The organism is Providencia sp. PROV188 (genome assembly GCF_027595165.1).
In the GTDB taxonomy this organism is placed as follows: Bacteria; Pseudomonadota; Gammaproteobacteria; order Enterobacterales; family Enterobacteriaceae; genus Providencia; species Providencia lanzhouensis.
This window is the reverse complement of sequence record NZ_CP097291.1, coordinates 2,941,247-3,056,589: the sequence shown is the minus strand read 5'-3', so window position 1 is coordinate 3,056,589 and position 115,343 is coordinate 2,941,247. Positions and strand designations below refer to the sequence as shown.

99 protein-coding genes, 2 tRNA genes and 3 rRNA genes (2 of these 104 running past the window's edge) are annotated in these 115,343 nt (G+C 43.1%); 59 read left to right on the top strand and 45 right to left on the bottom strand.

Annotated elements, in window-relative coordinates:
- The 3 genes from accA to tilS all read left to right on the top strand — a co-directional run.
- On the top strand, positions 1-259 hold the 3' end of the coding sequence (gene accA / locus M5X66_RS14015; protein ID WP_036956378.1) for an acetyl-CoA carboxylase carboxyl transferase subunit alpha. Its footprint begins 701 nt before the window's first position; 259 of the gene's 960 nt are visible here — the last part of the coding sequence; its start codon lies off the left edge, out of view; its stop codon occupies positions 257-259.
- 356 nt (positions 260-615) lie between these two features.
- Positions 616-894, top strand: a complete 279-nt coding sequence (locus tag M5X66_RS14010) for a hypothetical protein (protein WP_036956380.1) — start codon at positions 616-618, stop codon at positions 892-894.
- A 200-nt stretch (positions 895-1,094) separates the two neighbouring features.
- The gene (gene tilS, locus M5X66_RS14005) at positions 1,095-2,462 is read left to right on the top strand and encodes a tRNA lysidine(34) synthetase TilS (RefSeq protein ID WP_036956381.1); all 1,368 of its coding nucleotides are present in this window, start codon (positions 1,095-1,097) and stop codon (positions 2,460-2,462) included.
- A gap of 84 nt (positions 2,463-2,546) precedes the next feature.
- Here the strand turns inward: tilS and rof are convergent, their stop codons facing one another.
- On the bottom strand, positions 2,547-2,810 hold the full coding sequence (rof, locus tag M5X66_RS14000; RefSeq protein ID WP_006658392.1) for a Rho-binding antiterminator: 264 nt from the start codon (positions 2,808-2,810) through the stop codon (positions 2,547-2,549).
- A gap of 338 nt (positions 2,811-3,148) precedes the next feature.
- Here rof and M5X66_RS13995 point away from each other — a divergent pair, with 338 nt between their 5' ends.
- Positions 3,149-3,805, top strand: coding sequence for a copper resistance protein NlpE N-terminal domain-containing protein (locus M5X66_RS13995; protein ID WP_036956383.1), 657 nt, complete (start codon positions 3,149-3,151; stop codon positions 3,803-3,805).
- Positions 3,806-3,909: 104 nt separating this feature from the next.
- Here the strand turns inward: M5X66_RS13995 and proS are convergent, their stop codons facing one another.
- From proS to metN, 6 genes are all read right to left on the bottom strand, one after another.
- On the bottom strand, positions 3,910-5,628 hold the full coding sequence (gene proS, locus M5X66_RS13990; protein WP_036956385.1) for a proline--tRNA ligase: 1,719 nt from the start codon (positions 5,626-5,628) through the stop codon (positions 3,910-3,912).
- Between the two features lie 120 nt (positions 5,629-5,748).
- Positions 5,749-6,468 (bottom strand): tRNA (N6-threonylcarbamoyladenosine(37)-N6)-methyltransferase TrmO, encoded by a 720-nt coding sequence (gene tsaA / locus M5X66_RS13985; protein ID WP_154599815.1) that lies wholly within the window; start codon positions 6,466-6,468, stop codon positions 5,749-5,751.
- 7 nt (positions 6,469-6,475) lie between these two features.
- The gene (gene rcsF, locus M5X66_RS13980; RefSeq protein WP_230082465.1) at positions 6,476-6,787 is read right to left on the bottom strand and encodes an Rcs stress response system protein RcsF; all 312 of its coding nucleotides are present in this window, start codon (positions 6,785-6,787) and stop codon (positions 6,476-6,478) included.
- Between the two features lie 260 nt (positions 6,788-7,047).
- A complete protein-coding gene (locus M5X66_RS13975) occupies positions 7,048-7,869 on the bottom strand; it encodes a MetQ/NlpA family lipoprotein (RefSeq protein WP_036956390.1) in 822 nt (273 codons plus the stop codon).
- A gap of 91 nt (positions 7,870-7,960) precedes the next feature.
- The gene (gene metI, locus M5X66_RS13970; RefSeq protein ID WP_036956392.1) at positions 7,961-8,614 is read right to left on the bottom strand and encodes a methionine ABC transporter permease MetI; all 654 of its coding nucleotides are present in this window, start codon (positions 8,612-8,614) and stop codon (positions 7,961-7,963) included.
- Positions 8,607-9,638 carry a methionine ABC transporter ATP-binding protein MetN gene (gene metN, locus M5X66_RS13965; protein ID WP_154637109.1) on the bottom strand — a complete coding sequence of 344 codons (1,032 nt, stop codon included), beginning with the start codon at positions 9,636-9,638 and terminating at the stop codon, positions 8,607-8,609. The genes metI and metN overlap by 8 nt, the downstream gene beginning before the upstream one ends.
- 169 nt (positions 9,639-9,807) lie before the next feature.
- Between metN and gmhB the strand changes: the two genes are divergently transcribed.
- The 11 genes from gmhB (at position 9,808) to M5X66_RS13910 (ending at position 21,218) form a co-directional block, all read left to right on the top strand.
- Positions 9,808-10,374: a D-glycero-beta-D-manno-heptose 1,7-bisphosphate 7-phosphatase gene (gene gmhB / locus M5X66_RS13960; protein ID WP_036956395.1), complete on the top strand. Its 567-nt coding sequence runs from the start codon at positions 9,808-9,810 to the stop codon at positions 10,372-10,374.
- Positions 10,375-10,802: 428 nt separating this feature from the next.
- Positions 10,803-12,341, top strand: a 16S ribosomal RNA gene (locus M5X66_RS13955).
- Positions 12,342-12,406: 65 nt separating this feature from the next.
- Positions 12,407-12,483 (top strand) — tRNA-Ile (locus tag M5X66_RS13950).
- 133 nt (positions 12,484-12,616) lie between these two features.
- A tRNA-Ala gene (locus M5X66_RS13945) sits at positions 12,617-12,692 on the top strand.
- A 334-nt stretch (positions 12,693-13,026) separates the two neighbouring features.
- Positions 13,027-15,932, top strand: a 23S ribosomal RNA gene (locus M5X66_RS13940).
- Positions 15,933-16,071: 139 nt separating this feature from the next.
- Positions 16,072-16,187, top strand: a 5S ribosomal RNA gene (gene rrf / locus M5X66_RS13935).
- Together the 16S, 23S and 5S rRNA genes with 2 tRNA genes alongside form the textbook arrangement of a ribosomal RNA operon.
- A 546-nt stretch (positions 16,188-16,733) precedes the next feature.
- Positions 16,734-17,525 (top strand): endonuclease/exonuclease/phosphatase family protein, encoded by a 792-nt coding sequence (locus tag M5X66_RS13930; protein ID WP_036955808.1) that lies wholly within the window; start codon positions 16,734-16,736, stop codon positions 17,523-17,525.
- Between the two features lie 116 nt (positions 17,526-17,641).
- Complete coding sequence (locus M5X66_RS13925; RefSeq protein ID WP_230083387.1) at positions 17,642-18,175, top strand: DUF1287 domain-containing protein; 534 nt, start codon at positions 17,642-17,644, stop codon at positions 18,173-18,175.
- Between the two features lie 243 nt (positions 18,176-18,418).
- Positions 18,419-19,606 carry an NAD(P)/FAD-dependent oxidoreductase gene (locus M5X66_RS13920; RefSeq protein WP_108478389.1) on the top strand — a complete coding sequence of 396 codons (1,188 nt, stop codon included), beginning with the start codon at positions 18,419-18,421 and terminating at the stop codon, positions 19,604-19,606.
- Positions 19,607-19,619: 13 nt separating this feature from the next.
- Positions 19,620-20,012, top strand: a complete 393-nt coding sequence (locus M5X66_RS13915; protein ID WP_108478388.1) for a hypothetical protein — start codon at positions 19,620-19,622, stop codon at positions 20,010-20,012.
- 15 nt (positions 20,013-20,027) lie between these two features.
- On the top strand, positions 20,028-21,218 hold the full coding sequence (locus M5X66_RS13910; RefSeq protein ID WP_270103663.1) for a methionine gamma-lyase: 1,191 nt from the start codon (positions 20,028-20,030) through the stop codon (positions 21,216-21,218).
- A 102-nt stretch (positions 21,219-21,320) separates the two neighbouring features.
- Here M5X66_RS13910 and M5X66_RS13905 read toward each other — a convergent pair whose 3' ends face one another.
- Entirely contained in the window at positions 21,321-22,688 is a 1,368-nt protein-coding gene (locus M5X66_RS13905; protein WP_108478386.1) for an amino acid permease, read from the bottom strand.
- Positions 22,689-22,865: 177 nt separating this feature from the next.
- Here M5X66_RS13905 and queE point away from each other — a divergent pair, with 177 nt between their 5' ends.
- On the top strand, positions 22,866-23,537 hold the full coding sequence (queE, locus tag M5X66_RS13900) for a 7-carboxy-7-deazaguanine synthase QueE (RefSeq protein WP_270103662.1): 672 nt from the start codon (positions 22,866-22,868) through the stop codon (positions 23,535-23,537).
- Positions 23,538-23,590: 53 nt separating this feature from the next.
- Here queE and queD read toward each other — a convergent pair whose 3' ends face one another.
- A complete protein-coding gene (gene queD / locus M5X66_RS13895) occupies positions 23,591-23,956 on the bottom strand; it encodes a 6-carboxytetrahydropterin synthase QueD (protein WP_036955790.1) in 366 nt (121 codons plus the stop codon).
- A gap of 265 nt (positions 23,957-24,221) precedes the next feature.
- On the opposite strand from queD, the gene cysJ reads away from it, so the two are divergent.
- From cysJ to rpoS, 15 genes are all read left to right on the top strand, one after another.
- Positions 24,222-26,027, top strand: coding sequence for an NADPH-dependent assimilatory sulfite reductase flavoprotein subunit (cysJ, locus tag M5X66_RS13890; protein ID WP_270103661.1), 1,806 nt, complete (start codon positions 24,222-24,224; stop codon positions 26,025-26,027).
- On the top strand, positions 26,027-27,772 hold the full coding sequence (gene cysI, locus M5X66_RS13885) for an assimilatory sulfite reductase (NADPH) hemoprotein subunit (protein WP_036955784.1): 1,746 nt from the start codon (positions 26,027-26,029) through the stop codon (positions 27,770-27,772). The genes cysJ and cysI overlap by 1 nt, the downstream gene beginning before the upstream one ends.
- The gene (locus tag M5X66_RS13880) at positions 27,769-28,503 is read left to right on the top strand and encodes a phosphoadenylyl-sulfate reductase (RefSeq protein WP_036955780.1); all 735 of its coding nucleotides are present in this window, start codon (positions 27,769-27,771) and stop codon (positions 28,501-28,503) included. Before cysI ends, M5X66_RS13880 begins: the two co-directional genes overlap by 4 nt.
- A 303-nt stretch (positions 28,504-28,806) precedes the next feature.
- The gene (gene cysG, locus M5X66_RS13875) at positions 28,807-30,219 is read left to right on the top strand and encodes a siroheme synthase CysG (RefSeq protein WP_036955777.1); all 1,413 of its coding nucleotides are present in this window, start codon (positions 28,807-28,809) and stop codon (positions 30,217-30,219) included.
- A 14-nt stretch (positions 30,220-30,233) separates the two neighbouring features.
- Positions 30,234-31,142, top strand: coding sequence for a sulfate adenylyltransferase subunit CysD (gene cysD, locus M5X66_RS13870; RefSeq protein WP_036955774.1), 909 nt, complete (start codon positions 30,234-30,236; stop codon positions 31,140-31,142).
- A 24-nt stretch (positions 31,143-31,166) separates the two neighbouring features.
- Positions 31,167-32,609 carry a sulfate adenylyltransferase subunit CysN gene (gene cysN / locus M5X66_RS13865; RefSeq protein ID WP_270103660.1) on the top strand — a complete coding sequence of 481 codons (1,443 nt, stop codon included), beginning with the start codon at positions 31,167-31,169 and terminating at the stop codon, positions 32,607-32,609.
- 4 nt (positions 32,610-32,613) lie between these two features.
- The gene (gene cysC / locus M5X66_RS13860) at positions 32,614-33,237 is read left to right on the top strand and encodes an adenylyl-sulfate kinase (protein WP_108478381.1); all 624 of its coding nucleotides are present in this window, start codon (positions 32,614-32,616) and stop codon (positions 33,235-33,237) included.
- A gap of 159 nt (positions 33,238-33,396) precedes the next feature.
- Complete coding sequence (ftsB, locus tag M5X66_RS13855) at positions 33,397-33,693, top strand: cell division protein FtsB (protein WP_036955764.1); 297 nt, start codon at positions 33,397-33,399, stop codon at positions 33,691-33,693.
- 60 nt (positions 33,694-33,753) lie between these two features.
- Positions 33,754-34,482, top strand: a complete 729-nt coding sequence (gene ispD, locus M5X66_RS13850) for a 2-C-methyl-D-erythritol 4-phosphate cytidylyltransferase (protein WP_036955761.1) — start codon at positions 33,754-33,756, stop codon at positions 34,480-34,482.
- A 9-nt stretch (positions 34,483-34,491) separates the two neighbouring features.
- Positions 34,492-35,004 (top strand): 2-C-methyl-D-erythritol 2,4-cyclodiphosphate synthase, encoded by a 513-nt coding sequence (gene ispF, locus M5X66_RS13845; RefSeq protein WP_108478380.1) that lies wholly within the window; start codon positions 34,492-34,494, stop codon positions 35,002-35,004.
- Positions 34,970-36,019 (top strand): tRNA pseudouridine(13) synthase TruD, encoded by a 1,050-nt coding sequence (gene truD, locus M5X66_RS13840; RefSeq protein WP_036955755.1) that lies wholly within the window; start codon positions 34,970-34,972, stop codon positions 36,017-36,019. The genes ispF and truD overlap by 35 nt, the downstream gene beginning before the upstream one ends.
- Positions 35,997-36,758: a 5'/3'-nucleotidase SurE gene (surE, locus tag M5X66_RS13835; protein WP_036955752.1), complete on the top strand. Its 762-nt coding sequence runs from the start codon at positions 35,997-35,999 to the stop codon at positions 36,756-36,758. Before truD ends, surE begins: the two co-directional genes overlap by 23 nt.
- Positions 36,755-37,381 (top strand): protein-L-isoaspartate(D-aspartate) O-methyltransferase, encoded by a 627-nt coding sequence (locus M5X66_RS13830; protein ID WP_036955749.1) that lies wholly within the window; start codon positions 36,755-36,757, stop codon positions 37,379-37,381. The genes surE and M5X66_RS13830 overlap by 4 nt, the downstream gene beginning before the upstream one ends.
- Before the next feature lie 215 nt (positions 37,382-37,596).
- Positions 37,597-38,661 (top strand): murein hydrolase activator NlpD, encoded by a 1,065-nt coding sequence (gene nlpD, locus M5X66_RS13825; protein ID WP_108478378.1) that lies wholly within the window; start codon positions 37,597-37,599, stop codon positions 38,659-38,661.
- 51 nt (positions 38,662-38,712) lie between these two features.
- Complete coding sequence (gene rpoS, locus M5X66_RS13820) at positions 38,713-39,699, top strand: RNA polymerase sigma factor RpoS (RefSeq protein WP_108478377.1); 987 nt, start codon at positions 38,713-38,715, stop codon at positions 39,697-39,699.
- Between the two features lie 71 nt (positions 39,700-39,770).
- On the opposite strand, the gene miaE is transcribed toward rpoS, so the two are convergent.
- The 6 genes from miaE to M5X66_RS13790 form a co-directional block, all read right to left on the bottom strand.
- Entirely contained in the window at positions 39,771-40,535 is a 765-nt protein-coding gene (gene miaE / locus M5X66_RS13815; RefSeq protein ID WP_036955737.1) for a tRNA isopentenyl-2-thiomethyl-A-37 hydroxylase MiaE, read from the bottom strand.
- Position 40,536: 1 nt separating this feature from the next.
- Positions 40,537-43,104, bottom strand: coding sequence for a DNA mismatch repair protein MutS (gene mutS / locus M5X66_RS13810; RefSeq protein ID WP_154610008.1), 2,568 nt, complete (start codon positions 43,102-43,104; stop codon positions 40,537-40,539).
- Positions 43,105-43,490: 386 nt separating this feature from the next.
- The gene (locus M5X66_RS13805; RefSeq protein ID WP_195848345.1) at positions 43,491-44,285 is read right to left on the bottom strand and encodes a sulfite exporter TauE/SafE family protein; all 795 of its coding nucleotides are present in this window, start codon (positions 44,283-44,285) and stop codon (positions 43,491-43,493) included.
- On the bottom strand, positions 44,275-45,342 hold the full coding sequence (locus M5X66_RS13800; protein WP_154634263.1) for a PrpF domain-containing protein: 1,068 nt from the start codon (positions 45,340-45,342) through the stop codon (positions 44,275-44,277). Before M5X66_RS13800 ends, M5X66_RS13805 begins: the two co-directional genes overlap by 11 nt.
- Before the next feature lie 17 nt (positions 45,343-45,359).
- Positions 45,360-45,794 (bottom strand): lactate/malate family dehydrogenase, encoded by a 435-nt coding sequence (locus M5X66_RS13795; protein WP_154634264.1) that lies wholly within the window; start codon positions 45,792-45,794, stop codon positions 45,360-45,362.
- Between the two features lie 17 nt (positions 45,795-45,811).
- The gene (locus tag M5X66_RS13790; RefSeq protein WP_270104032.1) at positions 45,812-46,381 is read right to left on the bottom strand and encodes a TauD/TfdA family dioxygenase; all 570 of its coding nucleotides are present in this window, start codon (positions 46,379-46,381) and stop codon (positions 45,812-45,814) included.
- A 936-nt stretch (positions 46,382-47,317) separates the two neighbouring features.
- Between M5X66_RS13790 and rlmF the strand changes: the two genes are divergently transcribed.
- The gene (rlmF, locus tag M5X66_RS13785) at positions 47,318-48,283 is read left to right on the top strand and encodes a 23S rRNA (adenine(1618)-N(6))-methyltransferase RlmF (protein ID WP_270103659.1); all 966 of its coding nucleotides are present in this window, start codon (positions 47,318-47,320) and stop codon (positions 48,281-48,283) included.
- A 169-nt stretch (positions 48,284-48,452) separates the two neighbouring features.
- On the opposite strand, the gene M5X66_RS13780 is transcribed toward rlmF, so the two are convergent.
- Positions 48,453-49,343, bottom strand: coding sequence for a LysR family transcriptional regulator (locus M5X66_RS13780; RefSeq protein WP_154636998.1), 891 nt, complete (start codon positions 49,341-49,343; stop codon positions 48,453-48,455).
- Positions 49,344-49,467: 124 nt separating this feature from the next.
- On the opposite strand from M5X66_RS13780, the gene M5X66_RS13775 reads away from it, so the two are divergent.
- The 3 genes from M5X66_RS13775 to M5X66_RS13765 all read left to right on the top strand — a co-directional run bounded on the left by M5X66_RS13775 (position 49,468) and on the right by M5X66_RS13765 (position 52,376).
- Entirely contained in the window at positions 49,468-51,114 is a 1,647-nt protein-coding gene (locus M5X66_RS13775; protein ID WP_154634267.1) for an alpha-keto acid decarboxylase family protein, read from the top strand.
- Between the two features lie 244 nt (positions 51,115-51,358).
- The gene (locus tag M5X66_RS13770) at positions 51,359-51,628 is read left to right on the top strand and encodes a DUF1471 domain-containing protein (protein ID WP_108478370.1); all 270 of its coding nucleotides are present in this window, start codon (positions 51,359-51,361) and stop codon (positions 51,626-51,628) included.
- 202 nt (positions 51,629-51,830) lie between these two features.
- Positions 51,831-52,376 (top strand): DedA family protein, encoded by a 546-nt coding sequence (locus M5X66_RS13765; RefSeq protein WP_154637000.1) that lies wholly within the window; start codon positions 51,831-51,833, stop codon positions 52,374-52,376.
- A gap of 53 nt (positions 52,377-52,429) precedes the next feature.
- Here the strand turns inward: M5X66_RS13765 and M5X66_RS13760 are convergent, their stop codons facing one another.
- From M5X66_RS13760 to gltS, 5 genes are all read right to left on the bottom strand, one after another.
- The gene (locus M5X66_RS13760; protein ID WP_036955708.1) at positions 52,430-54,085 is read right to left on the bottom strand and encodes an alpha-keto acid decarboxylase family protein; all 1,656 of its coding nucleotides are present in this window, start codon (positions 54,083-54,085) and stop codon (positions 52,430-52,432) included.
- A 252-nt stretch (positions 54,086-54,337) separates the two neighbouring features.
- The gene (locus tag M5X66_RS13755; RefSeq protein ID WP_036955705.1) at positions 54,338-54,691 is read right to left on the bottom strand and encodes a RidA family protein; all 354 of its coding nucleotides are present in this window, start codon (positions 54,689-54,691) and stop codon (positions 54,338-54,340) included.
- A 3-nt stretch (positions 54,692-54,694) separates the two neighbouring features.
- Entirely contained in the window at positions 54,695-55,936 is a 1,242-nt protein-coding gene (locus M5X66_RS13750; RefSeq protein ID WP_036955702.1) for a D-amino acid dehydrogenase, read from the bottom strand.
- Positions 55,937-55,992: 56 nt separating this feature from the next.
- Positions 55,993-56,901, bottom strand: coding sequence for a LysR family transcriptional regulator (locus M5X66_RS13745; protein WP_036955699.1), 909 nt, complete (start codon positions 56,899-56,901; stop codon positions 55,993-55,995).
- A 155-nt stretch (positions 56,902-57,056) separates the two neighbouring features.
- Entirely contained in the window at positions 57,057-58,262 is a 1,206-nt protein-coding gene (gene gltS, locus M5X66_RS13740) for a sodium/glutamate symporter (protein ID WP_036955698.1), read from the bottom strand.
- A gap of 707 nt (positions 58,263-58,969) precedes the next feature.
- Here gltS and mdlC point away from each other — a divergent pair.
- A complete protein-coding gene (mdlC, locus tag M5X66_RS13735; protein WP_154600115.1) occupies positions 58,970-60,601 on the top strand; it encodes a benzoylformate decarboxylase in 1,632 nt (543 codons plus the stop codon).
- Between the two features lie 75 nt (positions 60,602-60,676).
- On the opposite strand, the gene M5X66_RS13730 is transcribed toward mdlC, so the two are convergent.
- Both M5X66_RS13730 and M5X66_RS13725 read right to left on the bottom strand, forming a co-directional pair.
- Positions 60,677-62,020 (bottom strand): NCS2 family permease, encoded by a 1,344-nt coding sequence (locus M5X66_RS13730; protein WP_036955694.1) that lies wholly within the window; start codon positions 62,018-62,020, stop codon positions 60,677-60,679.
- On the bottom strand, positions 62,020-63,846 hold the full coding sequence (locus M5X66_RS13725; RefSeq protein ID WP_270103658.1) for an adenine deaminase: 1,827 nt from the start codon (positions 63,844-63,846) through the stop codon (positions 62,020-62,022). Before M5X66_RS13725 ends, M5X66_RS13730 begins: the two co-directional genes overlap by 1 nt.
- 144 nt (positions 63,847-63,990) lie before the next feature.
- On the opposite strand from M5X66_RS13725, the gene M5X66_RS13720 reads away from it, so the two are divergent.
- From M5X66_RS13720 to M5X66_RS13710, 3 genes are all read left to right on the top strand, one after another.
- Entirely contained in the window at positions 63,991-64,926 is a 936-nt protein-coding gene (locus M5X66_RS13720; protein WP_036955688.1) for a LysR family transcriptional regulator, read from the top strand.
- A gap of 180 nt (positions 64,927-65,106) precedes the next feature.
- The gene (locus M5X66_RS13715; RefSeq protein ID WP_270103657.1) at positions 65,107-65,991 is read left to right on the top strand and encodes a hypothetical protein; all 885 of its coding nucleotides are present in this window, start codon (positions 65,107-65,109) and stop codon (positions 65,989-65,991) included.
- Between the two features lie 144 nt (positions 65,992-66,135).
- Entirely contained in the window at positions 66,136-66,870 is a 735-nt protein-coding gene (locus tag M5X66_RS13710) for a vWA domain-containing protein (protein WP_270103656.1), read from the top strand.
- Between the two features lie 73 nt (positions 66,871-66,943).
- Here M5X66_RS13710 and efeB read toward each other — a convergent pair whose 3' ends face one another.
- The 5 genes from efeB to M5X66_RS13685 form a co-directional block, all read right to left on the bottom strand.
- Positions 66,944-68,233, bottom strand: coding sequence for an iron uptake transporter deferrochelatase/peroxidase subunit (gene efeB / locus M5X66_RS13705; RefSeq protein WP_270103655.1), 1,290 nt, complete (start codon positions 68,231-68,233; stop codon positions 66,944-66,946).
- An 11-nt stretch (positions 68,234-68,244) separates the two neighbouring features.
- Complete coding sequence (locus tag M5X66_RS13700) at positions 68,245-69,132, bottom strand: EfeM/EfeO family lipoprotein (protein WP_108478360.1); 888 nt, start codon at positions 69,130-69,132, stop codon at positions 68,245-68,247.
- Entirely contained in the window at positions 69,125-69,982 is an 858-nt protein-coding gene (locus tag M5X66_RS13695) for an FTR1 family iron permease (RefSeq protein WP_036955673.1), read from the bottom strand. The genes M5X66_RS13700 and M5X66_RS13695 overlap by 8 nt, the downstream gene beginning before the upstream one ends.
- 8 nt (positions 69,983-69,990) lie before the next feature.
- Positions 69,991-70,329: a cupredoxin domain-containing protein gene (locus M5X66_RS13690; protein ID WP_036955670.1), complete on the bottom strand. Its 339-nt coding sequence runs from the start codon at positions 70,327-70,329 to the stop codon at positions 69,991-69,993.
- Between the two features lie 101 nt (positions 70,330-70,430).
- Positions 70,431-70,988: an iron transporter gene (locus M5X66_RS13685; RefSeq protein ID WP_036955660.1), complete on the bottom strand. Its 558-nt coding sequence runs from the start codon at positions 70,986-70,988 to the stop codon at positions 70,431-70,433.
- A gap of 266 nt (positions 70,989-71,254) precedes the next feature.
- Here M5X66_RS13685 and M5X66_RS13680 point away from each other — a divergent pair, with 266 nt between their 5' ends.
- The 3 genes from M5X66_RS13680 (at position 71,255) to M5X66_RS13670 (ending at position 74,534) form a co-directional block, all read left to right on the top strand.
- Positions 71,255-72,184, top strand: a complete 930-nt coding sequence (locus M5X66_RS13680; RefSeq protein ID WP_036955657.1) for a DUF7916 family protein — start codon at positions 71,255-71,257, stop codon at positions 72,182-72,184.
- A 165-nt stretch (positions 72,185-72,349) separates the two neighbouring features.
- Complete coding sequence (rimO, locus tag M5X66_RS13675; RefSeq protein WP_270103654.1) at positions 72,350-73,684, top strand: 30S ribosomal protein S12 methylthiotransferase RimO; 1,335 nt, start codon at positions 72,350-72,352, stop codon at positions 73,682-73,684.
- 292 nt (positions 73,685-73,976) lie between these two features.
- A complete protein-coding gene (locus M5X66_RS13670) occupies positions 73,977-74,534 on the top strand; it encodes a helix-turn-helix domain-containing protein (protein WP_230082450.1) in 558 nt (185 codons plus the stop codon).
- 743 nt (positions 74,535-75,277) lie between these two features.
- Here M5X66_RS13670 and M5X66_RS13665 read toward each other — a convergent pair.
- Positions 75,278-75,907: a response regulator transcription factor gene (locus M5X66_RS13665; protein ID WP_036955649.1), complete on the bottom strand. Its 630-nt coding sequence runs from the start codon at positions 75,905-75,907 to the stop codon at positions 75,278-75,280.
- A 641-nt stretch (positions 75,908-76,548) separates the two neighbouring features.
- Between M5X66_RS13665 and rarD the strand changes: the two genes are divergently transcribed.
- Both rarD and purT read left to right on the top strand, forming a co-directional pair.
- The gene (rarD, locus tag M5X66_RS13660) at positions 76,549-77,475 is read left to right on the top strand and encodes an EamA family transporter RarD (protein ID WP_036955645.1); all 927 of its coding nucleotides are present in this window, start codon (positions 76,549-76,551) and stop codon (positions 77,473-77,475) included.
- A 161-nt stretch (positions 77,476-77,636) separates the two neighbouring features.
- Positions 77,637-78,815: a formate-dependent phosphoribosylglycinamide formyltransferase gene (gene purT, locus M5X66_RS13655; RefSeq protein WP_036955641.1), complete on the top strand. Its 1,179-nt coding sequence runs from the start codon at positions 77,637-77,639 to the stop codon at positions 78,813-78,815.
- Between the two features lie 48 nt (positions 78,816-78,863).
- Here the strand turns inward: purT and M5X66_RS13650 are convergent, their stop codons facing one another.
- Entirely contained in the window at positions 78,864-80,471 is a 1,608-nt protein-coding gene (locus M5X66_RS13650) for a GMC family oxidoreductase (protein WP_036955638.1), read from the bottom strand.
- A gap of 373 nt (positions 80,472-80,844) precedes the next feature.
- On the opposite strand from M5X66_RS13650, the gene M5X66_RS13645 reads away from it, so the two are divergent.
- The 4 genes from M5X66_RS13645 (at position 80,845) to yjiA (ending at position 85,191) form a co-directional block, all read left to right on the top strand.
- Complete coding sequence (locus M5X66_RS13645) at positions 80,845-81,333, top strand: WG repeat-containing protein (RefSeq protein ID WP_154609868.1); 489 nt, start codon at positions 80,845-80,847, stop codon at positions 81,331-81,333.
- Between the two features lie 394 nt (positions 81,334-81,727).
- Entirely contained in the window at positions 81,728-83,881 is a 2,154-nt protein-coding gene (locus M5X66_RS13640) for a carbon starvation CstA family protein (protein ID WP_270103653.1), read from the top strand.
- Between the two features lie 101 nt (positions 83,882-83,982).
- Positions 83,983-84,186, top strand: a complete 204-nt coding sequence (locus tag M5X66_RS13635) for a YbdD/YjiX family protein (RefSeq protein WP_036955629.1) — start codon at positions 83,983-83,985, stop codon at positions 84,184-84,186.
- Between the two features lie 39 nt (positions 84,187-84,225).
- Positions 84,226-85,191 carry a GTPase gene (gene yjiA / locus M5X66_RS13630; protein WP_154600110.1) on the top strand — a complete coding sequence of 322 codons (966 nt, stop codon included), beginning with the start codon at positions 84,226-84,228 and terminating at the stop codon, positions 85,189-85,191.
- A gap of 166 nt (positions 85,192-85,357) precedes the next feature.
- On the opposite strand, the gene M5X66_RS13625 is transcribed toward yjiA, so the two are convergent.
- Positions 85,358-86,683, bottom strand: coding sequence for an L-cysteine desulfidase family protein (locus M5X66_RS13625; RefSeq protein WP_154637006.1), 1,326 nt, complete (start codon positions 86,681-86,683; stop codon positions 85,358-85,360).
- Positions 86,684-86,879: 196 nt separating this feature from the next.
- On the bottom strand, positions 86,880-88,226 hold the full coding sequence (locus M5X66_RS13620) for an MATE family efflux transporter (protein WP_036955617.1): 1,347 nt from the start codon (positions 88,224-88,226) through the stop codon (positions 86,880-86,882).
- A gap of 193 nt (positions 88,227-88,419) precedes the next feature.
- On the opposite strand from M5X66_RS13620, the gene M5X66_RS13615 reads away from it, so the two are divergent.
- Both M5X66_RS13615 and M5X66_RS13610 read left to right on the top strand, forming a co-directional pair.
- Positions 88,420-89,316 (top strand): diaminopimelate dehydrogenase, encoded by an 897-nt coding sequence (locus M5X66_RS13615; RefSeq protein WP_108478351.1) that lies wholly within the window; start codon positions 88,420-88,422, stop codon positions 89,314-89,316.
- Between the two features lie 167 nt (positions 89,317-89,483).
- Entirely contained in the window at positions 89,484-90,245 is a 762-nt protein-coding gene (locus M5X66_RS13610; RefSeq protein ID WP_154637007.1) for a hypothetical protein, read from the top strand.
- 91 nt (positions 90,246-90,336) lie between these two features.
- Here the strand turns inward: M5X66_RS13610 and M5X66_RS13605 are convergent, their stop codons facing one another.
- Positions 90,337-91,164 (bottom strand): phosphoenolpyruvate hydrolase family protein, encoded by an 828-nt coding sequence (locus tag M5X66_RS13605; RefSeq protein WP_036955608.1) that lies wholly within the window; start codon positions 91,162-91,164, stop codon positions 90,337-90,339.
- A gap of 10 nt (positions 91,165-91,174) precedes the next feature.
- Positions 91,175-92,395, bottom strand: a complete 1,221-nt coding sequence (locus tag M5X66_RS13600; protein ID WP_036955606.1) for a Tm-1-like ATP-binding domain-containing protein — start codon at positions 92,393-92,395, stop codon at positions 91,175-91,177.
- 403 nt (positions 92,396-92,798) lie between these two features.
- Here M5X66_RS13600 and M5X66_RS13595 point away from each other — a divergent pair, with 403 nt between their 5' ends.
- Together M5X66_RS13595 and M5X66_RS13590 are read left to right on the top strand one after the other, a co-directional pair.
- Positions 92,799-93,437 (top strand): TetR/AcrR family transcriptional regulator, encoded by a 639-nt coding sequence (locus tag M5X66_RS13595; protein WP_036955604.1) that lies wholly within the window; start codon positions 92,799-92,801, stop codon positions 93,435-93,437.
- A 191-nt stretch (positions 93,438-93,628) separates the two neighbouring features.
- Positions 93,629-94,669: an AbrB family transcriptional regulator gene (locus tag M5X66_RS13590; protein WP_036955818.1), complete on the top strand. Its 1,041-nt coding sequence runs from the start codon at positions 93,629-93,631 to the stop codon at positions 94,667-94,669.
- A 64-nt stretch (positions 94,670-94,733) separates the two neighbouring features.
- Here the strand turns inward: M5X66_RS13590 and M5X66_RS13585 are convergent, their stop codons facing one another.
- The gene (locus M5X66_RS13585; RefSeq protein ID WP_036955602.1) at positions 94,734-95,081 is read right to left on the bottom strand and encodes a YacC family pilotin-like protein; all 348 of its coding nucleotides are present in this window, start codon (positions 95,079-95,081) and stop codon (positions 94,734-94,736) included.
- A gap of 330 nt (positions 95,082-95,411) precedes the next feature.
- On the opposite strand from M5X66_RS13585, the gene cueO reads away from it, so the two are divergent.
- Positions 95,412-97,076, top strand: coding sequence for a multicopper oxidase CueO (gene cueO / locus M5X66_RS13580; protein ID WP_154637009.1), 1,665 nt, complete (start codon positions 95,412-95,414; stop codon positions 97,074-97,076).
- Positions 97,077-97,191: 115 nt separating this feature from the next.
- Positions 97,192-97,728 (top strand): hypoxanthine phosphoribosyltransferase, encoded by a 537-nt coding sequence (gene hpt / locus M5X66_RS13575; protein WP_108478397.1) that lies wholly within the window; start codon positions 97,192-97,194, stop codon positions 97,726-97,728.
- Positions 97,729-97,801: 73 nt separating this feature from the next.
- On the opposite strand, the gene can is transcribed toward hpt, so the two are convergent.
- Complete coding sequence (can, locus tag M5X66_RS13570) at positions 97,802-98,455, bottom strand: carbonate dehydratase (RefSeq protein ID WP_036955599.1); 654 nt, start codon at positions 98,453-98,455, stop codon at positions 97,802-97,804.
- A gap of 254 nt (positions 98,456-98,709) precedes the next feature.
- Between can and M5X66_RS13565 the strand changes: the two genes are divergently transcribed.
- A complete protein-coding gene (locus tag M5X66_RS13565; RefSeq protein WP_036955596.1) occupies positions 98,710-99,651 on the top strand; it encodes an ABC transporter ATP-binding protein in 942 nt (313 codons plus the stop codon).
- Positions 99,648-100,418 (top strand): ABC transporter permease, encoded by a 771-nt coding sequence (locus M5X66_RS13560; RefSeq protein ID WP_108478347.1) that lies wholly within the window; start codon positions 99,648-99,650, stop codon positions 100,416-100,418. Before M5X66_RS13565 ends, M5X66_RS13560 begins: the two co-directional genes overlap by 4 nt.
- A gap of 155 nt (positions 100,419-100,573) precedes the next feature.
- Here M5X66_RS13560 and panD read toward each other — a convergent pair whose 3' ends face one another.
- The 7 genes from panD to sfsA all read right to left on the bottom strand — a co-directional run bounded on the left by panD (position 100,574) and on the right by sfsA (position 106,759).
- Positions 100,574-100,954 carry an aspartate 1-decarboxylase gene (gene panD, locus M5X66_RS13555; protein WP_036952622.1) on the bottom strand — a complete coding sequence of 127 codons (381 nt, stop codon included), beginning with the start codon at positions 100,952-100,954 and terminating at the stop codon, positions 100,574-100,576.
- 228 nt (positions 100,955-101,182) lie between these two features.
- Positions 101,183-102,046: a pantoate--beta-alanine ligase gene (gene panC / locus M5X66_RS13550; protein WP_036952619.1), complete on the bottom strand. Its 864-nt coding sequence runs from the start codon at positions 102,044-102,046 to the stop codon at positions 101,183-101,185.
- 34 nt (positions 102,047-102,080) lie between these two features.
- A complete protein-coding gene (panB, locus tag M5X66_RS13545) occupies positions 102,081-102,872 on the bottom strand; it encodes a 3-methyl-2-oxobutanoate hydroxymethyltransferase (RefSeq protein ID WP_036952616.1) in 792 nt (263 codons plus the stop codon).
- A gap of 66 nt (positions 102,873-102,938) precedes the next feature.
- Entirely contained in the window at positions 102,939-103,421 is a 483-nt protein-coding gene (folK, locus tag M5X66_RS13540) for a 2-amino-4-hydroxy-6-hydroxymethyldihydropteridine diphosphokinase (protein ID WP_036952614.1), read from the bottom strand.
- A gap of 71 nt (positions 103,422-103,492) precedes the next feature.
- On the bottom strand, positions 103,493-105,019 hold the full coding sequence (gene pcnB / locus M5X66_RS13535) for a polynucleotide adenylyltransferase PcnB (protein ID WP_207910782.1): 1,527 nt from the start codon (positions 105,017-105,019) through the stop codon (positions 103,493-103,495).
- Positions 105,020-105,396: 377 nt separating this feature from the next.
- On the bottom strand, positions 105,397-105,852 hold the full coding sequence (gene dksA / locus M5X66_RS13530) for an RNA polymerase-binding protein DksA (protein ID WP_006659320.1): 456 nt from the start codon (positions 105,850-105,852) through the stop codon (positions 105,397-105,399).
- A 190-nt stretch (positions 105,853-106,042) separates the two neighbouring features.
- Complete coding sequence (sfsA, locus tag M5X66_RS13525; protein WP_036952609.1) at positions 106,043-106,759, bottom strand: DNA/RNA nuclease SfsA; 717 nt, start codon at positions 106,757-106,759, stop codon at positions 106,043-106,045.
- Between the two features lie 161 nt (positions 106,760-106,920).
- Here sfsA and hrpB point away from each other — a divergent pair, with 161 nt between their 5' ends.
- The gene (hrpB, locus tag M5X66_RS13520) at positions 106,921-109,380 is read left to right on the top strand and encodes an ATP-dependent helicase HrpB (RefSeq protein WP_270103652.1); all 2,460 of its coding nucleotides are present in this window, start codon (positions 106,921-106,923) and stop codon (positions 109,378-109,380) included.
- A 211-nt stretch (positions 109,381-109,591) separates the two neighbouring features.
- Positions 109,592-112,141: a bifunctional glycosyl transferase/transpeptidase gene (gene mrcB / locus M5X66_RS13515; protein WP_154600106.1), complete on the top strand. Its 2,550-nt coding sequence runs from the start codon at positions 109,592-109,594 to the stop codon at positions 112,139-112,141.
- 221 nt (positions 112,142-112,362) lie between these two features.
- On the opposite strand, the gene hemL is transcribed toward mrcB, so the two are convergent.
- Positions 112,363-113,652, bottom strand: coding sequence for a glutamate-1-semialdehyde 2,1-aminomutase (hemL, locus tag M5X66_RS13510; RefSeq protein WP_270103651.1), 1,290 nt, complete (start codon positions 113,650-113,652; stop codon positions 112,363-112,365).
- Between the two features lie 237 nt (positions 113,653-113,889).
- Here hemL and erpA point away from each other — a divergent pair, with 237 nt between their 5' ends.
- The gene (gene erpA, locus M5X66_RS13505; protein ID WP_036952599.1) at positions 113,890-114,234 is read left to right on the top strand and encodes an iron-sulfur cluster insertion protein ErpA; all 345 of its coding nucleotides are present in this window, start codon (positions 113,890-113,892) and stop codon (positions 114,232-114,234) included.
- A gap of 406 nt (positions 114,235-114,640) precedes the next feature.
- On the opposite strand, the gene btuF is transcribed toward erpA, so the two are convergent.
- On the bottom strand, positions 114,641-115,343 hold the 3' portion of the coding sequence (gene btuF / locus M5X66_RS13500) for a vitamin B12 ABC transporter substrate-binding protein BtuF (protein ID WP_195848375.1). 107 nt of this gene lie beyond the right edge of the window; the window shows 703 of its 810 coding nt (coding positions 108-810); its start codon lies beyond the right edge, outside the window — the gene reads right to left on this strand; the stop codon is at positions 114,641-114,643.

Below are 115,343 nucleotides of genomic sequence, written 5' to 3'. Positions count from 1 at the left end.
ATCTATTCTGTGGAAAAGTGCTGATAAAGCACCATTAGCGGCTGACGCGATGGGTATTACGGCGCCTCGCTTGAAAGAGCTGAAGCTGATTGATAGCGTGATCCCTGAACCTCTGGGCGGCGCTCATCGTAATTACGATGAAATTGCGGAATCTCTGAAAGCACAAATCACGCAAGACTTGAATGAGTTAGAAACTCTGGATGAAGAAGCATTGAAAAATCGTCGTTATCAACGTCTGATGGGATATGGTTACTGCTAATTAGCTAACCTATTAAGTGTAATCCAGCCTATTTTGAAACGGGAGTCGGTTTAGCCAGCTCCCGTTTTTTATGGCTCATACTTTAGTTTTCATTTTTATTAATCAATGTTCAGAACCTTAATTATCCAAAGTGCTATATTCAAAATCTGACGACGACCAAAACGTATACCATAAAAGACGTCGATGTAGGGTGCACAATTTCTTTTAACGTCACCCCTCGCGCACTAAGTGGTACGCCGAATACGGGGATTGAAGCTCAATCGAATAAAGTCACAGTAGAAAAAATACTGGAGTCATCCAAAATACGGATATTTAACGGCAACCAGATAGGGGATCGTTCCGGATATGGATACAATATGGAGATAGACTATGCACACCTTGGTTATGGCCAGCCTAGGTCAATAAGCACTCATGAATACCTAAAAAGAAGTGGTTATAGAAAGAAATCAATGCATTATTCTATTGGTGGTAAGACTGAAATTAATTCACCAGTAACTGATGATGGCAGTTCGATTAAGTTTGGGACTAATGCAGTTAGCAGTATTGGAGACACCATTTATATGACTATTGTCATTCAGTTCGAAAACGGAAACTCGGTAAGAGGTACATCGGCTGACATAGAACTAAAGCGGTAATATTGCATTGTAGTGGTACCGTTAATTTTTTCTTCCCCGCTTAGGCGGGGTTTTTCTTGCTAACTCGATATCTTTTCCCTTGCACCCCATTTACATCTGAATATCCTTAAATATTGATGCAGATTTTTCTTGTGATTATGTTCGGTATATTATGTTCTAGCGCTAGAAAAATCGTAAAAATAATGGGGAAGGGCAGGTTAATGGCCGAAAAATCAGCAATTATTGTTGAGCACGTTTACAGTAAAATAAAAAACTATCAAAAAATTCTGGTTGGATTCAGTGGTGGCATTGATTCTACCGTACTGTTGCATGCCCTTTATCAAATCAAAAATAGCATAAATCCTTTACTCCAAATCCGCGCAATTCATATTCATCATGGTTTAAATATTCAAGCGGACAAATGGGAAGCTCACTGCGCTTCATTATGCCAACAATGGGATATTCCGTTTATTTGCCAGCATGTAACTGTAGATAGCGCTCAGATTGGTGTTGAAGCGGCTGCAAGAACTGAACGTTATCAGGCATATCGTGATGAGCTACTCGAAGATGAAATTTTGGTGACGGCTCAGCATCTTGATGACCAAGCAGAAACCTTTATGCTGGCACTTAAACGCGGAAGCGGCCCCGCAGGGCTTTCCGCGATGCCGGAATCACTTTCTTTTCAAGCAAAAAGTGGAAAAACAGTTCTATTACGTCCTTTGCTTTCTATTTCTCGCCATGAATTAGAAAACTATCGAACGGAACATCAACTTCCTTGGGTTGAAGATGATAGTAATCAAGATGACCGATATGATCGTAACTTCTTGCGTTTGAATATTATGCCAAGATTATCTGAACGCTGGCCTCATTTTGCGAATGCAGTTTCCCGAAGCGCATTATTATGCGCAGAACAAGAAGCATTACTGGATGAACTGCTACAAGATTCCCTTGATGACATTATTGATTATCGCGGTGGATTATACATCGATGGGCTTATCCATTGTTCAGTAGCCAAGCGTAACGCCTTGATCCGCAGATGGATTGGTCTTCACCAACTTGCTATGCCGCCATTTAATCAATTAGAACGAATTTGGCAGGAAGTGGCACTTGCCCGGCAGGATGCAGAACCTATCTGTCGCTTGGGTGATGTGGAAATTCGCCGTTATCAAGGGGCTCTGTGGGTGGTTAAGCGCATTAATAGCCTGATGGGAAAACAGTATCAGTGGAATTATCCAGAGGCTTATCTCTTACCTGAATCACTGGGAACACTGGTTGTGATGGATGGAGAAGGGCAGATCCGCCCACCACAAGAAACGGAAAAAGTGACAATTCGCTTTGGATTGCAAGGCTCACTAAATATTGTTGGTCGCCATCATTCACGCAGTAGTAAAAAGATTTGGCAAGAATTGGGTGTTGCTCCATGGATGCGAGAAAGAACCCCGCTGATTTACTATAACGAAACACTAATTTGTGCCGTGGGATGTTTTATTACTCCTGATGGATTTGTGGGAGAAGACACTGTTGGGATTGCTATTGATTGGCAAAATTCCGAACATTGGATAAATACCAATGAGTTTTCCTGCGAATAAGCTGCATAGACTACCCAAAAAGTAGAAACCCCTTATGACTGTGACTATCATAAGGGGCATAGAAGAAACTCAGAAAAACGAGTATTAGTGGGAGTGGTCGACAACGATAGTGCCGATTTCAGGATGACTGAAGGATGAGATAATATCCAGTCTTAGCTCCTTAGTGCCTTCCTGTGTGATCAGGACGAGGTACTCAATTTTTTTTCGTAGGAGCAAATCACTGGCTTGCCCTTCAATATTCTCGCCGTCATTAAGCTTAATTTGCAGCTTTAATTGACGCTGGCATGCGATTTCTAGATATTCGTAATCATCACAATTGATTGGTTGATATTCATTATCTGTAGACATATTCCCTCACCACTGTGTTAGTGGCGGTTATTGCCGCCTTGAACATGTTTGTATTATCTAAAAACTCTAGCATTTATCGACTAAGCATTATCGGCTAAGCATTTACCGATGAAATAAAAAGCTAAATCAAAAGTGCTTGGCTCGATAATAGCATAGTAATTTAATAACTATAATCAGTGACGTGGGAAAAGGAAAATTCTTATTCACTAAACTGATATCTTTAGCTGGTTATTTATCCGATTGTAAACTTTTGCATACCTTATTTTTTTATTGGTTGAGATGTTATGATGTCTTAATAAGCGAAACAGTGATAATTGAATGATCTGAAGGGAATTATAATGAAGAAAGTACTTTTATTAGCTCTTATTTCAGCGGGTGCTGTGGCATTATCCGGCTGTCAAAGTAGTGTCAATGAAGCAAATTTTGCGCCTGTAGACCATGTTTATAGTGGTGTACTTCCTTGTGCGGATTGTTCGGGAATTGAAGCAACACTATTAGTTAATCCAGATGGTAGCTATGTTGAGCAACTGCTTTATTTAGAAACCCGTGAAGGGAACCAAATGTTCCATGAAACAGGTAACTGGTCTAGCACGGAAAATGTATTAACATTAACTAACTCAAAAGCAGAACGTACATACTTTGCACAATCTCCTGATAACCAGTCAATCACACTGCTAGATTTAGAAGGCAAGGCGATTGAGAGCTCAATGAACCATACCTTAAAACAGGTCACTCCAAGTAAAAAGCGTGGCGAATATCGTTATATGGCGGATGCCGCTGTATTTACTGAATGTGGTTCTGGGCGTAAATATGCAACGTCAGGTATTGAGCTAGAGAAAGCCTATAGTGATACCGATGTGGATGGCGGTACGCCAGTGTATTTAGAAGTGGATGGTTTCTATTCAATTCGCCCATCAATGGAAGACGGTCAATTTGATTCTGCATTTATTCCTACAGGGAATATTCAGTTTGATAAAACCCGCTCCTGCAAATAACCTGAATTCGTTTTGGTTATATTGTAAAAAGGCTTAGTGGTAATAAAAAAGCTCAGAGACAGTAAAACTGAACTCTGAGCTTTTTATTTAGGCTAACGTAACGGTTATTTAGCTAATTTTTCTTTTAGGAAGCTAACGACGTTATCTAAACCAACTAGTTGTTTGTCATCACTGCGGCGTGATTTATATTCAACTTGGTTAGTATCTAAATTACGATCACCAATGACGATAGTGTACGGAACACCAATCAGTTCCATATCGGCAAACATCACACCCGGACGCTCTTTACGGTCATCAAAAATAACATCGATGCCTTGTGCTTTCAGGTCTGCATACAGTTTTTCAGCAACTTCTTTAACGCGATAAGACTTATGCATGTTCATTGGCAGGATAGCAACGTGGAACGGTGCGATAGCGTCAGGCCATACAATACCGCGCTCATCGTGGCTTTGCTCAATCGCAGCTGCAACAATACGTGTTACACCAATACCATAGCAACCCATTGTCACGATTTGGTTATGACCTTCTTCATTCTGCACAGAGGCTTTCATTGCTTCAGAATATTTTGTGCCTAACTGGAAGATATGGCCCACTTCGATACCGCGTTTGATTAACAGGGTACCTTTACCATCTGGACTTGGGTCACCCGCTACCACATTACGCAGGTCGTAAACTTCCGGCAGTGGGAGATCACGTTCCCAGTTGATGCCAAAGTAGTGTTTACCATCAATATTAGCACCTGCACCAAAGTCACTCATCACCGCAACGCTGCGGTCAATGACGATTGGCATTGGCATTTTCACAGGACCTAAAGAGCCAGGACCTGCGTTAACAGCTTTACGGATCTCTTCTTCTGATGCAAATTGCAGTGGGCTTGCCACTAATGGGTGTTTTTCTGCTTTAATTTCATTAAGTTCATGGTCGCCACGAATTAACAGAGCAACTAAAGTATGACCAGAGTCTTTCTCGGCATGGACAATCAGAGTCTTAACTGTTTTCTCGATTGGCAGATTGAACTGTTCAACTAATTCAGCAATCGTTTTTGCATTTGGTGTATCAACTAAATGCATCTCTTGGCTTGGCGCTGCACGTTGAACACTTGGCGCAACCGCTTCAGCAAATTCGATATTGGCTGCAAAATCAGATTCAGTGGAGAAGACAACATCATCTTCGCCGCTTTGTGCTAAGACTTGGAATTCGTGAGAAGCGTTACCACCGATAGAACCGGTGTCTGCCTGTACTGCACGGAAATCAAAGCCAATACGGGTGAAAATTTTGCTATAAGCTTGGTACATTGCATCGTAAGTTTCTTGCAATGACTCTTGGCTTGTGTGGAACGAGTATGCATCTTTCATGATAAATTCACGAGAACGCATTACACCGAAGCGAGGACGAACTTCATCACGGAATTTGGTTTGAATTTGGAATAAATTCAATGGTAATTGTTTGTATGAAGTGATCTCGTTACGCACTAAATCAGTGATAACTTCTTCGTGGGTTGGACCTAAAACAAAAGGACGTTCACCACGATCTACAAAGCGCAGTAACTCAGGGCCATATTGTTCCCAACGTCCACTTTCTTGCCATAAGTCAGCAGGTTGAACGACGGGTAAAGATACCTCGATAGCGCCTGCATTTTCCATTTCTTCACGAACGATGTTTTCTACTTTACGCAGAACACGCACGCCTGTGGGTAACCAGTCATACAGACCAGAAGCAAGTTTACGGATCATCCCTGCACGCAGCATCAGCTTGTGGCTGATAACTTCTGCATCCGCAGGGGTCTCTTTTAGAGTTGAGAGCAGATATTTGCTAGTACGCATTGTATAGGTTCCATTAGAACAACAAATTATGGTAGGGCTTATGCCTACCCAATAATTTAAAGCTGCTAAGCAGCGGAATAAACAGCTAGTCTACCAGTGACGATGCTTTGTCAAAAGAGGTTAACGCGATTTTTCATTACGTTCGATGGCAAACACTTCAGTGATATTATTAGTCACTCGCCAGCGTACATTGAAATCTAATAAATGAACCGCATAATCACGGGCTTCATTGGATTGTTTCTTATAGGCAGGACGTGGGTCCTGCTTTAATACTTGCTCAATAAAAGACGCTAATCCAGGATAGTGAGATTGGTATTTATCACATTCAAGCTGAGCTTGTGTGCTAAATATAACCTGCATATCTTCTGAGGGTGCTTCTTGAGCATAACCTGCTTTGGCGGTTGTGATAGCTTCAGCAAAAGGTAGATACGGTTTGATATCTATCACTGGTGTGCCATCAACTAAATCTAGGCTACCGAGTTCAAGGATGACTTGGTTGTTTTCGATAGTCACATCTTTTAATTCAACTAACGACATCCCAATCGGGTTTGGTCGAAATGTTGAACGAGTGGCAAACACACCCATTTTATCGTTACCACCTAAGCGGGGAGGGCGTACTAGCGATTTCCAGCCACCTTCTATCGTTTGGTGAAAAACAAACAACACCCAAATATGACTAAATTGAGTTAATCCTCTAACGGCATTGGGGTCATTGTATGGCGGATGTAAATGCAAACGCCCAAAGCCGTTTTGAACCAGCCCAGGCTGGCGAGGAATAGCAAACTTTTCTTTATAAGGGGATTCGATATGCCCGATAACATTAAATTGAAAAGATTGCATAAGTTGATTATTCAACAATTTTAAGTGCGCTACCTTCACATACCGTTGCTTGGTAACAACCCGGTGCTGATTTGGTTTGGCACTGATGTAATAACACTGCATCTGCAGCGATATAAGCGGCTTGCGTCAACATACTGTTTTTAGCTGAATCAAGGTTAATCGGGGGACTCTTTGCATTTTTTCTGCATGACTCACCAGATACAATACCTAAGTCACGAAATGGCATTCCTAATAATTCTTCAGGGCTGTTCATTAATTTAATGTTTTCTGCGCTGACATCTTCTTCAGTTTCGACAGGTAAAGGTTTCGATAATTTCATGCTCGAAAACCCTTTATTCATGCTTGGACTGGTGTATTGATTAATTCCGCACCCAGCTAAAACAAATGTAGCGAGGGCGAGCAAAAACAATCTCATAAATATTACCTTTTTATTATCTGCGCTAGCGCATTAATTATGTAATCGGTTTAAAGCTAATTTATTTGAAACAAATCGGTTTAATGCTTGTCGGTATGATACAAAAAAACTAGGTGACATAAAGTCACCTAGCATTTTATACACATTTTTTTTAAGAGAAAAGCTTACCAGCCTTTAACTGCTCCACCATCGAAAACTTCGTTGGCCTTTTCTGCCACTTCATTAGATTGATATGCTTGAATAAACTTCTTCACATTCTCGCTATCTTTATTATCTTCACGAGCCACAATAATGTTCACATATGGAGAATCTTTATCTTCAACAAACAGACCATCTTTTGCTGGAGTCAGTTTTGGTGTTGCACTGCTAGCCCAAGTTGTGTTGATGATAGCCAATGCAATTTTTTGATCATCCAGAGCACGTGGTAACTGTGGCGCTTCTAATTCAACAAATTTTAAGCCTTTTGGATTTTCAACAACATCCAACACGGTAGGCATTAAACCTGTGCCATCTTTTAACTTAATCAAACCTTGTTTTTGCAGTAACAGTAATGAACGACCTAAGTTAGTTGGGTCATTTGGCAGCGCTACTTGTGAACCGTCAGCCAATTCATCAATGGATTTAATTTGTTTAGAATATCCTGCAATTGGATAAATGAAGGTATTTCCAACAGGAACTAATTTGTAGTTACGGTCTTTAATTTGCTGATCCAAATAAGGTTTATGCTGGAATGCGTTAGCATCAATATCACCTTTGCTTAATGCTTCGTTTGGTAGTACGAAGTCATTGAAAGAAACTAATTCAACATTCAGACCATATTTTTCTTTAGCAACTTTTTGTGCAACTTCAGCAACTTCAAACTCTTTGCCCATGATCACACCGACTTTGATGCTATTTGGATCTTTTTGTTTTTCACCACAGCCAGCGAGAGCTAATGTTCCTAACAGCGCGCCAACTACTGCAATTGATTTTAACTTAATAGACATAATTTACCCCTTTAGACACTATTTATAGCACCTTAACTACTGTGTAGCGTTTTTTGGCGCTGCTATTGTTTCTGACTATCTAGATTACGGACTATTTATGCGACACTTTTTTCATTAGATATTCACCCGTGAACTGAATGATGAATACTAAGACAATCAATAGAACCAGAACGGTATTCATAACTAATGGATTATAAGTATAGTACCCATATTGCATTGCAATTTGTCCTAATCCACCGGAACCCACTGCACCGCCCATTGCGGAATAACCGACTAACATAATTAATGTAATGGTTGCTGCGTTAATTAACCCCGGTAAAGATTCTGGCAGTAATACTTTGCGAATAATCTGTAACGGAGTTGCACCCATAGCGCGTGATGCTTCAATTAAACCATTCGGCACTTCTAATAATGCGTTTTCAACCATGCGAGCAATAAACGGAATTGCGCCAACAGTTAATGGAACAATCGCACCTTCAATACCAATCGCAGAACCTACAATGAATTTGGTAAAAGGGCTGATCCAGACTAATAAAATAATAAACGGTATTGAACGGAATATGTTCACGACAGCAGAAATAACGCTATACAGAACGGTATTTTCCATGACTTGCCCACGACGAGTGACATAAAGTAGGACGCCTGTCGGGATACCTAAAATAAAACCTAAAATTGCAGAAACGAAAGTCATGATAATGGTATCAATCGTTCCTGAAATAAGCAGTGAAATCATTCCCTCAGACATAACCTAAAACCTCAACTTTCACATGGTGCTCTTTCAAAAATGTAATAGTGGACTCAATGCCATTTTCTAAGCCGTGTAATTCAGCCAGCATTACACCGAATTTAACGCCACCGGCATAATCAATCTGAGAGCTTAAGATATTAATATCGATATCAAATTTACGTACGGCCATTGAGATTAATGGCGCATCCACCGATTGCCCTGTGAATTCCAGTTTCAATAACGGAGAGAGATCTTTACCCGACTCTGGCTGCAAACGTTCTTTATAGTCATCAGGAATATCAATAACTAACGTTGACTTAATAAATGCTTGAGCAACTGGCGTTTTAGGGTGAGAGAAAACTTCACTCACTTTATCTTGCTCAATAAGCTGACCGCCACTGATCACTGCCACTTGGTCACAAATACGTTTCACGACATCCATCTCATGGGTGATCAATAAGATGGTTAAACCTAAGCGACGGTTGATATCTTTCAATAATTCTAAAATAGAGCGCGTCGTTGCTGGATCTAATGCACTTGTTGCTTCATCACACAGTAATACTTTTGGTGAGTTTGCTAAGGCACGGGCAATAGCCACACGCTGTTTTTGACCACCAGAAAGGTTTGCTGGATAAGCATCTTTCTTTTCAGATAAACCGACTAACTCTAATAATTCATCAACGCGCTGTTTAATGATCTCTTTCGGTGTATTGTCTAATTCTAATGGCAACGACACGTTATCAAACACAGTGCGTGAAGATAATAAGTTGAAGTGCTGAAAGATCATGCCAATTCTACGGCGTGCTTTTGTGACTTCTTTCTCTGGCAGAGACGTTAAATCTTGTCCATCAACAATGACTTGCCCTGATGTTGGACGCTCCAGCATATTCACACAACGAATTAAGGTACTTTTACCTGCGCCGGATGCACCAATGACACCATATATTTGACCAGCAGGAACATGCAGGCTGATATCAGTCAGCGCCTGTATATTGCGGTTTCCTTGCTGGAACACTTTATTAATATTTGAGAGCTTTATCATTCTATCTTCTATTCTCTGACGAATTATATTCAAGATACTGTATCTAACTTGCATTGGATGTTAAGGCGTCTAGACGTCTAAGTCAATAAAGTTTGATGGATTTATTCTATTCTCATTTCATTTCTTTTCATGAGATACTAAAAACCATTTCAGTTTGAGGAGTAAAGCAGTGAGCAAAGGCATTCCAGCAATCTTTCTAGATAGAGATGGCACAATTAATATCGACCATGGTTATGTACATCAAATTGATGACTTCGAATTTATCGAAGGCTCAATTGAAGCCATGATTGAACTCAAAAAGATGGGATATGCATTAGTTGTCGTGACTAATCAATCTGGTATCGGTCGTGGTATTTATACCGAAGACCAGTTTATGACACTGACTGAGTGGATGGATTGGTCTCTAGCTGACCGCGGTGTTGATTTAGATGGTATCTACTTCTGTCCTCATCACCCAGATGCAACAGTAGAAGAATATAAGCAAGAATGTAATTGCCGCAAACCAAAACCGGGAATGCTTTTAGATGCCCAGCAATTTTTAAACATTGATATGACTTCTTCTATTATGGTTGGCGACAAACTTGCAGATATGCAAGCGGGTAAAGCTGCTCTTGTGGGTACAAATGTGTTAGTAAAAAGTGGCGAACCTGTTACAGATGACGCTATTGCGAGTGCAGATTTGGTGATTAATAGTCTTGCAGACCTGCCAAAAGCCTTAAAAAGCATCACAAAGTAACCATTTTGGGTGATAAATCAGCAATTGGAAATTATTTTAAAAAAAACACTTGCGAGATTTTTCGAGCTCCCTATAATGCGCATCCGTTGTCACGACAAACCGGCTCGAAGAAAACCTCGAAGTCCCGTGATAACAGAGGTGAAGAAAGAAAATAGTTGAAAATAATCGCTTGACTTTCTAAATAAAAAACGTAGTATACGACACCTCGCGACAACGACCTAAAGTCGATAATCAAAAGATTAAGTCGCACCGCTCTTTAACAATTTATCAGACAATCTGTGTGGGCACTCACAGGACACTATCAAAAAAATATTTGATTTTAAGTCTTGAAGAGTGACTAACACGTTAATTCATATATATGAACTAATAGGTAATTTGGTTTCTTCGGAAATCAAACGACAGTAACATTCTTTGAGCATCAAGCTTTTTAATTGAAGAGTTTGATCATGGCTCAGATTGAACGCTGGCGGCAGGCCTAACACATGCAAGTCGAGCGGTAACAGGGGAAGCTTGCTTCTCGCTGACGAGCGGCGGACGGGTGAGTAATGTATGGGGATCTGCCCGATAGAGGGGGATAACTACTGGAAACGGTAGCTAATACCGCATAATCTCTTAGGAGCAAAGCAGGGGAACTTCGGTCCTTGCGCTATCGGATGAACCCATATGGGATTAGCTAGTTGGTGAGGTAATGGCTCACCAAGGCGACGATCCCTAGCTGGTCTGAGAGGATGATCAGCCACACTGGGACTGAGACACGGCCCAGACTCCTACGGGAGGCAGCAGTGGGGAATATTGCACAATGGGCGCAAGCCTGATGCAGCCATGCCGCGTGTATGAAGAAGGCCTTAGGGTTGTAAAGTACTTTCAGTTGGGAGGAAGGCGTTGATGCTAATATCATCAACGATTGACGTTACCAACAGAAGAAGCACCGGCTAACTCCGTGCCAGCAGCCGCGGTAATACGGAGGGTGCAAGCGTTAATCGGAATTACTGGGCGTAAAGCGCACGCAGGCGGTTGATTAAGTTAGATGTGAAATCCCCGGGCTTAACCTGGGAATGGCATCTAAGACTGGTCAGCTAGAGTCTTGTAGAGGGGGTAGAATTCCATGTGTAGCGGTGAAATGCGTAGAGATGTGGAGGAATACCGGTGGCGAAGGCGGCCCCCTGGACAAAGACTGACGCTCAGGTGCGAAAGCGTGGGGAGCAAACAGGATTAGATACCCTGGTAGTCCACGCTGTAAACGATGTCGATTTGGAGGTTGTTCCCTTGAGGAGTGGCTTCCGGAGCTAACGCGTTAAATCGACCGCCTGGGGAGTACGGCCGCAAGGTTAAAACTCAAATGAATTGACGGGGGCCCGCACAAGCGGTGGAGCATGTGGTTTAATTCGATGCAACGCGAAGAACCTTACCTACTCTTGACATCCAGAGAACTTAGCAGAGATGCTTTGGTGCCTTCGGGAACTCTGAGACAGGTGCTGCATGGCTGTCGTCAGCTCGTGTTGTGAAATGTTGGGTTAAGTCCCGCAACGAGCGCAACCCTTATCCTTTGTTGCCAGCGATTCGGTCGGGAACTCAAAGGAGACTGCCGGTGATAAACCGGAGGAAGGTGGGGATGACGTCAAGTCATCATGGCCCTTACGAGTAGGGCTACACACGTGCTACAATGGCGTATACAAAGAGAAGCGACCTCGCGAGAGCAAGCGGAACTCATAAAGTACGTCGTAGTCCGGATTGGAGTCTGCAACTCGACTCCATGAAGTCGGAATCGCTAGTAATCGTAGATCAGAATGCTACGGTGAATACGTTCCCGGGCCTTGTACACACCGCCCGTCACACCATGGGAGTGGGTTGCAAAAGAAGTAGGTAGCTTAACCTTCGGGAGGGCGCTTACCACTTTGTGATTCATGACTGGGGTGAAGTCGTAACAAGGTAACCGTAGGGGAACCTGCGGTTGGATCACCTCCTTACCATTGAAGTGTTTTTGTGAAGTGCTCACACAGATTGTCTGATGAAATAGAGTAACGGTATCGATAGGCTTGTAGCTCAGGTGGTTAGAGCGCACCCCTGATAAGGGTGAGGTCGGTGGTTCAAGTCCACTCAGGCCTACCAAAATCGAATTGATGCTTCGTTATAACTCAGCTCGTTTACCAGACGTAAACGTCGCCAAGTTATGCCTTGCTTAAATTCGATTTAACTCAAAATTCTTTCTTAGTGAGAGAATCGATACTGGAATTACCTTTATGGGGCTATAGCTCAGCTGGGAGAGCGCCTGCCTTGCACGCAGGAGGTCAGCGGTTCGATCCCGCTTAGCTCCACCATAAACTTTCTGATTATTCAGAATAGATTAGAAATAGTCTATTGCGAATAATTATGCTCTTTAACAATCTGGAACAAGCTGAAAATTGAAAACAACGCACATTGTTTATCGCTTAAACAATGTGAGAGTCTCTCAAAAATCTCAACTTGAACGTGTTTTTCAAACACACAAGCGAGTGGCATGAGCGAGCAGTGTGAAATTCAAGGTGGACAGCGTGCAGCAAGCGCAGCGTACATAAGTACGTGAGCATTGCGAACCCTGCCCAACGAAGAAGTTCACCACGCACAGCCATGACGTTTCGTGTCGTCTGATAAAAAGACACCTTCGGGTTGTGAGGTTAAGCGACTAAGCGTACACGGTGGATGCCTAGGCAATCAGAGGCGATGAAGGACGTGCTAATCTGCGATAAGCGTCGGTAAGGTGATATGAACCGTTACAACCGACGATTTCCGAATGGGGAAACCCAGTGCAATTCGTTGCACTATCGTTTGATAAATACATAGTCAAACGAAGCGAACCGAGGGAACTGAAACATCTCAGTACCTCGAGGAAAAGAAATCAACCGAGATTCCCCTAGTAGCGGCGAGCGAACGGGGAGCAGCCCAGAGTCTTAATCAGCATTAGCATCAGGAGAACGGTCTGGAAAGGCCGGCAGTAAAGGGTGATAGCCCCGTATCCGAAGGTGTTAGTGTTGTGAACTCGACGAGTAGGGCGGGACACGTGTTATCCTGTCTGAATATGGGGGGACCATCCTCCAAGGCTAAATACTCCTGATTGACCGATAGTGAACCAGTACCGTGAGGGAAAGGCGAAAAGAACCCCGGCGAGGGGAGTGAAATAGAACCTGAAACCGTGTACGTACAAGCAGTGGGAGCACCTTTTTGGTGTGACTGCGTACCTTTTGTATAATGGGTCAGCGACTTATATTCTGTAGCAAGGTTAACCGTATAGGGGAGCCGTAGGGAAACCGAGTCTTAACTGGGCGAATGAGTTGCAGGGTATAGACCCGAAACCCGGTGATCTAGCCATGGGCAGGTTGAAGGTTGGGTAACACTAACTGGAGGACCGAACCGACTAATGTTGAAAAATTAGCGGATGACTTGTGGCTGGGGGTGAAAGGCCAATCAAACCGGGAGATAGCTGGTTCTCCCCGAAAGCTATTTAGGTAGCGCCTCGTGAACTCATCTTCGGGGGTAGAGCACTGTTTCGACTAGGGGGTCATCCCGACTTACCAACTCGATGCAAACTACGAATACCGAAGAATGTTATCACGGGAGACACACGGCGGGTGCTAACGTTCGTCGTGAAGAGGGAAACAACCCAGACCGCCAGCTAAGGTCCCAAAGTCATAGTTAAGTGGGAAACGAAGTGGGAAGGCTCAGACAGCCAGGATGTTGGCTTAGAAGCAGCCATCATTTAAAGAAAGCGTAATAGCTCACTGGTCGAGTCGGCCTGCGCGGAAGATGTAACGGGGCTAAACTATGCACCGAAGCTGCGGCAGCGATATGTAAATATTGTTGGGTAGGGGAGCGTTCTGTAAGCCTGTGAAGGTGTACTGTGAGGTATGCTGGAGGTATCAGAAGTGCGAATGCTGACATAAGTAACGATAATGCGGGTGAAAAACCCGCACGCCGGAAGACCAAGGGTTCCTGTCCAACGTTAATCGGGGCAGGGTGAGTCGACCCCTAAGGCGAGGCAGAAATGCGTAGTCGATGGGAAACGGGTTAATATTCCCGTACTGGTGATAATTGCGATGGGGGGACGGAGAAGGTTAGGCTGGCCGGGCGACGGTTGTCCCGGTTTAAGGATGTAGGCAGGTGAATTAGGCAAATCCGGTTCACTATATGCTGAGGTCTGATGACGAGTCACTACGGTGGCGAAGTAGCTCATACCCCGCTTCCAGGAAAAGCCTCTAAGCTCTAGATTATCATTAATCGTACCCCAAACCGACACAGGTGGTCAGGTAGAGAATACTCAGGCGCTTGAGAGAACTCGGGTGAAGGAACTAGGCAAAATGGTGCCGTAACTTCGGGAGAAGGCACGCTGGCATTAGGTGAAGTGGTTTACCCATGGAGCTGAAGCCAGTCGCAGATACCAGCTGGCTGCAACTGTTTATTAAAAACACAGCACTGTGCAAACACGAAAGTGGACGTATACGGTGTGACGCCTGCCCGGTGCTGGAAGGTTAATTGATGGGGTTATCCGTAAGGAGAAGCTCTTGATCGAAGCCCCAGTAAACGGCGGCCGTAACTATAACGGTCCTAAGGTAGCGAAATTCCTTGTCGGGTAAGTTCCGACCTGCACGAATGGCGTAATGATGGCCAGGCTGTCTCCACCCGAGACTCAGTGAAATTGAACTCGCTGTGAAGATGCAGTGTACCCGCGGCAAGACGGAAAGACCCCGTGAACCTTTACTATAGCTTGACACTGAACATTGAGCCTTGATGTGTAGGATAGGTGGGAGGCTTTGAAGCGTGGACGCCAGTCTGCGTGGAGCCAACCTTGAAATACCACCCTTTAATGTTTGATGTTCTAACGTAGCCCCGTAATCCGGGGTGCGGACAGTGTCTGGTGGGTAGTTTGACTGGGGCGGTCTCCTCCCAAAGAGTAACGGAGGAGCACGAAGGTTGGCTAAGCATGGTCGGACATCATGCGGTTAGTGCAAAGGCATAAGCCAGCTTGACTGCGAGAGTGACGGCTCGAGCAGGTACGAAAGTAGGTCTTAGTGATCCGGTGGTTCTGTATGGAAGGGCCATCGCTCAACGGATAAAAGGTACTCCGGGGATAACAGGCTGATACCGCCCAAGAGTTCATATCGACGGCGGTGTTTGGCACCTCGATGTCGGCTCATCACATCCTGGGGCTGAAGTAGGTCCCAAGGGTACGGCTGTTCGCCGTTTAAAGTGGTACGCGAGCTGGGTTTAGAACGTCGTGAGACAGTTCGGTCCCTATCTGCCGTGGGCGTTGGAAGATTGAAAGGGGCTGCTCCTAGTACGAGAGGACCGGAGTGGACGCACCACTGGTGTTCGGGTTGTCATGCCAATGGCATTGCCCGGTAGCTAAGTGCGGAAGAGATAACCGCTGAAAGCATCTAAGCGGGAAACTTGCCTTGAGATGAGTCTTCCCTGACTCTTTAAGGGTCCTAAAGGAACGTTTAAGACTAAGACGTTGATAGGTTGGGTGTGTAAGCGTAGCGATACGTTGAGCTAACCAATACTAATGAACCGTGAGGCTTAACCTGACAACACCGAAGGTGTTTTCGAGAAGAGAGATTGAGTTGATTTTCAAAGAAAGTGAGAAGCCGAAAGGTAGGCACACAGCTTGTTCAGGATTGAACTTCTGGTTTAAGAGAAAACTTAGACGGGAATAAACAGAATTTGTCTGGCGGCAATAGCGCGGTGGTCCCACCTGACCCCATGCCGAACTCAGTAGTGAAACGCCGTAGCGCCGATGGTAGTGTGGGGTCTCCCCATGTGAGAGTAGGGAACTGCCAGACATTAAATTAGCCGAGAAGCCACCCATTGGGTGGCTTTTTTGCGTTAGGGGAAATGAAAATAGCAGAAAGGTATTTCATAAATTGACTTATCACTAGTAAAATCGGGGGGATGGTAACTCGCTAACTACCCAAAAGACCTAATATCGCTCTGGCTTCCCGCCTTATAAACGGAGCTTTCATTGTCAATAACCATTATCAGTAATGAAGTTATCCTACATATTGAGTGAAAATCGACCGTCATATGAGCCCTATCTACTTTATATCCTAACCAAACAGCAAAAAATGCCTCCATTACACGCACTTTTTTCTTTTGTTAAGCCGTTATTTAGAATATTTATCACGGTGAATGATAGAGAATTTGATGGAGATAGTCAGACTGACTTAGAAAGGTCACAAAAAGGAATAATAAGTTCCTTAAGATTACCGGTAAGATATTTGATATACTGTACGCGAGTCAGTCAAACCAATGCTAAACTAGCATAGTTGGCAGCAATACTGTTGCTACCAATAATACTGTTGTTATCAATTTCGTAGGGAATCCGGTACGTGGCTAAAAGAACCTATTCTGTTCGGTACATTGCTGGCGAGCCTGCAAAACGTATTCAGCCTATGCCAATTCATATGCTAGGTGATTCTCTTCCTATTGGTCTTCCTCTGTTTCCTGCGGGTGAAATGCTGGATGTGGTTACGTGGAATATTTATAAGCAGCAGCGACCAAATTGGAAATCTACGTTAGCAGAGCTCGTTAAAGAGAAAAAACTGTTATTGCTCCAGGAAGCACAAATGTCACCAGAATTGGTTTCTTTTGCTGCTTCACATCAATTGGTAGCAGACCAAGTCCCTGCCTTACCTTTTTCTCCTCATCCATCAGGGGTAATGACTCTCGCGACAGCTCACCCTATTTATTGTTGTCCATTACGAGAAAAAGAGCCGCTATTACGTTTAGCGAAATCGGCTTTGATCACGGTTTATCCATTGCCTAATGGTAAGCATTTAATGGTTGCTAACGTACATGCCATTAACTTTAGTTTTGGTGTTGATGTGTATAGAAAGCAATTGAGTAAGTTAGGTTCTCATATTAGCAAACATGTCGGTCCCGTTATTCTCGCGGGGGACTTTAATGCATGGAGCCGTCAGCGAGTAAATGCATTGAAACGCTTTATTCGTTCAGTTGGCTTGAAGGAAGTTCTCTACGATTTAGATTTACGAACAAAAGCTTTTGGTCGTCCATTAGACTTTATGTTTTATCGCGGCTTAACACTGAAAGAAAGCCACGTATTACAGACAGATGCGTCAGATCATAATCCTATCATTACCCAATTTAAATTAACTAATTAATACCTTTTTAAGATTATCCCACCTTATTTATCCCTGTAATTATTGTAGATTTTATTCTCTATTTTATGGGGATTCATACCTTGAAACGATTACTATCTATCGCTTTACTATTTTGCATGCCCTATGCATTAGGAAAAAGTAACCTTGAGTTGGCAAAACAAGCCGAACAATTACCTCGCCTTGTTGTTTATGATTCATCTTATCGCCAGATAGATTACCCTAATGGGGATGTTCCCAGCCATTATGGTGTCTGTTCTGATGTTGTGATACGCAGTTATCGTAAGTTGGGTATTGATCTTCAAAAACAGCTTCATGAAGATATTAAAAAAAACTTTAGCCAGTATCCAAGTCAAAAAATGTGGGGGCTTCGTAAGCCTGATACCAATATTGATCATCGGCGAGTACCTAACTTAGAAACCTTTTTTGCTCGAAAAGGTACTGTTAAACCTATTACGGTAAAAGGGGAGGATTATTTACCCGGTGATATCGTTTCATGGCGTTTAGATAACGGCCGTCCACATATAGGAATTGTGACATCCATCAAAGCATCGAATAGTCGATATTACTTAGTGATGCACAATATTGGATATGGACAAGTTGCTGAGGATGTCTTATTTAAATGGAAGATAGTTGGACATTATTCATATTAATCTTTTTCTTTCAATGAGCTGCAATGAAATTTAATTTTATCACTTATGAATGCTTCACTTTTCTTTTACCAGAGAAAGCGTTTTAATATCTCAAAGTGATTAGTTTTTTTTGTTGATTCTCGAATTATATGCAATTTATTGTATTGGTTGTTATTGGCATTAAACTATATTTATTAAGTGTAAAGCACGGCGATGAGCAGGTTTTATTTATCGGGCTGTTTTATTTCTTAAGGATTTTAAATCATGAAAAATATAGTTATTGTGGGTGGTGGTACTGGCGGTACCATGTTAGCTAATATTTTGGCTAGAAAACTTAATAAAGACATTTTTTCTCAAAGAATAAAAATAACGTTAATAACAGATAATCCGATACATTATTATAAACCTGCATTTATGTATGTGGCTTTTAATATGTTCTTTAAAGAAGAACTAAGCCGACCTGAGCGTGAATTATTAAGACCAGAAATTGAATTAGTCATTGATAAAGTTGACTCATTTGATTTTAAAAATAAAGAATTATACTCAAGAAATAATAAAAAATATCACTATGACTATTTAGTCGTTGCCACAGGGTGTATCCCTAGGCCTGAGCGTATTGAAGGATTAAAGGAAATAGGTAACCATTTTTATGCCTATGATGCCTCGCGTAAATTAGCCGACCAATTATCTAAGATTGAAAAAGGTCGTATTTTTATTACCGTTTCATTTCCTGAAACACCAAACGTTCCCCATCAGTGTGGTATAGCGCCGATGGAAACAACACTCATGATTGATGAGTTTTTACGTAAACGTCGAGTTAGAGATAATATTGAAATTGTTTATACCTATCCAACGGTTGCACAATTACTGCGTAATTGTTTATTCATGCAACAGCCGGTTTGCGAAGTCATTCCTGAAGTGTTTGTAGCTCGAAATATTAAAGCTCAAAGAGGGTTTACTTTAAATAAAGTCGACCCAGATAAGAAATTAGCTTATTCCAAAGAAGGTGATGAGCAGCCTTTCGATTTATTAATTAGCACTCCACCTATTACCGCAGTAGAGGCGGTCGTAAATACCGGATTAAGTGAACACAATAATGGTGAAGGTTGGTTACCAACAGACCATGAAACAATGCAAGTCTATGGTGTTGAAGGTGTTTATGTTATTGGTGATACAGTTGATTTACCAATTAGTAAAGCGGGGGGGAGCTGCCATAACCAAGCTGCAATTATTGCTGATAATATTTGTGGTGAGTTAATTTATGGTTACCCAGCGGCTATTTATGATGGTCGAGTACAAGCTGTTGCTCAAATGGGATTAACGGCGGGTATGCCTTTGCAATACGATTACAAGCACGATGTTATTCCAACTCCGCCAACAAAGCTCGGTGGATTACTAAGAAATGGCTTCAATAGAGGTATTTATTGGGCAGCAATCCGTGGCTTAGTTTAATAAGGAATTAAAAATGTCGAATAATGAAAATCAAAGTAAATTGCTTGAACTATTAAGTTCCGAATCTGGTAATCATCTTGCTGAAAAATTAGCACCGTTATTACACTTAAATCGCTTAGACAATATTGTGGATCTGCTTTCACTAGTATCTGACCTTGTCGATATATTAGATAACAGTACAGTAGAACGATTATCAAATTCTTTTGAAGATACTTTAGTGCCTGTATGGGAATTAGGTACTGCCTACAATATGGCAAAAATGGAAGGAATACATGATAGTAAAAATCCTAACTTTCGCTCAGTGTATGGATTATTAAAAGATCCAAATACATTGCGTGGAATTACGACGCTTTTGCGAACAATGCAAATTGTCGGTTCTCGATTATCTCAATCCCAAGGAGGGTAATTTTTCGGAGGTGGTATGAGTTTAGATATAAAACGTTCTTTCGAAACACGGGCAATTCATAGTCACTATAATGCACAAGATCATTTAGGTTCATTGGCATCGCCAATTTATCAAACATCGACTTATGTATTTAAAAGTGTCGAAGAGGGCGCAGCCTGTTTTAGTGGTGAAAAAGATGGCTATATTTATACCCGAATTAATAACCCAACATTAAATCTATTGGAAAATAGAATTGCCTCTCTTGAAGAGGGAGAGGCGGCAATTGTGTTCTCGTCAGGTATGGGCGCAATCACGGCTACATTTTGGACATTATTAAATCCGGGTGATGAACTGTTAGTGGACTTAACAGTTTATGGCTGTACTTATGCCTTTTTTCATCATGGGTTGGCTCGATTTGGTGTGAAAATTAAGCACATTGATATGAGTGATCCAGAGAGTGTCACTCAAGCCATTACGAAAAAAACGCGCATGATATTCTTTGAGTCACCCGCTAACCCGAACATGCGTTTGGTGGATATTGCTGCGGTGAGTGAGATTGCTCATCGACATAATATCTTAGTGGTAGTCGATAACACCTATTGCACGCCGTATATTCAAACACCACTGACATTGGGGGCGGATATTGTGCTGCACTCGTTGACCAAGTACATGAATGGTCATGGGGATGCTATGGGGGGAGCGGTAGCCACAACGGCAGAGTACGCAAAACTAATTCGATTAGTGGGGTTGAAAGATATGACGGGGGCATGCTTATCTCCTCATGACGCTAACCTGATTATTCGAGGAATGAAAACCTTGTCTGTTCGTATGGATAGGATAGTCCAAAGCACACAGAAAATTGCTGAATATTTAGAAGTGAACCCAAAAGTCGCTACCATTATGTACCCGGGTTTGCCGAGTTTTGAGCAATACCATTTAGCTCAAAAGCAGATGAAATTAGCCGGAGGCATGATTGCATTTGAGCTAAAAGGGGGGCTGGAAGCAGGCAAGCGGTTCTTAAACCATTTAACGCTGTTCTCTAGGGCGGTGAGTTTGGGAGATTGCGAGTCATTGGCGCAGCATCCTGCCAGTATGACTCATTCGACCTATACACCGGAAGAAAGGCTGCAATATGGCATTAGTGATGGGCTGATTCGACTATCTATTGGTTTAGAAAATGTTGATGAGTTAATTGCAGATATTGAACAGGCGCTTGCGTCAGCGTGATGTAGTAGAACTAACGGTTCCATAAAATCAAAAATCATTAAAAAAACAGCCCTAGATCTGTTCGATGTAGGGCTGTTTTATTGATCTCTTAATGAAAAGGGATCAACGTTTTTGGTAATAACGCATCGCAAAGAAAGTGATACTGAGTAAAGCCACCCACACAAAGCCTACGATCAGCGCCACTTGCGTATCTTTAAAGAAGCCTAATAAAGCGATAACAAACACCATAAATGCGATGGTGATTGCTGGACCTACAGGCCAGAACGGTACAGGGAATTTCAGTTTTTTGATTTCTTCTTGGCTCATCTTGCGGCGCATTGCCACTTGTGACAGTAAAATCATTAACCAGACCCACACCGTTGCGAAGGTCGCGATTGACGCGATGATCACAAAGATTTTTTCTGGTAACAGGTAGTTCAGATAAACCCCTAATAACATCACAACGGACATCACCAGCACTGTTACCCATGGCACACCGCTTTTGGTCAGTTTAGTAAAGACTTTCGGTGCTTGCCCATCTTGAGCCATACCATACATCATGCGACCTGCGCCAAAAATATCACTGTTGATAGCGGAAATTGCAGCTGTGATCACCACGATATTCAGGATATTGGCTGCGGATTGAATACCTAAGCTATCAAAGATTTGGACAAACGGACTACCGTTTTGACCGATTTGATTCCATGGGTAGATACACATCAGGATAAACAGCGTTAATCCATAGAATAATAGAATACGGATAGGCACCGCATTGATAGCTTTAGGTATGGTTTTTTCAGGATTTTGCGCTTCACTTGCCGTGATACCAATTACCTCAATACCACCAAAAGCAAACATAACGATGGCTAGAGAGGCTATCACCCCTTCAATGCCATTTGGCATAAAGCCGCCATGCTCCCATAAGTTTTGGATACCCACTTCATGGTTAGTTTCTTGACCAAAACCGTAGATCATCAAGAAGGCACCGCCGACAATCATGGCAATAATGGCACTAACTTTAATAATCGATAGCCAGAATTCCATCTCACCGAAAATCTTAACGTGGCAAAGATTGAGGGCGCTAATAAATAGCACGATACTCAATACCCATACCCATTGGTCGACATGCGGGAACCAGAAGCCCATATACATCCCGAAGGCCGTAATATCGGCTAAACAGACTACCAGCATTTCAAATACGTAGTTCCAACCTGTTAAAAAACCCGCTAGAGGACCCATATAATGGCTTGCGTAGTGAGAGAATGAACCAGGGACTGGATGATGAACCGCCATTTCGCCGAGGGCACGCATCACCATAAATACAGCGGCACCACCTAACATGTAGGCAAGTAACACCGCAGGACCTGCTGCCTGAATCGCAGACGCAGAACCGTAGAATAGCCCAGTACCAATCGCTGACCCTAAGGCCATAAAGCGAATGTGCCGGACACTCAGCCCCTTTCTGAGTTGATTTTGTTCACTACTTTGCATGTCTTTTCCTGTCATTGACTTTATTTCGAAATATTGTACCGAATATTGTTTCGGTTTCGTTGTTTGAGTTGACGTACTTTCCTGAACGCAGGGTGACTACATTATCACAAAGTGCATTGCCCGCGAGATAGATATCTGCAATATAATATGCGCCAAATGGAATCTTCTAGGAGCAATATGAAATACCCAATTAATGAAATCTTCCAAACTTTACAGGGGGAAGGTGTTTTTACTGGCGTCCCTGCTGTTTTTATTCGTTTGCAAGGCTGTCCAGTGGGCTGTAGTTGGTGCGATACCAAACAGACCTGGGACAAAGAGCCCGCGAAGGAATCCACATTGGGTGATATTGCATTAAAAACACAAGACAGTGATTTATGGGCAATGTCCGATGCCGAAAGCTTAATCCAACTGATGCAACAAAACGGCTATACCGCAAAACACATCGTGATAACGGGCGGAGAGCCGTGCATTTATGATTTAACGAACTTAACGCAATCCCTTGAAGCGAATGGGTTTCAATGCCAGATTGAAACCAGCGGCACTTACCCAATCATCTGCACTGAAAATACCTGGGTCACTGTCTCGCCGAAAGTGGGTATGAAAGGTGGATTGCAAGTACTCGAACAGGCGATTAATCGTGCCAATGAAATCAAGCATCCTGTAGCGCGTGAAAAGGATATTGAAGCCCTTGATCAGCTATTATCTTTGCGAACTCAAGGGGAGCCACCGATTGTGGCGCTTCAGCCTATTAGCCAAAAAATGTCAGCGACGAAGCTATGTATTGATATCTGCATCCAACGCAACTGGCGGCTATCCATTCAAACCCATAAATATTTAAATATTCAGTAATCATTATGTCTTTGAGCTGTAGGTGATAACTTACAGCTCAGCACCTATTTGACTTAGGCTTCTCCGCGATATACACAGCCTGCATTGCAGGTTTCTTTAACCGTAATGGCACTTAATAGTGGTAACAGTGGCTTGGTTTGCTGCCAAATCCAGCGAGCAAGTACTTCACTGGTTGGGTTTTCTAACCCTTCAATCTCATTTAAATAGTGATGGTCTAGACGCTCATAGATAGGTTTAAAGGCGCTTTTCACATCAGCAAAATCCATGATCCATCCCGTATGCGCATCAATTTCACCCGTGATTTCTAAGCGCACCATGAAAGAGTGCCCATGCAGGCGACCACATTTATGCCCCTCGGGTACATGAGGAAGGCGGTGGGCTGCTTCAAAGTGAAAATCTTTGTAGATGGTTGTGCTCATAAATTTCTCCTTACTAATGTTTAGTAGCGTATTCTACTGTTATTTTTACTCAAAATGTCGTTATTTATCGATTTCTGGCTAATCTTTTTATTCGATATTCATCATCGAATATTTTCTTTAGGATTTTTAGCTATTAGTTATGGCTATAGTTTCTTATCTTCCTAGTTATGGCTGTTATAACCTTTATCTTCATTTGGGATAGAGAATGGCATATATAACGTTTTATTGACTATTCAATGATGGATCACGTTGGAGTGACAAAATAATGCAAAACAAGCAACCTCCATTATCAGCATTACCGATTTCGACGGAGCAATTAGGGCGCTTACAAACCGCAGTGGGGGATTATTCATCCCATCAACTGGCTTGGCTATCTGGCTATTTGTGGGGAATGGTGAATCAAAACAGTGCGCAAAGTGAATCTGTTCCTGCAAGCAATGCGCCTCAAGAAACCGTGACCATTATTTCAGCCTCCCAAACGGGTAATGCCCGTCGTTTAGCTGAGCAGCTTCGAGAAAAGCTACTGAGTGAGAAAATCAGTGCCAATTTAGTCAATGCTGGTGATTACAAGTTTAAGCAGATCAACCAAGAGAAAGTGGTGATCGTTGTGGCATCCACCCAAGGTGAAGGGGAGCCAGCCGAAGAGGCCGTTGCATTACATAAATATTTGAATTCGAAGAAAGCCCCCGATCTCTCAGCCGCCCATTACGCGGTTTTTGCACTTGGCGATTCTTCTTATGAGCATTTTTGCCAAGCCGGAAAAGATTTCGATAACCAGTTTGCGAAACTGGGGGCAAGTGCGTTGCTTCCTCGGGTCGATGCGGATGTTGAATATCAGGCATTGGCAGACGAGTGGGTAAGCTCTTTGACGCAGATTTTAAAAGCGCGAGTACCTGCTCAGTCAGATAGCCAGCTCATCAATACTCAATCTGGCAGTGTGAATCAGCTCGATTCTTCCCCATATACCAAAACGGCGCCATTAACCGCCTCGCTGTTGAGTAACCAAAAGATCACGGGGCGCGGATCGGACAAAGATGTGCGCCATATTGAGATTGATTTGGGGAATTCTGGTTTACGCTATCAGCCGGGAGATGCACTAGGCGTGTGGTTTGATAATGACCCTGCGTTAGTGGATGAGCTGATTAGCCTGTTATGGCTACAAGGGGATGAAGACGTATTTATTGGTCAACAGCGCCATTCGCTGCGTGATGCGTTAACTTACCAACTGGAACTGACCCAAAATACCCATTTGATCGTCGAAAAATACGCTCAGTTATCCAAAGACGATAGCTTATTAGGCTTGATCAGTGATAAGCCAGCCATTATGCAGTATGCACAAACCACGCCTATCGTTGATATGGTACGCCAAGCGGCGGCTCAACCAAGTGCGCAAGAGTTTGTGGATTTACTGCGCCCATTAACGCCACGCTTGTATTCCATTTCTTCTTCACAGGCAGAAGCGACGGATGAAGTCCATGCTACCGTCGGGGTTGTACGCTATGAGATTGATGGACGTCCAAGAACAGGCGGTGCTTCTGGCTTCTTAGCGGATCGTCTCAATGAAGGTGACGAACTGCGGGTGTTTATTGAACATAATGATAATTTCCGCCTACCCGCAGACTCAAATACTCCCGTGATTATGATTGGTCCGGGAACGGGAATTGCCCCATTCCGCGCTTTCTTACAACAACGTGATAACGACGGTAGCGAAGGTAAAAACTGGCTGTTTTTTGGCAATCCGCACTTTGTTGACGACTTCTTATATCAAGTCGAATGGCAGCGTTATGTCAAAGACGGTTTGCTGACCCATATTTCATTAGCGTGGTCGCGGGATCAGGCTGAAAAAGTGTATGTGCAAGACAAATTGCGCGAACAAGGTAGCGAAGTGTGGGACTGGATCCAACAAGGCGCACATATTTATGTGTGTGGGGATGCAAATCGCATGGCGAAAGATGTGGAACAAGCATTATTGGATGTCATCAGCGAGCACGGGCACATGGATGAAGAGCAAGCGGATGACTTTTTAAGTGAGCTGCGTGTGATGCGCCGTTATCAGAGGGACGTTTATTAATGAGCAATGAACATCAAAAAGTTGCACCTCAGCCGGCCTTAGTGGTTGAAGGAAAGCTCGCTGACAGCGAGCGGATGAAGCAGCAAAGTAACTATTTACGAGGCACTATCAAAGACGATCTCAAAAACGGCTTAACAGGCGGTTTTGACGGAGATAATTTCTTGCTGATCCGTTTTCACGGAATGTATCAACAAGATGACAGAGATATTCGCGCAGAGCGAGCAGAGCAGAAGTTAGAACCGCGTCATGCCATGATGCTGCGTTGTCGCTTACCGGGAGGCATCATTACCCCGAAACAGTGGCTCGATATTGATAAATTTGCCTCTGAGCACACGTTATACGGCAGCATTCGTATTACCAACCGTCAAACATTCCAATTTCACGGTATTCTCAAAGGGGATGTGAAGCCGGCGCACCAAATGCTCAGCCATGTGGGGCTGGATGCGTTAGCTACCGCCAATGACGTAAACCGTAACGTACTGTGTACGTCTAACCCTGTGCAGTCTGAACTGCATCAGCAAGCCTATGAATGGGCGAAAAAAATCTCTGAGCATTTGCTACCTCGCACCAGTGCGTATGCTGAGATTTGGTTGGATAAAGAAAAGATTGTGACCACCGATGAAGAGCCGATTCTAGGGCAAACCTATCTTCCTCGGAAATTTAAAACTACCGTGGTGATCCCGCCGCTAAATGATGTGGATCTCCATGCTAATGATATGAACTTTGTGGCGATTGCTGAAAAAGGGCAATTGATCGGTTTCAACGTGCTGGTGGGCGGCGGTTTAGCGATGACCCACGGCGATACCAACACGTTCCCTCGTCTTGCCAGTGAATTTGGTTTTATTCCCTTAGATAAAACCTTGGCAATTGCTGAAGCGATTGTCACTACGCAGCGTGATTGGGGAAACCGGACTGATCGTAAAAATGCCAAAACCAAATACACCCTTGAGCGAGTTGGGATAGAGGTGTTTAAAGCGGAAGTGGAAAAACGAGCTGGTGTGCAGTTTGACGCTATTCGTCCTTACCAATTTACGGAGCGTGGCGACCAAATTGGTTGGTTAAAAGGCATTGATAATCGCTGGCATTTAACCTTATTTGTGGAGAATGGGCGCTTAATCGACTTAGCGGACAAACCGTTAAAAACCGGCGTCGCCGAGATCGCGAAAATCCATAAAGGGGACTTTCGCCTGACGGCCAACCAAAACTTAATTGTGGCGGGGATTGAGGAAGAAGACAAAGCGGCAATAGAGAAAATTGCTATTGAGCACGGTTTGATGAGCAATGAAGTGACGCGTCAGCGTGAAAACTCGATGGCGTGTGTCTCTTTCCCAACCTGTCCGCTAGCGATGGCGGAAGCGGAGCGCTTTTTACCGGAGTTCGTCACGCAAGTTGAAAACATCATGGCGGCGCATCATGTGGCGAATGAGCATATTGTTTTACGTGTAACTGGCTGCCCAAATGGTTGTGGTCGCGCGATGCTGGCGGAAGTTGGGCTGGTGGGTAAAGCTCTCGACCGTTATAACTTACATTTAGGTGGAAATCGCATCGGTACGCGTATCCCTAGAATGTATAAGGAAAATATCAGCAGTGCAGAGATTTTAGCCATCATGGATGAGCTGATTGGTCGCTGGGCGGCTGAACGTCAACCGAATGAAGGTTTTGGTGATTACCTGATCCGCGCTAACGTCGTGAAGCCAGTACTCAACTCAGCTATCGACTTTTACGAGGTCAAGGAGGCGGTATGAGCCGACTTCAATTAGCGCAAGTTCAGCCGTTAGATAAACAGGCTCAAGTTGCTTATTTAGCGGAATTCAACGCGAAACTTGAAGAAATGACTGCGCTAGCTCGCGTTGAATGGGCGGTTGAACATCTTCCTGCTGAATTCGTGTTGTCATCAAGCTTTGGCATCCAAGGTGCTTTGGCGCTGCACTTAGTCACGCAAGTGGTCCCCAATATTCCTGTGATTTTAACGGATACGGGTTATTTGTTTCCTGAAACTTACCAGTTTATTGAACAGTTAACGGAACGGTTAAACTTAAACTTGAAAGTGTACCGAGCGGAAACCAGCCCTGCATGGCAAGAAGCCATTCATGGGCAGTTGTGGACTCAAGGGGTTGAAGGAATTGAGCGTTATAACCAATTGAACAAAGTAGAGCCTATGACGCGGGCGCTGCATGAATTGCAGGCGCAAAGTTGGTTTTCAGGACTAAGACGAGAACAATCGGCGAGCCGAGCAGCGTTACCAGTGCTGAGTATTGGACGCGGGATTTTTAAAATTCTGCCAGTGATTGATTGGAATAATAAAGAAGTTTATCAGTATTTGACCAAACATAATTTACCCTACCATCCATTATGGGAAAAAGGGTATTTATCGGTGGGAGATACTCATACCAGTCGTCCATGGGAACCCGGTATGAGTGAAGAGCAAACTCGTTTCTTTGGTTTAAAGCGTGAATGCGGGCTACATGAAAATTAATGTTTTTTTAAAAAACTAAAGACTTCGTTTAAATAATTAATTACTTATATTACTAATAAGTAGAAAGTTAATTTATTTGTGTAATAACAAAGGGATGCCTTTATCTAAAATAAGGGTGTCCCTTTATTTTTTATTTATGTCAAATCGCGGAAGATAGGCTTAATTTACTGGGTTTTCCCCTCTTTATTTAGCTTATGCCTTTCTGTTCCTATTCATGCTTTTTTGTCATTTCAAAGTGACCAATTCACGCCATATAGTCAATTTCATTGCTCTTATAATTAAAATGTTGGATGGAAGCGATTTATGGATTATCTACCCTTATTTGTGAGTGTGCGAGAAAGACAAGTTGTCTTGATTGGCGGCGGTGTGGTCGCCGCACGTAAAGCCGAATTATTATTGAAAGCCCATGCCTCGCTGGTGGTGATTTCCCCTGAACTTTGCGAAAGCTTGCAGTTGGCTTATCAACAAAAACAATTGCACTGGGTACAGCAACCTTATCAAGCTTATCACCTTGATGATGCTTACTTGGTGATTGCTGCCACGGATGACCAAGCGCTCAATGAGAAAGTTTTTCATGATGCACAGCAGAGACATATTTTTGTCAATGTGGTGGATGACCAGCCCCTCTGTTCCTTTATTGTTCCCTCGATTATCGACCGTTCTCCCATTATGGTGGCGATTTCATCGGGTGGTACTGCGCCTGTGTTAGCAAAATTATTACGGGAAAAACTGGAAACCTTGCTGCCAACATCGTTGGGAAAAATGGCGGAGATTGCAGGGCGCTGGCGTGAGCGCGTAAAACAGAATCTGACTAAGCTCAGTGAGCGTAAACGTTTTTGGGAATTGAGTTTTAGCGGGCGCTTTGCCTCTTTGGTGGAAAGCGGGCAACTGGATGATGCAGAAAAGCAGCTGGAGCAACAGCTAGCGAAGCCAGATAACCAAGGGGAGTTAACCTTAGTGGGGGCTGGACCGGGTGATGCGGGGCTATTAACACTTAAAGGCTTGAGAGTTCTGCAAAATGCGGATGTGGTGCTGTATGACCATCTGGTGAGCACGGAAATCCTTGATCTTGTTCGCCGTGATGCAGACAAAGTCTGTGTGGGTAAGCGAGCAGGAAATCATAGCGTTTCCCAAGAGGAAACTAATCAATTGATCGTCAACTATGCTCAGCAAGGCAAAAAGGTTGTTCGCTTAAAAGGTGGGGATCCGTTTATTTTTGGTCGTGGTGGTGAAGAGTTGCAAGTTGCTGCCGAAGCCAACATTCCTTTTCAAGTTGTACCCGGTATCACCGCCGCTATTGGTGCGGCGGCTTATGCGGGGATCCCACTGACCCACAGAGAACACGCGCAGAGTATCACGTTTATTACCGGACATTGCCGACAAGAAGGAGCGGAGTTGGACTGGCAAGCATTAGCTCGCGGTCACCAAACTCTGGCTATCTACATGGGCACTGTGACAGCCGCTAATATTCGCCAGCAGCTTATTCAATATGGACGTCATCGAGATACCCCCGTAGCCGTGATTGGTTGTGGGACTCGGCAAAATCAAAAAGTGATTGTGGGAGCGTTGCATGAATTGGAGTCATTGGCTCAGCAAGCGCCAGCCCCTGCATTAATCGTCATTGGTGAAGTGGCGGCATTACATCAACAGCTGGCGTGGTTTGGTCAGCAACCCGAAACCATCCAATGGCGCTCAGCCGTGCTGGAATTGGCTTAATCGAGGAGTAAATCGTGAACGAAAAAAAATTAACCCACTTACAGCAATTAGAAGCGGAAAGTATTCATATTATTCGTGAAGTAGCGGCGGAGTTTGCTAACCCTGTGATGCTCTATTCCATTGGTAAAGACTCATCTGTGATGCTGCATTTGGCTCGAAAAGCGTTCTATCCTGGCACGATCCCTTTCCCTTTGCTACATGTGGATACTGGATGGAAATTTCGTGAAATGTACCAGTTCCGTGATGAGACGGCGAAAAAATACGGTTTTGAATTATTGATCCACCGAAATCCTGAAGGGGAGCGTCTCGGCATCAACCCGTTTGTTCATGGTAGCGCGAAACATACCGACATCATGAAAACTGAGGGCTTAAAGCAGGCGCTAGATAAATATGGCTTTGATGCCGCGTTCGGTGGTGCTAGGCGTGATGAAGAAAAATCACGCGCAAAAGAACGAATTTATTCATTCCGTGACCGCTCGCATCGCTGGGATCCGAAAAACCAAAGACCGGAGCTTTGGCACAATTACAACGGGCAAATTAATAAAGGGGAAAGTATCCGTGTCTTCCCATTATCCAATTGGACTGAGCTGGATATTTGGCAATATATCTACTTAGAAAACATCGACATTGTCCCACTCTATTTTGCGGATGAACGTCCTGTGATTGAGCGTGATGGCACCTTAATCATGGTGGATGATGGGCGTATAGAGCTAAAAGCGGGAGAGGTCATCGCCAAGAAAAAAGTACGTTTTCGGACATTAGGCTGCTGGCCATTGACGGGGGCTGTGCCGTCGAATGCCAGCACACTACCTGAAATTATCGAAGAGATGTTGCTATCCACCACCAGTGAACGCCAAGGGCGTTTGATTGATAGTGACCAATCCGCCTCTATGGAGCTGAAAAAGCGCCAAGGCTATTTTTAATTAATCGGTGAGGAGAGCAACATCATGGCTGAATTAGCGTATAACGACGCAATGGCGCATCAAATTCAACAGCAAGGTGGCGTAGAAGCTTACTTGCTGGCTCAGCAACATAAGGGATTATTGCGATTTCTTACCTGTGGCAATGTGGATGATGGGAAAAGTACCTTGATTGGACGCTTGCTGCATGACACTCAACAAATCTACCAAGATCAATTGTCAGTTTTACAAAGCGACAGTAAGCGGATAGGGACTCAAGGCGAGAAATTGGATCTGGCATTGCTGGTGGATGGATTAGCGGCTGAACGCGAACAGGGGATCACCATCGATGTGGCATATCGCTATTTTTCGACGGAAAAACGCAAGTTTATCATCGCGGATACCCCCGGACATGAACAATATACCCGCAATATGGCGACAGGCGCATCAACGTGCTCACTCTCTATTCTGTTGATCGATGCTCGAAAAGGCATTCAAGAGCAAACGCGACGCCACAGTTTTATTAGTACGCTCTTGGGGATCCGCCATTTGATCGTCGCGGTGAATAAGATGGATCTGGTGGATTATTGTCAGTCCGTGTTTGATAAAATTCAGCAAGATTACCAGCAATTTGCGCAGCAACTTCCGGTAGATTTAAACGTCTGGTTTGTGCCAATCTCTGCACTGGATGGGGACAACATCGTATCGCCAAGCGAGAATTTGCCATGGTATCAAGGGGAAACGTTATTGTCGTTACTGGAAACGGTGCAAGTCACTCAGACGGCCGCTGACCAGCCATTGCGTTTTCCTGTGCAATATGTGAATCGTCCAAACTTAGATTTTCGTGGCTACAGTGGCACCGTGTCATCGGGGGTTGTACAGGTAGGGCAAAGAGTGAAAGTGCTGCCTTCAGGAAGCGTTTCAACCATCAAAGAGATTGTGACATTTTCCGGTAACCCGACTTCAGCCATTGCGGGTGAGGCGATTACGATAGTACTAAACGATGAGATTGATATCAGTCGCGGCGATTTAATTGTCGCTGAAAATGAGGAGCTGCTTGCGAGTCAGCATGCATTAGTGGATGTGGTGTGGATGTCAGAACAGCCGCTGGTGCAAGGTCAACAAGTGGATATTAAAGTGGCAGGCAAGCGAAGCCGAGGCAAAGTTGAAAACATTCAGTATCAAGTGGATGTGAATAACTTAACTCAGAAAGTGGCCACTGAACTGCCGTTGAACGGCATCGGTTTGGTGGAGTTTTCATTCGATGAACCGTTACTACTGGAAAATTACCAAAATAATGGGGATACCGGTGGGATGATTTTGATTGATAGGCTAACAAACGTGACGGTGGGGGCAGGGCTAGTTCGAGAAGCGCAGCCAGAAGAAACGGTACACCGTGGTGAATTTAGCCAATTCGAAATTGAGCTTAACCAACTGATCCGCCGCCACTTCCCTCATTGGGGTGCCCGCGATGTGTTAGGTGGGAAGTAACGTTATGGATACATTGGAAAATGGTCGGTCGGAGAATATTGTTTGGCATTCCCATAATGTGACTCGGCAATGGCGAGAGCAGCACAATGGTCACAAAGGCGCAGTGCTGTGGTTGACGGGCTTATCGGGATCAGGAAAGTCCACGTTGGCGGGGGCGATAGAGACACAATTGGCGAATTTGGGGATCAAAACCTATCTTCTAGATGGAGATAATGTTCGCCATGGATTATGTCGTGACCTTGGATTTGGTGATGGGGATCGGCAGGAAAATATTCGACGAATTGGCGAAGTTGCAAAGTTAATGGTGGATGCGGGGCTGATTGTGGCGACGGCGTTTATTTCTCCCTATCAAGAAGATAGACAGCGAGTTCGCGAATTGTTTGAACCTGATCAGTTCTATGAGTTGTATGTGGATACGCCCATTGAAGTTTGTGAAAAGCGAGATCCCAAAGGGTTATATCAGCAAGCGCGAGCAGGGAAAATATCTCATTTCACGGGGATTGATTCGCCTTATCAACCACCACAAAATCCAGAACTTCACCTTGATGGCCTGCGTCCTATTCATGATTCTTTAGCGCAGGTGATTCAACTGCTGCAACAGCGAAATATCATTTCTATAGCAAATTGATTTTACATAAATATCATCCTTTTCTACATTTATAGGGAATTGGGTGATATTTAATCTCTTCTAGCGCGAACAATTCTGACTTTTTTAGACAATATTTGCATCGCAGTAGCGTCATGCGCTTAGTTATGGGATGATTAGCAAATCATTTCAGGGGGCAAGATGGGTAAATTAACGCTACTATTAATTGCGATATTAGCTTGGTTACAATATTCCTTATGGTTAGGCAAAAATGGCATCCATGACTATGTCAAAGTCAAGGATGATGTTGCTGCGCAGGAAATTGTGAATACGCGTTTAAAACAGCGTAATGAGCAGCTATTTGCAGAAATCAATGACTTGAATGATGGTCAGGATGCAATTGAAGAACGCGCACGTAGCGAGCTAGGTATGTTAAAACCTGGGGAATCATTCTATCGAATGGTCAAAGAGCGTAATAATCCACCGTCATCTCAATAATCATCGTGTAGGGTCGACCACACCCAAGAGCCTGATAATTTCTGATGTAAGATTCGAATCATGATAAATCCAAGAACATCCAGCGCAGCACCGATTGTTGCGTTGATCCCCGCTGCCGGAGTGGGCAGTCGTATGAATGCAGATTGCCCAAAGCAATATTTGTCGATCGCAGGGAAAACCATTATTGAACACACCATTGATGCCTTATTGCGCAGTGGAGACGTACAAAAAATCGTGGTTGCATTAAGCGCTGAAGATGATTATTTCCATCACCTCGATATTGCCAAAGATCCTCGCGTTGTCACGGTTATCGGGGGGAAAGAGCGTGCAAATTCAGTATTATCAGGATTAAACTATCTGGTTTCGCAACCTGAGTATGATGATGCTTGGGTATTGGTGCATGATGCGGCACGTCCGTGTCTGCATTTAGATGATTTAAATACTATCGTTCAGTTAGCCACTCAGAATGATTGTTGTGGGGGGATACTGGCGGCTCCGGTTCGGGATACGATGAAACGGGGCGTGGAGGGAACGCAAAGTATTTCCCATACTGTTGAGCGAGAAGCGCTCTGGCATGCCTTAACACCGCAGTTTTTCCCATTAGTATTACTACGTGACTGTTTAGATAAAGCATTGAAAGAAAATGCAGTAATCACGGATGAGGCTTCCGCACTTGAGCATTGCGGTTATCAACCGATATTAGTATCAGGGCGAGCTGATAACCTTAAGGTGACGCGACCAGAGGACTTGGCGCTAGCGGAATTTTATCTTTCAAGAATGAAATCATAAGGAAAAAAAATGAGAATCGGACACGGTTTTGATGTGCATAAGTTTGGTGGTGAAGGCCCTATCGTTATTGGTGGCGTTCGCATTCCTTACGAACAAGGTCTTATCGCACATTCGGATGGTGATGTGGTTTTACACGCGCTGACAGACGCCATTTTAGGTGCTGCGGCACTCGGGGATATCGGAAAATTATTCCCAGATACTGACCCGGCATATAAAGGCGCAGATAGCCGAGTATTACTCAGAGAAGCCTTTTGCCAAGTACGTAAAAAAGGTTATTTGATTGGCAATATCGACGTCACTATCATGGCACAAGCGCCCAAAATGTTGCCGCATATCCCACAAATGCGCGTGAATATTGCCGAAGATCTCGAATGCCACATGGACGACGTCAATGTGAAAGCAACCACCACAGAACAATTGGGTTTTGTGGGGCGAAAAGAAGGGATTGCTTGCGCCGCTGTGGTTTTACTTATCAAAGATAATAGTAATGAAAGTTATGAATGTTCAGTACCTGCATGGTAAACCCCTCTCTTCAGGGACACTAAAAAGTATTCCTGAAGATTTCGTGGTGAAAGAAGATTTAGGTTTTGAGCTTGATGGCGAAGGCGAGCACGTTATGGTTCGCGTCGAAAAAACAGGCTGCAATACATTATTTGTTGCGGAGCAACTGGCAAAATTTGCTAAAATCTCAGCCAGAGCAGTCAGTTACGCGGGATTAAAAGATAGACATGCGGTGACAGAGCAGTGGTTCTGTCTGCAAATGCCGGGTAAAGACACGCCCGATTTTTCTGCTTGGCAGCTTGAAGGGTGCCGTGTATTAGCGGTCACTCGTCAGAAACGCAAATTACGTATTGGTTCCCTAAAAGGGAATCAATTCGAAGTGACATTGCGGGATATTACGGACACCGATGATGTAGAACAACGCCTACAAAAAGTGGCTGATTTAGGTGTTCCGAACTATTTTGGCGAACAACGTTTTGGTCGGGATGGGCAAAACTTGGTTCAAGCTCGCCGCTGGGCAAATCAAGAAATTACAGTACGTGAACGAAATAAACGCAGTTTTTATCTCTCTGCCGCGCGAAGTGCTATGTTTAATGATATCGCCAGTGCGCGAATTGCAAATCAGACACAGCAACACGCAATGTTAGGGGATGCACTGCAATTAACCGGGCGTGGTAGCTGGTTTGTGGCGACAGCAGAAGAGTTAGACTCTCTGCAAGTTCGTTTACAATCTGCTGAGCTAAGTGTGACAGCGCCGCTTCCTGGGGATGGTGATTTAGGCACCCAAGATGATGCCCTTGCTTTCGAGACTCACTGTCTACAAGATTATCAGCCATTTATGGCACTAATGAAAAGTGAGCGAGTGTCTCCAGCGAGACGGGCTGTACTGGTTAAGCCGCAAAATCTGCAATGGCAGTGGCTAGACTCGTCAACCGTGAAGCTGTGTTTTTTCCTAAATTCAGGCAGTTTTGCCACGAGTGTAGTACGCGAAATTATTAATCAGGATTGTGTGGATGCTGAATATATTATTGAGTAACGATGATGGGGTGACTGCGCCGGGGATTCAAACTTTGGCGGCGGCATTACGCCAACATTATCATGTGCAGGTGATTGCACCCGATCGCAACCGTAGTGGTGCTTCAAACGCACTAACGTTGGATAGACCATTAAAAATCCAAACATTAAGTAATGGTGACCTTGCTGTTCAAGAAGGTACACCGACGGATTGCGTGTATATTGGGGTGAATAAAGTTGTGCGTCCTCGCCCTGATATTGTGGTCTCTGGAATTAACTGTGGTCCAAATCTTGGGGACGATGTGATTTATTCTGGTACCGTTGCAGCGGCGACAGAAGGGCGTCACTTAGGTTTGCCTTCTATTGCGGTTTCATTGGATGGCGATGTGCATTATGAAACGGCGGCCAAGGTAACGTGCGATATCCTCACTATGCTGCAAAAAAATCCATTACGTGCGGGAAATATCTTGAATATCAATGTGCCAGATATTCCTTATGATGAGTTAAAAGGGATTAAAGTTACCCGCTGTGGCAGCCGTCATGCGGCATCTGAAGTTTATAATTTGGAAGATCCTCGCGGTAATATGCTTTATTGGTTAGGACCGGTTGGGGAAATTCGTGATGCAGGTCCGGGCACGGATTTTGAAGCCGTACAAAATGGCTATGTTTCAATAACGCCATTGCAAGTGGATTTAACGTCTTATAAAACTCAGTCAGTATTAGAAGAGTGGCTAGATAAGTCAGGAGTGAAGGCAAAATGAAAATCGGGCTCATGAAAGAACTGCTGGCACAGTTGCGCCAACAGGGAATTCACGATGAGCGCCTATTAGACGCGCTCGCGCTAGTTCCTCGCGAACGGTTTGTTGACGAAGCGCTCTCTCATCAAGCCTACGATAATATCCCATTACCAATTGGTCATGGGCAGACCATTTCACAGCCGTATATTGTGGCAAAAATGACCGCCTTATTGGCGGTTAAACCGACGGACCATGTGCTGGAAATTGGCACGGGATCTGGGTATCAGACGGCGGTTTTGGCTCATCTTTGTGAGCATGTGTATTCAGTCGAAAGAGTCAAAAGCTTGCAGTGGACGGCAAAACGTCGCTTCAAGTTGTTAGATTTACACAATATTTCTACTCGCCACGGTGATGGCTGGGAAGGCTGGCAATCAAAAGGTCCTTTTGATGGGATCATTGTCACTGCCGCACCTAGCGAAATTCCGTCATTGTTACTTAAGCAGTTAAAAGATGGAGGGCGCCTAGTGCTCCCTGTCGGTGACAAAGATCAGGCTCTGAAATTAATTACCCGTCGCGGTAATGACTATCACACCAATGTGATTGAAAAAGTACGTTTTGTCCCTCTTGTTGCCGGTGATTTGAGCTAATAGCCCTTTAAGTTATTTGGAATTAATGGGTTATTTCGCTCAAACTGTTAAGTGATAATCTCAATTTGTTATACTTTTGATACATTTAACTTGTCCATTATTTTATATTTCTGCTTTAATAAGCGAAATATTTTAAGATACTAATATTCAATAAGCATTAATTGCATTCTAACCCTTTAGTATCAGGTCAGATTTTTCTTCACGGGAGAAGAAATATGAAAATTGTTAGCCCAATAAACAGAATTCGATGGGCGGTTATCTTTTCATTTAGCGGTGCTTTATTAGCAGGATGCTCAACGCCTTATCATCCCGCAGCACCGATTTCGAGTGTGAATGATGGAGGTTCATCTAGCCAACAATCTGCACCAAGAACGGTGCCTAATCCTCCGTCCAATACTGGAATGAGTACGGCGATGCCTTCAGACAGACCTAATTTGTCGTCTAATAGTTCGATGGGAAATAATACCTCTAGACCTGTTTCAACCAGCAGCGATGGACGTATTGTTTATAATCGAGACTACGGCCGCATTTCTAAAGGCAGTTATAACGGCAACACCTACACCGTTCAGCGCGGCGATACTCTGTTTTATATCGCCTATATAACGGGTAATGATTTCCGTGAGTTAGCATCGAAAAACAATATTTCTGAACCATACAGCTTGGATGTAGGTCAGGTGATAAATATTGGTAATACAAATGTGAGCTCGATCACACAAACGGCGTCAAATAGTCAACAGCGCCCGGTTGATATTCAACCAACTAATGGGTATCCTGAAAATAGTAGCGGGCAGAATTCAGGTAAGATGTTGCCGAATAACAAGAAACCAGCCTCAACGGTTTCAACGACAACAGCGAGCCCAACCACTACGACTGCAACAGCAACAACAGGAAGTAGCACCAACAATTCGTCAATTAAATGGCGTTGGCCTGCTGATGGGAAGATGATTGAAGGCTTCTCTGATGCGCAAGGTGGAAACAAAGGTGTTGATATTGCTGGTTCTCGCGGTCAATCTGTTATTGCAGCTGCTCCTGGTAAAGTCGTCTATGCTGGCAATGCACTGCGCGGATATGGAAATCTCATAATAATAAAACATAACGATGACTACTTAAGTGCCTACGCACATAACGATACGTTACTTGTGCGTGACCAACAGGATGTTGCTGAAGGTCAGAAGATAGCCACTATGGGTAGCACCGGAACAAGTTCTGTTCGTTTGCATTTTGAAATTCGTTATAAGGGAAAATCAGTAAACCCGTTGCGTTATTTACCGCAGCGATAAACTGGGCGGAGTGACACATTCCGTCCTCATTATCTTGGGTCGGAGTCACTGATGAGCCAAAGTTCGCTGAAAGTTAACGAGTTGTATAATGACCTCGATGAAAATGCGATGGATGAAGCATTTGATGAGAGTCAATTCAAAGAAGAGGATCTAGTTTCAGAACTGGATGAAGACACGGAGTTACTCCAAAGCGCGAGTCAACGTGTTTTGGATGCAACCCAAATTTATCTCAGTGAAATTGGATTCTCTCCACTCCTCACCGCAGAGGAAGAAGTTTTCTATGCCCGCAGAGCCCTTCGGGGGGATGTGGCATCGCGTCAGCGCATGATAGAAAGCAACCTTCGCTTAGTGGTAAAAATATCTCGCCGTTATAACAACCGAGGTCTTGCCTTGCTCGATCTGATCGAAGAAGGAAATCTTGGGTTGATTCGTGCAGTTGAAAAGTTTGATCCTGAAAAAGGCTTCCGTTTTTCAACATATGCGACTTGGTGGATCCGTCAAACGATTGAACGTGCCATCATGAATCAAACCCGAACAATCCGTCTACCGATTCATATCGTCAAAGAACTCAATATTTACCTTCGTACAGCCCGTGAACTTGCTCAAAAGCTCGATCACGAGCCAAGTCCTGAAGAGATAGCTGAACAATTAGATAAACCTGTTGAAGATGTCAGCCGAATGCTACGTTTAAATGAGCGCATTACATCGGTTGATACGCCTATCGCAGGGGATTCTGAGAAGTCATTGCTGGAAGTATTATCGGATGATAATGATTCAGGGCCTGAAAACACTATCCAAGATAACAACTTAAAAGAGAATATCGTTAAGTGGTTATATGAACTCAATCCTAAGCAACGTGAAGTCTTAGCGCGTCGTTTTGGTTTGTTGGGATATGAAGCGGAAACTCTGGAAGAGGTTGGGCGCGAAATTGGGCTCACTCGTGAAAGAGTTCGTCAAATTCAGGTTGAAGGTTTAAGACGTCTAAAAGATATTTTACAAGGCGAAGATTTAACGCTGGAAGCGTTATTCAATATGTAATCTGCCGTGTTAAAACACATGAAGCCTCTGTTGTCATTGATAACAGAGGCTTTTCTTTTTAGTCGGTGGAGTTAATCAATCGGTACGCCGCTATGGAATTTAAAATCATCATCTGGCGTTGAAATCAACTGCGCTTCAACTTCTCCATAAAAACGTACACGCTCAGTAATATCTGTTTTACTAATCAACTGGGCAAGTTGTAGGTAATCCTGATAATGGCGCGCTTCTGAACGTAGTAATGAGGTATAAAAATTGGCAAGCTGCTCATCCAAGTGTGGCGCTAATTTGGCAAACCGCTCGCAAGAGCGCGCTTCAATGTAAGCTCCAATAATAAGCTTATCCACCAAGGTTTTCGGATCATGAGGATCTAAATGGTTGAATAACCCTTTTGCGTAACGCCCTGCGGTGATGCCATCATACGCAATGTCTCGCTGATGCATAATTTCTAGCACTTGGTAAAAATGGTGCAATTCCTCTTTGATTAACAACACCATTTTATCAATCAAATCTTGGCTATACGGAGACTGTTTTTTTGCTAGGATCTGTTTTGAAATTTGGTTCTTATTCTTCAATGTGTGAACATCACCAATGCGATCATATGCAAAGGCTTCATAGGGTTTGAACCACTCTAATAAAATCGCCGCACTTTCTTTATCCACTGCATATTTGCGAATTAAAAACATGGCACTTTGCGCCGCTTTTAATTCACACAGCAGATGATCCTTCAAAATCGTCGGTAAATTTTCAGGCTGACTGGCTTTGTGGATCCACGCATCGGGAGTTTCACACTGCAAAAATTGCTTAATTGGCGCTAATAATTCAGCGTACTCATCCATGCTACTTATCCATTTCCTTTAAACGATATAGCCAATCAAGGGCTTGGCGTGGCGTTAGCTTGTCAGGGTCGATTTCCTCTAAAGCGGCTAATACTGGAGATGGTTCCTCTTCCACACTCCCTAAGAAGCTCAGCTGAGCACTATCTACATGACTCGCATTGGCATTATTGGAGATAACTTCCAGCTCTTTGAGTTTTTGCTTCGCGCGTTTGATCACCTCTTTTGGGACGCCAGCCAGTGAAGCAACGGCTAAACCGTAACTCTTGCTTGCCGCGCCGTCTTGCACATTATGCATAAAGGCGATGGTATCACCGTGTTCAATCGCATCGAGGTGAATATTGACCGCACCTTCCAGCTTTTCCGGTAAGGTGGTTAATTCAAAATAGTGAGTTGCAAATAAGGTCATTGCTTTGATGCGATTAACTAAGTTTTCAGCACATGCCCACGCTAAAGAAAGCCCATCATAGGTAGATGTACCGCGACCAATTTCATCCATCAATACTAAGCTGTGTTCAGTGGCATTGTGCAGAATATTCGCCGTTTCGGTCATCTCTACCATAAAGGTTGAACGCCCAGATGCGAGGTCATCAGAGGCTCCGACGCGTGTGAAAATACGGTCAATTGGCCCAATGACGGCTTTACTGGCTGGCACAAAACTGCCGATATAGGCCAGTAAGGTGATCAGTGCAGTCTGGCGCATATAGGTACTTTTACCGCCCATATTGGGACCAGTAATGATCAGTAAGCGGCGTTGGGGAGAAAGGGATAGCGGGTTAGAAATAAAAGGCTCACTAAGCACTTGCTCGACAACCGGATGACGACCTTCAGTAATTTGAATGCCAGGTTTATCTGTTAATTGAGGACAGGCATATCCAAGGGTGTCTGCACGCTCCGCGAGGGTGGATAGAACATCCAATTCAGCCAGCGCTTCGGCACTGGTTTGTAACGCGGCTAAATGTGGCAGCAGCATATCAAACAGTTCATCATACAAGGCTTTTTCGATAGCTAGCGCTTTGCCTTTTGATGTCAGGACTTTATCTTCATACTCTTTCAATTCAGGGATAATGTAGCGCTCCGCGTTTTTCAGCGTTTGGCGACGAACATAATGAATTGGCGTGAGGTGGCTTTGTCCACGACTTACTTGAATGTAGTAACCGTGTACCGCGTTATAGCCCACTTTTAGGGTATCGATACCCAGTTTTTCACGCTCACGAATTTCTAAACGGTCGAGGTAATCTGTTGCACCGTCTGCCAGCGCTCGCCATTCATCGAGTTCGCCGTTGTAACCTGGGGCAATGACACCGCCATCACGAACTAAAACCGGAGGGGCATCAACAATTGCTTTTTCGAGCAAGCTTTGAAGCTCATCGAATTGACCAATACGTTGCGTTAACGCACCGAGGTAGTCGCAATCGGATTGCGCCAGAATTTGGTGAATATCATGATATTGCTGGAATGCATGGCGCATACGCGTTAAGTCACGAGGACGCGCTGAGCGTAATGCGAGGCGAGCGAGTACACGTTCTAAATCACCAATTTGGCGAAGGAACGGCTGTAACTCAAAGTCGTATTGTTGCAGTGCGCCAATGGCTTGCTGGCGGTTATTCAACACAGTGAGGTTACGCAATGGGGTATGAAGCCAGCGTTTTAGCATACGGCTCCCCATTGGGGTGACACACTTGTCCAAAATCGCGGCAAGGGTATTTTCGGTTCCCCCCGCAAGGTTTTGGGTTAGCTCTAAATTTCGGCGAGTTGCGGCATCTAAAATCACATTATCTTGTTGTTTTTCCATGATAATGCTACGAATGTGCGGCAGTGCAGTTCGCTGAGTATCTTTCACATATTGCAGCAAACAACCCGCAGCCCGTAAGGCTTTATGCGCATTTTCGACGCCAAATCCGATTAAGTCTTTGGTACCAAATTGCAGGTTTAATTGCTGTTTTGCAGTGTCTAATTCATATTCCCATAATGGGCGACGGCGTAAGCCTTTATTAAGTTCAATCAATGACATGCTAGCGAAATCTTCAGGATAAAGTAATTCCGCTGGACGGGTACGCTGAAGCTCGGCTTTTAATGACTCTTCATCATCAATTTCACTGATGATAAAACGACCCGATGCGATATCTAAGGTCGCAAAGCCATACCCTTGGGACTCTTGCCATACCGCTGCCAGTAAGTTGTCTTGGCGTTCATTAAGTAAGGCTTCATCGGTGATGGTACCCGGTGTCACAATGCGCACCACTTGACGCTCAACAGGACCTTTGCTGGTGGCAGGATCACCAATTTGCTCACAAATGGCGACAGATTCTCCCATCTGTACCAATCGCGCTAAATAGTTTTCGGCTGCATGGTGAGGAACGCCCGCCATCGGGATAGGTTGACCTGCAGATTGACCACGCTTGGTGAGAGAGATATCCAGTAACTGAGAGGCTTTTTTAGCATCATCAAAGAACAGTTCGTAAAAATCCCCCATACGATAAAACAGCAAAATATCGGGATGTTGTGCTTTGAGTTTTAAGTACTGCTGCATCATCGGCGTATGGGATTCGAAACTTTGGTTTTCTGTCATGTTTTTAACTTGTTGAATATTTGATGTATTTATGGGCTTTTGACTTTCGGCGTAAACGCTATTTTATCTTGTTGTTAGGGGGAATTCGCGGAAAGTTGAAAGGGCGTTTGCGACCCTCATAGTAGCCCAGTTAAGGGAAAACTTGTACTGCTAATAACGGGGAATTTACCTCAAAATGTTATTGAGTGGTGGGGGAGGACAACAAAATATGCAGCTTACATAGACTTTGGCTATGAATATTCCATGATAAATTCCTCTCTATTACAGGTTACACAGTACTAAAGAAGTCACTTTTCTATTTTAGTGGCATGGCCCTGGCCCCTTATAAAGGGCTAGGACCATGAAGATTAAAAACTCATTTCATAATGCTAATGCAAAAATCTAGTTCACAGATTAACGACTGAATATATAAAATCAATGGAGACAAAGAGTGTTATTAAAATAGTAAAAATATTTAAATATTTTTTATAAACCTCTTTGCTAATACGATCCTGTAATTTTAGTCCTGGTTTTTGTGATTTTATTGCTACCAAGCTTAAGAATATACCAATCAGTATCTCTAACAACCCAAAATTTCCATCGATTCCAAGGATAAATGCTTGGCTGATCTTACTAAATATAAAGCACACATTAAATGCTTGAGACATTACAGCTGGAGAGTACTCGGTATTAGTAAAGTATATTGTTAAAAAAGGAACGGATATATTTACTGCCCCACCCATTATTCCAGCGGTAAATCCAAATAGAAACTGTGAAAGTTTACCTGATAAGTTATATTGCTTTAATTGAAAAAATTTTTTATTGGTTGTCAACACTGCCATTATCAACATGAAAACAAGTATCCCTTTTAAAAATATTTCACTTGAATGAATCAAAATTTTACTGCCCAACATAGTGCCAGCGGTAACACAAGTCGCAATGAAGATGAATTTATTTATTGTTTTCCTCCAATCACTCTTTCGGAAAATAATTATCAAATTCAAAATTATATTTGGCACTATAGTTATAATTACAGCAGTTTTTATATCAGTAAAAGCAGCGATTAAAGGGGTGGATATTAAAGGGAACCCAACACCTATTAATCCATGAATGAATGAAGATAACGCAATAACTAAAATGATAGAGAATATAATCCAAATGCTAAGTTCTGGTGGTAATACTGATGAAATACTATTCAGCATATAAAATACCATTAAATATCTTCTTTGCTGTTGTGATGTTTGCTGCTTTATTTAGAAATATAGCATCATTATCAATTTTTATATTTAGTGTTAATGGCAGGGTACCACTTGGGTGTTCTATTATAAATTTCTCAATATTATTATCTGGTTTAAGATATTCATTTATATTAGTTCCTGGTATTTTAGCAGCAGTAGCCAAAGCTAGTCCTGCTGTGATTCCAAACTGTGGATGACAGAATATAGGATCAATATATCTGGCAGCAACGGTACCACCATCGCTTGGATGTGTAAAAATACAAATTTTTGGTATAGCCATATCTTTGACGTTATCAAATCCCATTAATATCCCTGCTTGAAGGCGTATTTTCAAAAGTTTGCTTTTTAAATCTATGTTATCATCTATTTCTTGCTTTGATTCTAGGCCAGTAAGGCCTAAATCTATTGAGCGTATTATAATAATCGGCATTGCGGCATCAATGCATGTAGTATCTATCCCGCAGATTGTGTCTATTTTTGAACCTGTTGGGAATACCTTTCCGGTAGCTAATCCAATAGCATTTCCAAAGTCTAATTCTATAGGTGAATATTTACGTTGAATACCATCTAATAAAGTATCGCCGGCATATTTAACTGTTCCATTCTCAATGCAGAATGTTGAATTAACAGATGAACCTGTATTTTTATTGTAAATCTTTAATTTAATTTTATCATTATTTATTTTTGGAACTATGATTTTAGCCTCTATTGCATATGGCCCTGCAGCAGCTAACATATTTCCACAATTTGATGAGTAATCAACTTTATTTTCATTGGGTAGCACTTGTGCAAAAGTAAAATCAATATCTGCATTATTATTTGATTTTTTTATAATGGCAATCCTATTCGATGTAAGGCTACCTCCTCCTATTCCATCATTTTGGCAGTCTAATGGAGAGGAAAAAGCTGATAGAAAAAATGAATTTCTTTCTTCAGTGTCTTGAGGTAAATCGCTTTCATTAAAAAAAGCACCTCTAGCAACACCTCCTCTCATTAATATGGTTTTTACTGAATATTTCATTTGATTTTACCTTATCTTTATAAATAATTTGATACTCGAAAACTTTCTGATTGCAGCTCTTGAATTGACTCTTCAATTTTATTCTTGCTAAACGAGTACTTATTTATAGATTTTCCTTGCTCCCTAAAGATGGCTGCATTTTCTTCAAGTAAGTCTCCTCTTTCCATTCCTTTTGTTCTAGGGGTCGAGCCTATTAAGAGTGCTATATCTGCATCAGCAAATGCAATATCATTTACATCCGTCGCCACGATTTTATTTAGTAATGGAAAGGCTGAATCTTCTAATTCAATTACAATGCCCTTTAAGGCTTCCATTCCTTTTGATGTTTCTAAAAGATGCAAATCTATTTTTTGTTCCGAGCCATATAATTCCCCTGCAGCTATTCTAAATGCAATACTTGACCCGATTTTACCAGCTGATCCGGTAATAACTATTTTTATAATATTTTCCATAATTCATCTCTTATTATTTAATCTAATTTTATTCCGTATTGAACTTTTCCATTCAATATTCCATTACCATCCAAATTAAGCCTTCTTAGGTCCCTTAATTCAGATTCTGGATATTTAGTTCTTCCGTGGACAATAGAACCATTGTCAGCAATTAACATTTGATTGTTATGAAGCTGGAATGTCACTACATTATTATTATTTTTAAAAAATTCACATAACTCTTTATATATAGGAGCCACTTCCTCGCTTGGTGTTATCTCTGCTGCACCATCTGGAAATCGGAATCTAATTTTAGATCTACCGTTATGTAGATCATAAATCGGTGCTAATGTTTTTTGTGAATTTCTTTTAATTTCAATCGCATCTTTAGAATGAACCAAATGATATGTATCTGGAAATTTTTCTTTTATATGTATGTAAGCAGCCTGCGCACTAGCAATAATCGATAAGCCGCCAACTTTAGATGCGATATTACATTGAAGAGCTAGAATATTCCCAGGAGATGATGAAAAAGAACCATCTGTGTGTAGCAGATGTTCTGAATTTGTAGAATCAAGATGCCCTTTTAACGGATTAAATGAATTTATAGGAACAACGCCATTAGAATCTGCTCTAGGGTGTGATTTTGGATTACCAAATAAAAAATTTAAGATGTAGGAATTCGTCTAGTTGAATTTTATTTTCACCAAAGTCAACAATGGTAAATCCATATTGGTTCAAACAATCAACCAAAGCATTTAGTTTATCAAAGGAAATATTTATTAAAGAATCAATGTTAATCTGTACTTTTGATACATCAAAACTAAAGTCAAAAGGGAATTTATTATTTCTATTAATGAAGATCATATATATATCAGTATGTTGATTGAAATGGGGGTTTGTGTTAATTGAATATTAGTTATATGTGACTTTCACATTGAATGTCAACTCTGAAGTTAATAAATATTTAATTGAATTGACATGAGGTGTTTATTGCTGCGATTAATTAAACTAGATTGTATTTAAATTTTTTCATGAGGAATAAATTAAATTAATTTAATTTCAAATAAGTGTTTTTTTTGAGACTTCGAAGGTTTCTTCTCATACGTTGATGAATTAATTAATCGATTGAATTAATTTTAACTAAATGTATAAAACGGGATGTTGAATTAAATTCTAATAAAATGAGAACTTCATGGCACTCACTTTCCTTTAAATTTGAGAGGCTATTATGAAAAGCCTCCTCTTTAAAAAAGATTCTTCTGTGGGCTTGTCATCCCTAGAAATGTTAATCGCATTACAGGTGGGCGAAACTTAATTGAACTCATGATGAATGTTATAACCCATTATTATGGTTCATAATGATGAGTGTGTATTCAACATTTCCAACGCTAACTCGATCCATGTCGTAGCCCGACGACTTGGATGGGATTCTTTTAATGCAGGCTTAATATGGTTTCATCCAAGCTGTTAGCTGCAACTTGAAAGCTCTAGGGTATATGGTATCGTACGCGTCAGAAATACCTTTAAGAGAGCCCGTCACGGTGGAAAAAAAGAAAACCTTCCCGCAGCAGAAAAGCGGCTTACACCCGCGTAACCGTCATCGCTCGCGCTATGATTTCCCAGCACTGATCGCCAGTTGCCCGGCACTGGAGCCGTTCGTCAAACCGAACGCTTGGGGTGACATCTCGGTAGATTTTGCCGACCCTACGGCGGTTAAAATGCTTAACCGTGCGTTGCTGCAACATTTTTATGGCATCGAACATTGGGACATTCCCGCCGGTTATCTGTGTCCACCGATCCCCGGGCGTGCCGATTATTTACACCATCTGGCTGACCTGCTGGCGACCAGCAACGGCGGTGAGATCCCGCGCGGTAAAGGCGTGGCTATCCTTGATGTGGGTGTTGGCGCCAACTGTATTTATCCGATCATTGGTCTGCGTGAATACGGCTGGCGTTTTACCGGTTCGGAGGTTGAACCAGCATCACTCAATGCGGCCAAAATGATCGTGGAGATGAATCCGACGCTGAGAAACAGCGTGCGTCTGCGTTTGCAAAAACAACCCGAATTTATTTTGAACGGTATCATCGGCGTGGCGGAGAAATTTGATGCCACAATGTGTAATCCTCCGTTCCATAGCTCTGAACAGGAAGCGCAAGCCAGCACCCGCCGCAAACTGCAAAAGCTGGGTAAAGGCGAGGTGGCCGACACGCCAGTACAGAACTTTGGTGGAAAAAATAAAGAGCTATGGTGTGAAGGCGGTGAAGAAGCCTTTGTACGTAAAATGGTAGAGGAGAGCGTGAGCCTGGCGAAAAACTGCCTGTGGTTCACCTCGTTGATTTCTAAAAGCGCGACCTTGCCTTCGATTTATCACGCGTTGAAGCAAGTGGGTGCGGCCGAAGTTCGCACCATTGAAATGGCGCAAGGGCAAAAAATCAGTCGCTTCGTGGCCTGGACATTCCACGATGCGCAACAGCAGGCCGAATGGGCGGCAGAACGCTGGTGTTAATTTCTCTGGTGTCGGTTATTTAACCGGCACCGATAAAATCTCGCATTTTTCTTTCAATTTCTACATGTCGCGTTATTCTCAATATGTCTTCCTAAAACAAGCTTGTCTAACTTAAAGGTATCTATCAAGTCGGTGTCTGTCAGTTATAATCCATTGTAATAGTTCATAATTATGGGCGTGTATTCAGCATTTTTAACGCTAACTCATTCCATGCTATTGCTCGGCGGCTTTGATGGGACTCTTTTAATGTTGCCAGTGCTAGCTCATAGGCAAGAATAGGCTCTGTGATTGGAATAATGGAAAGCCCCTCAATATGGTTCTTTTTCCACATACTTTCAGGGAGTAAGGTAATACCGACACCTGCGCGCACCATCGCCATCACGAGATCTAAATGCCCACTACGTCCTGCAATAATCGGTTTTTTGCCATAGATCCCGCAAGCACTCACAACTAATTCATTAATTCGGAAGCTATCTTGAAAAAAGATAAAAGGCTCATTCAGAAGTTCTGCAAATTTAACACTATTTTGGGTGGCTAATGGATGTTTATCGCTCGCTAATAGCATCAATCGGTCGGTAGCAAAGCGGTATAAATTAAATCGTTGCTCATCAAATGGTGACATTACCGCTGCCGTTTCTACATCTCCTTTGAGCATGGAATTCATCATATGGTTTGAACTTAATTCGATGATCTGCAACTCAACCTGAGGATATTTCTGACTAAATGCCATGATGATATCGGCAAAATAGGTTGAGGCGATTACAGGTGGTAAACCAACTTTCAAAACTCCAGTGAGTGGACCCGATTTGTCTTTTAGTGCGTTATTAAGAGTGTCGAACTGCGCCAAAATTTGCTGCGCATGACGGAATAAAATCTCACCATCATCGGTTAGTTTGACGCCATCGGTTTCTCGGATCAGTAAGGTTACTTCAAGTTCTTGCTCTAACTTTTGAATGCTGCGGCTGATTGCAGGCTGGGTGACGCATAATTTATCCGCCGCTCGGCTAAAGTTATTTTCTTGTACCACTTCGACAAAATAGCGTAACCCTCGAATATCCATCGTGACCTCTATTACATTTTGTTATAGCAATAATGATTATAAATAATTTCCGCTAATGCAATATTAGGACTAGTAATAATACAAGGCTGAACAATCAGCATAAATTATTATTGGGAATGATATTATGAAAACTGTTATCGAATATGTTCTTGAACGTTTGCAAGCGCTGGGTATCAACGAAATTTTTGGGGTTGCGGGGGACTACGCTTTTCCTATTGAAGATGCGGTTTGTGAAAGTGACTCATTGCGTTGGATTGGTAATTGTAATGAGTTAAATGCCGCTTATGCCGCAGATGGTTATGCAAGAATCAAAGGTGTTGCCGCACTTTCGACAACCTTTGGTGTGGGTGAACTCAGCGCATTGAATGGTCTTGCGGGGTCTTATGCTGAGCATTTGCCCGTCTTTCATCTAGTGGGCATGCCTGCGAGTGGCGTCCAGAAAAATCATCGCCTTGTTCACCACACTTTAGGCAACGGTGATTTTGATGTGTTTTATCAAATGAGCCAACATTTGAGCTGCGCCCATGCGATATTGACGCCAGAAAATTGCATTGATGAAACCGAGCGATTAATTGCAACAGCCCTAAAAGAGCGTCGTCCTGTCTATATGGGATTCCCATCTGATTACGCAGTGATGCCTGTCATTGACAATGGAAAACATAAAAAAATTGAGCCACAGAAAAGTGATACGCAGTCACTCAATGCAGCAGTGAATGCCATTTTAGATAAACTTAATGCCAGCCAAAAAGCCTGTATTATTCCGGGGATTCTGACGGCGCGCTTAGGGTATTCGGATGATGTGCAGGCAATTATTGATAAGACAGGCCTGCCGTATGCCACGATGTTTATGGATAAAAGTATTGTGAGTGAATCTAACCCGACGTATATGGGAATCTATAATGGCAAATTAATGAATGCTCAAGTTGGGGAGTTTGTTGAAAGTTGCGACTGTATTTTAGGCATTGGCGCGGTATTAACTGACTTTAACTCCGGCAGTTTTACGGCATCTATCTCTACTGAGCAACGTATTAATATTTTAGCGGATCAGGTGAAAGTAGGTTCTGCGGTTTACCCAAATGTGATGATGAAAGAGGTATTGGATAAATTGCAAACATTAGCACCTTCGTTAAAACATCAAGGTATTGCAGCTCAAGGATTGGGTGAGCCTCGACAAGGCGATAATGGTCAAATTACCGCACAATATCTGTATCCGCGTTTAGAGAAAATGTTCAAGGAACAGGATATTGTGATGGCCGAAACAGGAACTGCATCAATGGGTTTAGGTTTTGCTTTACTGCCTAAAGATGCTCAGTTTCATAACCAAACATTATGGGGTTCAATTGGTTGGGCAACGCCAGCGGCATTTGGTGCAGCAATAGCAGCACCCCATAAGCGCGTGATCTTAGTGACGGGGGAAGGTTCACACCAATTAACAGCGCAAGAAATTAGTCAGTTTGCACGTTTTGGATTAAAGCCGATTGTTTTTGTACTCAATAATGATGGTTATTTAATTGAGCGATTATTATGTAAAGAGCCTGAAGCATACTATAACGACTTACCGCAGTGGAATTATGCACAATTGCCAGCTGCATTAGGTTGCACTGATTGGTATTGTCAAAAAGTCACCACTTGCGATGAGTTAGATGCTGTCATTAAACAAGCGGAAGTCGCGGATTCAGCAGCCTATATTGAGATAGTCATGGATAGGTATGCCTCTTCTGATCTGGCCAAAAAATTAGGTAAGTCAGTGGCATCGTTATATTCGTTTTAGCATCAGACTGGGACATATTTTTAGTACTGATTTAAAACGTCAGAAATCGCATAAATAAAAGCAATTTATGCTAAGTTTCACACGATATTAAATTTGATATTCATCGCTACATTCTTTATTTTAATAGGTAAATATAGTCTTATATTATCAGGAAATTAATATTCTTTTAACGATGCTCATAATTTCATTCTCTAAAAAAGAATGTAATTAAATGAAGGAGTTATTTTAATAAAAGGTGATGTTGATGAATAAATTAAAAATTGCATTGGTTTCTTTGATGTTTTTAAGTCCATTTGCGATGAGTGCAACTGAGATTAATTATGTTCAGTCCATGGAAATGAAATTAGTTGGCAATATTAATATCGTAATGAATGCAGCGACCACAACGGATTATGTTAATGCGGTTTCACAAAAAGCGGATGAAGCGGGCGCAAAATACTTTATTATTACCTCAGTGAACTCTGAAGGTGAAGGTAACGATATTTCAATCAATGCTAGCTTATACAATAAATAGTCTATATTTATATTTTATGCGTCGTGATCCCCTGCACTTAAGTTGTCGTTAAGTGCAGTTTTTTTATGTGCCATTCGTTTTAGCCGTAAGGCTCCCACCTTATTGAATGACCAAGAATACAAACAAAAATTTAATTTTATCTGTGTTAAGATTTTAGCTAAAGATATCCATTATCAGTTGTTCAGGAAGGGATCTCGGTCTTATGTCTGAAGTATTAACTCAGTGGTTAATGGAATATGGCTATTGGGCCGTATTTCTTGGCGCGATGCTCGAAGGGGAAACGGCTGCTTTTCTATCGGGAGTGGCCGCACATAATCAATTACTCTCTTATCCTTTGACGATGTTATTTGCCGCTCTTGGTGGTGTCGTCAGTGACAATGTGCTTTTTTTTGTCGGGCGTTATGCTGGTGCTCGGGTATTACCTAAATTTCAAAAACATCAGAGTAAGATTGTACGGGTTCAGCAGTTAATACAACGCCATGAAAATTGGATTATTATTGGGATCCGCTTTGCGTATGGAATGAGAACTGTCGGACCGATTATTATTGGTGCCAGCAAGGTAAATCCACTCAGATTTTTTGCATTAAATATCCTTGGCGGCGCCATTTGGGGATGCTTGATTGTTTCTATCGGTTACTTTGTTAGCTCTCTTATCTTTGCGCTCCCATTTCACCCGAATTTCTCTTGGCTAGCTATTATTGTATTGGTGATTGTTGGAGTTTGGTGGATCCGCAGGAGGCGACGCTGAGGATCTCTCCGTTTATGATTGTGAGCCTCCGTAGCCTAGGGGGCTAAGTGTCATTATTTTAGATGTTTTGGTATCTCAGCCTTGATCATTTTTCCCATTGCTCGCAGTAAATCTGAGGCTTCATATCTATCCGTGATGATTTCAATATAAGCCGCAGTATCTATTCTTTCGAGTGTATTGAGAACTCGGTTGAGTTCATCGCAAGTGGTAACTTTCTGGCAATACCAATTTTTGCATCCAAGAGCAGCGGGAAGCTGGGCATAGTTCCAGGGGTGGACATCGTTGTAATAGGTCTCGGGTTCATGGCAGAAAAGGCGCTCAATTAAATAACCATCATTATTGAGAACAAAAATCAGTGGTTTCAGCCCCCAGCGGGCAAATAAACTAATTTCTTGCGCTGTCAATTGATGGGAGCCTTCGCCGGTAGCCAAGATCACTCGCCGGTGAGGTGCGGCAAGTGCTGCTCCTAGTGCCGCAGGGGTTGCCCAACCAATCGACGCCCATAGGGATTGAGTTTGAAAAGAAACTTCTTTAGGAAGAAGTGCAAAGCCTAGCCCCATGGAAAATGTCCCAGTATCCGCTATCACGATGTCATTTTGCTTAATGAATTTTTCAAATCGCGGGTATAAGTAATGACTAGTTATTTTTCCGTTATCATTGCTGGTTGGTTCGCCTAAGCCGTGAACTTTTATTGAGTTACTCGGAATAAATGTCAGGATATCTTTTAGCTCAGAAAGTAGCTCATAGATATAGACATCAGAATAGACCGTTGAATCTATAACCACATAATTATCCATTATATGGATCATATTATTGGCGTGAAGATCTGCGGTGAAAAACCCTGTATTCACATCACTCATTACTGCGCCAATATTTATAATACAATCGCAGCTATCAATAAACTCAGCAATGGTAGGATTCATTAAATGCCCACTGTACATGCCTATATATTGTGAGTAGGTTTCATTTAAAACGCCTTTATCCATAAACATGGTGGCATAAGGTAATTGAGTGACTTTAATAAATGCTTCTGCTTCTTTGACTAAATCAAACCGTGATATGAGTGAACCCAGTAAGGCGCATGGAGATTCGCTGTGGCTGAGTTTATTGACTATCAAACTGATGACTTTTTTTAAGTTATCAGGACGACTACTGGGTAATGTGAGCGGTCTGATGTTCTGTACAACGATGCGTTTTATTGCTTGATCAGCCGGAATGCCAATATAAACTGGGCGTCTTTGCGCAAAAGCTTGAGTTATTAAACGGGTCATTTCACTGACACAGTTTTCTGGTGTCAAAATCGCGTGAGCACACGAAAAGGATTGAGCGACTTTGTAAAATACCTCGAAATCACCATCGCCTAAAGTGTGGTGCATAATAGCCTGATTTTCTTGGATATGGCTGGCAGGCATACCGACTAAATGAAAAATAGGTAATCTTTCTGCATAAGCCCCTGCAATGCCATTTAATGCACTGAGCTCTCCAACTGCGAAAGTAGTGGCAAGCGCTGCGGCGCCTTTTAAACGGGCATAGCCATCTGCAGCATAGGCGGCATTTAATTCATTACAGTTTCCTATCCAACGTAAATTTGGGGAGGCGCAGACGGCATCATTAATAGGAAAGGCATAATCACCTGCAACACCAAAAATATCATTAATGCCGAGAGACTGTAATCTGGATAAAACATGCTCAATGACGGTTTGGATCATGTAATTTCTCCACGTTGGTATAAAACTAACCGATAATCATTGGTTTTATTTTTATTTTTCAAACAATTATTTCAATATATATATATAGATAATAGTAGATGGAATAACCAAGAGGAGAGCATTTTTTTTATTAGAAGTGATAATAAAAAGAGTTATTAAGAGGGAAATTGGATAAAAAAGATGATAAAAGGCATAAAAAAGGCATTCAAGAGAATAAATTTAGTCTTTTGAATGCCATAGAGTAAATTAAAATTAGCGTTGTGCTGCGGTCACCATGATTTCAACGAGTACTTGATCTCGAGCCATATTCGCTTCAACAGCGGCACGAGCAGGGCTAAATTCAGCTGGCATCCAATTTTCCCAAACGGTATTAAAGTCAGCAAAATCACGCTTCATGTCTTTTACCCACACTTGAGCTGATAAAATACGGGTTTTATCGCTATTGCTAGCAGCTAATAATGTGTCAATTTTGTTTAATACATCTTGGGTTTGAGCGGTAATATCTCCGGTTAAATCTGTAGGCACTTGTCCAGATAAGTAAACTAATCCAGCATATTCAACGCTGTCTGCTAAGCGTGGTTTTGGGTTATTACGTTTAATGGACATTAATTACCTCGTTAATCCTTCTAATGAAATAGGGGAGCGTTGCTGGGTAATTAGCTGAGTTAATATCTCTGCGCTACCCGCTGCTAATGTAAAACCTAAACTGCCGTGACCCACATTGAGCCATAAGTTGCTGCGTGTAGTTTTGCCTAACATTGGTGGTCCCTTTGGTGTTGACGGACGTAAACCGCACCATGTTTCAGCTTTATCAATTTTAGGTAAATCCGGGAATGTTTTTTTAATAATATTTTTTAATGCAGAAATTCTGTTTTCTCGTAATCCAAATTTGTCATAACCAATATCGACCATAGCAGCGATGCGTAATTGATCATTTAGTTTGGCGTAGACAATTTTATTGCCGTAGTCGGTCACGCTAAGTTTAGGAACGATATGTGCCATTTGTGGATATTCCACACTGAGGCTATAGCCTTTTAAACCGAGAATTGGCACATCAATGCCAAGGGGTTTTAATAACTCACGGCTACCATTACCTGCGCAAATTACCACATCGTCTGCTTGAATTGAGCCTTGATTTGTTTCTACACCCGTAATGGTATTGCCAAGTTTAATAAAGGATTTGACCGAGTGCTCAAGGCATAATGTAAATTGCGGCTGTGTTGATAAATAAGCCAGAATATTTTTGCAGAATAAATAACAATCAGCGGTTTCATCATCGGGGGCGTAAATCGCACCCACTAACTCTGATTGAATATTTTTTAATGCAGGCTCTAACTCAACGATTTCATTGGCATTCAAAACTTTTTGAAATTCCTTATCTACGGTTTCACTGGCTTTTTTAAAGCTAGATTGTTCGCGATGGATAATTAATTTTCCTGATTTTTCCCAAGCGAAATCGGCAATATCACCATTCATACGCCACGTATTCATGACATTTTGACTGAGTAGTGATAATCGTAATAAATGAGCGCCATTAATTTTATTGGTGGTGCGGTTACAGGCTAAGGTGAATTGGGTCATCCAAGAAAGCTGCTGTAATGTAAAATCGATTCTTAAATTTAATGGGGAATCATTTTTACCCATCCAGCGTAAGCCTTGTAATGGAACGCCTGCATCTGCAAGCGGCGAAACATAGCGATAACTTAATTGTCCGCCATTGGCAAAGCTGGTTTCCATGCCAACGCCAGAATCAGATTCAATTAATGTGACTGTTTGACCCGCTTTAATTAAAGCATATGCGGTACTTAATCCAATCACTCCAGCACCAATCACTACCACATGTTTAGTCATAATATTCCGCAACCAATAATAACTTAGGAGTTATCATTTAACGGCGAATAGTCAGACTAAACAATTGAGTTTTCATCACCGGAGTATAACTTTTGGTTAACTACTGCGTTGCGTTTTTTTAGTATTAGCGACAAGGTGTTTACATAATTTTGTGCGGCTTTCGTGAGCGGTCTATCTGCTCGATGGAAAACGGATACGGCTAAATGCAAATTTTCTTTAAGCGGATAGATCATTGATTCTGGCAGCGTATGTTCCGCAGAAAAAATGTCAGTAATACTGCAACCTAGGCCTGCACGAACAAACTCCGCAGCCATGTGGTAAGTGTGCACGCTAATATTGGATTCTTGGAACTCATGCCTCTGCTGTAGCAGTTGAGAGAGGGAGTCGGAGCCTGGGTGGATCCAGCGGTCTTGGTCGATATCCACCAGTGAGACGGGAGATTTCGCGGGAGCCTGACTATCCACATAGACGAGAGGTATATCAGCAACAGGCAATACGGTGATCCCACCTTCAATGGCCAAATTAAATGCGATACCAATATCGAGATCTTGTTGAGTTAATAATTGCAAAATATCTGTGGTGTGATGGGTACCAATAGTGAGTTTGATATTTGGATGCTTTTTAATAAACAGTGCGGTGACTTCAGGCACTAAGTTAAGCCCTAGGCTAGGTAAACACCCAATAGCCAACTTACCTTGTGGGTTTCTAGATAAATTCTGTGCCAAAATTCTGAGTCTATCTAAATTCTGATAAACCTCTTTTGCCTCTTCAAATAATAAATTGGCTTCATCTGTTGGCAGTAATTTCCCTCGGATCCGTTGGAATAAAACGAGTCCCAATTGCTGTTCAGCATGCTTGAGTGCTTTACTCGCCGCTGGCTGGGAAATATGCAGAACTTCTGCTGCTCGAGTGAGTGAACCGCAGGTCATCACAGCATAAAAGATATCAAGGTGCCTTAACTTCATTATTGGTCGTCCATGGTTAGAACTAGGTAATACTTTGCATTTTTTCTTATTCTACAGAAAAAGGTGTCATGGATCCGATATCGGGGTCACTTACCAGAAATGAAAAATGCCGGCTCATATACTTTTGGTTATGAGCCGGCATATGCTATTGAGGATTATGCGATGGCTGCGCCTAATTCAATATATAGCTTGATGATGATACTGTTGGTGATATCCACCAGGAAAGCACCGACCATTGGTACTACTAAGAAGGCTTTGTGTGATGGGCTGAATGCACGAGTAATGGTTTGCATGTTGGCGATTGCCGTTGGCGTTGCCCCCATTCCGAATCCACAGTGACCCGCACTGATAACGACAGCATCATAGTCACTGCCCATCATTTTGAATGTGACAAAGCAGGCGAATAACACCATCACAACGGTTTGTACTGCGATAATGATTAATACTGGACCCGCCATGCTAGCTAATTGACCAAACTTCAATGACATTAGCGCAATAGCAAGGAATAACGAGAGTGCCACGCTACCTAAAACGTCAACGGTTGGTTCGAAAACTTCATGTTTAAACACGTGGGTTAAGACGTTACGAATGATGATACCGACAAACAGACACCAAACGAAAGTTGGTAAGTGCATTGGCGTATCTTTTACTAACTCACTGATATAGCTACCCGCAACGATACAGATAATCAGCATTGAAATGGTTTCAATGATGTTATTGGCGTTGATTTTTCTTTTTACCGTTGGTTGCTCAAATGCTTCAAGGATGGTCTCTTTTTCTTGCTCAGTTGCTTTTGGGATGGTCACTTTTTTCAGTAAGTGGCGTGCTACTGGCCCACCGACAAGCCCACCAAGAACCAGGCCCATAGTCGCACACGCCATCGCCAGCTCAACAGCCCCTGTTACACCATATTTATCGGCAAGGATAGGACCCCAAGCACCAGCGTTACCGTGACCGCCTGTTAATGTGATTGAACCTGCAATCAGACCGATAAATGGACTTTCATTTAGCATGACAGCCATACCCATGCCCACAGCATTTTGGATCACAATTAAAATGGTAACTGCGAGTGTTAAAATAACGAGAGGCTTCCCGCCTTTTATTAATCGCGAAAAATCTGAACTTAAACCAATTGATGAGAAGAAAGCGATCATCAATGTGCTTTGTAATGAGGTATCAAACGAGAAAGTATAGCCTGCTGCTTTATCAACAATTAATAAAACGATAGCAACAATAAATCCACCGACAACAGCATCAGGAATATGGTTTTTCTGTAGAAAAGGGCTGATTTTCACCACAATCATCCCAATAAGCAGCGCTAAGCATGCAAACAATAGCGTATAGCTGGCATCTAGTGTCATTATTTTTACCTCACATTTGTTTACCAGAGCATTCACTTTTGCGATTTAACATTAGTGTTAAATGAAGTTACTTTGCTTAACTTTTGTTTAACAATGAGTTTTGTTGAGGTTGATATAACTTTTAGTTAAGTAAATCGTATGAAAAAAGTACTTTCATTGATTGGTTTAAGTCATTACTAGAGGAGGATTTAATCAAAGAAATAAATAATAATAAAATAACAAATTGATTTTATTAGGCATTTTAATTTCTCTTATCTGGCGGGAAAATAACGTGATTTCATCATCTCTTTTGGTGTATTAGCGCTGGCGCTAAGTCGTGGTAATTGTTGGAAATGTGATGGGTGACATAAAAGCCGCTATATTGTTAATGAATGTTAAAAAATTGCTACATAACTCACGTTTTAGTCAGTTTTGTTGGCGATTAATCTGCTTTTTCCGCGTCAAATTGAAGCTGAAATTAGTATAAAGACCAATATTCTTAAGCATCTTTCATGCTTTATATGGATTAAATCTTAGAGTGCAGTATTTATTCCCATTGGATTGTTATCATCGAAACAAGATGTTCATTTAACTGATTGTATTTAAATAAAATAAAAAGCAATCTTTAGGTTTTAAATAAGATTAATTCTCTGAGAGGAAAATGTTTTTCATTGGGGGGATTGGTTATGATGGGGATTAATTCAGGTATCTTAATTAGGGTATTTTAAATGAAGAAAACCATTCGCCAAGTGACTTTTGATTTACTACGCCAATTGAATATTACGACCATTTTCGGTAACCCTGGTTCAACTGAAGAGACATTCTTAAAAGATTTTCCGAGTGATTTTCGTTATATCCAAACATTACATGAAGCATCTGCTGTAGCAGCAGCTGACGGTTATGCTCAGGGAATGCGCAAAGTGGCAATGGTCAACTTGCATACTTCCGCGGGGCTAAGTAATGGGATGAGTAATATTCTCACCGCCTATATGAACCGTACGCCACTGATTATCACGGCGGGTAACCAAACCCGTGAAATGTTGCTGATGGAACCTTGGCTAACCAATATTGAGCCTGAAACCTTACCAAAACCATGGGTCAAATGGAGTTACCAGCCGGAGCGTGCGGAAGATGTGCCAGCGGCATTTATGCGAGCATATGCGATGGCACTTCAGCCACCAGCGGGACCCGTTTTCTTATCAATCCCCCTTGATGATTGGGATAAACCTGCCGTTGCCCAAGAGGCGGTTGTGCGTGAAGTTTCCCAGCGCATTGGTTATGATCCTGTTCGTTTACAAGCATTTGCGGATGCTCTGAATTCTGCCAAAAATCCAGTGCTGATTTATGGCTCCGCCATTGCGCGGGGGGAAGGCTGGGACGCGGGCATTGCGTTAGCCGAAAAATTGAATGTACCTGTTTGGGCGGCGCCAGCATCGGAACGTCCGCCATTCCCTGAAACGCATCCTCTGTATGCTGGCGGGTTGCCTTTCGCGATGGGACCGCTGTCCGATAAGCTAAAAGGGTATGATTTGGCGTTGATTATCGGGGCGCCTGTTTTCCGTTATTATCCTTATGTAGCAGGGAGTTATTTGCCAGATGGCATGCGTTTACTGCACATTACCGATGACCCTATTGAGGTAGGAAGAGCACCGGTTGGTGATAGCTTACTCAGTGATGCGGTACTCGCGATTGAAGGGCTGACTCCGTTAGTGAACGCCAGAACGGCAGCGAAAAATAAGGTTGAGAAACAGTCCCATGGTATGGCTCCACACCCTGCCGCACCAGGGGTGAAGGGGGATTCAACGGTATTAAGTGCAGCGCAGCTGTTTAAAGCGCTCAGAGAAGTCTCCCCGAAAGAGACTATCTTGGTGGAAGAATCGCCGTCAAACCTCGGCGAATTACATCGTGAATGGCCAATTGATGCACCGGATTCGTTCTATACCTTTGCCAGTGGATCATTAGGTTGGAACTTACCAGCAAGCGTGGGAATCGCTTTAGCGGAAAAAGACAGTGGTCGACACCGCCCTGTGATGTCGATTATTGGTGATGGCTCGATGCAATATTCGATTCAAGGGCTATGGAGTGCGGCACAACATAATTTACCGATTGTGTTTGTGATCCCACGAAATAGTGAGTACGCCATTTTGAAATCCTTCGCGGTGTTAGAAGAAACGCCAGGAGTTCCGGGGCTGGATATTCCAAACTTGGATATTGTGGCGCTGGGTAAAGGTTATGGTTGCACGGCGTTAAAAGCCACGACGGTAGATGAGGTCAAAGCGGCTTGCCGTGAGGCATTTAAGCGTCAAGGCCCAACGGTGATCGAAGTGCCAATTCAGCCTCAAATTCCCCCACTGATTTAATATGCAGATTTAAATAAGATGCAAATAGAAAAATAGCCTCAAATAGAGGCTATTTTAATAAAAAGGGGAGCAGACTTAGTGCTTCACTAACGTTGAGAAGTAATACACTAATGGCACAGCGAGGATCCACAGACTGATTGGAATTTCACGCCACTTGCCTGCCACCGCTTTAATTAAGATATAAAACAGTAACCCACCTGCAATCCCTGTACCAAAGCTGTTCGCGATTAAAGTGATCATCACCATCATTAATACTGGCAGACCGTCGGTAAAGTTCGCTAAGTCCACTTTACGTAATCCGCTGAACATATTTAAGCCAATTAAAATTAATGCAGGAGCGGTAGCTTGTGCCGGGATCATTAGTGCGATTGGGGTAAACAGTAACATAAGCAGGAACATGAACGCCGCCGCTAATGCTGTCATACCGGTTTTACCGCCTGCTTCAGCGGCTGCTGAAGATTCAATTAATGCGGTTGCCGCTGGGATACCCACCATTGGGCCTAACGCTGCGGCGATGGAATCCACAATAAACGGGCGGTTGATATTTGGCATGTTGCCTTCTTTATCCAGCAATCCGGCTTCGCCACCGACGGCTAATGTGGTTCCCATGGTGGAGAAAAATTCAGCGGCAAAGAAAACAAATAAGAAAGGTAAGAAGGCGATGTTTAAGGCGCCAATTAAATCCACCTGACCTAAGACTGGCGCAATAGAATGCGGCATGCCAATAAAGCTTTCTGGTAACTTTGTGACGCCGAACGGAATGCCTAACACGGTGGCGAACAAAATCGCCCATAAGATCCCACCGGGAATGCGGCGAGCTTGCAATGCGATAGCCACAAAGAAGCCTGCAAGAGCGACTAAGGCACCCGGAGAGAGAAAATCCCCCAGCATTAATGCGTTGGTTTTTGGGTTGGCTAATACTAAGCCTGCATTACGAAAGCCCAACACTGCCACAAACAGACCGATAGATGCTGTTAAGCCTAATTTGATGGATTGTGGTACGGAGCGAGTCACAACCTCACGTAAACCGAATTTGGTGAGCAGGAAAAATAAAATTCCAGACCAGCAGGCGATGCCTAAACCGATTTGCCAATCAATTCCTTCACTGCCTGCAAGGGTAATCCCCACTAATACCGAGCCACCAATACCGGGACCCACAATAAAAGGCAAGTTAGCGTAGAACGCCATTAATAGGCTAGCGAGTACAAACACGATTATAGTGCCTGTGGTCGCTGCGCCTTTATCCATGCCGCCTGCGGCTAACAGTCCGGGAATAACTACGAGCAAATAGGCTGCTGCAAGGAACCCAGTGGCTCCGGCGAGGCATTCTGTTCTGATTGAACTGCCACGTTCACGCAGCGCAAAACGCCTTTCTAACCAACTCCCTGATGTTGGCTGATGAAGAGAATCGTTAGCCATTAATTGGCGCTCCTATCATTATTTTTTATTGGATGAGTGTTTTTAATACCGCTATTACTTTCAGCACGTTCTAAGACGGCATCAACTATCTGGCGAGTGGTACCGCAAGTCAGTCCTAAATCGGTTAAATGTGGGCCAGCATTGCAGGCAAGACACGTGCCTTCGATGGCTTTGAATACACGATATGGGGGTTCCCAGTCAGCAATTTGGCTGCTCAATTCTCTGAGTTGGCGAAATTGTTCTGCCAGCTCAGGTGCAGGTAATTCCGAGAGCATACCTGCAATGGGCATCGCCACATGAGCAAGGATTTTACCATCTTGAACTAACGCCATACCGCCACCGCTTTCAATCAGCAGGTTAGCTGCCATTGCCATATCGTTGGCATCACGACCGAGCACTACAAGGTTATGGGAATCATGGGAGTAGCTGGTGGCAATGGCGCCGCGTAATTCTCCCCATCCTTTTAGTAAGGCAATTTGTGGTTTGGCGTTATGGCGTCCATGGCGATGTTGTACGCGGATCAAACTAAACTCATCAGGCAGTTGCACGATGCTATTTTCGACTTGAACATCGACCTCTCCCCACTGAGTAAAGCGGGCACCGCTAATATGACGTAAACGCGCAGTACCATTTTGCAAGTCAGCTAATTGAAGCTGGCAATCTTGAGCCGAGATTGGCGCTAGGTGCATGGTATCGCGTGGCGGTAAAATCGTATTTTCAGTGGCAATCGGCGAAACAAGTTGCCCATTCTCTGCCACTTTTTTGCCATCGACATAAACTTGCTGAGCTTTTAAGGTATCGAGAGAATCAAGAACCACTAAGTTGGCGCGACGACCTGCGGCTATCAAACCTAAGTCATTGCGCTGTAAGCGAATTGCGCCATTGAATGTCGCAAAGCGCAACACATCAGTGGCTTTCATTCCGTGCTCAATTAATAAATTCAGCAGCGCAATCACGCCGCCTTTTTCAATCAATATGTCTGGCGGAACATCGTCTGTGCATACCGTGATTTGTGAGGATAAATGCGGCAGTGTTTGCAATGCCGCCACAATTTCAGGCAGCAGGTAAGGGTGAGAACCACGGATTTCCAGTGTTAGCCCCGCTCGTAATTTTTCGAGGGCGTCTTCTGCGGAAGTGAGTTCATGGTCGGAGGTAACGCCAGCAGCGAGGTAAGCTTGTAAATCAGCACCTTTTAATCCGCGGGCATGACCTTCAATGATTTTTCCTGAGTTTAATCCGGCGTCGAGGATCTCTTCCATGCGTTCGCTGCCATTTAGCACGCCGAACATATCCATCACTTCTGCCACACCACGTACTTCCGGCCAGCTCAACATCGTGGACATCTCTTGTCCTGCGAAGTCTGCACCTGACATTTCCAATCCTGGTGTAGAGGGCACAGAAGAAGGGGCTGCAACCATCACATCAAGGGGCAAATTACGGCTAGCATCAATGGCATAGCGTACGCCATCTAACCCCAATACGTTTGCAAGTTCATGGGGATCCCAAAATACGGCGGTGGTGCCTTGTGTGAGGACAATTTCAGCATAACGAGCAGGGGGAAGATGGGAGCTTTCTAAATGAACGTGGGTATCAATAAAACCTGGGGAAATAAATTTTCCTGATAAATTATGGGTTTCATGGCTATCAGTACGACTTCCTGTTGGGTGTACGCTGGCAATCAGCCCTTCAATGATACCGATATCCGCAGATCGAATTTCCCCAGTGACCATATCAATAATATTGGCATTGGTGAGTAAAAGGTCAAAAGGTACTTCGCCTTTTGCGGCTTGTACGGCTCGACGTCGAGTTTGATTTGTTAGCTTCATAAAACACCATCTCAAAGATTTATGTCGCTACTTTATGAGCAAGGCAAACGTTTGCCAAGATGATAAAATTTATCGAATCATAAAGAGAGGTTATAATGAAGCGCATCATGATAAGAATGACGATCCAATTTGCGAGGAAATACAATGACTGAGCCATGGCAGCGCCTTCCGGCATTAACTCTAAAGCAGTTGCAATATTTTGTGACTCTTGCACATCTGCGTCATTTTACTGAAACCGCAAATCGCTTAGCGGTGAGTCAGCCTGCATTGAGCAGTGCGATACGGCAGATTGAAACCGTAATTGGCGGTAAGTTGATTAACCGTACGGCAGCGTCAGTAACATTGACGGAGCTAGGCGCCGCAATCTTACCTCATGCAGAGCGTATTTTAAGTGTCTCCCACCGAGGCTTCAGTGATATTCAAAAAATTATCGAAGAGGGCGGTGATGGCACATTACGCATTGGATTGGTTCCTTCTGTCAGTTCGTTATTATTCCCGATTATTCCTGAACAATTACAGCAACATTTTCCTAAACTGAATGTGGAATTTTATGACCAAACGAATGATACACTAGTGAATAAATTAGTGAATAACGAAATTGATTTTGGGGTAGGTGTATTGGATAGCTCGGTTCCTGAAGAGTTAACTTTATATCCTTTGCAAGATGACCCATTTGTTGCAGTAATCCACCGTGATGAATTTATTTCAGATAATGCATTTCATCTACCGTGGAAGTTCTTAAATAACCGTGACATTGCTATGTTTTCGAAAGGAAATATTAATCGATTAGTGAGCGCTACAATTGAAAGTAATCGCTTTAATATTAATCCGCGTTATCAAGTCGATTATATTGAAACCTTATATGGTTTAGTCAGGTCGAAATTAGCGATTGGTATTTTACCTCAGTTATATACGGTGCATTTGCGGGATCCTGAGCTAAAAGTTTTACAGTTACAACAACCTGCATTAACACGTTCGATATCCTTAATGCGTAATAACCAAACGCTAACGCCGACGATGGAATCTGTTTTCCAGCTATTATTTAAAGCATTACGTCGTACGCCCACTCATCAATCTTAATTTTACAGCGCTTTTCTATACCTTATTTTTTATAGTTCGTCATTATTGATTGATTTTCAACAAGTAAGAAGTGTTAAGCACTAATCGTAAAACTATTTTTATTGGGATGAATAAGATTACTACCCTTGGCTGTTTGTTTTTTGGTCTATTTTTTTGATGTGTAATATGTTGAGGATATACATGAAAGCTATATTGAAAGTCAGCCTGCTCACAACAGTAATGCTATTGATTACTGCCTGTGGTGATCTCGATATTATGGGAAATAAAGGAAAGTTCTATTATAGCAATCCAACAGAAAACACGATTTCCTTTAAAGTGGATGGTAAAGATTATCTGGTCGAGCCTGGTCAGTATGGATCAGTATCATTAGCCAGTGGTGAACATACACTTGAAGATAATACAGGTCATGTCACCAAATTTATGGTGTTTGAACATAACTCAGGCGGGATCCTAAACCCTAATCATGGGGTGTATTACACATTTTCTGAAGTGTATACCGAGCAAGATAAAAAGGGGTATCAACCCGCGCCGCGAAATGTCACTATTTATGGGCATGAATTAAGCTTACCTATCAAAAGCAGTGATGCCGTGGTGATTGATGGCAATTTATTCCGTTGTACTTACCCAATTGGCAAAGCGTTGCCGGGGGCAGAGAATAAGCAGTACAAGCAAGAAGATATTAAATCAAAATGTTTTGATCAATCTGAGTTAATTGAATATTTTGCGAACGAACACGATCAAAATTTAGTACCTAATTCACCGCAAAATGAAGAAAATAATTCAATTAGCCAGCACTTAAGTTATCAAGTTCCTCAAGCGACCTTCCGTGATCCACAGGTTCAATCGGTGGCGAATGAGATTATAGCGTTAACAGAAACGCTGAAAAATGCGAACAAAGTCGATATTCATCAAGACTTAAATAAACAATATCATCAATTAACTGTTCAGTTAGTGGAAACGTATACTGAAAGTCCTTCGAGCAATATGGCTGAGGAATATATAAAACTTAATGGGTTTATTAAAGAAATTAACAAACTCAGAAATTATGGTGTGTGGGTAAGGTAAGTATATTCCATTAAGTTTATCTGAGTGTCTTTATAATTAAGAAATTGCTTATAAATTAAGCAGAGTAATCTTATGTGATATCCCGCTGAAACACGGAAACTAAAGGGTAGTTTCGTCAGGATAATATTATAAAGAGGCTCAGTGATGAATTTATTTAAGACTTCATTTTTTACTGCAATATCTGCTGTATTCCTACTCTTTTTTTCTAGCGTTTCTGGCGCTAAATCCATTGTTGAACCCGCTAAAGATTCTGAAGTATTAGATTTGGTGTTTATCTTGGATAAAAGCGGTTCAATGTCAGGATTTGAATCTGACACTGTTGGTGGATATAACAGCGTGCTGACAGAAAATAGAAATAAAGCGGGTAAAACCTTTATTACCACGGTGTTGTTTAATAATAAAACCAGTTTATTACACAACAGAGAACCTATTGATAAAGTGAAAAACCTCACGCTAGATGACTATTCTGTCGGTAGAAACACCGCATTATTAGATGCCATTGGCGATACCATGGTGAAAATGCGTGAGAATAGAAAAATCACCAAGAACAATAATGTTTTGTTTGTGATTATTACTGACGGTGAAGAGAACAGTAGCACCAAATATAGTCAGGCTAAGATTAAATCTATGATTAAATCTGCAGAAGTTGAAGATAAGTGGGACTTTATTTTCTTGGGTGCCAATATTGATGCGATTACGGCTGCGGATAATATCGGTATTAAGAGTTCGAATGCTACAGGTTATGTTCAAGATGGCACGGGTTACGATAAGGCATATAAAGCAGTCAATAAAGCCGTAGAAGCCAAACAGAATGCTGCACCAATATCAGAGGAATGGAAACAGGAAGTTGAGCAAGACGCGAAGGATCGCAAAAAATAAGAAGATAATAAAATCAGTCTGTAAATGAACGAGCTAGAAGCCCCGAAATTATATTCGGGGCTTTTTTATGGTGCTATTTAGTGTCTTTCAGCGCGGCAAATAACCCTTTAGCAAGTTGGTCTTGCTCTGATTGAATGCCGGGTAAAACGAAATAGTAACCCCCACCAAACGGTTTAATATAGCGCTCCAGTGGTTCGCCATTTAACCGTTTTTGAGTATCAATAAAGCCGGTTTTTAAGTTCTTTTGGTATGAAACGAAAATCAGTCCCATATCCAGAGCGCCGTTATCAGTTAAGCCAAGAGAGTAGCTGTAACTACGGCGACGTAACTTGGCGGTGTGGCGCGTTGGATTTCTTGGTTCGGCACGGCGCATATGGGAGTCAAATAACACGCGGTCACCATGCGGATCTTTGTCGAATGCAGGGTCATCCATTTCGTGCTTCATCCCCATGGGGGCACCTGTTGCTTTATGGCGCCCAAAGTCATTTTCTTGGTCTTCCAGCGGTGTTCTATCCCAAAATTCGAGATTAAAACGAATTAGGCGAACCGCTTGGTAGGTACCGCCGACACACCATGATGGCTCTTTGTTATCCTCAGTCACCCAAATCAGCTCATCCATTAATTTGCTATCGTCGGCTGGTGCATTACCAGTGCCATCTTTAAAGCCAAATAAATTAATTGGGGTAGAGCGTCTATCGATATCCCGTGATGGTAAGAACCCATCGATTTTCCATAGCGGGAACCAATAAGGTGAAGTGTGGCGGAGAATATCGCGCAGCGCATAAATCACGCTTTCTTGGCTATTGGCACAAATTTGCAGCACCACATCACCACCACACCATTTGTCTTCTAAACGGTCGTTCGGGAAGCTGGTCATTTCCACCAATTGACTCGGTTTAAGCTTTTCTAATCCAAAGCGTGAATCAAATAAGCTATCTCCCAAGGAAACCGTGACACTCAGGGCGTCAGGTTGAATGAGCGTGCCTAAAATCCCAGACTCAGCGGGAGGCATTTTATCATTCTGATTTGGCGTGGATTTTTGTACTTGGGTCAAAAAAGCAATGCGTTGAGTTAATACCGAGAACAGCGCTTGCAGCTCATCAAGGGTCGTTGACGTGATTCGAAAAGCGATAAACGAGGCATTTTTCTGTTCTGGGGTTAACACACCCGCTTGGTGTGAACCTAAATAATTGATGCTTTTATCATAAGTCAGTTCGCAATCCGCAATGGATGCTTTTGCGCTGAGGGCGGGGGCGGCGAGGATTGCACCTCCCATGACTAAGGTTTTTAGCGCATGGCGGCGAGAAATTTTAGATTGAGAAAACCCCAAAGGTTGTGACTCGCTTTTTAGTTTAGCTTGCATAAATTTATGCCTTAATATTTATAGTAAACATCAACATCTAACTGAGCGCGCAATGTCGCGAGCAGTTCGGCTTGTTGCGTTAACAGGGAATAGAGCGCCATTTTGTCTTGTTGTTTTAGTTGGCTGTAAGGCTTGTATTGGCCTTTAACTAATTGATATGACCGCACTATTTTATTAATTTTCTGATCATTTTCTTTTATCTGATCGAGGGTCTTGGATTCAATAAACGGACTGATCACCTCGATGATGGCTTGAGAACCTTTGGCATTAGCCGCCATATCTGACAGGTCAGAGAGACTATAAATATTCTCTTGTCCCGACAGTTTTGTTTCTAGGATCATCTCCATAAAATCTGCGGAGGCTTGCACCAATTTCGGAATCTCAATGGTTTCGGTTAAGACACGCTTTTGTAAATCTTTTCCTTTTAATAACAGCTCATCAGATGCTGGCAGCGCTGCTTTGAGATCTTGCTTGGCAAATAAAAGGTATTCAACCAAGTGAAATCCCACGAAGCGGTAGTCTTTTTCTTTATCCAGAAAATAATCCGCACGAGGGTTGATGGTTCGGTCGGTATTACCAAACAAAACAATGATCGGACGCACGGTTTCATAGTGCTGGTGGGCTTGAATATAGGCCGCTTTCGCCTGCGCTAATTGACCTTTTTGCACACTTTGATTGAGTTTTTCTAATTGCTCCACCATTTCACTTAACTCCTTGTTGACGAAGGATAAGTATTCTTGAATGGCAGGCTGATATTTTTCAGGGGTGGGAATATCCCCCTTAGCAATAATGATGTTGTCCCCTGTTTGCACAGGGGAGCGTAGGGCTTTTCCATAGGCGGTAGATGCCACGAGTGAAGCAACGATTACGCTAATGGCTAAGTGGGTGATTTTACGCATTTTGTAAGTTCCGTTTAGCGGCATGTTTTTTGCTCCAAACAAACAGTGCGAGGATCACAATCCAATAGACAACAAAGGTGATAACACTGAGCCAAATTGGCTGTGAACGATATGCAAAGAATGATGAAATAAAGTTGCCAGCTACACCAGAATCATCCAGTAATGCGCTGGTATCCCATGCTGGGTAGATTAAAAATTCAGGAATTGGATAGTCAAACTCAATCATTAAGTTTGAAATTTCTTCAACGCCTCGAAGCAGCAAGGAGAGGGCAAGGAACAGTAAAATCACGCCAGTGACTTTAAAGAAAATTTTCCATGAAATAATTCGGTTAGTTAATAAGAAGGCATATAGCGTCATACCCGCAATAACGACACCCGCTGCAACTTCAAAGATAAATTCGTTGGCATTTTCAGCGGTCAACGACATGATAAAACTGGAAAGGAAAACGACAATTTCGCTACCTTCACGGGCAATCGCGATAGCGATAATTAAGGTTGCGCCCCACCAACTATGGTGTTCTGCATTACGATTGATACCTGATTCCAGCTCTTTTTTCATCGAGCCGCCGCTTTTGTTCATCCAATAGACCATTTGAACAATCAAGATACAGGCGAGGATCTCCATGACTATCATGAAAATAGATTGCCCAGTGTCATCAAGGACATTGAATACGCCGTAAATCAGCAGTGCGAGTAAGATGGACATGGCGATACCCAGCCCAACACCGCCCCACAGGTATTTCATTCCATTGCGAGCGTCAGGGTGGCGTTTGATCCACGCATAAATGATGCCGATAACTAACAGCGCTTCAAAACTTTCGCGCCAAACTACAAAGAGAACTTGTCCCATGTTGAGTCCTACTCTTTAGCGATGATCTCGCCTTTTGGATGTGACAGATGGAAATCGTCGAAAAATGTGTAACTACCTGGTTTTAACGGTGCAATGACCACCACGGAACTGGCGCCGGGTGCTAATACTTTTTCTTTGCGCAGTTGCAAACTTTCAAACTCTGCGGGTTCAGTGCCGGTATTGGTAATTTTGATACGAATAATGGTTTTCGCTGGCACTTCCAGAACGCGAGGGATTAAATCCCCATTTTTCATTTCTAATTCAACGGTATATTTTTCGGCGCTTAAGGCTGATTGCGGAAGTAATGCACAAATAAAAACCAGTAAAAAGCTGAGTAATGTTTTCATTGTTGGCTCAAACTTATTGAAAATTGAGAGTTCCTTACTAGCGAAAAAGGGCTCGCGCGGAATATTACCCCCGCGAAAGCCCTCAGCGCATCATTGAAAAATTAGTAACTGCCTTTGCGACCTATGCCGGCATAGTCAAAGTCCCAAGAGACTTCAAACGGTTCAAACCAAGGGGCAACCCCAGTTTCTTTATCAATGTGACGACCGAAAGCGGCTTGTTGATTGTGTGAAGGTGGGTAAATTTTGTAGGTAACGCGATATTTACCATTGCCGTCCAGTTTAATATTTTCACCGTAGTGAGGACCATCGCTTGCTACCATCGGCATAAAGGTGCCTGATTGAGTCTGTGGCTTATCGCCCAGTTTGGTGACGGTATATTCGACGGTTAAGTAAGGCATCCAATCACCTTCTGCAAAGCCGTTCGGGTTATCTTCTACTGCGTGGATGTCGGCTTCTAAGTGAACGTCGGCTTTATCCGCTGGCAGGTGAGCCATCTTGTGGTGGCCTTCTTCGGTGTCCATGGTGATAGGCTGTAAATAAACACCTTGGATTTCCATGCCGTTTTTAATGACTGGGTGACCGAGAGGATACTCTTGAGCAAAGGCGGATAGAGAGAATAAGGCTAAGCCCGAAACGGCTGCCTGATAAGCGAATTTCATTGTGACATCCTTACCTGAATGAAGTTAGAAGCATAATGATAATCATTACTATTAATCAAAAACAAGCAGAATGTTTTAGGCTTATATCCAATCCTTACTATGAATATATTTAAATTTAATATTAATCAAAGTGTTAATACTTTCTTTTTTAGTGATAAAAAATAAGTATTAGAAAGGTGATTTGCTTCAGACACTGTAGTCGGTTTCACATGCTATAGTCGAAACGTTGAACGGTATTTATTAGGTATAAAGTCGAGGTACTGGAGATGCAAAAACGTTATTTGGATTGTTCCGCTTCTGAAATTGCGAAAATGAATAAGAAAAGCTTACTGGAAGCGATTAAAGCCAGCGAAGGGCGATTACTGGTGAGTGAAACTATCGGGACTATTCAGCCAGTCTTGATGAATGTCACTAATGCGGAACTGGCAGCAAGCCAAGGCGCAGATATTTTGCTATTGAATGTTTTTGATGTGAATAATCCGGTGATGCAAGGTTTACCAGAAGGCATTGCACCCGATGACATTATCCGTACCTTAAAGCACTTAACAGGACGCGCGATTGGCGTGAATTTGGAACCAGTGCCAGCAGGATTTAATAATCCCCATCAAGATAAACAGTGGCAAATTTCTGAAGGGCGCTTGGCCACTGTCAAAAATGCCCTGAAATTAAAGCAGATGGGGGCAGATATTATTGTCCTGACTGGGAATCCGGGCAATGGTGTCACTAATCAAGAAATCAACCAAAGCCTCAAAGAACTCAAAGCGGTGGTGGGGGAAGAGATTGTTCTTATTACGGGAAAAATGCATGCGGCGGGAGTCCTCAATGCGTCTGCTGAGCAGTTAATTACCGAAGAGGATATTCATTCCTTTATTAAGAGTGGTGCGGATATTATTTTATTGCCAGCACCGGGTACCGTTCCGGGCATATCCTCGGAATTTGTGCAAAGAATGGTGAGTTATTGCCATTCTCAGCGAGTGATGACCATGACCGCGATTGGCACATCCCAAGAAGGGGCTGACCTACAAACCATCCGCCAGATTGCGTTAATGTGCAAAATGGCAGGAACAGATTTACATCATATTGGTGACTCAGGTTATAACGGCATTGCCTTACCGGAGAATATCTTGAATTACAGTATTGTGATCCGCGGTGTTAGACACACCTATTCCCGTATCGCCCGCTCAATTAACCGCTAATCTTTGCTGTTTTTCTGAGTGAAATTCCCGAGCTCGAAATGGTGCGGGAATTTCGCTCGAAATATCATTTTCATCGCTAAAAAAATATACAATTCCCGCTATACTTCAGGTAAAATCCAGCCCATTTTTTAAAACAATATCTATAACATAATAAAGAAGTGAGCTATGTCGCAAAATACGAATTCAGTGCCAAAGATTGGCTTTGTTTCACTTGGCTGCCCAAAAAACCTCGTTGACTCAGAGCGTATTTTAACGGAGCTGCGTACTGATGGTTACCAAGTCGTTCCTAGCTATGACGATGCCGATTTGGTTATCGTGAATACTTGTGGCTTTATTGATAGTGCCGTTCAAGAGTCGTTAGAAGCTATCGGCGAAGCATTGAACGAAAATGGTAAAGTGATTGTGACAGGATGCCTGGGCGCAAAAGAGAACCAAATCCGTGAAGTTCACCCGAAGGTATTAGAAATTACGGGTCCACATAGTTATGAACAAGTGTTAAATCACGTTCACCACTATGTGCCAAAACCAGAGCATGATCCGTTCTTTAGTTTAGTCCCAGAGCAAGGCGTAAAATTAACGCCAAAACATTATGCTTACTTAAAAATATCCGAAGGTTGTAACCACCGTTGCACTTTTTGCATCATCCCTTCTATGCGTGGTGACTTAGATAGCCGTGCTATTGGTGATGTATTAAATGAAGCTAAGCGTTTAGTGGAATCAGGCGTTAAAGAGTTACTTGTGATTTCTCAAGATACTTCTGCTTATGGTGTGGATGTTAAACACCGTACGGGGTTCTGGGATGGTCAGCCGGTGAAAACTAGCATGGTTGGATTATGTGAGCAGCTAGCTTCTATGGGTGTTTGGGTTCGTCTGCATTACGTTTACCCATACCCACATGTTGATGATGTGATCCCATTAATGGCAGAAGGTAAAGTGTTACCTTACTTGGATATTCCATTACAGCACGCCAGTCCGAAAATTTTAAAATTGATGAAACGCCCAGGAGCGGTAGAAAGAACGTTAGAGCGTATTAAGCGCTGGCGTGAAATTTGCCCTGAGCTGACATTACGTTCGACGTTTATTGTTGGTTTCCCTGGTGAAACAGAAGAAGATTTCCAAATGCTGTTGGATTTCTTACAAGAAGCGCGATTAGATAGAGTTGGTTGCTTTAAATACAGCCCAGTTGAAGGCGCAAAAGCGAATGAACTGGCTGACCAAGTACCTGAAGAGATTAAAGAAGAGCGTTATCATCGTTTTATGCAGCTTCAGCAAGAGATCTCCAGTCAGCGCTTACAAGAGAAGGTGGGTCGCGAGCTTTTAGTTATTATCGATGAAGTCGATGACGAAGGTGCAGTGGGTCGTAGTATGGCTGATGCGCCAGAAATTGATGGTATGGTGTACCTCAATGGCGAGTTTGATGTGAAAGCAGGGGATATCGTTAAAGTGCTGATTGAGCATGCTGATGAATATGACCTGTGGGGCTCCGTTGTTAGCGAATAAAAAATAGGCTATCATCTAGCTCGAAATTTAGCCTGCGAATCATGTTTGCAGGCTTTTTTCGATATAACCCACTATTTTGGGTTTTTTCTATATTTCAAATACTTGATCTATATCATCCCGCCAAAATCTATCAAATCATAACTTGATCTAGGATATAAAACTTAACTGATAACTTGACATAATCAGGGAGAATACTTATCGAAGAATAAGGCTGATTATGACTATTGATTTTACAATTCCCAAACTCGCACAGCTTACAGAAAAATCATCATGCTCCATTGATCCGGAGTTATTGATACAACTGGCAAGTGAAGCCATCACAAATGGTTTATCACCTATTCATGATTTCGACATTGAAGGAATGTTGTTGGATAAATACGGTCAAACTTTATGGTCTAACCGTAAATCAGACAGCAGCGCCATGTTGCCATCTTGGATATTCTCTCAAATACAGGTCACTTCTCTAGATGACCAGCCAATTAACTCACAAGGACATACTTACTATTTCGCCCCTATTTATGATGAAACGCGCTTGTTAGCCACGTTGGTGTTACGTGGGGAGTCAACCAGCAGTAATATACTGTTAGCTCTCACTCTTACCCTAGGGCGAGAAATTAGTGAAAAGCTAAAGTGTCACTTTTACTGGCAAAAACTTTCAGAGAAAACACACGGACATAATCTATTCCACGACTTGAACATTCATGAAGTGGAAAAAGCGCTAATCATCGAAGCCGCGTTGGCGTACGGTGGAAAAATTCAGGAGATGCATCAAGCATTAAATATGGGGCGTACTACACTGTGGCGCAAGCTGAAGCAATATCAGATTGATATTCGCGAATACAAGCTATAGTCCAGTTAATAAAAATAGTCCGCCAATAAAAACAGCCCTGCCAATAAAAAAAGCTTCTACTGATTTTCTGCAGCAATGCTGAAAACGTTCGAAGCATTCAAATCACACAGCCTTACGGTAATCACTAAGCCCAACATATCAATGCATATTGATTGCGGGCTCAGTCACGCCTTTCAGCGAAACGAAAGAGAAGAAATGAAAAAGAGCTAAGATTATCAACCTATCTTGTTGTTAAGTATGTTGATCTCAGTACGCTTTTTTTTAGGAATTGGTTTTAATTTGATGTTATAGATTTTTATTTCAGTGAACTCACATACTCACAGTTGGAGTAAATGGTTGCGGGGATATATATAGGTTTATATTTTATTTTAAACTAAATATATTAATTTTATATTTAGCCATAAATGCGATTTTTATCATTAATAACTAGAGTAACAGTTTTCCTGTATAAAAATGATAGTGCAATTTATTTGATTTTCCACTATTGCTTAAAAAATAGTTATTTTAGGATGATAGATTAATAAAGAGGAATAGAAAGCATAATCATTATGCTAAGTTTGATAGTGAAAAATAGTTAACCGAATAGTTAAGTGAATAGTTAAGTTAAATGATTAAATTAAATAGTTATCTAAATAAAAATCTAAATTTAATTATATTTTTCTGGGTAATTTTGCGAACGGAAAATGCCTAATGGTTTTTTGATAAACCATTAGGCTGAGGGGGTGTCTGGTGAATAAAGAGAATTAAGCGTTTGCAGAATAAGTATTAATATATTCATACTCTTGGATTAATTGAGGTAGTGATTTTATTCCTAGTTTTGTATAAATATTTGAACGGTGCACTTCTACGGTTCTTGGTGATAATGACAGTTTTTCGGCCGTTTCTCGGCTGGTGTTTCCGTCTAAAATCATGTCCATAATTTCACGCTCTCTAGCTGAGAGACGGTCGAATTTATTGGTTAAATAGATATATTTTTTATGATTTTCATTTTGTTTATCGAAGTGTTCATTAGCTCCCTGAATAGCGCTTAGAAACACTCTGTCATCAAATGGAAATGCGTAGAAATCAAAGGCTCCAGCCTTGAAGTAGTCTCTGCATAGTGCAGCAGAAGGTTCTTCTGCGATGACGATAACAGGAACAACGGCTAAAGATTGAGTAAGGTTTTTTAATTTATTAATATGACTGGAGTTATTGCCTACGAATAATAAAACACAATCCTTTGCATTATCTTCTTTAGGGTAAGTATAAGTACTAATAAATACCTCTTCGTCATTATAGAATTTAAATATAAAATCAAAAGATTCCATCTTTGATTTCAGTTTATTCTTAAAGACATTATCGTTTTCAACGATTACATGAATGGCGCTATTCATCACCAAACTCCTGTTAAACGGATTTGACATTCAAATTAACGTAGTTTAATAGAATGAGAATAATTCACCGATGGAAATGGTAATATATTTTCAACTATTCTTTTTTATAGATTATTGCTGAACGTAAATGATATTAAAAAAAGTACTTGCCTAATTTTAATATAAAAAAGAAACAAAGGTTAAAGTATGTGTCAAAACGTAACATCTGTTTAATGTTTTGTAACAAGATAGAGTTTTAAGCTTGTCTTACGATTATTATGTTTTCTAGATAACATGAAAATAATGTTATTTAGCTAAGTAATAATATCGCAAAATGGTAGTCATAAAAAGCACTATTAGCAATTTTATGAAATTTAATTAATCATCCTCCTTGATAATTTTTTTCTGTTTTTAAGTTTTGTGGTTAAGTCATTAAAATTATCTCAGTAAAATTGCAAAGTACTCTAAAAAAGTGAGTGAATACACGTAATGATTTCCTTAAAAGATATTGCACTATAGGTTTTCGTATGATTAATAAAAGTGTTTAGTGTGAATAAATTGATCGATAACCTTAGTGATAGTTTGCACTTCAACCTATTATCTTTCCGTTATTGGCGTATTATAGAGAAGAAAAATCAACCACACTTTCATACGGATAAATTATGTTGCTGCGTTCCGGGGTAGCATTAGCTATCTTTTCTTATATTCTTTGGGGGATAACCCCGCTGTTTTATCGGTTACTTCCTGATGCACAAGCCATGGAATTACTGGCGCAACGATTGATTTGGTCTCTTCCGTTCTTATTTTTCATTCGGTTGCTTATCAAGAATAAATCCCTGTGGAAGCAAGTGTGGGCGGATAAACGTTCAATTGTGTTATGTTTTTTTAGTTCCTCGATTATGGCGGTATCGTGGACAACCTTCACCTATGCGTTAACTCATGGGCAAGTACTGGCTGCGAGCTTGGGTTATTTTATTAACCCGCTGTTTTCAATCTTGCTAGGTGTGATTTTCTTGCGAGAGCGTTTAGTCTTTGCTGAAAAACTGGCGGTTGTGTTTATTTTTTCAGGTGTTGCCTACCAAATCATACAATATGGGGAATTGCCCGTTTTAGCGTTAGTGATGGGGAGCGCTTTTGCAGTTTATGGTTTGATCCGTAAATTTATTCGTTTTGATGTTATCACCTCGCTGTTTTTAGAGGCGCTTTGGTTATTACCCTTGGCGATAGGTATTACATGGTGGTTATCCGCACATGGAATGAGCGCGGTAGAAAATGGTGATTGGCAAACCAAAATGCTGTACATGTTGGCGGCGCCTGTGACTATCATTCCATTACTCTTTTTCACGGCAGCCATTAAACGCACCACATTAACGGTGATTGGTTTAGCGCAATATATCGAGCCAACAATTCAATTCTTGTTAGCGGTTTTCCTGTTTAATGAAATTTTCGATTGGGTCAAAGGTGTCAGTTTTACCTTGATTTGGATTGGCTTACTGTTTTGTGTATTAGCGCTACTCCATAAACGCTATGGCAAAGGTGCCCGCCATCAACCGTATGTGACTGGGCGGGATGAATCTCCCAAAATTTAACTTTTAATTTTAATGGGTTAGCCTGTTTTACAGATAATACTGTTAACGGGCTATGCTTCTATCATAGTCAAAGCAAACGATTGCGTATATAATCCTGCCATCTTTTTAGACATTATCTTTTATGTAGCTGCATTTATCTCTGGGGATATAAGGTCATTATCATGAGCCAATTAGGTACTGCACTTTGTTCTAGCGCGACAAAAGTTATGCTTCTCGGTTCGGGGGAGTTAGGTAAAGAAGTGGCGATTGAGTGCCAGCGTTTGGGTATTGAAGTGATTGCGGTGGATCGCTATGACAATGCACCTGCGATGCATGTTGCTCATCGCAGCTACACCATCAATATGTTGGATGGTGAGGCACTACGCCAACTTGTTGAAAGTGAGAAACCAGATTTTATCGTTCCTGAGATTGAAGCGATTGCCACCAAAACGTTGGTGGAACTCGAAAAGCAAGGTCAAAAAGTCGTGCCATCTGCCAATGCGGTTTACCTAACCATGAACCGTGAAGGGATCCGTCGTTTAGCTGCCGAAGAGCTACAACTGCCGACGTCGGAATACCGCTTCGTGGAAACGAAAGCGGATTTTGAAGTCGCAGCCCATGAAATTGGCTTTCCCTGCATTGTAAAACCAGTCATGAGCTCATCGGGGAAAGGGCAGAGCATCATTCGCTCAGCGGAGCAGCTTGATAGTGCGTGGAATTATTCCCAAGAAGGCGGGCGTACAGGTCAAGGGCGCGTGATTGTTGAAAAAATGGTGAATTTCGATTTTGAAATTACATTACTAACCATTAGCGCGGCAGACGGTGTGCATTTCTGTGCGCCAGTTGGGCATCGCCAAGAAAAAGGTGATTATCGCGAATCTTGGCAGCCGCAAGCGATGAGTGATGCTGCTTTGCAAAAAGCACAGGACGTAGCGAAGAAAATTGTCACCGCTTTAGGGGGATACGGCTTATTCGGTGTGGAGCTGTTTGTCTGTGGTGATGAGATCATTTTCAACGAAGTTTCTCCTCGCCCTCATGATACCGGCATGGTGACGTTGATTTCTCAAAACCTGTCTGAATTCGCATTACATGTTCGTGCTTTCTTAGGCTTACCGATTGGCACTATTCGTCAGTATGGTGCCAGCGCATCGGCTGTGATTTTACCTGAGCTGCATAGTCGGAATGTGGTTTTTTCGGGCATTCACGAGGCACTCGGTTCTGATATTCAATTGCGTTTATTTGGCAAACCGGAAATTGCGGGAACTCGCCGTTTGGGTGTAGCGCTTGCGGTCGGAGATTCGATTGAGCAAGCCCTAGAGATGGCAAAAACAGCGGCGGCTCGAGTGAAAGTAACAGGATAGTGATTATCCCCCGCCTGTTAGGTTCTGGCGGGGGGCTTTTTAGGGGGATTATTGTTTATCTTCAATAATCATCGCGGCTGCACGCTCCGCAATCATGATGGTTGGCGCATTGGTATTGCCACTTGGAATTTCTGGCATCACCGAACAATCCACCACTCGTAGTTTGTTGATCCCATGAACGCGAAGACGTAAATCAGTGACGGAATTTGCGGTATCGGTACCCATACGGCAGGTGCCAACGGGGTGATAAACTGTTTTACAGAAATTACGCACAAACTCTTCTAATTGCCCCTCATCATGCTGAACTTGGGCTGGCGGCATTAATGTATTTTTACTGACAGCTTGCAATGATGGCTGGCTTAATACCTCTAAACCGAATTTCACCGCACGTTTACAACCTTCCATATCTTCTGGTTCAGCCAAGTAATTGGCGTGAATTCTTAACGGATCTTGCGGGTTTTGGCTACGCAGTAAAATTTCCCCGCGTGACTTAGGCTGTAAGTAACCGACTTTCAGTGAAAAACCGTGAGCGGCAGGTAGCGGCTCCCCCGGTACATCATCCCAGCTATCTAAAATAGGCAAAAAGTGAATTTGCACATCTGGGCGACCTTGGTTGCAGCTGTCTTTAAAGGCAGCGCCTTCTAAAACGTTAGAAGCGAGTAGCCCACTGCGAAATGCCATCCACTCAAAACCATGTTTGATAGCGGCAAAGCCTTGGTCGGCACCAAATAAGCTGATTGGCTCTTTGGTGGTGACGTTGATAGACATATGCAAATGATCGTGAAAGTTTTTGCCCACCGGTAAATTTGCCACGGTTTTGATCCCTAAAGAGGAAAGGTGTTCTTCAGGTCCGATACCAGAGAGCATCAACAACTTCGCTGACCCCATTGCACCGGAGCAAACCAACACTTCTTCACGCGCTAGGGCTTCGATTTCGTGACCATTTTTACCTTGGTAAGCCACGCCGACTGCTTGTCCATCGCGAATAATAATGCGGTTAACTTGGGTATTGAGCTTGAGGGTTAAACGGTCGCTATTTGCTACTGATTTCAAATAGGTTTTGGATGTACTGGCTCTTTCCCCGTTGTGAGTTGTGGTTTGATAGAAACTGGTTCCTTGCTGGCTCTCTCCATTAAGGTCATTAACGTATGGTAAACCATGTTCTTGAGCCGCTTGAATGAATGCCATAGAAAGTGGATGGCGATAACGGTTTTCACTGACGGGAAGAGGTCCTTCCGTGCCGTGGTATTCTCCGGTTAAGCTTTCATTGCGCTCGGCTTTTTTAAACCACGGTAGAACGTCTTGGTAACCCCAGCCTTCGCATCCGTACTTGTGTGCCCAGTTATCATAATCCTGTTTTTGCCCGCGAATGTAGATCATGCCATTGACTGAACTACTGCCCCCCAGCACGCGACCTTGAGCAATTTGCATTTTGCGGTTGTTGGCATGAGGTTCAGGTTCGGTTTCATATGGCCAGCTTTTTTGGGCAATAATTTTAGCGACACCAGCAGGCATACGGATAAACATATGGTTATCGCTACCGCCCGCTTCAATAAGCAGCACGCGAGCTTGGGTTTCTTGGATCAGACGTGCGGCGAGAACACAACCTGCGGAGCCTGCACCGACAATAATATAGTCATATTTTTGTGTGCTCATTTTATTTCCCTGTTGAAATTAACATTCAATCATCATTTCTTTAACAATAGCGCCTTTAGGTTATTAATGTATAAATAATGTTCTGTTAGTGTGATTCGCTTCAAAAATAATTTCCTATGTAACTATTTTTAATTTTTTCTACTTATTGTTATTTAAAAGGAAAATATGAATTTCATAATTTTTTAGTCTTGTTTTTAATTTCATTAATAAGTTAATGTTTTATTAATTGGTTTATTCTTAGTGAAAAATAGTGCGAGCGAAAAAGATGCATAGAAAAGAATTGCGTGATTATCTGATACCCATTGGGAATGCTTTAAGGGATGCTGAACGCCTAATAAAATAAGAGGTACTTTTACGAATGAAAGCAATATTAATGAAAACAATACCAATAAAAAGCCTGCTGATGGGATTGTCTATTTCTGTGTTTATGACGGCGATGGCGTCAGCCATGCCGCTTGAAGAACAGTTTCAGTTAATGGCGGAAGATGAAAGCGAAAAAATCCGCTGCTTTGAACCTTCTTCACCTTTCCTGTATTGCCTTAAAGGAAGCGTATACAAAAAAGGTGGTATCAGGCTCATAGATAAGCAGGGTAATGAAGTGTATCAATTTTACTATTTTGATAATGGTCTCGACCCTGCGAGTGAAGGGCTATACCGAATTCGTCAGGGGGAAAAAATAGGTTATGCCAACGCCCAAACCGGAGAGATTGTGATTGAGCCGATTTATGATTGTGCATATCCATTTGAAAACAGTAAAGCCAAGGTAGGCAAGAAGTGTGAGCGACAAACCGACGGAGAACATAGCTGGTGGGTTGGGGGCGAATGGCAAGAAATTGTTAATCCACTGAGTAGGGAAAATTAGCGTTTTATTCATGTATTAACTTCAGGAATTTAACAAAAGTCACAATCTAAATATGATTTTAAAAGTTACTTAACTTGTTGAAATGAAAAATATTTGGTACTCAGATCACATTTTTTGAGGGTTTAGCGACTCTTGAAAACCATTCACCGCAAAAAACTAACCGCTTAATTCTGTATGCCACCACTCAAGGTAACTTTTCGCTTTTCCTGATAGTAATTTTTTACCATACCCACTATGGCAGAACTCAATTTTTTACATTCAAAATCATTCAACCACTGCCTATTAAAAAATCATTTGTTATTCATCGAAAACGATTAAAAACAACGTTTTCGCAGTTTAATAAACGGTAATTACGTATTAATGGCATGTTCGTTCTACCTCAGAAGGGTGTTCTATGAACAAAAATGGTATTTTAAAACACATTCCATGGATGATCCTCGGGATCATCGGTGCAATCTGTTTAGGGGTTGTCGCGCTAAGACGCGGCGAGCACATTAGTGCATTGTGGATCGTCGTCGCATCTGTGGCGGTGTACTTGATTGCTTATCGTTACTACAGCTTATATATCGCTAAAAAAGTGATGAAGTTGGACGAAACGCGTGCTACACCGGCGGTCATTAATAATGACGGCTTAAACTATGTTCCAACCAATAAAAACGTTCTGTTTGGTCACCACTTTGCGGCTATCGCAGGGGCGGGTCCATTAGTTGGGCCAGTATTAGCGGCTCAGGTGGGTTACTTACCAGGAACATTGTGGCTATTGGCTGGGGTTGTTCTTGCGGGTGCGGTACAGGACTTTATGGTGCTGTTTATCTCCTCACGCCGTAACGGTGCATCTCTTGGTGAGATAGTTAAAGAAGAATTGGGTCCAATCCCAGGTACGCTAGCACTGTTTGGCTGTTTCTTAATTATGATCATCATCCTCGCAGTATTGGCGCTGATCGTGGTTAAGGCACTGGCAGAAAGCCCATGGGGTGTGTTCACAGTTTGCTCCACTGTGCCGATTGCGCTCTTTATGGGGATATACATGCGCTATATCCGACCAGGGCGTGTGGGTGAAATTGCCGTTATCGGTATTGCACTGTTAGTCGCTTCTATTTGGTTTGGTGGTGTGATTGCTCATGACCCTTACTGGGGTCCAGCACTGACCTTTAAAGATACGACGATTACCTATGCATTAGTCGGTTATGCGTTTGTTTCCGCGTTACTGCCAGTATGGTTGATTTTGGCGCCTCGCGACTACTTAGCGACATTCCTGAAAATCGGGGTTATCGTTGGTTTGGCTGTAGGTATTGTTATCCTGAACCCTGAGCTGAAAATGCCAGCGGTGACACAGTTTGTTGATGGTTCTGGTCCAGTTTGGAAAGGTACACTGTTCCCATTCTTGTTCATCACCATTGCGTGTGGTGCGGTATCCGGTTTCCATGCCTTGATCTCTTCCGGTACGACGCCAAAACTGTTAGCGAACGAAAAAGACGCGCGTTACATCGGCTACGGTGCGATGTTAATGGAATCTTTCGTCGCTATCATGGCGTTAGTCGCAGCTTCTATCATCGAGCCAGGTCTGTATTTTGCAATGAACACCCCACCATCAGCATTAGGTATCACTATGCCTAACCTGCATGAGCTGGGTGGTCCAGATGGCGCTGCAATTATGGCGCAACTGAAAGATGTGTCTGTTCATGCGGCAGCAACGGTCAGTTCATGGGGCTTTGTCATTTCCCCAGAACAAATCATGCAAACAGCAAAAGACATTGGTGAGCCTTCGATTCTAAACCGTGCAGGTGGTGCGCCAACCTTAGCTGTCGGTATTGCGTTTGTATTCCACGAAATTATGCCAGCTGCCAACATGGGCTTCTGGTATCACTTCGGTATTCTGTTTGAAGCACTGTTTATCTTAACGGCTCTGGATGCGGGTACCCGTTCTGGTCGCTTTATGCTGCAAGATTTACTGGGTAACTTCGTGCCATTCCTGAAGAAAACCGATTCTCTGTTTGCAGGGATCATTGGTACAGCAGGATGTGTAGGTTTGTGGGGTTACTTACTGTATCAAGGCGTTGTTGACCCACTGGGCGGCGTTAAGAGCTTGTGGCCATTGTTCGGTATCTCCAACCAGATGCTGGCAGCGGTAGCGTTAGTCCTGAGTACGGTTGTATTAATTAAGATGAAACGCAGTAAATACATCTTAGTGACTGTGTTGCCAGCGGTATGGTTATTAATCTGTACTACATGGGCACTAGGACTGAAATTATTCAGTGATAATCCTCAACTGGAAGGTTTCTTATACTTAGCGAAATCTTACAAAGAGAAAATCGCCGCGGGTAGTGCTGAGTTAACGGCACAAGAAATTACTAATATGAATCACATTATTATTAATAACTACACTAACGCGGGTCTGAGTATTCTGTTCTTAGTGGTGGTTTACGGTATTATCTTCTACGGTATTCGAGTGGGAATGAAAGCCCATAAAAACCCAAATCGTACAGATAAAGAAACCCCTTATGTTCCTGTTCCTAAAGAGGGTGTGAAAGTGTCATCTTCACACTAAGAGCAGAATAATGCGTCGAGTTGAGTTTCACTCGAAACAGTAAGGGAAGCCCGACATTGTACGAAAAAACAATGTCGGGCATTTTGCCTTTGGAGATGGTTATGTTTGGAAACTTGGGTAAAACCGGTAAATATTTAGGGCAGGCGGCGCGTATGCTGGTGGGGATCCCCGATTACGATACCTATGTGCAGCATATGAAAGATAATCACCCCGATAAACCTGTGATGACTTATAAAGAGTTTTTCCGTGAACGACAAGATGCTCGCTACGGCGGCAGTGGTAAAGGCGGATTTCGCTGCTGTTAACCAACTTTCTTATCAATGAATGGCATGATGAGGGCAATAATGAAACCAATCAATGTAACGATTTTAACGGGCTTTTTGGGTGCAGGAAAAACCACGCTATTGAGCCACATTCTCAACGCGGATCATGGTCATAAAATTGCCGTGATCGAAAATGAGTTCGGCGAAGTTCCTATCGATAATGCGTTGATTGGTGACCGTGCCACGCAAATCACCACCTTAAGTAATGGCTGTATTTGTTGCAGTCGCTCTAATGAGTTAGAAAATGCGTTGTTGGATTTATTGGACGGTTTAGACAGCGGCAAACTCGATTTTGAGCGTTTAGTGATTGAGTGCACGGGAATGGCAGATCCAGGTCCGATTACACAAACATTTTTCTCCCATGAAGTACTGTGCGAGCGTTATTTATTGGATGGCATTATTACCTTGGTGGATGCGGTTCACGCCGATAAGCAACTTAATGATTTCGCCATTGCCCAAGCGCAAATTGGTTATGCTGACAGAATTCTTCTCACCAAAACCGACATTGAGCCAAATACCGATGCGCTGATTGAGCGTTTGCAGCGTATTAATGCCCGAGCACCGATTTATTCGGTGGTTCATGGGGATATTAATTTAGATTTGCTGTTAGATATTGACGGCTTTTTGCTGGATTCAAAGCTCAATGTTAAGCAACCGACGTTCCGTTTTGCCCCTAAGCAGCAAAATGAGGTGGGGTCGATTGTGCTGGAGTTTGATTATCCGGTTGAGCTGATGGCCGTCTCCCAAGTGATGGAAGATTTACTACTCGGTTTTGCAGATAATTTATTACGCTATAAGGGAATTTTATCCATTGTCGACGAGCCAAAACGCCTATTATTCCAAGGTGTTCAGCGCCTTTATAGTGCCGATTGGGATAGAGATTGGGGCGAAGATGAACCGCGCAGCAGCGTCCTCGTTTTCATCGGCATCGATCTCCCCGAAGCCGAAATTCGCGAAAAATTCGCCGCACTAGAAACCAGAAATTAAAATCAGAATCAAACTTATAGTAATCAGTAGTTAGAATAAAATTCAGAAATCAAAATTAAACTCAAAGTTATTAGCGCTGAAGGAAGGCGACAAACGCCAGCTATCCCTAGGAGCATACAAGAGTATGTGACTAGGGTAGCTAAGAGAAGTCAACGCACCAGCAGCGTTAAGAACGAAGAGTTTTGGAGGACATTATTTCGATTATTTGAATGTCTGTATGCCGCATAGAACCCGCCGCCAACGAACACAAGTTCGCAATCGACTGATCCACATCATCCGACACAATTCCGTCCGAGCCTCTTACACAGCTATTATCTAACGCCATCAATACGGCTTTGTATGCCGCACTTGCGCTGGTGGAGACTTTCATTGCACAGCTGTTTGATGCGCCATCACAGATCATGCCACTGACGTCGCCGATCATGCTTGAGATTGCCATTGCGACCACGTCATAGCGAGCTTCTAATAACCATGCAATCCCAGCGGCAGCACCCATTGCTGCGGTGGTTGCCGCACATAATGCAGAAAGTGCAGGCAGTTGGTTATGAATATAAATGGCCATTAAATGGGAGAGCATTAGCGCGCGAGCTAACTGTTCTTCGGTAGATTGCAGGTAATCTGCGGTGACAACAACTGGCATGGTGGCTGCAATACCTTGGTTACCGGAACCGGAATTACTCATGGCGGGCAATACCGCACCGCCCATACGTGCATCGGAGGCTGCCGTTGTGCGGATCATAATTTCGGATAATAAATCTTTGGACAATAAACCGCGGTCACGTTGAGCCTGCAATGTTTTACCAATATGCAGACCATAGCTATTACGCAAACCTTCTTGAGATAACGCATCATTTAAGTGTGCGGCTTCAAGAATGAAACGAATATCGTCTAATGGTGCTTGAGTTGCGAACTCATAAACCGCCTTAGCGGTGACTTTCGGTAAGCTGACATCGGTACCACAATCAACGGGATCCCGAGTTTCTGTTTTATTCTCAGTAATATCGAATAGAACCTGATCACCGTGGATAATTTTGACAATATGAGCGTGAGAGCCTGCGATGATCACCGTGGCAGAATCATTTTCGCTATAGGCTGTCGCTTCTGAATAAACAACATCATCACAAGGGGATTTAATATCAACGGTGATGGAACCGTCCGCGAGCATCGCTTTACTGCGTGCAATCGCTTCAGGCGACGCGGATTTTAATACTTCTAACCCAGCATCAGCATCACCACCCACAGCACCTAGCGCCGCAGCAATCGGTAATCCCACCATTCCTGTTCCCGGAACGGTGACACCCATACCATTTTTCATGAGATTTGGGGAAACAAATGCGGCAACGCGGATCACTGGCGATGACAAATAAGACGCTGCTTTTGCCGCTGCATAAGCAAGGGAAATGGGTTCAGTACAGCCCAGTGCAGGTTTAACGTCTTGTTTGACGGCATTGATAAAATATTGCCAGAGAAGTTCTTCAGTTTGCGTTGCCATGGTTATATCCCTAAAAGTCATGTGGTGATGGAATTATTTTAATGAAGAGGACGGAGAAAAACTTCACAATGTTTATGGATAAATGGGGATAAGAGAGAAAATTTATCTCTAATATGGTTTAGTGGGGGTAAATATTTTCAAATATGATGCCGATCACAAAAATCCTACCTATTTTCATAGGTAGGATACCGTAAGCTTAGCTTTCTAAATCGAGGCGTTTGCTTTGCCATTTACGTGAACGCCAGCGCCACGCATTGGTGAGCCCGCGAACCCACTCATCGACAAAGAATCCAATCCAGATACCGATTAACCCCATTTCCATTTTTATGCCAAGGAAGTAGCCCAATGGAATGGCGATCCCCCACATAAAGAGCACGGCGGTCAATAATGGGAACTTCGCATCACCAGAGGCACGAAGGGCGTTTACCATGACGATGTTGATAGTACGCCCCGGCTCTAAGAACACGGATAATAAGAAAATTGGCAGTAATAGCTGAATGATGCCTTGATCGTCCGTTAAGCTATCGAGGATTGGCGCGCGGAATAACCAGAACACAAACACCACGCCGATAGTGACGTAAAAGCCCCATTTCAAGCTCTTAAACGCACGACGATAGGCATCTTCAAAGCGCTTAGCGCCCACCAAATGCCCAACCATAATCTCATTACCAATACTGATGGAAATTCCAAACAGCATAATAAATAGGGAAAGCTGGAAGTAGAGGGTTTGCGCCGCAAGGGCAGTTTCACCCATTAAGCCGATAAAGGCGGATGCGGTCATAAAGTGCAGGATCCACACCAAGTTTTCGCCTGCTGCTGGTAAACCAATATGCAGGATTTTACTGAGCATTTTGCTGGACCAGCGGATCAGCATCATCGGGGTAAACTTGATCCTTAAACCATAGAATAGTAGGCAGAACAGTAAAATGACCGCTACTACGCGCCCAACCACCGTTGACCATGCAACGCCTTCCAGACCGTATTGTGGTAAACCAAAGAAGCCATACAGCACAATCATATTACCAATCACGGTAATGATGTTGGCAATCAACGTGACCCACATCGCCGGCTGAGCTTTACCATAAACGCGTAAACAAGCCGCGAGAATGATGGAGATCGCCTCTGGAATTAAACAGATACCCAAAATGTGCAAATACGCGTACCCATCATCCATTAAATGGGATGGAGTATTCATAATGGTCAGAATTTTGTAGCCAAAAAAGAGCGCAATTAAGGCGCTGGAGAAACCTAATATAAAGTTAAAGGCGATGGAAATATGAATCGCTTGGCTGGCTTTATCACGGCGACCTGCACCCAAATATTGAGCGATAACGACGCTACATCCTACGCTAATAAAGTTAAAGATAGTAATAAATAGGTCAAAGACCTGATTCCCGACCCCCATTGCGGCGAGGTAGGCAGTCGATACATGGCTCACCATGTAGGTATTAATTAATAAGGTGGCCAAATGAAGGAAAATATCAATAAAGATTGGCCAACTGAGGGAATAGAGTGACCTCTCAGTGACATCGGGCTGATGCATTAAGAACCTTTGTATTCGTTGAAATTAGAGAAAAGAACGAGATTTGCTCGGATTCTACCTCTAATTGATAAAGTAACCTAGTAATAAAAGTCGGAACTTTTTAGATAATTAGGCTTTGTTTAATCTATATAAATTTGTTATTGATATGTGTCTTGTATTTGAAATATGACATCAGAATGACCGAGGAGTCACAATGACAAAAATTAAAACAGCAATAGTGGGTTACGGCAATATAGGTCGTTATGCACTAGAAGCTGTTCAAGCCGCTGATGATTTCGAATTAGTCGGAATTGTACGCCGTAATACCCAAGATATTCCAGCGGAATTAGCCGGATATAAAGTGGTTGATGACATCGAAAAATTAGATGGTGTGGATGTTGCGTTACTTTGTTCCCCTACACGCGCTATCGGAACTTTAGCAGAGAAAATCTTAAGTCTAGGGATTAATACTGTAGATAGCTTCGATGTACATTCGGATATCGTGGCATTAAAACATCAGCTTGATAGTGTCGCGAAGAAACATAACAGTGTGTCAATTGTATCGGCAGGCTGGGATCCAGGTTCTGACTCCATCATGCGTACCTTGATGCTGGCAATGGCACCAAAAGGGGTGACTTACACGAACTTTGGACCAGGCATGAGCATGGGGCACAGTGTAGCTGCGAAAGCGGTTGATGGCGTGAAAGATGCGCTTTCAGTCACCATCCCTCTAGGCACTGGTGTCCATCGCCGTATGGTGTATGTTGAGCTAGAAGCGGGTGCAAGTTTTGATGATGTGGTGCGTGGGATCAAGCTAGATAGTTATTTCTCTTCCGATGAAACCCATATTCGCCAAGTAGATAGCATTGATGCCTTAAAAGATGTGGGGCACGGCGTTCAAATGACCCATAAAGGGGTTTCCGGTGCGACGCATAATCAGTTATTCGAATACTCAATGCGCATCAATAACCCTGCATTAACATCGCAGTTTATGGTATCTGCCGCACGAGCAACCATGAAACAGCCTGCGGGAGCTTATACCGTTATTGAAATCCCACCAGTGAATTTCCTGCAAGGTGATTTAGATAGCTTAATCGCTAAGCTGGTTTAATTTTTAAATCGCTTTAATCACTGATTAATGGTGCGCAGCATAATAAATAGCATTGCTACCGCGTACCATTTTCTCTCCTCGCTTTTTATTTTATTCCCCTTCAGAATAACGCCATTATTTAGGATTGGTACGACATAAGCATATAAGAGTCTCAGCGGAGAAATGGAATGGAAACACCAAAGGAAAAGAAACCGGTTACGAATAAAAATAAAGGGCGCCAATCCTCAGCGGCAAGCTTTTTCCCTAAAAATAAAGAGGTAAAAAGCGTCAAAGAGACCCAAAATTCATTTAGTGTCATTCGTGCTTTTTCAAAAATGATAAATTATGGATTTTCAATATTCTATGTGGGTTTTATTATTTCAGTTTGGTTTTTTCCTGAAAATTACAGTATCGAGATTATTTATAACCTCACGCTGATCCTTATATTCGAGTTTATTCTGGTGCACTCCGGCGTATTTATGTCGGTATTTAAGAATTTTTTTGTGATATTAGGATTTGCCTTGGTTTATGGTCTTTTTGCACTGGCCATTAATATGTCAGTTCTGGGAGATTCTCCTGTCATTTTATATCTCTACAGTGCGACGGTGGTAAACCGGATGCTGTTTGGATTAACCAGTCGAACCGACCAAGAACGCCAAGAAAACATGGGTTATTCCGCCTTAATGGCAATGAACTTTATGTTTAGTATCTTTACTGCGCTGTTGTTATCGTGGATGGTGCCGTATGGAGGGCTTACTCCAGAGTATCTTGAATCCATTCATTATTTAGATTCTATTGGTACGGGCGGGGAGTTCCCTGAAAAGCCGCATGTGGCGTTTGCGTTTGGCGTGCTCTATTTTTCGTTGCCTGTTGTTTTGCCAGCATTATTTGGGCTAATGAGTTTACGCAAAAAGAAAAAAGACCAAATTACCGATGTGGATAGCCAATAAGTTGAATAGTAGATAGAAAGAAAAACGCCTACCGAAGTAGGCGTCCTGGTGTTGGCAAAAATAAAGTAAAACAGAAAATACAGAATGAAAATTAGCGAGTTATTGATTTAAATTGCTGTGTGGTCTCTTTCAATGCCACTTCTGTCGGTAAGCGTTCCATAGAACTTGCACCGTAGAAGCCATGGCAATCAGGGCAGTGCGCTAAAATATATTCTGCATCTTCCGGCGTGGCGATAGGACCACCGTGGCACAGAATAATCACATCATCACGCACAGATTTTGCGGCTTTCGCCCAATCATTGATAAGTTCAACGCAATCCGCCAGTGTGACAGCGGTTTCCGCACCGATGTTACCACCAGTGGTTAGACCCATGTGTGGCACAATAATATCCGCACCTGCCTGTGCCATTGCAATGGCATCTTCACGGCTAAAGACGTATGGCGTGGTTAATAACCCTTTTTCATGCGCCATGCGGATCATATCGACTTCTAAACCGTAACCCATGCCTGTTTCTTCTAAATTGGCACGGAAGTTACCGTCAATCAGCCCGACGGTCGGGAAGTTTTGTACCCCAGCAAAGCCAGTCGCCTTGATATCATCAAGAAATTTATCGAACTGACAGAATGGGTCTGTACCGTTAACTCCAGCAAGCACAGGGGTGTGCTTCACGACTGGGAGAACTTCTTTCGCCATATCCATCACGATTTCGTTGGCATTACCATAAGCCAGCAGGCCGGCGAGAGAGCCGCGTCCTGCCATACGGTAACGACCTGAATTATAAATAACGATTAAGTCGATGCCACCGGCTTCTTCACATTTAGCGGACAGACCAGTACCTGCGCCACCGCCAATGATGGGTTCTCCACGAGCAATCATCTCTCTGAAATTTTTCAGTAAGTCTTCGCGGTTATGTTTCATTGATGAACCTCTACTTGTTTACTATTTTCTGGTGTAATTCAATTACCTGCTCACAGAATTCAGGTGAATTAATGTGATGCGGGCTTAATATTAATTGTCGTTTTTCTGTCGTGACTAAGTGCTGTGTTAATGCGTCGATAAAGGCTTGATCTGCCTGCGGATCCCAAAATGGCGCTCCGTCGATATCTAATGCGGAAAAACCGGCTGTTGGGATAATAAAGCGAATTTCGCCTTCACAAGCATTCAGCTTTTCTGCAATCCAATGTCCCATCTGACGGTTCTCTTCTACGGTGGTTCTCATCAGTGTGACTTGGGCATTATGGTGATAAAACTGTCTATCTTTATACTGTTCTGGCACGGTGGAAGGGCGACCAAAGTTCACCATATCCAACGCACCGCAAGATAATACGCAAGGTGTTTGGGTTCGCGCGATGGCACCAAAGCGGTCTTCATCGCACGCCAATACGCCACCAAACAGGTAGTCGCACACTTCCGTGGTGGTGATATCCAAAACAGAATCTAATAAGCGGCTATCAATCAATTTTTCCATGGCTTTGCCGCCACTTCCCGTTGCATGGAATACTAGGCAGTCATGGTCGTGTTCTAATTTTGCCGTTAATTGCTGGACGCAAGGGGTGGTGACACCAAACATGGTTAAGGCAATAGCGGGTTTATTTTCAGCGGTATCGCCTTCACCGTTATCAAACCAGACTGCGCCGGCAATTTGGTTGGCCGCATTTTTCAGGACTTTACGTGAAATAACATTGAGTCCAGAAACATCCGTGACGGAGTACATCATGGAGATATCACTTGCGCCGATATACCCGGAAATATCTCCCGAGGCCATGGTGGAGACCATGAGTTTTGGCACACCGACAGGTAAAATTTGCATTGCTGGTGTAATCAGTGCCGTCCCCCCTGAGCCGCCTAGCCCAAGTATTGCGGCGACGTCAGTTTGTGCAGCAAGATAGAGGCTGAAGGCTTGTGCCATCGCTTCTATCGCTTTTCCTCGATCCCCGCAGAAAATGGCACCAGCGCCTTGAGGGTGGAAACTGGCAACCATTTCGGCGGTGACATCCGCATTTTTTTCTAATAATGATGGCTGAGTACTCAAGTCAACGGTACGTACAGCAAGCCCTGCATTTTTAATTAAGTCACTGACATAAAAAAGTTCAGCGCTTTTGGTGTCTAGGGTACTTGCAACATAAATAAAACCCTGATGCTTTGGCATAGAAAAATCCTTTGTTTTTTTATGTAACGTTGTTTGGTTACTTAATATGTGTAGGGTGTGTTGAATTTTTCATCTCAATGAGACTATAGTATCATTTACGATAAGTCAATAATGAGACTACAGTCTCATTATTGGCGTTATCTGCTTGGTTCTTTAGACGATGACTTGTATCTTGTTGATAAAACATTATAAATAGAGTGGTTATCATAAAATAGTTAAATCAGAATAATGGTTTTTGTCCCTGAATATTTAAATATAATGATTTACCGTGCTGTATTTATAGCGTAATTTCGAAAGCGAGCACACGACATACTCGTCAGATGATTAAGAATGCTTATCGGCGAATATGTACTGTGAAAGATATTGTCTACACTCATAGAAAGGCGATTTTAAGGATAAAGACATGCCACTGAGCCATCTCATGCCAGACTATAAAGGAACGCGCAAACGTACCTATAACTTACTCGTGTCAACGGCAGTTGAGCTATTTGAAAAAGGGGCAATGCCGTCAGTATCTGAGTTAGCAATGGAAGCGGGCGTTTCGCGTGCGACTGCGTATCGTTATTTTCCAACGCAAAGTGACCTGATTGCCGCGACGGTGAATGTTAGCCTCGGTCCTATTTTGACGTGGAAGCCGCAAAGCGAAAAAACAGAAGAGCGAATTGATGAACTGTTACGCTATGCATTCCCGCGTATGTTTGCTCACGAAGGGGTTTTGCGTGCGGCGTTACAAACATCACTTCAACAGTGGGCGCTTGGGCGTTCATCACCTTCACCAGAACCTGAAGAGAAACGATTAGAGCGTGGTAATCGTAAAGATATTTTGGCGATGGTGACATCACCGATGAAATCTGAGTTCCCGAATGAAGTGATTGATAAAGTCATCAAAGCGTTTTCCGTGATCTACGGTTCGGAAATTTTCTTGGTATTAAAAGATATCTGGAAACTGGATAATGATCAGGTAACTGAAATCGCCCAATGGATGGCAAAAGCGATTATTAATCAAGCTACTGCGGATAAGCAGCAGATTGAAAAACCATAGACATTTCCCCCTCTCAAATTCGCCTAATATCCTCCTGTCTATAGGGGGATTTTATGCCCTTCGTAGGATTATCGGTTAAACCTTCACGAAAAACAGGCATGACGCTCATTTCAGCATTCTTAGCCTCATGAGCTTGAATGATTGTGATATAACTTAATCTCATGATTAATTATATCAATGGTTACTGTCCGATGATAAAGCTGATAAAAATGAGTGTTGGGATCATTCTTTGTGCCATTGTTGGCGGCTCACTCACTTATATCGGCATTCCCTTAGCGTTGATGTTCGGTCCGATTATCGCCATTATTATTTTCCATCGTTTTGGTTTCTCATTCCCCACTCCTAAACACACTATTACTTTTGTTCAAGTGACGCTCGGAACCTCTGTAGGTCTGATGTTTAATCAAGTGTCGCTGAAGGATGCAGATAACTTATTGCTACTGTTATTGATGTTGGTGGTCTGTTTAGCCGTGCAGTTTTCATTTAGTTTTTTTTGGTTTCACCGCAAGGTCGGGTGGACAAAACAAGAAGCGATGTTGGGCTCAGTGCCTGGAGCGATGGCGGCCATCCTTGCCTTAACGGATCACACCCATACGCCGCCGCAAAAAATTGTTATCTCCCATACTATCCGTTTAATCATCCTTATTTTATTGGCAGGTTTAGTGGTAGGAAGTGAGGGCGATCCTCAGCCACTAATTGAATGGCCAACGTTAACGCTTGAATCCACGTTCTGGTTATTGGTGATTGTGACGGTGGGTGTGGTAGTCGGGATGTTTTTGCAACGCCTGCGAGTACCGGCGCCTTTTATGTTAACGTCCCTCGGTGCGGCAACGTTAATTCAAGGTTGGATTGATGTTCAGCTCCATTTCCCATTGATGCTGACTGAACTGAGTATGGTTTTAATTGGGATGAATATTGGTAATCATTTCATTGTATTCCCGCTATCCGCGCTGATAAAAAATATCTACTCTTCAGCCCAAGTGGTGATCATCAATATTATTTTGACCTTTTTGATCACGGTGTTTGCTGCGTGGATCACGGGATATGATATTGCGGTGTTATTGTTGGCTTGGGCTCCGGGAAGTATGGAAGCCATGACTTTCGCGGCAATAACGATGAATTTGGATGCTGGCTTTGTCATGTCCAACCATATTATTCGGATGGTGATTATCCAAACGATTCCATCGGTAGTACTGTTTTGGCAGGAGCGAAAAGGGAAGAAAGAGGGATAAGGAGGAAACATGTATCGATGTGGATTATAAAGGGCATCGACATGTTTCCGCTGGGATTTTAGGCTTATTTTACGTAAGCAAATAGCCCTAAAGAGTCTCTTGCCAAAGATTGGCATTTAAACTCTTGAGTCAATGGAATACCTTTTAAATCATCGTAGCTTTCTTTATTCAGTTTACTCATTTTATCGGAGTTGTAATTTCCCAAATCCCATTTATTACTTTTCGCAAAGTAAACAATGGCGCGTTCAATTTCTCTGTCAGGAATTTGGGAATAGCCGCAATCATATTTTAAATAAATAAATACAGCGGTCAGATCAGCGAGGTCTTCAGCTTCATTGGTAGAGAGTGCTTTGGCGGTATTGGTTAGCCCCAAAAGCATCATTAAGCATGACATCAATATAAATTTTTGCATTCGATATTCATCTGGTTTTTATGTCAAGTAACATTAGCATAAGAACATACTCGCATTACATCAAGTTGCCTGATTTCTTTATGACTACGATGTACTCTATAGATACTAAGCACTTTAGATTATTTTGTGTATAGATTCGTTAGTCAATTCTAACTTTCTTAAATCTATGTAATAAACCCATATTAGATGCATGGGTTTATTGACCTTCCTGTAAGGGGAAGCTTTATCATCCCAATCATTAAACCACGTTTTGCTTGGCAAGGGCAATTTCAGACTTGTCATACCGTGCTCACTGATTGTTGATTTTGATAAATAAAAGGAAGGTTATCTATGTTACGTCGTGATTTTCTGAAGCTGAGTGCTATCGCTTATGCTGCGAGCGCACTGCCAGTTTGGAGCCGCATGGCTGTTGCTGCTGGGAATTATCCCACATTGGCTATTCCACCACTTGTAGAACCGGATGCACAAGGGAATATTCAAATCGCTATCAAGCAAGGTATTTCACAGTTTGTACCGGGCAAGAAAACTACAACGTGGGGATATAACGGCGATTTATTGGGTCCAGCACTTAGCCTGAAAAATGGGCAGCCAGTAAACATTAATATCACCAACCAATTACCTGAAGAGACAACCGTACACTGGCATGGATTGGAAATTTCCGGCGAGCAAGATGGTGGACCTCAAGCGATTATCGCTCCCGGTGCTAGCCGTAAAGTCAATTTCACTCTCAACCAACCTGAAGCCACTTGCTGGTTCCATCCTCATACTCACGGAAAAACTGGTTACCAAGTGGCGATGGGACTAGCGGGATTAGTGCTTGTTAAAGATGAAGACAGCCAAAAACATAGCTTACCGAGCGAGTGGGGCGTCGATGATATTCCCGTTATTCTGCAAGATAAGCGCTTAAAAGATGACGGACAAATTGATTATCAATTAGACGTCATGAGTGCTGCCGTGGGCTGGTTTGGGGATATGATGCTAACCAACGGAGCGGTTTATCCTAAACATGTTGCGCCGAAAGGTTGGATCCGCCTGCGTTTACTCAACGGTTGTAACGCACGTAGCTTGAATGTATCGACCAGTGATGGGCGTAAAATGTATGTGGTGGGCAGTGATGGAGGATTACTGGCTGAACCTATCGCATTAACTGAATTACCGATTTTAATGGGCGAACGCTTTGAAGTATTGATTGATGCCTCTGACGGTCGTTCCTTCGACCTTGTCACTTTACCTGTTGGGCAAATGGGAATGACCATCGCGCCATTTGATCAGCCACTGCCTGTTTTACGCATTGAAACTACCTTGAGTGCGGGAGCTGGAAAATTACCTGAGCAATTAGCAACGATTGCTGCCATTCCTTCACTGACGGGGCTAAATCGCCGTAAATTCCATTTGATGATGGATATGCGCTTGGATATGCAAGGCATGATGATGCTGCGCGAAAAATATGGTCCGCAGGCGATGGGGAACATGGGGGGGCATGGCGGTATGATGGGGAATATGGATCATTCCAATATGAATGGTAGCAATATGGGAAGTGGAAACATGAACCATGGCAATATGAATAACAGCAATATGGGTCATGGCAATATGGCAGCCGGTACGCAAAGTAATGGCGGTCATTGCGGTATGGGTACAGGTGATCTGGATATTCATAATGCGAATACCATCAATGGACAAGTTTTCTCAATGACACACCCTGCGTTTAATGCGCCGCTAAATCAGCAAGAGGTTTGGGTGATTTCAGGGCGTGGCGATATGATGCTGCACCCATTCCATGTTCACGGAACGCGTTTTAGGATCCTTAAAGAAAATGGTCGCCCGGTTGAACCGCATCGCCAAGGCTGGAAAGACATTGTGAAAGTGGAAGGGCAAGTGAGCGAAGTCTTAGTGGAATTTAAACATACTGCGACGCCACAGCACCCTTATATGGCACATTGTCACTTACTGGAGCATGAAGATACTGGCATGATGATGGGCTTTACCGTAGGTTAAGGTCATCGAAACTGGCAGTGGCGATGTGGTCACTGCCATTTGTTTTGTCGTCGCGTCTTTGTGTGGCTTATGTTAAAATTACGCGCTTTCCTTTCCCATACATGCGTAATAGATGATGAAACATACTCTGGATGTAATGATCTCTGAAGAAGAGATTGCTCAAAGAATCAGTGAATTAGCAGACAGCATTAGTGCTCATTACCAAGACAAACAAGGTGATTTAGTGCTGGTTGGTCTGTTAAAAGGCTCCTTCATTTTTATGGCAGATCTATGCCGTAAAATCACCGTACCTCATGAAGTTGATTTCATGACCGTATCAAGCTACGGCAATGCAATGACATCAAGCCGTGATGTGAAAATCGTGAAAGACTTAGATGAAGATATTCGCGGTAAGCATGTGCTGATCGTTGAAGATATCATTGACTCAGGCAACACGTTAAATAAAGTCCGTGAAATTTTTGGCCTGCGTGAGCCTGCATCTGTGGCAATCTGTACTCTGTTGGATAAGCCTTCTCGCCGTGAAGTGGATGTACCGGTTGAGTGGATTGGTTATTCAATCGAAGATAAATTCGTTGTCGGTTATGGTATCGACTACGCGCAGCAGTATCGCCATCTGCCGTACATTGGGCATGTTACTCTGCTGGAAGAGTAAGTTTTTTAAACTGTATTCTTAGCAATAAAAAGAGCAGCCTAGGCTGCTCTTTTGCTATTTTATTTTCGAAAGATTATTTTTTCTGTGTGAGCTTAGAGATAGCCTCACGATAACCTAACTCTAACTTCTCGCGGCTATCTGAGGTAATGTGTAAGTCGTGTAAGCGACCATTATTGATACCGTAAACCCAGCCGTGGATCATGATTTTCTGACCACGTTTCCATGCGGATTGCATGATAGTGGAGTGACCTAAGTTATACACTTGCTCAACCACGTTTAATTCGCAAAGACGATCTAAGCGCTCGCACGGTTTCAGTTCACCTAACATAGAGCTATGGCGATACCAGATATCTCGAATGTGTAATAACCAGTTATTGATCAGGCCCAATTCGGTGTTATCCACCGCTGCTTCAATACCACCACATCCATAGTGACCACAGATAATAATGTGTTCGACTTCCAGAACATCAACCGCATACTGAATAACTGATAAACAGTTTAAGTCCGTATGGATAACTAAGTTCGCCACATTACGGTGAACGAAGAGATCCCCAGGGGCTGCGTTGATCAGTTTTTCGGCAGGCACTCGACTGTCTGAACAGCCGATCCATAGAAATCTTGGTTTTTGAGCTTTTGATAATTCTTTAAAGAATTCAGGATCTTTTTCTTTTACAGACGCTGACCATGCTTCGTTATTAGCAAACAGCTCTTCAATTTTTCTCATCATGACTTATAGCCTAGTTGTGTGACTTTGCGATAAAATCTTATACAGCATTTATTGATTAAATAATAATTAGTTATACTAATTTCACATCTATGATGAACCACTCATTTATACATGACAACCCTCATTAAGGGGGATGTTGAATAATATATTGTTAAATTATTATCACTTTTCTGCATAACATCCGACAGGAAAAAGTGGCATCATTAATCTATATTGCCTCCAAACAGCCCCAAGAATAAAGGTATTTTTAATATATGACTTACGCACTCGAACTATCGCAGCTGACCAAAACCTATGCAGGTGGCGTGAAAGCGTTGCGTGGCATTGATTTAAGCGTGGAAGATGGTGATTTCTATGCCTTACTTGGACCGAATGGTGCAGGAAAATCAACAACGATTGGCATTATTAGTTCATTGGTCAACAAAACCAGTGGCTCAGTGAAAGTGTTTGGCTATGACTTAGATAAGCAAGTTGTACTGGCTAAACAGCAACTTGGGTTAGTGCCTCAAGAGTTCAACTTTAACCCGTTTGAAACGGTCTTACAGATTGTTTTAAACCAAGCGGGTTATTATGGTGTTCCTCGTAATGTGGCAAACCAGCGCGCTGAGCAATATCTTACTCAGTTAGATTTGTGGGAGAAACGTAATGAGCGTGCGCGTAATTTATCCGGTGGGATGAAACGCCGCCTGATGATAGCTCGCGCCTTGATGCATCAACCAAAACTGTTGATCCTCGATGAGCCGACAGCCGGTGTTGATATTGAACTGCGTCGTTCTATGTGGACGTTCCTGAAAAAGCTGAATGCGCAGGGTACCACCATTATTTTGACCACTCACTATCTGGAAGAAGCGGAAATGCTGTGCCGTAATATCGGGATCATTCAGCATGGTGAGCTGGTGGAAAATACCAGCATGAAGCAGCTTTTAAGCCAGCTAGAGTCAGAAACGTTTATTTTCGATTTAATGCCAAAAAGCCCAATTCCAAGCTTAACGGGGTATGAATCCCGTTTAGTAGATACGTCAACTCTCGAAGTGGATGTGAAGCGTGAGCAAGGGCTCAATGGTGTCTTCAGCCAGTTAAGTGACCAAGGAATTCAAATTTTGAGTATGCGCAATAAGGCTAACCGCCTTGAAGAGCTGTTTGTCAGTTTAGTGAAGAAAGATAACCAAGTTTCAGAGCAGGAAGGTGCGCAATGATCTCGCTATATTGGGTTGCCTTAAAAACGATTTGGATCAAAGAGGTCACTCGCTTTGGTCGTATCTGGGTGCAAACGTTGCTGCCACCTGTAATCACCATGTCGCTCTATTTTGTGATTTTCGGAAATTTAATTGGTTCACGAATTGGCGATATGGGCGGTGTAGACTACATGCAGTTTATTGTCCCTGGTCTTATTATGATGGCGGTGATCACTAACTCATACTCCAACGTCTGTTCGTCATTTTTTGGTTCTAAATTCCAGAAAAATATTGAAGAGTTGCTCGTTGCTCCCGTACCGACTCACGTGATTATCGCCGGTTTTGTTGGCGGTGGGGTTGCGCGTGGGATTTTAGTCGGATTCTTGGTGACTATCGTATCTCTGTTCTTTATCCCATTGCAGGTTCATTCATGGTCAATGGTGGTGATCACGCTGTTATTAACAGCGATTGTGTTCTCCCTTGCGGGTCTGTTAAATGCGATTTTTGCTAAAACCTTCGATGATATCAGCATTGTTCCAACATTCGTTTTAACGCCACTGACCTATCTGGGTGGGGTTTTTTATTCGTTATCTTTACTGCCGCCATTCTGGCAGGCTGTCTCTAAACTCAACCCGATTGTGTATATGATAAGCGGCTTTAGATATGGCTTTTTAGGCATTGCGGATGTGTCCATCGTCGTGACTTTGAGCGTATTAATGGTGTTTTTAATTATCTTCTATGCTTTGACATGGTATTTAATTGAACAAGGTCGCGGGTTAAGAAGTTAACCTAGCAAATCGGCTGAGCTGAGGTTGGAATAAATGTCCCTAAAGGAAAATCAATTTATTGATTTTCGCCTGATAACACAAAGAGGGAAAAACCACGCTTTTATCCCTCTTTGTCATCAACGTAATGCCCCTAATAGGGGCATTTCTATATTAAATTAGGCGACTTGTACCGGTACCGCTTTAGCAATCCGGCTCATGGTGTTGTTCGCATCAAAGTAAGCCACTTTGGGGTGATGCTGGCGGGCTTCTTCATCAGGTAACATACCGTAAGTACAAATAATCAGCTTATCACCAACCGCCGCACGGCGTGCAGCAGCACCATTGACAGAGATAATTTTAGAACCGCGTTCCCCTGCAATCGCATAGGTTGAAAAACGTTCGCCATTATCCACATTATAAATATCGATAGCTTCGTATTCTAAAATGCCAACGGCATCTAAAAAATCCTGATCGATGGCGCAAGAACCTTCATAGTGAAGATCAGCTTGAGTGACGGTGGCACGGTGAAGTTTGCCTAATAGCATTTTTCTTTGCATTTCTTCTTCCTTATTCTTCCTCATTGCTGCCACAGCGTTGTTAGCTGTGTGCTCTTACCTAGTCACATTTATTCTTCCTCATTGTATGCCACAGCGTTGTTGGCTGCGCTCTCTTGCCCTAGTCACATACTTATGTATGCTCCTAGGGTCGCGTTTACTTGCCGCCTAGCTGTGACAGCAATGAGTTTGAATAAATATTAGGTAACTTGAATCTAAAGTATTTTGTTTTTAAGCGATATCGAGCGGTAACTCGACTTGCAGATTATCGATTAAACGGGTTTGACCTAACCATGCAGCCATTAAAATCACGGCGCGGCGGCTGGAAACCGTCAGTTCGCCGAGGTTATCGGCATCGCGAATAAAGAGTTCGTCAGGGGTAAATCCTGCTTGGCGCAAAGATTCTTCCATTTCACTAATTAAACCGGTTGCTGCCGCGGGAGAGTCCGCGAGCTTCTCACCTGCTTTTTGCATAATCGCAAACAGCTGAGGGGCGATTTTTAGCTCATCGGCAGACAGATTATTATTGCGTGAACTCAGGGCTAAGCCATTCTTAGCGCGAACGATAGGGACACCGACAACCTGAATATCGAAAGAAAGGTCAGTCACCAATTTACGCACTAACTGAAGCTGCTGATAATCTTTTTCACCAAATAATGCAATATCAGGCTGCACGAGATTAAACAGCTTGGTCAGTACTGTCGCAACGCCACGAAAATGCCCTGGGCGGCTAGCACCTTCTAACATGGTAGAGATTTCAGGTACTTCAACGTAACTTTGGTTGTCCATACCTTCAGGGTAAAAATCGGCGGCAGACGGTGCGAAAACTAAATCGACACTTTTACGTTTCAATTTTTCGCAATCTTCCTGCAAGGTACGAGGGTAATTGGCTAAATCGGATTGACGGTCAAACTGCATTGGATTGACAAAAATGCTGGCAATGACAATGTCGGCTTGCTGTTTAGCTTGGTCAATCAGTGTCAGGTGCCCATCATGTAAATTGCCCATCGTTGGGACAAACGCAATACGTTTGCCTTCTTGTTTCCAGCGACGAATTTCACGGCGCAAGATTGGCGATGTTTCAACGATCCGCATACTTCCCATCCTTATCGTTATATTTCATACAGAATTACGAAAATGAGTGAGCGTCACTCGGGTAAATTTCTTGCTCAACTTCTTGAATATATAGGCGAATAGCATCGTGAATATTGCCTGCTTCAGCCAAAAAGTTTTTCGCAAATTTTGGTGGTTTGGCGGTGATCCCTAACGCATCATGCATCACGAGAATTTGCCCGTCAGTGCCATTACCGGCACCAATTCCAATGACAGGTAACAGTAATTCTTCAGTGACTTGGTTCGCAAGGGATGTCGGTACGCATTCAAGAACCAACAGCTGAATGCCTGCATTCTCGAGAGCAATCGCATCTTTGATAAGCTGATTGGCAGTGACTTCATCACGACCTTGGACTTTATAGCCCCCAAGTACATTTACCGCTTGTGGCGTTAAGCCTAAGTGACCGCAGACTGGTACGGAACGTTCACACAGCATTTTGACGGTTTCACATAGCCAGCTGCCACCTTCGATTTTCACCATATTCGCACCAGCTTGCATCAAAATAGCGGCATTGGCACAGGCTTGCTCAGGCGTGGCATAACTCATAAAAGGCATGTCGGCGATGATAAATGCGTTAGGGGCGCCTTTACGTACGCAACGAGTGTGGTAAGCAATCTGCTCGACAGTGACAGGAAGGGTACTGGTTTCGCCTTGGATAGTCATACCTAAGGAATCACCAACCAGCATCACTTGGATACCTTGCTCAGCAAACAGTTGAGCAAAACTGGCATCGTAGGCTGTAATGGTAGCGAATTTGTGTTTCTCTTTTTTATATTGACACAAATCAGCGAGAGAAATGGGTTTCATTAAAATAACCTCCGGAAATGATTTCTCTTATGACCATACCTGAACGAGGTTAAACACATTAGGAATTTATTCCCAAAGCATTAGGCCATTTCGAGGGACGTGTGTAAGTCTTTCTGACAGTTTTTCACCATCAGGAAAAATCAGGGAAGGGGTAATATCACTGAGCGGATAAAGCATAAATTCACGCTCTTTTAGCCCATAGTGTGGAACAGTTAAGCGCTCGGTGTGGATCACTCGATTGCCAAACAGCATGATATCGAGATCTAATGTTCTCGGTCCCCAGCGCTCATCTTTGCGAACGCGCCCTAAATCCAGTTCAATTTTTTGGGTATGATTGAGTAAGTCTTCAGGTTCAAGTTCGGTTTCCAGCAAAACAGCCAGATTGAGAAAATCAGGTTGATCCTGTGGGCCGAGGGGTTTAGTTCGATAAATAGAGGAAGTGCTCACAACGCGAGTGCTTGGAATCGCCTCTAATGCGGCAATCGCTTGTTGTGCTTGCTTCAGTGGCTCGCCTAAGTTGCTGCCAATGGCAATGTACACTTGCTCCATCTCTTTATCTCTCTATCTTAATCTCTCTATGGTGATCGCAGCGACCGCTTAAGCCGCTGAGATGAATACCATTATGATTTATTCGGTTTTCTATTACCGGATTGTGATGAACGATGCGGACGCTGGCGGCGGCGAGTTGGCGCACTACCGAGCTCCGAGATCATTTCACGCTGTTTCTGGGCATTGGCTTGTTGGAAGTCATTCCACCATAAAGCGAGTTCTTGTAGCTCATTACGGTGTTCCACATTGGCTCTAAGCTCTAATAAATCAAAGGCAGCACGGAATTTCGGGTGCTCCATCAATTTATTCGCACGACGCCCTTGGCGACGAGGTAAGCGTAATTGCAACATCCAGATATCACGCATGGTGGTGGTGATACGTTTTGGGATTGCAATAGAGCGGCACTGTTCATCCAGTACATCATTCATTGCCAGCGCAAAGGCATCATAGTAAGCAAGACCGCCTTCCTGTGATAGTTTTTCTGCGTGTTCAGTGACGGGATACCATAACATGGCTGCAAATAAAAATGCAGGATTGACGCGCTTATCATTTTTTAGTCTGAAATCGGTGTTTTTTAACACTTGTTCAATGACTTTTTCCATTGGTGAATCACCATTCTCAGTGAAGCGGCTCGCAATCACAGGGAACAGTTGTTCAAACAGATGGTACTGATTCAGCATTTTATAGGTGGCGTAGCCATAGCCGGCTTGAAGTAATTTTAATGACTCTTCAAACAGTCGCGCAGAAGGGATTTCACGTAGCAATGGGGCTAAGCGATGAATCGGCTCTGCGGTATTTGGCTCGATACGCATATTCAGCTTACAGGCGAAACGCACCGCGCGGATCATCCGAACGGGATCTTCACGGTAGCGTGTTTCTGGGTCGCCAATCAGACGAATGACGCCTTCTTTTAAGTCTTGTAATCCATTGACGTAATCGCGTACGGAGAAATCATCAATGTTGTAATACAGGCTATTTACAGTAAAGTCACGGCGGATAGCATCTTCTTCAATGGAACCGAAAATATTGTCGCGAAGCAGCATGCCATTTTGCGCTTGAGATGACAGATTTTTATCATCGACTTCTTGGTCGTGGTGACCGCGGAAGGTTGCAACTTCAATAATTTCTGGACCAAACATAATGTGCGCAAGGCGGAATCGACGACCAACCAGTCGGCAATTACGAAATAGCTTGCGAATTTGTTCTGGGGTTGCATTGGTGGTGATATCGAAATCTTTTGGCTTTTGACCTAATAACAAATCACGCACACCACCGCCAACTAAATAGGCTTCGTAGCCATTTTTATTAAGGCGGTACAATACTTTTAGTGCGTTTTCACTAATGTCATCACGCGAAATTATGTGTTGAGCGCGTGGAATAACGGTAATCGATTCTTGTTTCGTCACGGATGTTCGCTTCTGTGTTTGAGCATCTGAACGTTTAGAGGGACGAACCGTTTTCTTTGTTTGTCTCGTATTCTGGTCATGTCTAGTATTCTGCTCATGCCGAGTTTTCCTCTCAGATTTTTTCTCTGATGCAGAAGGAGTGACTGGCCTTTCACCGGCTGCCTGTGTGTCTCGCGCACCACGCTTTGGCATCGAGTCCTGTTCTGCGGACGATGCTGGTTCATTGCGAGATAAAATATTGCGGCAGAAATTTGCTACTCGGTTAAAAATAGTACACCTCGATGTCATTACATAGATTCATTAAACAAAATAAGCGGCTAATCATAGCTCACTGAAGTTTCTTTGAGAATGGTTAAACGAATAAAAGTCATGGCTAATTATTTTTTATATCAATTAAACCAGTGAATATTATACAAATTGTAGCTTTTTGCGCGAGACGCAAACGATAACAAATGAGAGAAAATGAGAGAAATAAAGATAAGGTAAAGGGGAGTTTAAACTTTTTTGAGGGTGCGAATCCTTATAACGGCGCAGGGTTAATGCGCCGTTGAGGACTCCCAAAACAACAATTAGCCAGCCATCTGCTTTTCGCGGATTTCTGCTAATGTTTTACAGTCGATGCACAAATCTGCTGTTGGACGCGCTTCCAAACGACGGATGCCAATTTCCACACCACAAGATTCGCAGTAGCCAAAATCTTCATCTTCAACTTTCTTCAGCGTCTTTTCGATCTTCTTGATCAATTTACGTTCGCGGTCGCGGTTACGTAATTCGAGGCTGAATTCCTCTTCCTGAGCGGCTCTATCAACGGGGTCTGGAAAGTTAGCTGCCTCATCTTGCATATGAGTAACAGTCCGGTCCACTTCATCTCTGAGTTGATTGCGCCATGCTTCGAGAATGAGCTTAAAATGCGCCAATTGGGCTTCGTTCATGTACTCTTCGCCAGCCTTCTCATGATAGGGCTCAACCCCGGCAATGGCGAGAATGCTTAAGGACGATGTCTTACGTTTTTGCCCTTCTTGCATAATGCTTCTCCTACACACGCAAATTTTACAAAAACCCCAAGGGGGAAAATTTAAGGTCGCTATAAATATCAGAAGACAGCCGTCTTGGCAATCGTTCATGTGATGAGTTTTGTAATGCTGTGAAGACAAGCGTGTTTCTTCCCTTCACAAGCACTCATAACTCGATGACCTTGTTTAAATATCGACTAAACTAAAATGACTTAGTCGGGGTGAAGCGAATTGATGTCCCTATTTGCATTTTTTGTTTAGATATATCCACTTGATAACACAGAACTTCGACGCCATTGGTTATAGCCTGTTCTAACAACGCTGCATATTTAGGATCAATATGTGCAGCAGCGGATACTACGTGGATACCGCTATGTAAAATGACAAACATAAGTATGGCGCGTTTTCCTTCTTTAGCAATCAAAGTCAGCTCTCTAAGGTGCTTTTGTCCTCGTATTGTCTGAGTATCAGGGAAATAGCCATGGTTGTTTTCCAACAAAGTCACTGATTTAACTTCAATAAAACAATCAGTTAAGCCCTCTTGAGTGAGTAAAAAATCAATCCGGCTGTTTTCACTTCCATACTTCACTTCAGGGGTCACTATACTGTAGTCAGATAATTCTGGAATATGCTTTTTTGCCAACGCTTCTGCCACTAATTGATTAGCTCGTAGCGTGTTAATACAAATTAGATGGTTGTTTTTGGTTTGCGTTAACTCCCAACTGTACGGATATTTTCGTTTTGGGTTATCCGAAGTGGAGTACCACACGGTATCCCCTGGAGTTGCACAGCCTGTCATCGCCCCCGTGTTTGCGCAGTGTATCGTCATTTCCTCTCCCTCGGGTGTGACGACATCCGCTAAAAAACGTTTATAGCGTTTAATTAATGTGGCTGATTTTAAAGGGGGGATAAATTCCATGTTTTCTCCGTTTACCGCGTTGTTCGTGACATAACATTACACCATCCTATATATGGTGTTAGCTCATAGACAGTATTAATGCGTCATATTCGTTAATGCTACAATTTGTTAATGCTACAATGCTTCACATAGAAAGTTAAACCTCATGGAGTTACCCCTTAGTGTTCCCTATCTTAGAAGTAAGTGATGACTTACTCGCTGCTCTAGCGAAATCCTCTCAAGTTCTGTTGCATGCGCCGACGGGGGCAGGGAAATCAACGGTATTGCCGTTAGAAATCCTCAAAAGTGGGCAGATAGACGGGCGGATTATTATGTTAGAGCCGCGGCGTATTGCAGCACGCTCAGTCGCCGCTCGCTTAGCGCAGCAGTTAGGGGAATCGGTAGGGGAAACCATTGGTTTGCGTATGCGTTCAGAAAGCAGAGTGAGCGCAAAAACGCGTTTGGAAGTGGTGACGGAAGGGGTTCTCACTCGCCAATTACAAAATGACCCGATGCTTGAAGGTGTCGGATTGGTCATTTTGGATGAATTTCATGAACGTAATTTACAGGCTGATTTAGGGTTAGCGCTGTTGTTGGATTCTCAGCAAGCACTGCGGGATGATTTAAAAATTTTGCTAATGTCCGCTACGCTGGATGATCAAGGGCTTAGCCAGCTATTTTCTGATGCGCCGGTGATCAGTTCACAAGGACGGACATTCCCTGTTCAACGGGAATATAAGCCCATCAATCCGAATAAACCGTTTCATCAAGAAGTCGCGAGCGCGGTTTGGCAACTGATGCAGCAACAAGGTGGCTCTTTGTTACTCTTTTTACCGGGAGTGGGCGAAATTGAGCGGACGAAAAGCGAGTTAGAAGGGTTAGTGACTGACGATGTGATGTTATGCCCAATGTATGGCGCGCTATCAATTCAAGCTCAGCAACAAGCGATTCTGCCTGCCCCTGAAGGAAAACGTAAGGTCGTGCTGGCGACCAACATTGCGGAAACCAGTCTCACCATCGAGGGGATCCGTTTAGTGGTGGATAGCGGCTTTGAGCGCGTGGGACAATTTAACCCGAGAAGTGGGCTGACAAAGCTAATTAAAAAACGCATTAGCCAAGCTTCAATGACCCAACGTGCGGGGCGAGCAGGGCGTTTAGAAGCGGGTGTGTGCTGGCATCTAATGAGTGCTGAACAAGCCGAACGTGCAGCACAATTTAGTGAAGCAGAAATCAATAATAGTGATTTAAGCGGGTTATGGTTAGCGCTCCTTCAATGGGGCTGTCACGATATTTCTCAACTCCAATGGTTAGATGTTCCCCCTGAGGCGGCATTATCAGCAGCGAAAACCCTGTTATTCAAATTGGGTGTCACCAATGCCCAAGGGAAACTCACGTCGATGGGCAATAAAATGGCGGGAACGGGAATGTCAGTGCGTACTGCCGCCATGCTGTATCACGCACAGCAAACTCAAAATAAACCCGTTATTCAACTTGCTGCATTATTAACTGCAATTATTGAAGAACCTCCCCGTGGCGGAGTGATCGACCTACATACCCATTTAGAACGTCCGACGGAGAACTGGTGCAAACGTGCCTCTATCTTAAGTGGTGACAAGGTTACCCATTCTTTAGGGAAAGCCACTGGGTTGATTAGTGAGTGGTTACCAACATTACTTGCCGCAGGGTTTCCAGACTACATAGCGAAATCCCGTGACCATCAAGCTCGTTATCAATTAGCCAGTGGGTTAGGGGCAACACTGAACGACAATGACCCGTTAATGGGGAGTGAATGGCTGATGGTGGCGGCATTATGGCAGTCAGAAACCTCGGCGGATGCGCGTATCTCACTGGCGTATCCTATTGAAATTGAAAAGCTTCAACAGGATTGCCCGCATCTTTTTGACACTCAAGAGACAGTTGAATGGGATGAGCAGCGGGGGAGCTTACTGGCATGGCGGCGCTTACAATGCGGGCAGTTAGTTGTCAAATCTCAACGGCTGACTAATCCAGAGCTGGAAGAGATTAAAAATGCACTGGTGTACTGGCTTCAGCAAAATGGTTTGCAACAGTTAAATTGGCAAGAAAATACCCTACAGTTGCGCATTCGTTGTGAGTTAGCGGCGCGTTATTTTCCTGACTCGCCATTGCCTGCAATGGATGATGAGACTTTACTCGAGACGCTTGATGAATGGTTAGCCCCTTATCTTAATGGCGTGACAAGCAAGAAAAAGCTGCAAGAAATTGATTTAATGAATTTATTATTAAATCGATTGGATTGGCAGCAGCGCCAGTGGCTCGACAGCACTTTCCCTGTGACCTATGTCGCCCCTTCTGGGAGTGAGGTAAGTATTCACTACGCGCTAGACAAGCCGCCAGTGGTTGAAATTCGCTTGCAAGAAGTGTTTGGTGAAAAAGTCAATCCAACCGTGGCAAATGGTAAAGTGACGCTAACATTATCGCTACTTTCGCCGGCAAGGCGCCCTATTCAGATAACTCAAGATCTCGGTGCATTTTGGCAAGGGAGCTATAAAGAGGTACAAAAAGAGATGAAAGGGCGTTATCCAAAACATCCTTGGCCAGATGACCCTGCGAATGCCGAACCAACGCGACAAACAAAAAAAGCGATGATGAGTGCGAAATAACCTAATTTTGTGCTCTAATAACGGGCTGTAAATTAGGCAATGGCGCCCAATAGGCAGCGTAAGGAAGTGTAATTAGGAGCTTTCTTCCGTGAAATTCCTTGAATTATGAGCCAAAATTAGCCTTATGTTACACCTACGTATCTGTAGTTGTACTTGTGTATGTATAGTTAGATTTTAATGCCTATTTAGGTATAGGAGATATGGAGCGACCATGTCCGGTAAAGATTTTGAACCCATTGGCAGACGTAAAAGACGCGCTGCTGAGAAATCGTCATCCTCTTCACGCCGCCGTAGACGCCGCGATGATTATGATGAAGATCTCTACGATGATGAAGATATTGATGATGAATATCTTGATGATGAAGACGATGAAGAAGAGCAAATGACCAAAAAAGGCTCAAAAAAGAACAAACCTCGCAAGAGTAAATGGCGCTGGTTCTGGCTGCTAGTTAAATTAATGCTAGTACTTGCAGTCATACTGGCGGCTTACGGTTTTTATCTAAACCAACAAATTAAAGAACGCCTTGATGGTAAGGTGTGGGACTTGCCTGCGGCGGTATATGGACGCATGGTAAACCTTGAGCCCGGTATGGATTACAGCCAAGCTGAAATGACCAACCTGCTCGAAGGAATGCAGTACCGTAAAGTCAGCAAAATCACCACATCTGGTGAGTTTGTGGTGAAAGGCAATACCATTGAAATTTTGCGTCGTCCATTTAATTTCCCAGACCAAAAAGAGGGGCAAGTCCTCGCGCGTCTGGTGTTTGAAAATGGCATGTTGAGCAAGATTGAAAATATTGAAAATGGGCGCTCGTTCGGTTTCTTCCGTTTAGATCCGAAACTGATCACCATGATGCAATCTGCGAATAATGAACAGCGTTTAGTGCTGCCAATGGCGGACTTCCCTGAATCCCTGGTAAAAATCCTCCTCGAAACGGAAGATAGAAATTTTTATGAGCATGATGGTGTTAGCTTATATTCTATCGGTCGTGCGGTGGTAGCGAACGTCACTGCAGGTCGTTCCGTGCAAGGGGGAAGTACCTTAACGCAGCAGTTGGTGAAAAACCTATTTTTAACAAACGAAAGAACCCTGAAACGTAAAGCTAATGAAGCCTTTATGGCATTGATTTTAGACTATAACTACAGCAAAGAACGCATTCTTGAACTGTATTTGAATGAGGTCTATTTAGGGCAAAATGGTAATGATGAAATTCGCGGCTTCCCGCTGGCGAGTTTGTATTACTTTGGTCGACCAATCAATGAGTTAAGCTTTGACCAACAAGCATTGCTGGTGGGAATGGTGCAAGGTGCATCAACCTTTAACCCGTGGACTAAGCCACAAAATGCGATTAAACGCCGTAATATTGTGCTTAAAATCCTTGAAACCCGTGGTGTTATCGATAATGAGATGTACCAAGTTCTAAGTGCTCGACCGCTCGGTGTGAAAAACAAAGAAGGGTTAGTCGCATCTCAACCCGCATTTATGCAGATGGTGAGACAAGAACTGAGCGAGAAGCTTGGGGATAAAGTTAAAGATCTCTCGGGTGCGAAAATCTTTACCACCTTAGATCCGGTAGCGCAAACGGCGGCGGAAAATGCAGTCGAGTTCGGCGTGGCTGATTTACGTAAAGCACGTAAATTGGATGATATCGAAGGTGCCATGGTGGTTGTCGACCGTATTAACGGTGAAGTTCGTGCGATGGTCGGTGGCTCTGATCCACAATTCTCAGGCTTTAACCGAGCGCTAAATGCCCGTCGCAGCATTGGTTCTTTAGCAAAACCACCGGTGTATTTAACGGCATTAAGTGAGCCGGACCGTTTCCGCTTAAATACGTGGCTATCCGATGAACCGTTGACCATCAAGGTCGGTAATCAAAGTTGGAGCCCACGAAACTATAGCCGTAACTTCAATGGTCGTATGATGCTGGTGGATGCATTAGCGAAATCACAAAATATTCCAACCGTAAACTTAGGGATGGAAATTGGTCTCGACCAAGTGATGAATACGTTTATCCGTTTAGGCGCGCCAGAAAGTGCGATGGAAAAAGTACCTGCGATGTTGTTAGGTGCGGTGAACTTAACGCCAGCTGAAGTGGCGCAAGTGTACCAAACCATTGGTGGCGAAGGTAATCGCGCAAAATTATCGGCATTACGTTCCGTGATTGATGGTGATGGTAAAGAGCTGTATCAAAGTTACCCATCCGCAGAGCGTGCCGTACCATCTCAAGCCGCTTATTTAACGCTATTTGGTATGCAGCAAGTAGTGCTGCAAGGGACTGGGCGCGTATTACTGAATAAATATGGTAAATACAATCTGGCGGGTAAAACGGGTACCACCAACGACCTGCGTGATAGCTGGTACGCGGGTATTGACGGTAAGGAAGTGGCTATTGTCTGGGTCGGTCGCGATAACAACGGACCAACACAGTTAACAGGTTCAACAGGGGCATTACGTGTTTATCAGCGCTATTTAGATAACCAAACGCCACTGACACTGATCAATCGAGCACCAGAAGGGATAACCGATATGCGTGTCATGATGGATGGGCAATTTAGCTGCTCTGATTTAGGTGGCGGCAGAATGTTACCAGTCTGGACTGAAGACCCGCAAAGCCTGTGCCAAGGATCAGCATCGCAAGATCCAGCGTGGAATTTGAATGGGAATGGTGAGGCGCCGCAAGAAGATGGAGCAGCTCCTGAGTGGGTCAAAGATATGTTCGGCGACTCCCCATCCAATTCTCCGTCATCCCGCACGCCGTAGCGTTGTTGGCTGCGGTCGCTAACCCTAGTCACATACTTGTGTATGCTCCTAGGGCTTAGCTCACTTGCCGCCTAGCTACTGCGCACGGGATTTAGGAGAATGTTGAGTTTGATTGGAAAAGAAAACAGATCAAAAAATAGATCTTAAGAAATAGATAAAAAAATAGGCGCCGTCTTTTGCAGATGGCGCCTATTTTTATGGGTGCAGTTTATTGCAGGGGGTTATTCGGCTTTGATTTTTGCCAGTGCAATTTCCGCGGCATCGATGGTGCGCTGGATATCTTCATCGCTATGAGCGACAGACATAAAGCCCGCTTCGAATGCAGATGGTGCTAAGTAAACGCCTTCTTCTAACATGTAGTGGAAGAATTTCTTAAAGCGAGTCACATCGCACTTCATCACGTCTTGGTAGCACGTTACTGATTCGGCGTCAGTGAAGAATAGACCAAACATCCCGCCCACATGGTTGATAACCATAGGCACGCCTTGCTCTTTAGAAACACGGGTTAAGCCACGAGCCAGTTTATCGGTCAGCTCCGTTAAACGCGCATGAACACCCGGCTGAGACACTTCATTTAAGCAAGCTAAACCCGCCGCCATGGCAACAGGGTTACCAGAAAGTGTACCCGCTTGGTAAACAGGGCCGATAGGCGCTAATTTTTCCATCACTTCATAGCGACCGCCAAATGCACCCACAGGCATACCGCCACCGATGATTTTACCTAAACAGGTTAAATCCGGTTGTACGTTGTAGTGATCTTGAGCACCACCGAGTGCAACACGGAAGCCTGTCATCACTTCATCGATGATCAGCAGTGCTTTGAATTCATCACATAATGCACGCAGACCAGGCAGGAATTCTGCGGTTGGTGGAACGCAGTTCATGTTACCCGCGACAGGTTCAACAATCACACATGCCACTTCTTCTGGGTAGTTTTCGAAAGCTTGGCGAACAGAGGCTAAATCGTTGTATGTGCAGGTCAATGTGTGCTTAACGAAATCTTCAGGTACGCCCGGAGAGTTAGGCTCGCCCATGGTCAGTGCTCCGGAACCGGCTTTCACTAATAGGCAGTCAGCGTGACCGTGGTAGCAACCTTCGAACTTAATAATTTTATCGCGGCCAGTATAACCACGAGCAAGGCGAATCGCGCTCATAGTAGCTTCAGTACCGGAGTTGACCATACGGATCATATCGATAGATGGGACTAATTCGCACACCAGTTTTGCCATTTCCACTTCAGCAGCGGTTGGTGCACCAAAGCTTAAGCCTTTATTGACGGCTTTGATCACAGCATCGCGGATAGCGGGATGGTTGTGACCCAATACCATTGGACCCCAAGAGCCCACATAATCAATGTAAGCTTTGCCATCGACATCATAAATGTAAGCGCCATCAGCGCGCTCGATAAATAACGGGGTACCACCCACACCATTAAAGGCGCGAACAGGGGAGTTAACACCGCCAGGGATCAGCTGTTGGGCTTCATTATATAATTCTTCGGAATGGTGCATTGCAGGGCTCCTGAAAAGAGACTAAATAAAAAGTTGCCGCTATTCTAAAGCACAAGGACGATTAAACCAATGCTATCAATCACAATGATGGATCAATCATAAGGATGAATAGCAACTCTGTGCTCAATTGTGTAACAACACTTGAACCAATGAGTCAGGTGACGGATAATTGAGAAATTGATCTAAGTAGGCTTTGCCTTACCTATGAATTTACCGGTCACCGGTCTGGAGTAATAAATGAGTGATGATGTAGCTCTGCCTCTGCAATTTACCGATGCAGCTGCAACCAAAGTAAAAGACTTAGTTGCCGATGAAAATAACCCAAACCTGCGTCTGCGCGTCTATATTACGGGCGGTGGTTGCAGCGGCTTCCAATATGGCTTTACCTTTGATGATCAAATCAACGAAGGGGATATGACCATCGAAAAACAAGGTGTCGCACTGGTTGTAGACCCAATGAGCCTGCAATATTTAGTGGGTGGAAGTGTGGATTACACTGAAGGGTTAGAAGGATCGCGCTTTATTGTGACGAATCCGAATGCGAAATCTACGTGTGGGTGCGGTTCTTCCTTCAGCGTCTGATTTTTCGTCATATTTCAAGCCGTAGCTTCGTTAGCTACGCTCTCTTGCCCTAGTCACATACTTGTGTATGCTCCTAGGGCCTCGTTCTCTTGCTGCCTTGCTACAACTCGAACTATTTAGAAAAATCTTTTTTCGTCATATTTCAAGCCGTAGCTTCGTTAGCTACGCTCTCTCGCCCTAGTCACATACTTGTGTATGCTCCTAGGGCCTCGTTCTCTTGCTGCCTTGCTACACCTCGAACTATTTAGAAAAATCTTTTTTCGTGAGATTTTAAACGAAAAAAATTAGTTCGATTATATTATTGTCCTGTTGTATTAATTCTGCTCAAAAAATCCTGCTGTAATCTTAGATTCTTAGATTCTTAGATTCTTAGATTCTTAGATTCTTAGATTCTTAATTTCTTTTCTTAGTTTGGTAGAGCGTTTAGCTGATTGCATAGCTGCTCGGTGGCATTGATGATGCGGGGGCCGGCGCGGTGGAACCAATCCTCATTTAAGCGAATAATAGGGACATTGAGTTGAGTACTCCAGAAGGCTTTGACGGCTTTTTCTTGCTCGGGGGAACCGGTCATAATGATGGCATCAGGTTTGCGAGCGAGGACTTGCTCACGGCTGACTTGAGGCCATTGGACAGCGCTGTTTTCAAAAATATTCTGAGCGCCGCAAGTCTTAACGACATCATTTTGAAGAGTATTATCTCCTGTGCTAAATAATGGCTGCGTGCCGAGTTGGATAAATAATTGCTTAGGTTTTTTATTACTATCTAATTTATCTTTTTGCATCTTTAACGTACTGCGCAATTGGGTGATATTTTTCTCTGCCACTTCTGGGTGAGGGCTGTATTGTGCAAGCTCCTCTAGTGAGGCGATAACCCCATCAATGCTTTGCGGATCAAAATAGACAATTGGAATTCCTAACGATGCAAGCTGATCCAGAGGTCGCTGCGGGTTACCGCCTCGCCACGCCAAGATCAAATCCGGCTTTAAGGCAATAATCCGCTCCACATTTAACCCTTGCCAATCCGCTACTTGCTCAAGCTTTTTGGCAGATTCTGGGTAATCGGAATAGGCGCTTACGGCAATTAAGCTATCTCCCAACCCTACGGCATAA

Excerpts from the sequence above, each read along its gene's own strand:
- M5X66_RS14010 (WP_036956380.1), top strand. The coding sequence starts at position 616 with ATGGAGATAGACTATGCACACCTTGGTTATGGCCAGCCTAGGTCAATA.
- tilS (WP_036956381.1), top strand. The coding sequence starts at position 1,095 with ATGGCCGAAAAATCAGCAATTATTGTTGAGCACGTTTACAGTAAAATA.
- rof (WP_006658392.1), bottom strand. The coding sequence starts at position 2,810 with ATGTCTACAGATAATGAATATCAACCAATCAATTGTGATGATTACGAA.
- M5X66_RS13995 (WP_036956383.1), top strand. The coding sequence starts at position 3,149 with ATGAAGAAAGTACTTTTATTAGCTCTTATTTCAGCGGGTGCTGTGGCA.
- proS (WP_036956385.1), bottom strand. The coding sequence starts at position 5,628 with ATGCGTACTAGCAAATATCTGCTCTCAACTCTAAAAGAGACCCCTGCG.
- tsaA (WP_154599815.1), bottom strand. The coding sequence starts at position 6,468 with ATGCAATCTTTTCAATTTAATGTTATCGGGCATATCGAATCCCCTTAT.
- rcsF (WP_230082465.1), bottom strand. The coding sequence starts at position 6,787 with ATGAAATTATCGAAACCTTTACCTGTCGAAACTGAAGAAGATGTCAGC.
- M5X66_RS13975 (WP_036956390.1), bottom strand. The coding sequence starts at position 7,869 with ATGTCTATTAAGTTAAAATCAATTGCAGTAGTTGGCGCGCTGTTAGGA.
- metI (WP_036956392.1), bottom strand. The coding sequence starts at position 8,614 with ATGTCTGAGGGAATGATTTCACTGCTTATTTCAGGAACGATTGATACC.
- metN (WP_154637109.1), bottom strand. The coding sequence starts at position 9,638 with ATGATAAAGCTCTCAAATATTAATAAAGTGTTCCAGCAAGGAAACCGC.
- M5X66_RS13925 (WP_230083387.1), top strand. The coding sequence starts at position 17,642 with ATGCCCTATGCATTAGGAAAAAGTAACCTTGAGTTGGCAAAACAAGCC.
- M5X66_RS13920 (WP_108478389.1), top strand. The coding sequence starts at position 18,419 with ATGAAAAATATAGTTATTGTGGGTGGTGGTACTGGCGGTACCATGTTA.
- M5X66_RS13915 (WP_108478388.1), top strand. The coding sequence starts at position 19,620 with ATGTCGAATAATGAAAATCAAAGTAAATTGCTTGAACTATTAAGTTCC.
- M5X66_RS13910 (WP_270103663.1), top strand. The coding sequence starts at position 20,028 with ATGAGTTTAGATATAAAACGTTCTTTCGAAACACGGGCAATTCATAGT.
- M5X66_RS13905 (WP_108478386.1), bottom strand. The coding sequence starts at position 22,688 with ATGCAAAGTAGTGAACAAAATCAACTCAGAAAGGGGCTGAGTGTCCGG.
- queE (WP_270103662.1), top strand. The coding sequence starts at position 22,866 with ATGAAATACCCAATTAATGAAATCTTCCAAACTTTACAGGGGGAAGGT.
- queD (WP_036955790.1), bottom strand. The coding sequence starts at position 23,956 with ATGAGCACAACCATCTACAAAGATTTTCACTTTGAAGCAGCCCACCGC.
- cysJ (WP_270103661.1), top strand. The coding sequence starts at position 24,222 with ATGCAAAACAAGCAACCTCCATTATCAGCATTACCGATTTCGACGGAG.
- cysI (WP_036955784.1), top strand. The coding sequence starts at position 26,027 with ATGAGCAATGAACATCAAAAAGTTGCACCTCAGCCGGCCTTAGTGGTT.
- M5X66_RS13880 (WP_036955780.1), top strand. The coding sequence starts at position 27,769 with ATGAGCCGACTTCAATTAGCGCAAGTTCAGCCGTTAGATAAACAGGCT.
- cysG (WP_036955777.1), top strand. The coding sequence starts at position 28,807 with ATGGATTATCTACCCTTATTTGTGAGTGTGCGAGAAAGACAAGTTGTC.
- cysN (WP_270103660.1), top strand. The coding sequence starts at position 31,167 with ATGGCTGAATTAGCGTATAACGACGCAATGGCGCATCAAATTCAACAG.
- cysC (WP_108478381.1), top strand. The coding sequence starts at position 32,614 with ATGGATACATTGGAAAATGGTCGGTCGGAGAATATTGTTTGGCATTCC.
- ftsB (WP_036955764.1), top strand. The coding sequence starts at position 33,397 with ATGGGTAAATTAACGCTACTATTAATTGCGATATTAGCTTGGTTACAA.
- ispD (WP_036955761.1), top strand. The coding sequence starts at position 33,754 with ATGATAAATCCAAGAACATCCAGCGCAGCACCGATTGTTGCGTTGATC.
- ispF (WP_108478380.1), top strand. The coding sequence starts at position 34,492 with ATGAGAATCGGACACGGTTTTGATGTGCATAAGTTTGGTGGTGAAGGC.
- truD (WP_036955755.1), top strand. The coding sequence starts at position 34,970 with ATGAAAGTTATGAATGTTCAGTACCTGCATGGTAAACCCCTCTCTTCA.
- surE (WP_036955752.1), top strand. The coding sequence starts at position 35,997 with ATGCTGAATATATTATTGAGTAACGATGATGGGGTGACTGCGCCGGGG.
- M5X66_RS13830 (WP_036955749.1), top strand. The coding sequence starts at position 36,755 with ATGAAAATCGGGCTCATGAAAGAACTGCTGGCACAGTTGCGCCAACAG.
- nlpD (WP_108478378.1), top strand. The coding sequence starts at position 37,597 with ATGAAAATTGTTAGCCCAATAAACAGAATTCGATGGGCGGTTATCTTT.
- rpoS (WP_108478377.1), top strand. The coding sequence starts at position 38,713 with ATGAGCCAAAGTTCGCTGAAAGTTAACGAGTTGTATAATGACCTCGAT.
- miaE (WP_036955737.1), bottom strand. The coding sequence starts at position 40,535 with ATGGATGAGTACGCTGAATTATTAGCGCCAATTAAGCAATTTTTGCAG.
- mutS (WP_154610008.1), bottom strand. The coding sequence starts at position 43,104 with ATGACAGAAAACCAAAGTTTCGAATCCCATACGCCGATGATGCAGCAG.
- M5X66_RS13805 (WP_195848345.1), bottom strand. The coding sequence starts at position 44,285 with ATGCTGAATAGTATTTCATCAGTATTACCACCAGAACTTAGCATTTGG.
- M5X66_RS13800 (WP_154634263.1), bottom strand. The coding sequence starts at position 45,342 with ATGAAATATTCAGTAAAAACCATATTAATGAGAGGAGGTGTTGCTAGA.
- M5X66_RS13795 (WP_154634264.1), bottom strand. The coding sequence starts at position 45,794 with ATGGAAAATATTATAAAAATAGTTATTACCGGATCAGCTGGTAAAATC.
- M5X66_RS13780 (WP_154636998.1), bottom strand. The coding sequence starts at position 49,343 with ATGGATATTCGAGGGTTACGCTATTTTGTCGAAGTGGTACAAGAAAAT.
- M5X66_RS13775 (WP_154634267.1), top strand. The coding sequence starts at position 49,468 with ATGAAAACTGTTATCGAATATGTTCTTGAACGTTTGCAAGCGCTGGGT.
- M5X66_RS13770 (WP_108478370.1), top strand. The coding sequence starts at position 51,359 with ATGAATAAATTAAAAATTGCATTGGTTTCTTTGATGTTTTTAAGTCCA.
- M5X66_RS13765 (WP_154637000.1), top strand. The coding sequence starts at position 51,831 with ATGTCTGAAGTATTAACTCAGTGGTTAATGGAATATGGCTATTGGGCC.
- M5X66_RS13760 (WP_036955708.1), bottom strand. The coding sequence starts at position 54,085 with ATGATCCAAACCGTCATTGAGCATGTTTTATCCAGATTACAGTCTCTC.
- M5X66_RS13755 (WP_036955705.1), bottom strand. The coding sequence starts at position 54,691 with ATGTCCATTAAACGTAATAACCCAAAACCACGCTTAGCAGACAGCGTT.
- M5X66_RS13750 (WP_036955702.1), bottom strand. The coding sequence starts at position 55,936 with ATGACTAAACATGTGGTAGTGATTGGTGCTGGAGTGATTGGATTAAGT.
- M5X66_RS13745 (WP_036955699.1), bottom strand. The coding sequence starts at position 56,901 with ATGAAGTTAAGGCACCTTGATATCTTTTATGCTGTGATGACCTGCGGT.
- gltS (WP_036955698.1), bottom strand. The coding sequence starts at position 58,262 with ATGACACTAGATGCCAGCTATACGCTATTGTTTGCATGCTTAGCGCTG.
- mdlC (WP_154600115.1), top strand. The coding sequence starts at position 58,970 with ATGAAGAAAACCATTCGCCAAGTGACTTTTGATTTACTACGCCAATTG.
- M5X66_RS13730 (WP_036955694.1), bottom strand. The coding sequence starts at position 62,020 with ATGGCTAACGATTCTCTTCATCAGCCAACATCAGGGAGTTGGTTAGAA.
- M5X66_RS13725 (WP_270103658.1), bottom strand. The coding sequence starts at position 63,846 with ATGAAGCTAACAAATCAAACTCGACGTCGAGCCGTACAAGCCGCAAAA.
- M5X66_RS13720 (WP_036955688.1), top strand. The coding sequence starts at position 63,991 with ATGACTGAGCCATGGCAGCGCCTTCCGGCATTAACTCTAAAGCAGTTG.
- M5X66_RS13715 (WP_270103657.1), top strand. The coding sequence starts at position 65,107 with ATGAAAGCTATATTGAAAGTCAGCCTGCTCACAACAGTAATGCTATTG.
- M5X66_RS13710 (WP_270103656.1), top strand. The coding sequence starts at position 66,136 with ATGAATTTATTTAAGACTTCATTTTTTACTGCAATATCTGCTGTATTC.
- efeB (WP_270103655.1), bottom strand. The coding sequence starts at position 68,233 with ATGCAAGCTAAACTAAAAAGCGAGTCACAACCTTTGGGGTTTTCTCAA.
- M5X66_RS13700 (WP_108478360.1), bottom strand. The coding sequence starts at position 69,132 with ATGCGTAAAATCACCCACTTAGCCATTAGCGTAATCGTTGCTTCACTC.
- M5X66_RS13695 (WP_036955673.1), bottom strand. The coding sequence starts at position 69,982 with ATGGGACAAGTTCTCTTTGTAGTTTGGCGCGAAAGTTTTGAAGCGCTG.
- M5X66_RS13690 (WP_036955670.1), bottom strand. The coding sequence starts at position 70,329 with ATGAAAACATTACTCAGCTTTTTACTGGTTTTTATTTGTGCATTACTT.
- M5X66_RS13685 (WP_036955660.1), bottom strand. The coding sequence starts at position 70,988 with ATGAAATTCGCTTATCAGGCAGCCGTTTCGGGCTTAGCCTTATTCTCT.
- M5X66_RS13680 (WP_036955657.1), top strand. The coding sequence starts at position 71,255 with ATGCAAAAACGTTATTTGGATTGTTCCGCTTCTGAAATTGCGAAAATG.
- rimO (WP_270103654.1), top strand. The coding sequence starts at position 72,350 with ATGTCGCAAAATACGAATTCAGTGCCAAAGATTGGCTTTGTTTCACTT.
- M5X66_RS13665 (WP_036955649.1), bottom strand. The coding sequence starts at position 75,907 with ATGAATAGCGCCATTCATGTAATCGTTGAAAACGATAATGTCTTTAAG.
- rarD (WP_036955645.1), top strand. The coding sequence starts at position 76,549 with ATGTTGCTGCGTTCCGGGGTAGCATTAGCTATCTTTTCTTATATTCTT.
- purT (WP_036955641.1), top strand. The coding sequence starts at position 77,637 with ATGAGCCAATTAGGTACTGCACTTTGTTCTAGCGCGACAAAAGTTATG.
- M5X66_RS13650 (WP_036955638.1), bottom strand. The coding sequence starts at position 80,471 with ATGAGCACACAAAAATATGACTATATTATTGTCGGTGCAGGCTCCGCA.
- M5X66_RS13645 (WP_154609868.1), top strand. The coding sequence starts at position 80,845 with ATGAAAACAATACCAATAAAAAGCCTGCTGATGGGATTGTCTATTTCT.
- M5X66_RS13640 (WP_270103653.1), top strand. The coding sequence starts at position 81,728 with ATGAACAAAAATGGTATTTTAAAACACATTCCATGGATGATCCTCGGG.
- M5X66_RS13635 (WP_036955629.1), top strand. The coding sequence starts at position 83,983 with ATGTTTGGAAACTTGGGTAAAACCGGTAAATATTTAGGGCAGGCGGCG.
- yjiA (WP_154600110.1), top strand. The coding sequence starts at position 84,226 with ATGAAACCAATCAATGTAACGATTTTAACGGGCTTTTTGGGTGCAGGA.
- M5X66_RS13625 (WP_154637006.1), bottom strand. The coding sequence starts at position 86,683 with ATGGCAACGCAAACTGAAGAACTTCTCTGGCAATATTTTATCAATGCC.
- M5X66_RS13620 (WP_036955617.1), bottom strand. The coding sequence starts at position 88,226 with ATGCATCAGCCCGATGTCACTGAGAGGTCACTCTATTCCCTCAGTTGG.
- M5X66_RS13615 (WP_108478351.1), top strand. The coding sequence starts at position 88,420 with ATGACAAAAATTAAAACAGCAATAGTGGGTTACGGCAATATAGGTCGT.
- M5X66_RS13610 (WP_154637007.1), top strand. The coding sequence starts at position 89,484 with ATGGAAACACCAAAGGAAAAGAAACCGGTTACGAATAAAAATAAAGGG.
- M5X66_RS13605 (WP_036955608.1), bottom strand. The coding sequence starts at position 91,164 with ATGAAACATAACCGCGAAGACTTACTGAAAAATTTCAGAGAGATGATT.
- M5X66_RS13600 (WP_036955606.1), bottom strand. The coding sequence starts at position 92,395 with ATGCCAAAGCATCAGGGTTTTATTTATGTTGCAAGTACCCTAGACACC.
- M5X66_RS13595 (WP_036955604.1), top strand. The coding sequence starts at position 92,799 with ATGCCACTGAGCCATCTCATGCCAGACTATAAAGGAACGCGCAAACGT.
- M5X66_RS13590 (WP_036955818.1), top strand. The coding sequence starts at position 93,629 with ATGATAAAGCTGATAAAAATGAGTGTTGGGATCATTCTTTGTGCCATT.
- M5X66_RS13585 (WP_036955602.1), bottom strand. The coding sequence starts at position 95,081 with ATGCAAAAATTTATATTGATGTCATGCTTAATGATGCTTTTGGGGCTA.
- cueO (WP_154637009.1), top strand. The coding sequence starts at position 95,412 with ATGTTACGTCGTGATTTTCTGAAGCTGAGTGCTATCGCTTATGCTGCG.
- hpt (WP_108478397.1), top strand. The coding sequence starts at position 97,192 with ATGAAACATACTCTGGATGTAATGATCTCTGAAGAAGAGATTGCTCAA.
- can (WP_036955599.1), bottom strand. The coding sequence starts at position 98,455 with ATGATGAGAAAAATTGAAGAGCTGTTTGCTAATAACGAAGCATGGTCA.
- M5X66_RS13565 (WP_036955596.1), top strand. The coding sequence starts at position 98,710 with ATGACTTACGCACTCGAACTATCGCAGCTGACCAAAACCTATGCAGGT.
- M5X66_RS13560 (WP_108478347.1), top strand. The coding sequence starts at position 99,648 with ATGATCTCGCTATATTGGGTTGCCTTAAAAACGATTTGGATCAAAGAG.
- panD (WP_036952622.1), bottom strand. The coding sequence starts at position 100,954 with ATGCAAAGAAAAATGCTATTAGGCAAACTTCACCGTGCCACCGTCACT.
- panC (WP_036952619.1), bottom strand. The coding sequence starts at position 102,046 with ATGCGGATCGTTGAAACATCGCCAATCTTGCGCCGTGAAATTCGTCGC.
- panB (WP_036952616.1), bottom strand. The coding sequence starts at position 102,872 with ATGAAACCCATTTCTCTCGCTGATTTGTGTCAATATAAAAAAGAGAAA.
- folK (WP_036952614.1), bottom strand. The coding sequence starts at position 103,421 with ATGGAGCAAGTGTACATTGCCATTGGCAGCAACTTAGGCGAGCCACTG.
- pcnB (WP_207910782.1), bottom strand. The coding sequence starts at position 105,019 with ATGCCAAAGCGTGGTGCGCGAGACACACAGGCAGCCGGTGAAAGGCCA.
- dksA (WP_006659320.1), bottom strand. The coding sequence starts at position 105,852 with ATGCAAGAAGGGCAAAAACGTAAGACATCGTCCTTAAGCATTCTCGCC.
- sfsA (WP_036952609.1), bottom strand. The coding sequence starts at position 106,759 with ATGGAATTTATCCCCCCTTTAAAATCAGCCACATTAATTAAACGCTAT.
- mrcB (WP_154600106.1), top strand. The coding sequence starts at position 109,592 with ATGTCCGGTAAAGATTTTGAACCCATTGGCAGACGTAAAAGACGCGCT.
- hemL (WP_270103651.1), bottom strand. The coding sequence starts at position 113,652 with ATGCACCATTCCGAAGAATTATATAATGAAGCCCAACAGCTGATCCCT.
- erpA (WP_036952599.1), top strand. The coding sequence starts at position 113,890 with ATGAGTGATGATGTAGCTCTGCCTCTGCAATTTACCGATGCAGCTGCA.